This window comes from Mesorhizobium sp. M0715 (genome assembly GCF_040320355.1).
Classification (GTDB): Bacteria; Pseudomonadota; Alphaproteobacteria; order Rhizobiales; family Rhizobiaceae; genus Mesorhizobium.
The window spans coordinates 1-112,962 of record NZ_JAMYPL010000007.1 but is presented as its reverse complement, the minus strand read 5'-3'; the positions used below and the strand labels follow the sequence as shown (position 1 = coordinate 112,962).

Here is a 112,962-nt window from a genome sequence, read left to right as displayed (position 1 = left end):
GCTTCGGTGGTGACGCCGGGCTGGACCATCGGCACCAACTCGTCGAGGCAGCGTGCGGTGAGATCGCATGCCTTGCGCATGCCGGCAAAGCCGTCCTCGCCATAGAGGCGGATCTGGCCGGTATTTCTGAGCGGGGCCGTGGCGGCGTCGAGATAGGTGACCATTCTGTCCGTGTAGCGGGTAGGGCTCTGCAGGAGAGCCAGCGTGAAAATTTCCCCAGATTTGGCACTTGAGGGCAAAAGGTTCAAGGAAGAACTGTTTGATGCAGCCGCGCGCTTCCGGATATTTGCCTCGCATCGGCGATGTCTTACCGGTTTTTGCCCGGTTTGCTTCCCTTTCCGGCCGTGGTGCGTTAGGGCGGGTGATGTTTTCGAGATCGCGTCCCTTCGGGGCGGCCAGGCAAACCGGATGGCCTGAAGCGCCGCTGACGGCAGCGTGCTCATGCCTGATGCGCATGGTGCTGCTGGCGATGCTGTGCTTCGGCCTGCCGGCGGCGTCAGCCTTTGCGGGGTCTGCGCCAAGCGGTGCCAGTGTCGGTGTCGAGCGGTCGGGCGAGGTGGCGGCGCTGCTGCGTGTCACCGGCAAGGCGCAAGCGCTGGAAGTTCGTGCCGGCCGTCCGCTCCTGGTCAAGTTCGCCGGCGGCCATCCCGCGCTTCCGGTCCCTGACGCTGTTTTTCTTTGGGCCGAAGGAACATCGCAAAGAGCGATGGTTTCGGGATATGGGGCCGCCTCGGTTCCCGGGGCGCGCACCAACCAGCCGCGCGCACCGCCGACCATCACGGCCTGAGCGGTCCAGAACCGTACCCTTCACCTCATCGTTATTCCTGTTTGCGTCGTGATCGTGCGGCGGCTGTCGGCCGCGCAGCGGTCGCGCGGCGCGTCTTTTTCCGGATCATTTCAATGCAACAACGCATCAAGACATTCAAAACCCTGTCGCGCGCGGCCTCGGCTGCCACGTTCCTCTCCGTCCAGATTGCCGCCATTCGCATGGCCTTCGGCGCGGAGACAGATCTGGCGAACCAGTGAGCACGTGTCGCCCAAGGCATATCATCGGTGCGTGATTGTTTTGGGCGACGTGGCGGTCCAGCGACCCAAGTGACGACACATTTCTGGACCAAAAGCCCGGCAAAGCAACTTTTGACGACGAATGGCGTTGCCTCGGTGACGCCAGTTCGGGAGATAGGAAATGGACAGACTGCAATTCGAGGTGCCGGTGCGCATCGCACCCGCGCCCGGCCTGCCAGTCGAGGAGATTTACGGCGTCGAACAGGCGCTCGACTTTCTCCAGGACTGGCCTGTGCGCCGTCAGGGCCCGATCTATCAGAAGGCGTTCAACGCCTGCTTTGGCGCTACGGTGGACGTGGTCAAGACCGAGGATGCGTGCCGGGCCTTCATGGCGTTTTGCCGGGCGAGCGGACTGATGGCCAGGGATATGATGACGCCGCGCAAGCGCGGCGGTGAGGCGAGGGCGTTCCAGGCGTAAGGCCGTCGCCCGTTTCGCCTGGCTCGATTGGCACGCCAACGAACGCGGTTGAACGCCCATGAGGATCTCGCACGCGCCTGCGCGGGTCTCGTCCGCGATGACTGCACCAGGATGCACCATCGTCGGCGCCGTTAAGCTTCCGTTTCCATCTTCCCGGCTATGCCATTGCTTGTTGGCAGTGGTTGATTCGTTGCATCAGTCTCATGGTTCGGAAGATGTCTCCAGAAAAAGTTCGTGCATTCCCGATCGACCGTCAGGTATTCTTGGTTCGAGAGGTTGCTGCCAAGCTCGGCAATCTGCATGGCGAGACCGCCACCTCCTTCTGGAGGGCCAAAGCGTCGGAGTTGCTCGATCTTGTGGTCGGATCCGGCAGGGACAGAACGGCAGCCAGCGATGAAGTGCGCAGGTTTTTCCTGGCCGTGCAGCGAGAGATGTTGGCTGATACGGTCGCGGAGTCGATGCCAATTCTTTCCGCTTGAAGCAAATCCTGAACCTCCATCCTCCACACATGCATCAGTAATTTGTAAATACGCTTACTCCGGTGTGTTTTTCGGAGACCCGGTCGTTGTTCGCGCGGTCTCGGCTGCGAATCCGGCAATTTCCCGCCGGCCTTGAGGGGCGGCCCACTCTGAGACATCGATGCGCTTGCGCGTTGGTCAGCCAGCGAAACACTTCTTTTTTGAAGCCAATGGACCACTGCTCAAAAATGCAACGAACTTTTTAGCCATTCGTTCATCTATGCGTGCTTTCTAATTTAAACCATGGCCTTGAGTAGCTTCACCCGTGTTCGGCTTGTAATGGACGCCATGCGCCGCAGCACGGGCGCGAATGTCGCTACGATTTTTGCCTTGACCTTGCCGGTCGTTGTCGGCGCTGCGGGCTTCGGCGTCGAGACCTCCTATTGGTACTACAACAGCCTGAGATTGCAGGCGACGGCCGATGCAGCCGCTTATGCCGGTGCGCTCGAACAGATCTCGGGTTCCGACAAGCCGACGATCGTCGCGGCCGCGACCCAGTCCGCGGCGTCGAACGGACTGGGCTCGGGCACGATCGTCGTCAATACGCCCCCAGCGTCCGGACCGAATACGGCAAAAAAAGCGGTCGAGGTGATCGTAGGCCAGAAGCTCGACCGGATGTTCACCCTGATCTTTACACAGGAAAAGGTTCCCGAACAGGCGAGGGCGGTGGCCGTCATTACCGATGCCTCGAGTGCCTGCATGCTCGCGCTCGATCCATCCGCTTCGCAGGCAGTGCTGTTTTCCGGCAGTACCAGCGTTAAGCTCAGCGGCTGCTCGGTCATGTCCAATTCGATCGCCTCGGACGCCATCAAGCTTCAGGGCTCGGCCGGTCTGCAGGCCGATTGCCTGATATCGGCGGGCGGTGTCTCTCTCAGCAATCCCGTCAGGACCGTCTGCGCGGCCCCGATCACCCAGGCACTGCCTGCCGGCGATCCCTTTGTCGACCTGCCGGCCCCGGTGGCCGGGACCACCTGCCAGAACGACAACAAGGCGACGCTCGGTCCAGGCACCTATTGCAGCGGCATGAACCTAAAGGGCAATGTCACGCTTTCGCCCGGCGTCTATGTCGTCCAGGGCAGTTTCAAGATAAACGCCAATGCGGCCATCACTGGCAGCGGGGTGACCATCTTCATGTCGGGCAGCTCGACTGTCAGCATGAATGGCAATGCGTCCGTGAACCTCAGCGCGGCGACTTCGGGCACCTACTCAGGCGTTCTGTTCTACGGCGACAGGACCGGCATGAGTGCATCCAGCACATTCAACGGCACGGCGGACTCGCTTTTGACCGGGGCGATCTATTTCCCCAAGCAGCAAGTGAACTATCTTGGCAACTTCTCGGGCAAGGGCGGCTGCACCAGGGTCGTCGCCAATACGATTCAATGGTCCGGTAATTCAACCATCAATCAGGATTGCTCAAGCCTCGGAGTGCCCAACATTCCAGCCGCGCGGTCCGTGGCACTTTCCGAGTAGCCCCGTGGGGCGCCGATCGATGCCGAACCTTGGCGATGATTCGGGCGTTGCGGCGGTCGAGTTCGCGATGGTGCTGCCCATTCTGTGCCTGGTGCTGCTTGGTATTCTGGACGGCTGGTCCTACGTAACGAGTTCACTGTCGATGCGCGCCGGTGTGAAGACCGCCGCGAACCTGGTCATGAGCGGATCGACCGATGATGCGGCGACCCAAGCTCTTGCCATTGCGAGCTGGGAAAATCGGCCGGAGGACGGTCAGGTCACGCTAAGCCGCATCCGTATGTGCGGGGCGACGGTGGTCGACGTGTCCACCATGTGCAGTGGGCCGAAGGTGCCGGCGGTCTATGTCCAGATACAGGCATCGGGCACCTGGGTGCCGCCAATTGCCTTCGGCCCATTTGCCACTTCCACTGTAATCGGTCACCAGGAGATGATCCGTGTCCGCTAGGGTAAGCGCGTTCCGGCAGGATCGATCGGGCGGGGCCGGGCTGGAGTTCGCGCTAATCGCCCCCTTCCTCGTCATGCTGCTGTTCGGGATCTTCGCTTTTGGCTGGTCGATGCACTCGGTCTCCAGTGTTCGCTATACGCTGGAGACGTCAGCGCGCTCGCTGCAGCTTAAGAACACGCTGACCCAGGCCGACATTCAATCGATCGCCACGCAGAAATTGCAGGCCTTGGGGTTTAAGGACGTGAACGTCACCATCGCCATCGACCCGGTGAGCGGCGGCTTCCGCATGGCGCATCTGACCGCGGCCTATGCCTTCGTCATCGACTTTCCCTACTTCAGTTCCTTCCCCATCAACTACGCGACAACCGTTACCGTGCCGCTGCTTGGCAGCGGCTAGGCTGTGGCCTGATAGCTTCGCGTGCTGGGGCTCTGCTTACTTGTACGCCTTGAGCGCGATTAGACCACCGAGAATGGTTATCGCCATCAGGATCAGCGCCCACGACACGACGTTATGCGACAGACGCCTCCGGCGGCCGCGCAGGGTCCGGTCCCGCTAGCGTTTGGCCTGATCAGCCCCTGTGTTTTGTCGATCCACATCCTTCCCCACGAGCAGAATGCGACTCATGCCGGCTGGTGTCCAGATCGGCACCGGTTTTGGCGGTCGCGCTGCAAGCCTGGCTCTCAGCCTGCTTTTGATGGCAAGGGGCTAGATAATATATTCATTAGTGCTAATATTGAGATGACGTTACGTCATGTCGGACCATCTATCGGGTGCAATAAAGGGGGTTCCAATGAGAGTGGCTGTATTTTGCGCGGCTGTGGTTTTCGCTGCGACTGGTGTCGCTGATGCCAAGGAAAAGAAGGTGGCGGTCAGTGATGCCGCCGCCTTGTGTTCCACCAACCCGTCAGCCAAGAAGCCCGTTCCAAATCTGGACTGCGGTGTCACCGGAACCGCCAAATCGCAAGATAGCGGCGCAAAGGCAGAGCCGCGCCTCGGATACGACTCCAACCCGTGGATTGTAACAGGCTTTTGACTTCGCATGGCGAATGCCGGTTGAAGCGCTGAAGAGAGTCGTCTTGACCGACGGGCGCCGCCCCCTGGGAGTGGAACGCAAGGGTCGGGCGCCGTTGAGAAGAAGGATGCGCAAATGGCCGCCTATCTGATCGCGGATGTAGACATAAAGGACGCTGCCGTGTTCGAGGAATACCGGCGGGATGTGCCGGCCACCGAGGAGCGTTATGGTGGGAAATATCTAGGTCGTGGCGGTGCGACCAAGGTTTTGGAAGGTGATTGGGAGCCACACCGTTTGGTTATTATCGAATTTCCCGACATGACGTCATTGATGGGCTGGTACAATTCGCCGGAATACGCGCGCCTTATCGAAATCCGTAAGCGTTGCGCCAACACCAGGATAATTGCGCTTGAGGGGATCGCAACACCCACTGTTTGACAGTGGTGACTCGGCTCCGCCTTCATCAGGCAGAATCCGGCTTTTGCCCGAATCCGCACACCGCGAAGTCAGCTGTTTAAAGCCGGGAAACCAGGCAATAAATACGGGCTTACCACCACTGCGGGGCTTTCTCATCATCGCAGTGCCGAGAACCCAACTCGACCGTGCAATTGAAAAGCCCGCCACGGGGGCGACCTGCGGCGGGCTCTTGGAGCGGCTACATCCCTGAGGAATCGACCACTTTGTAGCAGGATTATGACCCGTGTGACCGCGTTAGCCTATGGTGTGATCGCGGAAGACAGGTCTTCGTTGAAGATAACGGCAGAGAGCTTCCCAGTGGCGGGCCATAGGGCAATCCCAGGTGCGGACCTCTGGATTGCCCATTTTTCTTGGAACCGTCGTGCCGCAGCGAAGTTCGGTACCAAAGGGACATTCCGAAATGGAGTTGATCATGAAACAGGTTCTTTTCGCTTCAGCCATTATGGCACTGTCAACTGGCCTCGCATTTGCGCAATCGACCGACACGACCACAGGCGGATCGTCGACCTCGACAACCAAGACCATGCCGAGCACTACGACCGATCAGGGCACGGATTCGACCACCACGAGTGGAACGAACTCGAACTCCGCCAAGGACTGCGCTCCGGGTCAACAAACTGGCAGCGCCAAGCAGGCCGCCCCAGGTCAACAGGACACCGATGCTAACTCGGCTGCTCCTGGTCAGATGAAAAAGACCACGGAAGGCTGCTGACCTGCCTTTGGACTGTCCCAGGTTGATGCATAGCGGTCGATTCTCAGGATGTAGCCGCTTTCGAAAAGCCTGTCGTGCTAGGCCGCCAAGGCGGGTTCGCCTCGCTGAAGGACTTCTGGGAGGTCCAATGAGGATGCGCCTAGACACCCTTTCAGCCGCCATTTATGTTAGACATCTCTAAAGTGCAGATGAGCCGCTCGGCTTTAGAGTGCGCCAAGGGCCTGCATTCGAGCTCTAACTTGTTGTGCTTTTTCATCCGGGGGGACACCAGTATGACAAGCGAACGTCAGCACGAATACGAACTGGGGCATTCGGAAAGAGAACTGAAAAGGCTTGCGACGCAGGCGACATTGGTTGACCCGATGACACGGAATTACCTGCGGCGAGCTGGTCTCCGAGCGGGAATGCATGTCCTTGACGTGGGGAGCGGCGCCGGGGATGTCGCCTTTCTCGCGGCTGATGTTGTCGGACCCACAGGTCTTGTCATCGGCTCTGACAGGTCGGCGGAGGCTCTTGACGCTGCTCGGGCGAGAGCCGCGCAACGTGGTTTGGAGAATGTAATCTTCCACCAATGTGATCCTGCCACCTTCACTTTCGATGTATCGTTCGACGCTATCGTGGGCCGATACGTATTAATGTTCTCGCCCGATCCCGTCGAAATGTTGAGGGGCGTTGCGCGGCATCTTGCTCCCGGCGGCGTGATAGTATTCCACGAAGTCGATTGGACCGGCGCTGCCTCATTTCCCTCCGTCCCGACCTACGACAACTGCTTTCGATGTATCGTTGAGACATTTCGTCGGGTAGGGACCAACCCAAACATGGGCCTGCAACTCCATTCGACCTTCCTCAAAGCCGGGCTGCCGGCCCCTAGCATGGCGGTAAGTGCTCTAGCCGGAGGTGGATCAGACAGTCTGAGCGGCATTGATCTGATCTCCGATCTCGCAGCGATCATGGCTCCGGTCATGGAGCAGATGGGCGTTATCACAGCTTCAGAACTCGGTCCCGAGACGCTTCAAGATCGAATTCGCGCAGAGGTTTATGCAAGCGCAAGCGTGGTGGTCGGCCGATATGAGGTGGGTGCCTGGTCGCGACGAATGTAAGCACCATGATCATGCCTATGCCTTCTACGTCGCTTTCCTCGCCGAGCCGCCGCTTGATGTCACGGGCGGCGCTCGTGCGGGATATCGGCCCTCCAGCATTCAGCCCACGATGACCTGAAAGCCGGCCCATCGCCTCCTGACAGTCAATCTCAGGGTCACTCGCGCTCATGGTGCGTTGATCATGCGTTTCCTTCCACAGTGCTGTCCTCGTCCAATGCATGCGGAACCGGCAGATACGCATTAGCGACAGCCAATCGCCCACTATCGTTCGGATGGTCCGCCCTCCTGAGCCCCATTTCTTCCGCCACGCCCGACAGGGGCTCTTGGACCCTCGGGTCAAGCGCTGGGTTACGTTTCGGAGCATCAGGGCCGCTCGTAGGAGCATTACCAGAAGGTCCGCGCGGGAAAGGTCGGCGGGCGGGTTCTTTGTTAAAATCGCCCGGCAGCCCGAAAAAAGTTTTCCAGACCGGTGCGGATTTGTTCCCAACCCCACTACTGCTGCTCGGGCATTTCAGTATTTTCCTGAGGGTCTTTTTTCACGCCTGGGCTGGGTGACGTGTCCGCTGGCGCATTACCGCCCTGGTTTTGCTCAGGAGCACGCTTGAACGGTGCCGTCTGCCAAGAGCCGTTCGATAAAGGCGTGAGTACAAAGAATGCTATCAGGCCTAGAAAAAGGACGGCGATAACCGCCACGCCCCACGCCATGAGTCTTCGCGTGCCACGCTGTTCTTGCCTGCGAGATAGATTGTCCGCCATTGCTCCGGCCTTTCGTGACGTGGCGCTGGTGAGCAACGCGCCTTCCCGAACTCGGTTCCGCCCGTCGTCCGACATCAGGCTTCGCCTTGAGGCGGCTTCCCGTCGCAGTGACGGTCTGCGGTTTCTGCTTTCTGCTCCGGGGGTGGCCTCTCCGCTCGAATCACCGGTTCCAGGTCGTTGGGAAAATTGGGCGCGTCGACTGGCAGTTTCGGCAGCAAATCTTTTTCGTCCGGTGATAGCGACGGAAGTATCTCTGCCACCTCGGCCAGGATGTCGTTTACGATCCCGTTCATTGCGTGCCTGCTGCGAAAATATCTCCTCTCGAACTTCGCTATTGCATCAAAGTTCCGGCCCATAAGGATGCTTCGTCATTCAGTGGCACGGGACAGGACCGGTGAATTGGCCAATGTTCGAACCCTGCTGGTGATCTGATTTCCATCCAAGGTTTGGCCCGCTGCCGAACGGTGGGGGCTTTTTTATGTATTAGCGGAACCTGATATGTCGAGGCGGGTTGGAAATGGCGGCAGCGTCCCCCGCTGCCGGGCCGAGGCTCCAAGCCCCGGCCGGGTCCGCCTCTGCCCGCCAGTGGGGGCGGACCCACTGGAACACGCTCCGAAAAGGAGGTTTGGATCGCGCTCGGTTCCCCTGGCGGAGCAGAACATCGGAAGGCCGTCACTGCTCCCTCAGGGCGACAAAATTGATGGGAACATTTTAGCAAACTGTAAATTGAAGGTTCTTCTGCAGGAGGCCAAACTGTCCCAGCGGAGCGTCGACAAAGACCGGTTGGAGCGCGCAGACCGTGAGGCAAAGATTGCTAACGCGGCCGAGAGAGAGGCGCGAGATACAAAAACTGCCCGACTTCGAGAACAACGCCTTGCTGCCGAAGCCAAGGCTTCACAAATCAAGAAAGGTCGATCCGGGTGCTAGGTCGCTTTAGCCGCTGATGCTCGCGCTCGATGCTCGGCTGCTTGATCGGGCCGACTACGGTCGCTTGCCAGCCCGATGGCGATGAGGAATATAATCCTTCCGTTGCGGCGATCCCCTCAAACGGAGTTCGCACAAATGGCCCGATCGAAACCTTCCAAGCAGTTATCACAGGTTGAATCGAGCGCTTTCTGGTGGCAGCGGAAGCGCTGCACCTGAGCATCGTCAAGCCGTTCATATCGCCGCTCTGCGACCACTACAGACAGACACGCGTCTTACATGAGGTGCTTTTGAAAGCCGTGCGGGATGTGACCGGAAGGGAAGTCGAGTTCATCCGGTGGAACACTACTGGGCCGGTGCTACCCACTTAAGGCCTGACGTGTCGGTTAGTCCTTCTAGCAGCTTGCGCGACTCTGCGATTGTGCGGCGCGTCTCCGCGATGGCCGAAAGCATGTTGTCTGCCTCAGCGACCGCATGTCGCTGGCGTCGGTGCGCCGCCATAATGAATAGCTCTAAGGCGATGTCCTCATCCATCGGGCAGCTCACGCACCCACTCGAACGTGACCTTCACGGTGAATAGCGGCTTGCTGGTGTGGTCGCGGACACGGATGGCAACTTTCCTGAAAGTTTCCGGCATCTGGTCTTTGGCTATTTCGAGTAACGCTGTTGCTGCCTCATCTTCAGCGGCTTTCCGGCTTTTAAGCTCGGTGCCTTCAGGGTCGGGAAACACTTCGCCATCGTCCGTTAGATCAAAGAAGAAGCGGGCCATATGGCCTTAATTCCTAACCCCGAAAAAGGTTTCCTTGTTGCTACTTGCTGGTTATCCAGTCCACCAAGCCAACTTCGATCTGCTCGCACCCGACATATTCGCGGACCAAGCATGAGGACATTGACGCGCTGCTCTGGTCGTTCCTACCGGAAGAAGTATTGGAAGAGGCGGTCAACGCTTCGGAAGGCGGCGCAGCCTGAACTGTCGCGTTTGGCCCGCTACCTCACGGTGGCGGGCTTTTCTCAGTCACGTTGATTCGGTTTGTGCGCGAACGTCCGCTGAAATTCGCTGCGCTTATTCGACGCTTATGTGACGAATGGGGTACAGATTCGGCTAAGTCGTTGAAAGATCTGGTACGCCCAAGGGGAATCGAACCCCTGTTACCGCCGTGAAAGGGCGGTGTCCTAACCGCTAGACGATGGGCGCGCTCAGACGAAGCGGCTTATACTGGCGTTGTGCGCAACCGGCAACCCGTCAGGTGCCACCTTGGACAACTTTTTTCCGGGCCTGCCAAATCAACGATTTCCCGAAGTTGGCGAGCTTGACGATTAGCGGGGACGCCGCATCGCTCTGCTCCGGAATGATGAAGTTGGGAAGGCTTCGGCCAATCCGATATTCGGGATGCCCAACGGAACGATCTTGGCCGCCAGCCGATCTCAGATCCGCGCTAGCCGTCACCGCCGCTGCGCCGGCGGCAGCGCCAGTTCCAGTCGCGCTCGGGGCCGACGTCGACGTGAACCGATTCTGTGTGGCAGTAGGTGCCGACGCCGCCGCGGCCGGGCATGCTTCTGATGTAGCTCGCCAGTTCCCATTTCGAAACGCCGGGCACCTGGATGTCGGCGGCGGCGCAATACATGTGCAGCGAATTTTTGGCGCCGTTGGCGCGCCGGTTGCGGGCCGGGTCGCGATAGCCTGACGTCACCGTCATCTTGCGGCCGTAGTGGCCTTCGATCGTCTTCAGCACACGCACCAGCGACGGCTTCAGGCAGGCCACGTCGACGCTCTCGTTCTGCTTGAGCAGCCCGTTGGGCGCCAACCGGGCCATGCCGGCGGCTGACGCAACCTGATAGGAGCCGCCGATTGGCCCCTCATCCTCGTTGAGGTCGACGTCGCTTTCGTCATCGAGGCCGGACTTGCGCTTGATCTCGAACAGGGCCGTTTGGCGCACGCCGGGCAGGGCATCGCTGCCAGTGACGTGGCCGGTATCGCCGCCGAGCGAAGCCAGCTGCACCGGCTTGGCCGTGGAACTGGCCGAGGCAAGCGTGATGATCGGCTTTGCCGCTGCTGGCGCCGCTTTTGCCTGCGCCGGGGGCTGCTCGCCCGTCCGGGCGTTGCTGATGATGGGGGCTGGTGTCGCCGAGGCTGGCGTTGCGCCAAACATCGAGGCGAGGAAGCCTTTCTTCTTTGGTGCTTCGGCCTGCGGCATCTCGCCAGCTGTCACATAGACCGGGTTGTTCATGGCCGGAACGGCAGCGGGCTTCGGCGCCGCCACGTCGCCGTCGACCGCGGCAATCTGCTGGGCGACCGCGTCGGTTTGGCGCGCGGTCTGTGCCTGCTGCGTCAGCGATTGCGGCGTGTTTCCAACGATGGTTTCGGCGCCCGCCGGCGTGGTCAGCGGAAAGGCAGCTCCCGGTTTGGACATAGGCACGTAGGCGACTTTTTCAGGCAGCGCCGTATCGCTTGCCGTCATCACCGTCGTCTGCTCGGTCGTGATATCAGACGAATCGGAGGCGATCGCCTTGCCGCTGGAGGCCGCGTTTATGTCCGATGCGGTGGCATTGTAACCGGGCATTCCGACCGACATTGTCGGGTCGCCAGCCGAAGTGCAGGAGGCCAGAAGCAAGGAGCAGAGCGCTGCCACAATGGCGCGGCGTTCTCCCTTTGCGAGGCTCCATCCTGCTGATTTCAAAGTCAAATTCCCCCTCGATGTCCGGTCGGTATATCCTTGGCGCCACACGCATGCGTCGATGCCAGGGTGACCTTTGTCTCCGATCCGGAAACGAGACCTGTGTCAAATCCGCAAGCCTGAAAGTATTTTTGCGGTGATTGCCGAATTACGGCCGCTTGATGGTTGACGACACCATTTCGCCCGCTTTTGGCGGTCCGTCAACTCACCACACATTACAGTCCGTTACACACGTACTTTCACATAGGTGCCGGGAGCATCACCCAAGGTTTTCATATGCTTGCCCGGTTTGCGGGCAGGCACGCGCGTGTTGTCCTTGGCCTCTATCCAGTCTTGCCAGTGCGGCCACCAGGATCCTGGATGGTCGGTGGCATTGGCTATCCACTGGCTGAAGTCGCCCGTCGGCATACCCCCGGTCCAATACTGGTATTTGTTGGATGCCGGCGGATTGACGACACCGGCGATATGGCCCGATCCGGCCATCACATACTCGACTGTGCCGCCGAAATATTTCGAGCCGAGGAACACCGAAAGCGCCGGCGCGATGTGATCTTCCTTGGAGGCGAGGTTGTAGACCGGGATGGTGATGTCGCCGAGCGAGACCGTATGGCCCGCCAGTTCCATCGTGCCTTGCGAAAGGTTGTTCTCGAGATAGCAGTTGCGCAGGTAGAAAGAGTGATTGGCCGCCGCCATGCGGGTGGAATCTGCATTCCAGTAGAGCAGGTCGAAGGGCAGGGGATCCTTGCCGCGCATGTAGTTGTTGACGACATAGGGCCAGATCAGGTCGCCTGAGCGCAGCATGTTGAAGGCGGTCGCCATCTTGGTGCCGTCGAGATAGCCTTTTTCGCTCATCGACTTTTCCACAGCGGCGACCTGTTCTTCGTCGACGAACACTTTCAGGTCGCCGGCATGGGTGAAGTCGACCTGCGTGGTGAAGAACGTAGCCGATTTTATGCGGTCGTCGCCCTCTTGCGCCATCAGCGCCAGTGCCGCCGCCAAAAGCGTGCCGCCGACGCAATAGCCGATCGCGTTGACGTCGCGTTCGCCGGTGGCCTTCTCGACCGTGTCGAGGCCATATTGCAGACCCTCGCGGATATAGGCTTCCCAGCTCTTGGTGCCGTGGCGCTCGTCCGGATTGATCCAGGAGATGACGAACACGGTGTGGCCCTGTTCAACCGCCCAGCGAATGAAGGATTTCTGCGGGTTCAGATCGAGGATGTAGAATTTGTTGATCCATGGCGGGCAGATCAGCAGGGGCCGCTTGAGCACCGTCTCGGTGGCCGGGTCGTACTGGATGATTTCGGCGACGTCGCTGCGGCCGACCACCTTGCCGGGAGTGGTGGCGATGTTCCTGCCGATCTCGAAGGGGGAGTAGTCGGCCTGCCGCAGCTTCAGGTCGCCCTTGCCGGCGGCGATGTCCTCGGCCAGCATCTTCATGCCGCGCACCAGGTTTTCGCCGTTCGAGGCGACGGTTTCACGGAACAGTTCCGGATTGGTCAGGATGAAATTCGACGGCGAGATGGCGTTGGACACCTGCTTGACGTAAAAGCCGGCCTTGTGGCGGGTGTGCTCGTCCAGACCTTCGGCGTGCTCGACCAGATCGGCCGCCCAGCGCGAGGTGACGAGATAGGCCTGCTTGAGGAAATCGAAGAAGGCATTGCGGCCCCATTCCGGGTCGAGGAAGCGCTTGTCCCCGCGCTCCGGCTTGACCGCGTCCTCGGTGTCTTGCGCGGCGTTGCTGGTGCGCTGAATGGCGTTGGCCCAGACCGTCATATAGCCGGAGAACAACCGCGTCTGCGCTTCCAGCGCGCGCTGCGGATCGGCAAGCCAGTATTCGCTGAGCTTGGAAAAGGTCTTCACCATATCGACAACGGGCTCGGCGACATGGTCGCGCACGTCGCCTTTTTCGCGCGGCTCAGCCCAGGCGGAAGCTGCCTTGCCGGCCTGCTCGATCATGCGCGCCATGTTCAGGGCGAAGCGTTCCGGGTCCTTCACCAGATATTGCTCGACGGTCGAAGGCTCGTCATCTTCCGCTTTGCCCGAATCGGGTGTTTTGGACATGGTTGGCGGGGTTCCTCCCGAGGCCTTTTCTTGACATATTAACATGGGACATCCGACCGGGCCAATCTCGCTCTACCTCGGCTGCCAGGGAAACAATATGACGATTAATATTGGCGAGACTGTTTTTTTCGGTGCCGGACGTTTTTGCCGCATCGGCGTGGCGATCGTCCTCATCGGGATTGCCGGGTGCTCGAGCACCAACACGAATGGCCCGACGCCTGTCGCTGCGGGTGCGGGGCCGAAGGATACCGGCACCTTTCCGAACCTGAACATCAAGCCGCAAGTGGCGGCGTCGCAGTTCACCGAAGCCGAGAAGAACGCCAAGCTCGCGCAATTGAAGGCGGATGAGAATGCGCAGGCGGCAAAGGGCGGCGGCCCGAAGGTCGCCAACCAGGCGGCGCTGACGGATCTGGCCAAGAAGCATGGCGACGAAACGCTGAGGCAGATCGAAGCCAAATGCGACCCCACCCTCGACCCTACCTGCAAATAAGTATATAGCGCGCGCCCAACACCCCTTCGCTGTCTGGAACTGCCATGGAAGAATTTCACAAGGTTCGCCGGCTTCCGCCTTACGTGTTCGAGCAGGTCAACCGGCTGAAGGCCAGCGCCCGATCGCGTGGCGCCGACATCATCGACCTCGGCATGGGCAATCCGGACCTGCCGACGCCCAAGGCTATCGTCGACAAATTGTGCGAGGTCGTGCGCGACCCGCGCACGCATCGCTATTCCTCGTCGCGTGGCATTCCGGGCCTGCGTCGCGCCCAGGCCGCCTACTATGGCAGGCGCTTCGGCGTGAAGCTCAACCCCGACACGCAAGTGGTGGCCACGCTTGGCTCCAAGGAAGGCTTCGCCAACATGGCGCAGGCGATCACGGCGCCCGGCGACGTGATCCTGTGCCCGAACCCGACCTATCCGATCCATGCCTTCGGCTTCATCATGTCGGGTGGCGTCATCCGCTCGCTGCAGGTGGAGCCGGACGACGGCTTCATCCCGGCGCTCGAGCGCGGGGTCAAACATTCGATCCCGAAGCCGCTGGCGCTGATCCTCAACTATCCGTCGAACCCGACGGCGCTGGTCGCCTCGCTCGATTTCTACAAGGATGTGGTCGCCTTCGCCAAGAAGAACGACATCATCATCCTGTCCGACCTTGCCTATTCGGAGATCTATTTCGACGGCAATCCGCCGCCTTCGGTGCTGCAGGTGCCTGGCGCGATCGACGTTTGCGTCGAATTCACCTCCATGTCGAAGACCTTCTCCATGCCCGGTTGGCGGATGGGCTTTGCCGTCGGCAACGAGCGGCTGATCTCGGCGCTGACGCGGGTGAAATCCTACCTCGATTACGGCGCCTTCACGCCGATCCAGGTGGCGGCGGCACACGCGCTCAACGGCGACGGCGCCGACATCGCCGAGGTGCGCGATATCTATCACAAGCGCCGCGACGTGATGGTCGATGCCTTCGGCCGCGCTGGCTGGACCATTCCGGCACCGGCGGCATCGATGTTCGCCTGGGCGCCAATCCCGGAGCCGTTCCGACATCTCGGCTCGCTCGAATTCTCCAAGCTGCTCATCGAACATGCCGACGTGGCCGTGGCGCCGGGTGTTGGCTTCGGCGAGCATGGCGACGAATTCGTGCGCGTCGCTCTGGTCGAGAACGAGCACAGGATCCGGCAGGCGGCGCGCAACATCAAGCGCTTCTTGTCGACCAGCGCCAAGCAGCCCAACAATGTCGTGCCGCTCTCCGCTCATCGGTAAGCTTGCCGCAGACGATTTCGATCGAATTTTGAGGGACGTCGCCGGATATGGCTGAAGCATTGCGTGTTGGAATTGCCGGCCTCGGCACCGTTGGCGCGTCGGTGGCGCGCGTGCTGCGCGACAAGGCGGTGGAACTGACCCGCCAGTGCGGCCGCGACGTCATCGTCACCGCCATCTCGGCGCGTGACCCGAAGCGCGATCGCGGCGTCGATCTCAGCTCGGCAGAGTGGTTCGACGATCCGGTCAAGATGGCGCAGACCGCCGAAATCGACGTGTTCGTCGAACTGATCGGCGGCGACGAGGGTCCGTCGCGCTCATCGGTGAAAGCGGCACTCGAAGCCGGCCGTCATGTCGTCACTGCCAACAAGGCGCTGCTGGCCAAGCATGGCGTTGCGCTGGCCGAAATCGCCGAGAAGAAGGGCGTGCTGCTCAACTACGAGGCGGCAGTGGCGGGCGGCATTCCCGTCATCAAGACCATGCGCGAGGCGATGGCCGGCAATTCGGTCACCCGCGTGTTCGGCATCCTCAACGGCACCTGCAACTACATCCTGACGCGCATGGAGGCCGAGGGCATCTCGTTTGATGCTTGCCTGAAGGACGCGCAGCGGCTGGGCTATGCCGAAGCCGATCCGACCTTCGACATCGAGGGCCACGACACCGCGCACAAGCTGTCGATCCTGACCAGCCTTGCCTTTGGCACCAGGATCGCCGCCAATGACATCTACATGGAGGGCATCTCCAACATCACCCAGGCCGACATCCGCGCGGCCGCCGATCTTGGCTACCGGATCAAGTTGCTGGGTGTCGCCCAGCGCACCGAGAGCGGCATCGAGCAGCGCGTGCATCCGACGATGGTGCCGACCGCATCGGTCATCGCGCAGGTGCATGGCGTCACCAATGCGGTGGCGATCGAGACCGACATTCTGGGCGAACTGCTGCTATCAGGCCCCGGTGCCGGCGGCAACGCCACCGCCTCGGCCGTCATCGGCGACATCGCCGACATCGCCAAGAGCCGGCCAGGATTCCAGCATGGTCCGGTCTTCGGACGGCCGGCGAAGGAGCTGAAACCCTACAAGAAGGCGCAGATGCGCAGCCATGCCGGCGGCTACTTCATCCGGCTGACCGTGCATGACCGCATCGGTGTGTTCGCGGCAATAGCCAAGCGCATGGCCGACAGCGATATTTCGCTGGAATCGATCGTCCAGCACGCGGTCAACGGCGAAGCGGCGGCACAAAAAACGGTGATCCTCGTCACCCACGAGACGACCGAGGCCGCCGTGCGCAAGGCCGTCGATGGCATCACCAAGGATGGCCATCTGACCGACAAGCCGCAGGTCATCCGCATCGAGCGGGCAGGGTAGCTTTTGCCCGATAGGCCCCCTGCGGGACAGGGATCCCGCAGGCATTGAGGTCCGGTCTGGTGGGGACAGCCGCCACACGGGAACGAATTGGTGTCGTCGCCGTTCTCTTGGTCAGCAACCAGAGGAACCGCTTCATGGCCGATACCAACAAGCCCGACACCCCTAATATCGACGACATCCAGAAGACGCTGGAAAAGCAGATCGCCGATTTGCGCCGGGAGATCACCAAGATCAACAAGAGCATTTCGGCGCGGGGCGCGGAAATGCTCGATGACGCCAGCGAACAGGCGTCCGAGTTCTACGACACGGCGGCGAACCGCGCGTCGCGAACCGCACAGCAGTTGCGCAGCCAAGCTCAGTCCGTCTCGGAAGTAGCGCGCGAAAACCCCGGTACGACGACTGCCCTGGTCGGCGTGATCGGTTTGCTCGGCTTTATGGCCGGTTTTGCCATAGGTCAGTCGACGAACGATACGTCGCGCCGCTGGTATTGACCACGGCGCGATAGGGCCGGGTTTGCCGGCTCGTTTCCTTGTTTCAGCACATCATTTTTAAGGAGGGCACTGTGGCTTCATCCGCCTTGATCAGCATCCTGATCACATTCCTCGTCATCATCCTCGTTCTCTATCTTGTTCAGCGCCTGCCGCTCGACGGCCGGATGAGGCAGATCGTGCAGGTTATCGTCCTCATAATCGGCATCATTTCGCTGCTCAAATATCTTGCGGTTTTCTAGCGCCGAAGAGTCTAACTTTCGCCTTTCAAGGCCGGCCCGGTTCATTGCGGCCGGCTGGCCTTGTTTCAAAAATGCGTTTTAATCGATTGATATTGCTGACTATTCGATAAATCTTCCGCAGGTCTTGCCGTTGTCATGCTCGTTTGACAAAACAGGCCCGCCTCAGGCGGGGGGCCGCATTGGCAACGAGGAAATCACCAGATGAATGTGGCCCAGAACATCGTCGCCGGCCTTGACCGGATACTCACCATGGAACTGGTGCGCGTCACCGAACGAGCCGCCGTCGCGGCCGCCAGGCTGCGCGGGCGCGGCGACGAAAAGACGGCCGACCAGGTAGCCGTGGATGCCATGCGCCAGGAGCTCAACCGGCTTTCCATCAAGGGCACGGTGGTGATCGGCGAAGGCGAACGGGATGAGGCGCCGATGCTCTACATCGGCGAGGAAGTCGGCACTGGCAAAGGTCCGGCCGTCGATATCGCGCTCGATCCGCTCGAAGGCACGACGATTTGCGCCAAGAACCTGCCCAATGCACTCGCGGTCATCGCGATCGCCGAAAAGGGCAGCCTGCTGTTCGCGCCCGACGTCTACATGGACAAGATCGCCATCGGTCCGGGCTATGCGGACGGCGTCATCGACATCGATGCCTCGGCGGCTGAGAACATCGCCAGCCTCGCTCGGGCCAAGGGCGTCGCTGTATCGGAAATCACCACCTGCATTCTCGACCGGCCGCGCCATGCCAAGCTGATCGATGCCGTGCGCGCCACGGGGGCCGCGATCCGGCTGATCGGCGATGGCGATGTCGCCGGCGTCATCCACACCACGGACCCGGAAGAAACCGGCATCGATATTTATCTGGGCACTGGCGGAGCACCCGAGGGCGTGCTGGCCGCTGCCGCGCTGCGCTGCACCGGCGGCCAGATGCAGGGCAGACTGATCCTCGACACGGCGGAAAAGGTTGCTCGCGCGGCAAAGATGGGTATTTCCAATCCGAAACGGGTCTATCGGACGGAGGACATGGCGCGCGGCGATGTGTTGTTCGCGGCCACCGGTGTCACCGACGGCAACATGCTGGCTGGCGTCAAGTTCGGCCACAATTACATCACCACCCACACGATCGTGCTGCGCTCGTCGTCGCGGACGGTGCGCGAGATCAAGGCCCGCCATCAGGATCTGGATAAGTTCTGACGCTCGCTTGCGAAGCCGCCTTGCAATTGTTAGCCATTCGGGCGCATCCGATGATGGCTGCAGGGATTTGACGATGAAACCGTTCGACTGGCATGCGGATCCGATTTCGCGTGCCACCGCCATCACAAAGTCCTATCGCAACACCCAGAATGTGCGTCGCTTTCTCATCCGGGAATGCGGCAACGCATTCATGTTCGACCGGCCTTTCATGGCCTGGCTCAAGGACGGTGTGGAAAAGACGATGGGCGATGCGGCCGACGAATGGCTTAGGCGACAGGCTGAAAAGCGGAAAGCGCAGTTTTCTTGACCTATTCCGGGACGGCGCACACCCGTGAATCGCATGGCTTTGCCCGCCTTTGGCCTATAGAGCGTCGCGTGAACGTGACGCGCTTGAAATTGTTGCCAATGCAGGTCGTGGCCTCAAAACCGCTGCGCACTTATGGGCGGCATGCATTGTCGTGCGGCCAACGATGAGTTGGCAAAGCGTATGACCGGCGAAAAACGCCTCTTCCTCGATGTCAGGCAGTCGGTATCAGGGGTTTCCTGGGAACATCGGCTGACAGAACGCCAGGACATGATTGCGCTCGCCATCGCGCAAGGCCATGGCGTGCCCGACATCGTCGCGCGGGTGCTTGCCGGCCGTGGTGTCACCGCCGAACAGACCGAGCGGTTTCTCGACCCGACGATCCGCGATCTTCTGCCGGATCCGGCATCGCTGACCGACATGGACAGGGCGGCGGCCCGCATCGCCGCCGCAGTAATGGCCAGGGAAAAGGTGGCGATCTTCGGCGACTATGATGTCGACGGCGCCGCCTCGTCGGCCTTGCTGAAGCGGTTCCTCGCGCATTTCTCGGTGCCGTCGGAAATCTATATCCCGGATCGCATCTTCGAGGGCTATGGTCCCAATCCCGAGGCCATGCGCGAACTGGTTTCGCGCGGCGCGACACTGATCGTCACCGTCGATTGCGGCACCAACAGCGCCGTTTCAGTCGATGCCGCCAACGAGGCCGGGGCCGATGTCGTGGTGCTCGACCACCATCAGGTCGGCGGTGCCTTGCCGGCGGCAATTGCCGTGGTCAATCCCAATCGCGAGGACGACCTTTCCGGGCAAGGCCATCTCTGTGCCGCCGGTGTGGTCTTCCTCGCCCTAGTGCAGACGGCGAGAATCCTGCGCGGCCGCATGGCCGATGCCACACCGCCGGACCTGCTTTCGCTGCTTGATATCGTCGCCTTGGCCACAGTCTGTGACGTGGTGCCGCTGACCGGCGTCAACCGAGCCTTCGTGGTCAAAGGGCTGCAGATGGCGCGCCAGCAGAAGAACGAAGGGCTGGCGGCGCTGGCACGGGTGTCGCGCATCGGCGAGCCGATCAGCACTTTCCATCTGGCCTATCTGATCGGGCCGCGCATCAATGCCGGCGGACGCATCGGCGATGCCGCACTTGGCAGCCGGCTGCTTGCGACCGACGACCCGGTCGAGGCGCGCACCATTGCCGAGACGCTCGACCGGCTCAACCAGGAACGGCAGTTGATGGAGCAGGAGATGCTCGCGGCGGCGCGCGCCGAGGCCGATGCAGAGCTTGCCGGCGGCAATGGCCCGGCTATCGTCGTCACCGCCAACAACAGCTGGCATCCGGGTATTGTCGGCCTGCTCGCTTCGCGATTGAAGGACCACGCCCGCCGGCCGGCCTTCGCCATCGCCTTCAACACTGTGGGCATCGGCACCGGTTCGGGCCGCTCGGTCTCGGGTTTCGACCTCGGCCGGCTGGTGCGCGAGGCGGCCGTTGCGGGGCTGATCGTCAAGGGCGGCGGCCATGGCATGGCGGCGGGCATCACCGTGGAGCGGGCGAAGCTTGGTGAGCTCAGGGCGTTTTTCGAAGAGCGGGCGGCAGCCGACGTGTTCCGCCTGCAGGGCGAGGAAAGCCTGGCCATAGACGGTGCGCTTGCCGCTGAAGGCGCGACGCTCAGCCTGCTTGACGCGCTGGAAAAGGCCGGACCCTTCGGTGCCGGGCACGCTGCCCCCGTTTTCGCGCTGCCGCGCCACCGACTAGCCGATGCGCGGCCGGTCGGCACCAACCACATCCGCGTGGAGCTGCAATCGGAAAGCGGCGGCCGCATCCAGGCGATCGCCTTTCGCGCCGTCGATACCGCGCTTGGCGAATTTCTGTTCAAGAACCGGGGCAAGACGATCCACGTCGCCGGTTCGCTGTCGGGAAATTACTGGAACGGCAACCGCACCGTGCAGTTTCGCATCACCGATGCGGCGCGTGCGTAGGTTTTGATCAGGCGAGAACGGTCTGCAGCCGGGTCAACTCGCCGATCTGGGCCATCGTCGCCTGATAGCCGATGTTGATCGCCTCGTCGGCGCGGTGGAACTCGGTCAGGCCGATATGGCTGAGCTTCGGCTGCAGCGACATATCGGGCGGGTCGCCGGCAAGCCTGGCACGCGAAATGCGGTCCTGGATGATGTTGAAGGCCTCGACCATGACGCCGGTAATGCCGAGCCGCGTCTGATGCGACTGGTGCTCGGCGTCGACCTTGCCGGGCCTTGGTGCGTCCTTTTCGATGACCAGTTCGCCGGCGCTGTGTTTTATCACCGCGGCACGGCCGAACAGATCATAGTGAAGGTTGACCGCCACGACGAGCGGCTGCTCGTACGCGCGGCAGACCGAAACCGGTACGGGGTTGACCAGCGCGCCGTCGACCAGCACGCGGCCATTGCAATTCACCGGCTCGAACACGCCGGGAAGCGCATAGGAGGCGCGCATGGCGGTGATCAATGAGCCGCTCGACAGCCAGATTTCGTGGCCGGTGCGGATTTCGGAGGTGACCGCCACGAACGGCTTGGTCAGGTCCTCGAAACGAATGCCGGCCATGTGCTCGCGCAGCCTTGCATCGAGCTTCATGCCGCCGAACAGGCCGCTGCCGCGCAAATTGAGATCGAGCAGGCCGAAGATGCGGCGCTTGGTCAGGCTGCGGGCGAATTCTTCCAGTTCGTCCAGTTTGCCGGCGAGATAGCAGCCGCCGACCAGCGCGCCGATCGAGGTGCCGGCGATCATCGATACTTCGATGCCGGCTTCGTCGAGCGCGCGCAGCACGCCTATATGCGCCCAGCCGCGGGCGCAACCGCCACCCAAGGCGAGCGAAATGCCTGTTTTCTTCTGGGAGTTCGTTTCGGACGCGCCGCCTGACGAGGACAGGCCGTTGGCCTCCCTTACATCTGGTCTGTTACGCAATGACGCCCACTCGAGCATCATGATCTCCCTTGTCCCACGGCTACTATACGAGCGGGCCGTATCGAAATGATGAATCTGTGTGGTCGGTGTCAGGCAGAAGGTTCAAGCTAGTGGTTTCCGATACGTTTTTTCCGCATCGAACAGCGGCTTGCTGCCGTCGTCGGCAAGCGTCCCCTTGCCATCGATCAGCCCCACCGTCCGATAAAAGCATGAACGCCGGCCAGTGTGACAGGTTGCGTCGTGGCCCAACACTTTGACGCGCAACCATATGGCATCCTGGTCACAATCCGTGAGCATCTCGACGACATGCTGAAAATTGCCTGATGTTTCGCCCTTTTTCCAAAGTGCGTCGCGCGAGCGCGACCAGTAGTGGGCTATGCCGGTCTCCAGTGTCAGTGCCAGTGCTTGCGCATTCATATGCGCAACCATCAACAGCATGCCGTCCGCGGCGTCTGTCACGATGACCGTGACCAGCCCGGCTGCATCGAAGCGCGGCGAAAACACCGCGCCTTCCTCAAGCGCTTTCTTGTCTGACGGAGCTTTTGGAAATTCCAGTGCCGACATCGCCGGTCCTTGTTTTGATGGCCGGCGAGGGCCGATCAGACCCCGCCGCCGCGCACCATGGTGACGAAACGGACCTGCTCTTCGGGCGTGTCCTTGAAAACGCCGGTGAAGGTCGAGGTCAGCGTGGTTGAACCCTGCTTGCGGATGCCGCGCATGGCCATGCACATGTGCTCGGCCTCGATCATGACGGCGACGCCGCGCGGATTGAGCACGTCCTGGATGACGCCGGCGATCTGCGCCGTCAGCGCCTCCTGGGTCTGCAGGCGGTGGGCGAAGATATCGACGACGCGGGCGATCTTGGACAGGCCGACAACCTTGCCGTCCGGAAGATAGCCGACATGCGCCTTGCCGATGATCGGCACCATATGGTGCTCGCAATGTGAATGGAATGTTATGTCCTTGACGATGACCAGATCATCGTAGCCGGCGACCTCCTCGAAGGTGCGGCCGAGCTCGTCGGCCGGGCACATGTCGTAGCCACCGAACATTTCGCGGTAGGCCTTTGCCACCCGCTTCGGCGTGTCGACCAGCCCCTCGCGGTCCGGATTGTCGCCGGTCCAGCGCAAAAGCGTGCGCACGGCGGCTTCGACTTCGGCTTCGCTCGGCCGGTCGGTGACCGGCTTTTCCATATAGGCTGACTGTGGCATGAGCTTCTTGATGACGGCATCCATAAAGGCGTCTCCCGTAGTCCCTCTCGGCGGAGGAACGAGTTGAACGGACCACGACCTTTCGGTGTCGGAAACTCGCCCCGTTTCCAGCCCCGTAAGCGGCGTGAACTTCCCGGCAAGGACATTGGCTTTCGTCTTCTTGTCGATACCGGACTGCCACCATTATATAAGGTCATAGCGAGCGAAAGGAAGACACGACAGCGGCAATCGCTGTTCGCTTGGCGGCGACGGATTGGAAAATAATGATAAACGAGGTCTACAACGCGAAAATTCTCGGTTTTGCCGGGAACATTGGCCGCATCGGCCGGCTCGATCATCCTGACGCAACCGCCAAGGCGCACTCCAAGCTATGCGGTTCCACGGTCACCGTCGACCTCAAGATGCAGGACGGCGTGGTCACGGACTTTGCCCATGATGTGAAGGCCTGCGCGCTCGGCCAGGCGTCGTCATCGATCATGGCGCAACATGTCGTCGGCGCGAGCGCCGAGGAATTGCGCGCGGTGCGCGACACCATGCTGAAGATGCTCAAGGAAGATGGCGCCCCGCCGGACGGTCGCTTCGCGGACCTCAGATATCTGGAGCCGGTGCGCGATTACAAGGCCCGTCATGCCTCGACCATGCTGACTTTCGACGCCGTGGTCGACGCCATCGGCCAGATCGAGAAGCGCGCCGAAGCCTGAGGGCCGGCAACCGACCGTTTACAATGCACGTCTGCTTTCGGCAAATTCGCCGCGTACCCAGTCCGCGAACGCGGCGGCCGGCTCCGACAGATCGCGCAAGCTTCTGGCCACCAGCCAATAGGCGCCGGATGCGACGTCGATGTCGAACGGTTTGACCAGCGCGCCGGACGCGACTTCTCCGCCGATCTGCAAGAGATCGCCCAGTGCAACGCCATGTCCGAGCAAGGCGGCCTGCTTTGAAAGCGACGCATCCGCCAGCATCGGCCCGCGCGCCGGCACGGCGTCGGCGGGCACGCCGGCCGCTTCGAACCAGCGCGCCCAGCCCTGGCGGTTCTCCTCGTGCAAAAGCGTGTAGCGACCAAGATCGATCGGCTTCTCGAGGGCGGGGCCCGAGGCAAGCAGCGCCGGCGACAGAACAGGTGAGTCGACTGTCGAAGCAAGTTGCTCGGCTTCGCTGCGCGGCCACGCGGTGGCATGTGCGCTGAAGCGCAAGGCAAGCTCCGGCTGATCGCTGCGGAACTCGATCAGCCTTGGATCGACCTCGAGCGAGATGTCGATGTCAGGCCGCAATTGGCGAAACCGGTTGAGCCGTGGCACCAGCCACACGGATGCAAGCGACGGCTCGACACTGACACGGACCACGGACTGCGCCGGTGTCGCCACCAGTTCTCCAAGCAAGGTGTCGATAGCGTCGAAACTTCTGACAAGCTGATCCAGCAGACGCCGTCCGGTGTCGGTCAGTTCGACACGGCGATGGTGACGTTCGAACAAGGGTTGGCGCAGGAAGATTTCGAGTTCCCGGATCTGCCGGCTGATCGCCGCCTGTGAGACGAAAAGCTCCTCGGCGGCCCGGCTGAAGCTCAGATGCCGGCCCGCCGCCTCGAAGCTCCTCAATGCCGTCAGCGGCAGGCGCCCACGCTTCATTTCGCATAACCCAGGATTATCCGAAGTGGAAATTATACTCGTTTGAAGGCGAAGGCCAGCGGCCGTCTAATCGCATCAAAGGAGACCGACCATGATCCAGTTGCTGAGCATCTTTGGCGATGTCATGCGGATCGCAACGTTTCAATGGCGTGACAGAAGACAGCATGAAAAGCGTTACGAAGAGCCGACCAGTCGTGGCCGGTGGGTGGCTTCGGCTGACTGGCAGCCGTTTCGTCGTTTCCGTCCGTGACGGTGGGCGCGGGGATTGCGTTCTCTAGTAGAAGCCCACATCTATCGCGTGGGAAACGCGAAACGGAGACTGTGGTGCGCGACCAGCATGGGCATGCGCATATCGCCCGGCCGCCGAAACGCGGCCGTAACTGGCCCGGTCCATGGCGCAAGACGCCGGGCCGTCTCCTCGGCACGTCGCTCGTGCGCCTCTACCAGCTGACATTGTCGGGCTTTGTCGGCAATTCCTGCCGGCATCTGCCGACCTGTTCGGAATATGCCCATGAGGCGATCGCCCGCCATGGCCTGTGGGCGGGCGGTTGGATGGGATTTTTCCGGATGCTGCGCTGCGGGCCATTCGGCACGCATGGCATAGACCTCGTGCCGGAGGTGCTGGAGGATCGTTATGTCTGGTTCACGCCATGGCGGTACTGGCGGATCGGCAGCAAGCGCGGCGAAGCGCAGGGGTGATCGCGTCAGTCAGGTCCCGCCGGCTCTGCCCGTTTACGATCCGGTAGGGTTAACAACAGCCTGCACAAAGACTGCGCATTTGAGACAAAATCGAGACAAGAGACCTCGCTAAGCCGCTCCGGAACCCCCTTCTGGAGCGAGCAGAAAATGCGCAATTTCGACCGTCTTCCCTTCATCTTTGCCGGGATACTGTTCCTGCTCGCCTGGCTCCTGGGATTTCCGCTGCGCGCGCAATCGGCGCCGCTGGGGGACGTGCAGTGCACGGTGATCGCCGATGCGGCGAGCGGCAAGGCGCTCTACCAGGACGGGGTGTGCGACGAGCGGTTCAGCCCGGCTTCGACGTTCAAGGTGCCGTTGTCGCTGATCGGCTATGACAGCGGGATCCTGAGCGACGAGCACACGCCGAGCTGGGATTACAAGCCTGAATTCAACGCGGTGAAGCGGGATCAGAAGACCGTCGATCCGGTGGTCTGGGAGCGGGATTCGATCCTGTGATTTTCCCGGGAAATCACCCGCCGGCTTGGGTCTGGGAGTTTTGCCGGTTATGTCTCGAAATTCGACTACGGCAACGCCGATGTTTCCGGCAATCCCGGCAAGAATGATGGTTTGACCAAGTCCTGGGTGAATTCCTCGCTCAAGATCACGCCGGTCGAGCAGGTCGAATTCCTGCGCAAGCTGCTGGCCCGCAAGCTGCCTGTCTCGGCCAGGGCTTACGACATGACATCAGCCATCATCCCGACCTTCCAGGCCGGAGGCTGGACGGTGCAAGGCAAGACCGGAAGCACCAGGCTGCGCAACGACGTCGACAAGGTTCAGGACAAGCGTTCGCTCGGCTGGTTCGTCGGCTGGGCGCAAAAGGATGGCCGCCAGATCGTCTTTGCGCGGCTTGTCGTCGACACCAACCGCACCGACATGCCCAAGGGCCTCAAGACCCGCGCCGCGTTCCTGAAGGACCTGCCGCTCCTCATCAAATGAACGCTGACATTTGAGCCGGGCTTTACGGAGGCGGAATCTGTCCATAAAAGACAGCCGCTGCCGGACGCATCCGGCTTTTCCCTATGCATATCGTAACCCAAAACCGCCATACACTTTTGGGCGACATGCATTTCAACCACCCGCGCTCGTTTGCGGGACTGGATAGGAGATATATATGCTGAATTCCGTTTCCCTGACATTTCCCGATGGCTCCGTCCGCGAATACGACGCGGCGATGACCGGTGCCGGCCTCGCCGAATCGATCTCGAAATCGCTGGCCAAGAAGGCGGTCGCCTATGCGATCGACGGCACGGTTCGCGATCTCAGCGATCCGCTCGGCAAGTCCGGCAAGGTCGAGATCGTCACCCGCGACGACCCGCGCGCGCTGGAGCTGATCCGCCATGACGCGGCCCATGTGCTGGCGGAAGCCGTGCAGGAATTGTGGCCGGGAACGCAGGTGACCATCGGGCCGGTGATCGAGAACGGGTTCTACTACGACTTCGCCCGTAACGAGCCGTTCACGCCTGACGATTTTTCGGTGATCGAGAAGAAGATGCGCGAGATCATCGCGCGCAACAAGCCGTTCACCAGGGAAGTCTGGTCGCGCGACAGGGCGAAAAAAGTCTTTGCCGACAAGGGCGAGCGCTACAAGCTGGAGCTGATCGACGCCATTCCTGAGGATCAGAATCTCAAGATCTATGCGCAGGGCGACTGGTTCGACCTCTGCCGTGGCCCGCACATGGCCTCGACCGGGCAGATCGGCAATGCCTTCAAACTCATGAAGGTGGCCGGCGCCTATTGGCGCGGGGATTCGAACAACCCGATGCTGACCCGCATCTACGGCACGGCCTGGGCCGACCAGGCGCAGCTCGAAGCCTACCAGATGATGCTGGAGGAGGCCGAGAAGCGCGACCATAGGAAGATCGGCCGCGAGATGGACCTGTTCCATTTCCAGGAAGAGGGACCGGGCGTCGTCTTCTGGCATGCCAAGGGCTGGAAGATGTTCCAGAACCTGGTCAACTACATGCGCCGCCGCCTCGACGAGCAGGGCTATCAGGAGGTCAACGCGCCGCAGGTGCTCGACAAGAGCCTGTGGGAGACGTCAGGCCATTGGGGCTGGTATCGCGACGCCATGTTCAAGGTGACGGTCGCCGGCGACGACACCGATGACGACCGGGTCTTCGCGTTGAAGCCGATGAACTGTCCGGGCCATGTGCAGATTTTCAAGCATGGGTTGAAGTCCTATCGCGATCTACCCGTGAAGCTTGCGGAATTCGGCAATGTGCATCGCTACGAGCCGTCGGGCGCGCTGCACGGGCTGATGCGTGTGCGCGGCTTCACGCAGGACGATGCGCACATCTTCTGCACCGAGGAGCAGCTGGCCGCGGAGTGCCTGCGCATCAACGACCTGATCCTGTCGACCTATGCTGATTTCGGTTTTGACGAAATCAGCGTCAAGCTTTCGACGCGGCCCGACAAACGCGTCGGCACCGACGAAGCCTGGGATCACGCCGAAGCAATCATGGGCAGCGTGCTGGAGACGATCAGGACACGATCCGGCAATCGCATCAAGACCTCGATCAATCCGGGCGAAGGCGCCTTCTACGGACCGAAATTCGAATATGTGCTCAAGGATGCTATCGGCCGCGAATGGCAGTGCGGCACGACGCAGGTCGACTTCAACCTGCCGGAACGGTTCGGCGCCTTCTATATCGGCTCCGATTCCGAGAAGAAGCAGCCTGTGATGGTGCACCGCGCCATCTGCGGTTCGATGGAGCGCTTCCTCGGCATCCTGATCGAGAACTATTCCGGCCATTTCCCGCTGTGGTTCGCGCCGCTGCAGGTGGTGGTGGCGACGATCACCTCGGATGCCGACGGCTATGCGACCGAAGTGGTGGCAAAGCTGAAGGCCGCCGGGCTGTTGGCGGAAGCGGATTTGCGCAACGAGAAGATCAACTACAAGGTCCGCGAACACTCGCTGGCCAAGGTTCCGGTCATCCTCGTCTGCGGCAAGCGCGAGGCGGAAGAGCAGACGGTCAACATGCGCCGGCTGGGCTCACGCGACCAGGAATCGCTTGGCCTTGACCAGGCGATCGCGCAATTGACCGAAGAAGCCGTCACGCCCGACCGCAGGCGCAAACGCGCTGCCTGATCGGCATAGTTTTTCGGCCAAATGGCGGTGGAGCGATCCACCGCCATTTTCATATCCTTGTCACGCCGACCTTGTAACGAACCCCTATGCTCAAGCTGAAATCGCGCGAACGACCCTTTCCCGAGCTTTCCTATGCCAATCCGCGCCAGCCGGCGCTGACGCGCTGGTTCATCCATTCGATCGAAGGCCTGTCGGGCCGCGACCGCTACACCGCGCTTTACGATTTTTGGCGCCGCCAGGTCGTGCCGACCGGCGAGCGTGTGTTCAGCCGCATGCTCGACCTGATCGACGTCCGCGTGCGGACGGCAGATCAGTGGCCGCCAGCGCAATTGCCTGATACGCCGCTGGTGATCGTCGCCAATCATCCGTTCGGCATCGGTGACGGCATTGCCGTGCTGTCGCTGGCCGAGCAGCTCGGACGGCCGTTCCGGGTGATGATCCACAAGGACCTGCTCAAGATCCGCGAGATGGAGCCCTACTCGCTGCCGATCGACTTTTCCGAGACCAAGGACGCGCTGAAGAACAACATGGCCGTGCGCCATGAAGCGGTGCGGCTGCTGAAGGAGGGCGTCACCATCGTGGTGTTTCCGGCCGGCGGTGTCGCCACCGCGCCAAAAGGTTTTGGCCGGGCGCGCGACCTGCCGTGGAAGATGTTTCCGGCCCGTCTCGTCCAGGAGGCCAAAGCGTCGGTCATCCCGATGCATTTTTCCGGGCAGAACGGCAGGCTGTTCCATCTGGTCAGCGGCCCGATGAACATGGCTGAGAGCGACGGCCGGGTGGCGAAATTCATCGGCAAGGCCTCGGTGACATTGCGCACGTCGCTGCTCATCCACGAATTCGCGCGGTTGTCCGGCAAGGCGATCGACGTGCGTGTCGGCAAGATGCTGAGCTGGAGCGAACTGGAGCCATTGCGCGACCGCAAGGAGTTGCTCGACCGCCTTTATCGCGGCGTGTTCGACCTTGCGCCAGTCGTGAGGCGCCGCCGGATTCCGTTCCTGCCGGCGCGGACCAAGCTGGCTGCTTGAGGCAACAAACGTCCGGCTCACGAGGGGCCGAGACTCGACCGTCCGTTCAGAAAATAGTATGACACTGTAACGTTGCGGTGCTATAAGGAGGCAAGAAACGAACTTGCCATGAGAACCAGCAAACCAATCACCGTGACCCTCGGCCGCCAGCAGAGCAGCGTCGACGCACGTCTGGCCTCGGGCGCCTACGATTCCGCCAGCGAAGTCATGCGCGCGGCGCTACGCGCCCTCGATCGCGAGGAGCAGATCATCACCGCTGTTATGCACGCCAAGGTCCAGGAAGCCCTTGACGACCCGCGTCCGGACATCCCGGCAGAAGACGTCTTCAAAGCGTTGCGCGCCATCATGCGGACCGCATGAAGGCCTCTAAGCGTGACGCATAAGGTCGTCTTCAGGCCAGCGGCTCAAGCCGACCTCTTCGCCATCTACAATTACATCGAAAACGACAGCGGGAATCGGCGTGCCGGCGACTATGTCAACCGCATAGAGGCCGCGTGTATGGCGCTGTCCACCTTCCCGGAGCGCGGGACCGTGCGCGACGCTGTTGGCCCCGGCGTCCGCATCGTCGGTTTTGAACGCCGCGTATTTATCGTTTTCCGGGTCAACGGTGACACCGTGGTCATCCTGCGTGTGCTCTACGGCGGACAGGATTATCCGGCCAGTTCAGAGGATGAAGCAGACACCTGATTCCTCTGGTAGGGATTGCGAACTGCAGTCTGGTCTAATCAGCACCTTCTTCGGGATCCATCGCCGCGGCCTCGGTGGCCAGAACCTCGATTTCCTGGTTCTGCCCGGCCACGACCGTAAAATCCTTCTGGTAGATGCGGTCGCGGTTCTTGGCGATGATGGTGTAGTCGCCCTCGGCCAGCACCATAGAGGCGAAGGCGCCGACAGTTTCCTTGATCGGATCGCCGGACTCATTGAGCAGCGACCAGGAGGTATCGGCGATCGCCTCGCCGCCGGTTTCGCGCACCAGCTTCATCGTGATCTCGGCGGCGTGGTGCTCGACGGTCGCTTCGGTCAGCTTGCCGGCCTCGACACGGATGTCGGAGCGGATGACCGCGTTGACCGCGCCATAGGTCGAGACGACATGGTAGATGCCGGCGTTGAGCCGCACGACGCTGTTAGGCTCGACATCGGGAATGATCAGCGCGCGGTCGCCATTGGCCTCGGCGGTGCCCTCATAAATCGAAAAGCGCAGCTTCTTCGGTGGAATGCGCACGCCGCCGGACAGCACGGCGTCGAGCTTGAGGCCACCGGCGTCGAGCACGAGGCTTTCGCGCTTGGCGTCCTTGCCGACAGTGATGCGCTTGGTGGCGCCGGCCCGGCCGTAGGAGGCGTGAACCAGATAGCTGCCAGGCTCGAGCTGGAAGACGGCGGTGCCGCCATGGGAGGAGGCGACCATCGGCAATTTGCCGTTGACGGCTTCGGGCTTGAAGACCCGCCAGACGATGCCGCGCGTGATGTCGGAACCCTTGTCGGTCAACTGGGCGGACAGCGTGATGGCGCCGCCGCCGCTTAGTGCCAGTGACGTCTCGCCTTTCGGCGTCGCGTAGCTCGAAATTCCCGGAAGCTTCAGGTCGCTGACACCGTCGACGTTCTGCGCCATGGCGAACGAAACCGGCGCCATCAACAGCAGGGCACCGAGCCAGATCAGGAAAAGACGGACAGTCCCCTCAAACATGCCTTGCGTTGAAGCCCATGGCGGTGGCAATTTCAAGGCTTAAGAGTCCGATCGATACGACTCTCTTCCGTCCGGCGTATCCCGCGCCAATGCCCGAGCCGCCGAATTCCCGATGGTGCGCTTCAGCTCAAAACAGAATGTTCAGGAGACTCGCGCCCATGGCGTCGCCGATCATCGATTTCCTGCTGACCCGAAACTCCGCTCCGATCCCCGATCTGAAGCAGCCGGCGCCGAGCGATGCGGAGATCGCGACGATGATCACTGCTGCCTCGCGGGTGCCCGACCATGGCCGATTGGAGCCCTGGCGCTTCATCGTCTACCGTGGCGACGCCCGCGTCGAGATCGGCAGGCAACTGGCAGCGCTTGCAGAGCAGCGGGAGGGCCCATTGCCGGAAGGCCGCCGCAATCAGGAACTGGCGCGGTTCTCACGCGCGCCGCTGGTGATCGGCGTCGTATCTGTCCCCCGGGAGAATCCAAAAATCCCGCAATGGGAAATGTTCCTGTCGGGCGGCATGGCGGCGATGAACCTGATGATAGCAGCGAATGCGCTGGGCTATGGCACCAACATGATCAGCAACTGGTATTCGGATGTACCGGAGGGCAGGGCGCTGCTGGGGCTGGCGCCGCAGGAGCGCGTCGTCGGCTTCATCCATATCGGCTCCTATGCCGGCCCGGCGCCGGAGCGGCCGCGGCCCGATCCGGCAAAGCTTTACGGCGACTATTCGGGGCGGTGGGCGGGCTGAATGTTCTACGAACCCTCAAAGGGCCACGGCCTGCCGCACGATCCATCGAAGGCGATCGTGGCGCCGCGTCCGATCGGCTGGATTTCGACGCTGAACGGAGCCGGTGAGATCAACCTTGCTCCATACTCCTTCTTCAATGCCGTTTCGACACGGCCGTTCATTGTCTGGTTCTCCTCCGAGGGCGAGAAGGACAGCGCCTCTTTCGCGCAGGAGACCGGTGAGTTCGTCGCCAATCTGGTCAGCCGCGATCTTGCCGACAAGATGAACCGCACATCGGTCAACGCACCGCGCGGCGTCAATGAGTTCGCCTATGCCGATCTCGCCATGGCGCCGTCGCGCCTCATCGCGCCGCCGCGCGTGGCGGCAGCGCCGGCTGCGCTCGAATGCCGGGTGACGGAAGTTTTTCGGCCAAAGGCGCTGGACGGATCGCCGACAAGCGCTGTGATTGTTGCCGGTGAGGTGGTCGGCGTGCACATCGACGACGCCTTCCTGACAGACGGCCTGTTCGACATCACCAAGGCCGGCAATGTCGCTCGTCTCGGCTATATGGACTATGCCAGCGTCGACCAGGTGTTTTCGATGCGCCGGCCGCGCTGGGACAAGGACTAGATATCAGGCTTGGCCAGCGCCTTGCCGGCACTCTTTCGCCGCCTGGCCGTCATGACGGTGCGCACATAGCCGGGCTCGCCGATCCGGATGCTTCCATCGGGCAGGCCCAGTATGCGGTCGAGAGCGATCTCGTAGAGCCTGACGCGTTTCTCCAGGGCCTCGATCGCGATCTCCATGTCGGCGTCGCTGCCCCCGGCAATTGCCTTGGCAACGACGTCATGCGTGGCCATGCCGAACTGCATGACGATGTCGGCGACACCTTCCGGATCGAAGGTCCTGAAAGTGGTGTCTTCGATCCCTTGCCTGATGATCTTGACCAGCAGAGGTGAAAACGACGCGCTGGCGGCCAGATTGATACGGTGGAAAAGCACCAGATTCTCAGGCCGAAACATCGTCTCGAAAAGAGTCCAAGCTTCCGGCGCGGTCTCGATCTTGGCCCGCCGCGACTGGCTGAGCAGGCCATTCAGGCGGTCAAGCGGGTCTAGGCCCGGATCGTTGATTATGTCTTGCACGCCAGCCAGTGCCTGTCTTGCAAAGCGATCGGCCAAGGCTTCCAGAAGAGCCTCCTTGGAGGGGAAGTAGTGATAGAAGGCGCCCTTGGAGACGCCGGCGGACGCAATCACGTCGTTGAGGCTCGCTTTGTCATAGCCCTGCGTCAGAAAAAGCGTCTGGGCATGGTCCAGAAGTTCTTCTCGCCTGAACTCTGGATGCTTGATGACACGGGGCATGATGAACCTTCTGCACAGCTCGCTTGAATTACAGACCGTCGGTCGGTATGGTAGACCGATGGTCTAAAATTGCCAGCGCAAGTGAGCGGATATCATGAAAGGCCGATCATGATCGCGAAATTGGTCCTTCAAACATTCGTCTGGTTTGGCGCCATGGGCGCCTTGCTCTTCCTGTCGGCCGGCACGCTGCACTGGCCGGGGGCCTGGGTCTATCTGGTGGGGATGGTGGGGCTCAGTCTCACCTTGGGCGTGGCGCTGGCAAGGCGCGATCCCGGCCTGATGAATGAGCGGCTGAGTTCTCCCATCCAGAAGAATCAGGACACGGCCGACAAGGTCCTGCTGTCCATACTACTGTTCGCCATCTTTGGTTCGCAGATATTCATGGGGTTCGACGTCCGTTTCGGCTGGTCCGTGGTTCCCGTCTGGGTGCAGGTGGTCGGCGCGCTCGTCCTGCTGCTCGGAATCTGGATCTGCTATCTGACGATGCTGGAGAACAGTTTCGCGGCGCCGGTGGTGAGGATCCAGGATGAACGCGGACAACATGTGATCTCCACGGGGCCTTACAGCTACGTCCGCCATCCGATGTACGCCGGCGCCATCCTCTTCTTCGCCGGCACGGCACTTCTGCTTGGTTCCTGGTGGGGGCTGGCGTCGGTACTCGTGATCGTCGTTCTCCTGGCCATCCGCACCTTCATTGAAGAGAAGACGCTTCGCACCGGCCTGCGCGGCTATGACGACTATGTGGCCCGGGTCCGTTACCGCCTGATCCCATTGGTCTGGTAGCAGGCGCTCAGGCGGAAACACCTGCCGCCTTTGCCCGCGCCAGCAGCCGCTCGGCTAGCCGCAGGTGCGGGCGGTCGAACATCCTGCCGTCGATGCTGACGACGCCGGGACTTCCCGCTGCCGCGAACGCGGCAACGATTGCCGCCGATTGTCTCACGGCGTCGACCGACGGCGTGAAGGCGGCGTTGATGACCGGCACCTGATCGGGGTGGATCGCCATCTTGCCGGTGAAGCCATCGCGCTCGGCCTCGGTGCATTCCGCTTCGAAGGCCGCCATGTCGCGAAAATTCGGGAAGACGGTGTCGATCGCCTCGACCTCCGCCGCACCGGCGGCAAGTATGGTCATGGTGCGAGCGTGACGGAACACGTCCGTGTAGCGGCCATGCTCGTCGCGGGCGCTGCGCGCGCCGATCGCCGCCGACAGGTCTTCAGCGCCCCAGGTGAGGCCGGCAAGCCGCGCGCTTGTCCCGGCATAGGTCGCAGCCGCCAGCACGCCTGCCGGCGTTTCTGTGATGATCGGCAGGATCTTGATCGCGCCGTCGGCCAAGCCGTTTTCGGCCTCGCGCACCCTGAGCTTTGCCGACAGGTGCTGCACATCCTGGCCGCTGTTCGACTTGGGCAGCATGATGCCGTCGGGTTTCGCTGGAACCAGTGCGGCGAGATCGTCGTCCGTCAGCGCGGTCGACAGGTCGTTGACCCTGACATAGATGGCTGAACCGGTTTGCGCCCTGCGTTCCAGGATGAAGCGCGCCGCCACCTCGCGTGCCAGCGCCTTGTTGTGCGGTGCCACGGAATCCTCGAGGTCGACGATGACCACGTCGGCGCCGACACCAAAACCCTTTTCCAGTTTCCTCTGGGAATCGCCAGGGATGAACAGCAGCGAACGCATGCGTCAGATCGCCTTCTTCAGCATCATCGCTTGCCTGGTGCATTTGGCGACGAGATCGCCATGCTGGTTGTAGGCGCGATGCTCGAATTCGACGATGCCGCGATCGGGTTTCGACCTGGACTCGCGCACCGAGATGACTGTCGTCTCAACGCGAATGGTGTCGCCATGGAAGACCGGATGCGGAAACACGGTCTCCTTCATGCCGAGATTGGCGACCGTAGTGCCGACTGTGATGTCATTGACCGAAATGCCGATCATCAGGCCGAGCGTGAACAGCGAGTTGACCAGCGGCTTGCCCCATTCGCTCTTGGCGGCGAAATCGAAGTCGATGTGCAGCGGCTGCGGGTTCAGCGTCATTACCGAAAACAGCATGTTGTCGCTTTCGGTAATGGTCTTGCGCAGCGTGTGCTGGAAGACATGGCCGACAACGAACTCTTGGAGATAAAGCCCGGCCATTTCTTTCTCCTCAGGTGCTTGACGGTGATAGGCGCTGCAAATCAGCCTCGCAAGCCAGTTAATGAACATGGTGAACGGTTCGTAAACCAATTCTGCCTACGGTCGTCAGTGGGGTCAGAAGCTTCTGACAAGGGGCGTAAGCAGGCGGGCATGGTTGTTGTTTCGCATTTCCTGAAATGGATCTACACGGCCAGGGTGTCGGAGCGCGCCGCGGCGGCGAGCGCTCTGGCCCGGGCCTATATCAATTCCGAATTGCCTTTCGAGGACCGTTGCGCCGCCGAGGCGGCGCTGACGCTGTTGCTCGACGATGCCTCGTCGAAGGTGCGGCTGGCGATGGCCGAGGCGCTGTCGATGAGCCACCACGCGCCAATGCAGATCATCAGCGTGCTGGCCTCCGACCAGCCGGAAGTCGCCGGCGTGGTGTTGGCGCGCTCGCCGCTGCTCACCGACGCCGACCTGATCAACCGCGTGGCTTCAAGTCCGAAGGCGACACAGAAATTGATCGCCGACCGGCCACTCGTCTCGATGGCGCTGTCGGCGGCCATCGCCGAGATCGGCGAGGCGGACGCCTGCGCCGTGCTGCTCGCCAACAGCGGCGCCGACATCGCCTCGCTCAGCTTCCGCCGCATGGCCGAACGGCATGGGCACCTGCCGTTGGTGCGCGAGGCGCTGATATCGGATATCAGGCTGCCGGCCGACTGCCGGCATATGCTGCTCGTCAAGCTTGGCGAAATGTTGAAAACGTCGCCACTGGTGATGGCGATGATGGGCGCGGCGCGAGCCGACCGCGTCATGCGCGACGCCTGCGTTAAGGCTTCCGTGACGCTGATCGAAGGCACGCGCCAGGAAGAACATGCGGCCCTGATCGAGCATCTCAGGCTGCGTGGCGACCTTACCGCGAGCTTTCTGATCCGCACCATCGCGCATGGCAAGGTGGATTTCTTCGGCTCGGCGCTGGTCGCGCTCAGCCAGCAGTCCGAACAAAGGGTAAGGGCGCTGCTGGCCGGTGGGCACGACGTGGCCTTGCAGGCGCTGTTCCGCAGCGCCGGACTCGCCGCAGTCACCCATGCCATCATCCTGCGTGCGCTGAAGATCTGGCGCGAGGTTGCCAACGGCAAGCGCATCGCCGGTGTGCAGGAGGTCAGCTGGCTGATGCTCAAGGAAGTGGGTGGGCAATCCGCCGAAGGCGATCTTGCCGCCTTGATCAAGTCGATCCATCTCGATGCGCTGCGCGAGAACGCGCGAGGCCACGCGCTGGCGATAGCGGCAGCTTAACCTTTATCCCTCGCGAAAAAGTCGGGGAAATCCTCCATCGCGGCGGCGATGATGCGCAGCGATGCCGCGATCTGCAGCAATTCGCTGGTGCCGTTTCGCTCGGCGATGTTCGCTGCGTACTGCCGGGCGACGGCGACGGTCGAGGTCTGCGGATCGCTGGGGGCGCGGAAAAGCAGTTCGCGCGCCAGTCCCCTCAGGAAGTTGGCGATCGAAAGCGCGGTCTCGGATGGAATGGCATGGCTTTGGCTTGCATCGCGCAGCCGAAGGACCTCCAGGCCGACGGTGACGGCGGCGACTCCGCCGCCCAGAACCGCATCGCCCTTCTGACCGGCATTCTGCACCAGCGGCATCAGCTGGTTGATGCGGTCGTAGGCGAGGCTCTCGAAGGCCGAACGTCTCGGCACGCGCTCATGCAGGCAAAGCCGCGCCAGATCCTCGCGCATGGCGCGCACGATGCGGTTGGCCGCGAGCCACGGATCGGCGGGCAGCACGACGATGAAGACACCGATCGCCAGCAGGATGCCGACCAGGATCGACGCCGAACCGGCGAAGAAGGGTCCGGGATCGTAGGTCATCGCCTGGTGCGGGCTCAGGAAGGCAAGGAAGTTGATGGCGAAGGCCGTCGCCACGCCGACATAGCGTGGATTGGCCATGGCCAGCGCCGTCGGTACAAGGATGGGCACGACAAACAGCATGAACCAGCCGAAGCCGGGCAGGGCAGGCAATGCGATCTGGCCGACGAGAAAGGCAAACGGCAGCGCCAGAAGCGTTCTCTTGAAGAAACCCCAGGCGACCTGCACAGGGTCGGGGCGAGCAGCAAACAGGCTCGATACGACAGCAACGAGAATGACCGTACCGGCCGCTTCCGACCATTTCGTCGTCAGCCAGAAGGCCGCGACCAGCAGCGTGGCAAGGGCAGCACGCAAGGCGTTACGCGATGCGCCGGCGTAATCGCGATGCACCACCAGCGCAGGCTGCCTGCTGCCCCGGGCCGGACGTGTGGCAGGCGCGCGCAGGGCGTCGAGGCCGCGCAGCACCTGCTTGAGCGCATCGGCGAAATCGGCGGCGATGGTCAGGCGGGTGATAGTGCCGATCCTGTCGTTGCCCTGGTCGGTCGAGGTATCGGGCATTTGCCGGGCGTTTCCGGCAATCGCATCGAGCCGAGCCACCCACAGCGCCGTATCGTCCAGCGCGCCGGGCTTGGTCGCCAGCTCGCTGACCAGCGATTGTAATTCCGAGCGCACCGGAATGAGCGCCGCATTCTTCGGGGCGGCGTGCGAATGCAGCGCGCGTGCCGCCGAGAGCGCGGAGAGCAGCTGTCCGATGGTGCGCCGGACTGGATGGGCGCGCGGCGCGAAGCTTGGCGCTTCGAGCCTGGCATAGGCGCGCGTCTCGCCGAGCGTCTGGGCATCAGTGATCAGCTTTCGGTGCAGCGCGGACAGCGTTCCCGGGTCGCCGCCGGAGAACGCACCGCCGGCATAGGTGGCAAGATCAAGGATGCAGCGTTTCAGGCGCGAGACGATGGCGTCGCTGGCCAGTTTTGGCAGGATCAGGCGGCTGGTCAGGCCGGCGCAGACAATGCCAAGCACGATCTCGGCACAGCGCGCGACCGCGAGGTCGACGACGAGATGCGGCTGTCCGAAAGCGGGCAGGCCGATGATCATTGCGGTGTAGCCCGCGAGGGCGGCGCCATAGGCTTCCGGATTGCGCAGCAGCGACGAGACGAAGGTGCAGATGCCGATCCAGACGGCAAGCACCGTTACCAGCACCCAGGGGTTGGTGCCGCAAACGGTGGTGATGCCGATCGCGGCGATGCCGCCGACCAGCGTGCCGAGCAGCCGGTAGAAGCCCTTCGCCAGTACCATGCCGGCAACCGGCTGGGCGACGATGAACACCGTCATCATGGCCCATTGCGGATGGTCGAGCTTCAGCGCATAGGCGGCTAGCAGAGCGATCAGGCCAGCCGAAACAGTGCGCAACGAGAAAATCCAGTCCGAACGCGTCGGTTGCGTCAAGCCGGCTAAACTCGTCTCGAAATAGCCTTTCAGCCGCGCCCAGGTCACATGCTCGTCTCCGCAACTGGAGCCTTGTTATGGACCGGCTGGTGGCTAGATATCCAGCACTTCCGTCTCGGCGAATTCGGCGCGTTCCTGGATGAAGCGGAAGCGGGCCTCCGGCTTGGTGCCCATCAATGCATCGACGGCGTCCTTGGTCGCCGCCTCGGCGTCGATCACATCGATCCGAAGCAGCGTGCGCTTCCTCGGATCCATGGTGGTTTCCTTGAGTTGGGCCGCCATCATCTCGCCCAGACCCTTGAAGCGGCCAAGCTCGACCTTGCCGCGCCCGGTAAATTCGGTGCGCATAAGCTCGTCCTTGTGCGCGTCATCCCGGGCATAGGCGACCTTGCCGCCTTGCCTGATCGAGTAAAGCGGCGGTACCGCCAGATAGAGGTGGCCACCACGCACCAGTGCCGGCATCTCCTGGTAGAAGAAGGTGATCAGCAGCGAGGCGATGTGGGCGCCGTCGACGTCGGCGTCGGTCATGATGATCACGCGATCGTAGCGCAAATCCTCGTCGCGGTATTTCGACCGCGTGCCGCAGCCGAGCGCCTGGATCAGGTCCGAGATCTGCTGGTTGCCGGCAAGCTTGTCGTTGCCGGCGCTGGCAACGTTGAGGATTTTTCCGCGCAATGGCAACACCGCTTGGCTGGCGCGATCGCGCGCCTGCTTGGCCGAGCCGCCGGCCGAGTCGCCTTCGACGATGAACAGTTCAGCGCCGGCCGCGGCATTCTGCGTACAGTCGGCGAGCTTGCCCGGCAGCCGCAATTTGCGCACCGCGCTCTTGCGCGACACTTCCTTTTCCTGGCGCCGGCGCACGCGCTCGTCGGCGCGTGCGATCACCCATTCGAGCAGCTTCGAGGCTTCCTGCGGATTGTCGGCCAGCCAATGGTCGAACGGGTCGCGGATCGCGGTCTCGACGATGCGGATCGCCTCGATCGTCGCCAGCCTGTCCTTGGTCTGGCCGACGAATTCCGGCTCGCGGATGAACACCGACAGCATGCCCGCCGCCGAGATCATGACGTCTTCCGAGGTGACGATCGAGGCGCGCTTGTTGCCGACGAGATCGGCATAGGCGCGCAGGCCCCGCGTCAGCACGTTGCGGAAGCCGGCCTCGTGTGTGCCGCCTTCGCCGGTCGGGATGGTGTTGCAGTAGGAATTGATGAAGCCGTCGCCGCCGAACCAGGTCACCGCCCATTCCAGCGACCCATGGCCGCCTTGTTTCTCGCTCTTGCCGGCGAAGATTTCGCGCGTCACCTGGAAGTCGTCGCCGAGCGATGCCTTGAGATAGTCCTTCAGGCCGCCGGGAAAATGGAATTCCGCCTTGGCCGGTGTCTGGTCCTTTTCCTTGATCAGCGACGGATCGCAGGTCCAGCGGATCTCGACACCACCGAACAGATAGGCTTTCGAGCGCGTCATGCGGTAGAGCCGCGCCGGTTCGAACGCCGCGCCCTTGCCGAAAATCTGCTCGTCGGGGTGGAAGCGGATCTTTGTGCCGCGCCGGTTGTGGACCTCGCCCAACTGTTCCAGCCCGGTCACGGGAACGCCGCGCGAGAATTTTTGCCGATAGAGTTGCCGTCCCCGCGCGACCTCGACCTCGAGATGGTCCGACAGCGCGTTGACCACGGACACGCCGACGCCATGCAGGCCGCCTGATGTCTCGTAAACCTTGGAGTCGAACTTGCCGCCCGAATGCAGCGTCGTCATGATCACTTCAAGCGCCGGCTTCTTGAACTTCGGGTGCGGATCGATCGGGATGCCGCGGCCATTGTCGGTCACGGCGAGATAGCCATCGGCCGAGAGCTCGACATCGATGAAGGTGGCATGGCCGGCCACCGCTTCGTCCATCGAATTGTCGATGACCTCGGCGAACAGATGGTGCATCGCCTTGTCGTCGGTGCCGCCGATATACATGCCTGGCCGTCGGCGCACCGGCTCCAGCCCTTCCAGCACCTCGATGTCGGCGGCGCTATAGCCCTCGCTGCCGTCCTTGGTCGAGGCAGGACGCTTGGTGGCTTGCACCACCAGTGGATCCGCAGGGCGCGCTGGCGCGCGAACCGGCTGCGGCTTGTTGTCGTCATTGCCGAAAAGATCGTCCATGCCTGCCATAGAGTCCGATGCTGCGAATCACCTCGCGATACTGCCACGCTTTTCAGCGCCAAGCGACCGAGGTTCCTGTTCCGTTCGGGGATATGGCCCCTCTTACTCCAAAACCATTCGATAACCAAGCCGGCGGAAATAGGTCCGATACCGCGGTGCAGGATTCCTGATTCTTTAACAATGCCGCCTAGGGTTAAGCCCAACAAAACAAGAAACTGCGGGCATCAGGGGTTTCGGCGTGAGGGGCAAGGCCATATCGATGATCGGCATCGCCGCCGTTTTCGGGGCGATCTCGATCTTTGCCGCGGATTTCTGGGTCAAAAGCCAGGCCAAGGCCGATTCCGAAGAGAAGACGTCGTCTATTCCGGCAGCTGTCGTGCCGAAGGTCGAGTTCAAGACCATCGTGGTGGCGAATGCCCCATTGCGCTACGGCATGGCGCTCGACCGCGCGCAGCTCAGCGAAATCCCGTGGTCGCAAGAGGCCGTGCCGCAGGGCGCCTTCACCACCATCAATGCGGTGCTTGCCGATGGCAGCCGCGTGGTGCTGTCGCCGATCGAGGTCAACGAACCGGTACTGCTGACCAAGCTGTCCGGTCCGAACGGCCGCGCGACACTCTCCAACATGATGACGCCCGGAATGCGGGCGGTCACCATCCGCACCGACGAGATAGCAGGTGTCGGCGGCTTCGTCACACCGGGCGACCGCGTTGATGTCGTGCTGACGCGCGATGCCGGCGAAATTCAGGAAGTGGCCAAGAATGCACAGGGTGCGGCCGGATCGACGGTCACCTCCGAGATTGTCGTTGCCGATGCCAAGGTGCTGAGCGTCGGGCAAGGTGCCGACGAGCGCCAGACGACGCCGCAGATTTCCAATTCGGTGACCATCGAGGTGACGACCGACGGCGCGCAGAAAGTGGCGCTGGCCCGCACTGTCGGTACGCTGTCGCTGTCGCTGCGCTCGGCCAGCGAAGGCGGCGACGGCAAGGGCGGCGTCACCACCATCTCTTCGTTCGGTGGATCGGCCGCCTCGAACGTGCAGGCCGCTGCCGGCTCGCTGTTCGATGCCGTGGTGAAAGAGCCGGAGAAGCCGAAGTTCAAGACGGTCATCGTAACGCGCGGCACAAAGGCCGAGGAATACCAGGTTCCTTCGCGGGACCAGAAATAAGCCAGTGGGGACTGGGTGAGGGACGGGACAATGTTCGGGCTGTTCACATATCGGGTCATGGGGCGGTTGCGCGTTTTGCGTGCGGCGGCTGTCGCGTCTTCGCTGGCTGCTGCCGCGATGCTGGCCTTCGGCGCCTCGGCGAGGGCTGACAACGAGATCGTCTATGTGTCGTCGACCAAGAATGCGTCAATCAAGGTCGCCAAGGGCAAGCCGAAGACGATCATGACCAGTGCCGCCTTCTACCAGATCGTCATCGGCGATCCGGAGATCGCCAACGTCAATCCGCTGACCGACAAATCCTTCTATGTGCTCGGCAACAATCTCGGCACCACCGGCATTGCGCTGTTCGACGAGAAAAAGCAGCTTGTCGGCACCGTCGACATCGAGGTGACGCTCGACACAGACCAGTTGGCCAGCACCATTCGGGCCAGCGTGCCGGATGCCAGGATCAAGGTCGGATCGGCCAATGGCCGGGTCGTGCTGTCGGGCGAGGCCGATGATGCCGTCGCCGCCGAAAAGGCAAACAAGATCGCGACGCGCTTTTCCGGTGCCGAGGAGGTGATCAACTCGGTCAACATCTCGTCGTCGCAGCAGGTCCAGCTCAACGTCCGCTTTGTCGAAATCAACCGCCAGGCGGGCCAGGATCTCGGCGCCAAATACGCCGCCAATTTCGCCTATGGCATGGGTGGCCGCGACGTCACGCTGCCGGCCGGATCGATACAGGGCGCGGGAACAGGCGAGATCATCGGCAAGCTGCTGTCGAATGGCGTCTCCATCGATATCGCCATCAAAGCGCTGGAAGAGCGCGGCTTGGCGCGGCGGCTGGCCGAGCCGAACCTGATCGCCCGGTCCGGCCAGACGGCGAGCTTCCTCGCCGGCGGCGAGTTCCCGATCCCGGTCTCCGAGGACGACGGCAAGATCTCGGTCAGCTACAAGAAGTACGGCGTCAGCCTGGATTTCACGCCGACGGTTCTGAAGGACGGGCTGGTCAGCCTGGATATCGCGCCGGAAGTCTCCTCGATCGACGCGTCAGCCTCCTACAATATCGGCAGCATTTCGGTGCCCGGTTTCATCGTGCGCCGTGCCAGGACGTCGGTCGACCTGAAGAACGGCCAGAGCTTCATGATCGCCGGATTGCTGCAGTCGCAGAACGACATCACCACGTCGCGCATTCCCGGCCTCGGCAAGATGCCGGTGCTTGGGGCGCTGTTCTCGTCGAAATCCTATCAGCGGCGCGAGACCGACCTCGTCATCATCGTCACGCCCTATCTGGTCAAGCCGGTCGATCCGTCGAAGAAGCTCGTCGAGCCGACCGATGGCACGCAGCCGGCCAGCAACGCCGATTATTTTCTCAACAACACCGAGGAAGTGAAGGGCGCCGATGCCGGTCGCACCGTGGCGCTGGCAGACGGCCGCGTCACTCAACCTGCAGCGGCCGCTTCGGCTGGGCATTTCCTCGACCTGCCGAAGGATTGAAGCCATGCGTCTGGTCTTTGGATCGAGCGTCGCCTTGCTGCTGGCCGGCTTTACCGCTGGCTGCACCAGCGACGACTATGTGCGCAGCGAAGGGCCGACGGCCGGCGCCGGAAATGCGCAGGCCGCCAACACCGTCATGCAGATGGTCGATCCCTGGAAATACGGGGTCCAGAACACCAGGCTCCTGGTGCCGGCCCAACGAGGCAGTGCCGCGGCCGTAACACCCGATCAGGCGGCCGGTGCCAAGGCGTCGCAGTCCAGCACGACCAATTGATCCCACGGGCAACTGATCCAACGGTCGATCGACCTGACAGGCTGACAGAATGGCAAACGGCATCAAGACCAGGAAGATCCTGCTCGTATCGACCGACAGGACGTTTGCGCAGGACACGCGCACCGCGTTTTCCGCCTCCGAGATCATACAGCTCTCGACAGTGGAGAAGAACGTTACCGAGTTGCGCGGCGAGATCCAGGAAGCCGACTTCGGCGCCATCATCGTCGACATGGATGCGGCAAGGCTGGAGGAGGTCGAGTCGCTGCAGCGCATTATGCGCCGGCTGGAGGACAAGGTTCCGGTCGTTGTCGTCACCCAGGAGTTCAACGCCGCCGCGGTGCGCATTCTCGTGCAGCTCAAGGTCGCGGATTTCCTGGTCAAGCCGATCACCACCGCCGATCTGGTGCGCTCTGTCGTGCGGGCACTGCAGGGACCCGGGCGCGAGGAAAACAGCGAGTCGCAGATCTACACCTTCATGCCTGCCGCGGGCGGCGTCGGCACCACGACGCTGGCGCTGCAGACCGCCTTTCAGCTGCATCACTCGGTGACGCGCGGCGCCTCGACCTGCGTCGTCGATCTCAATTTCCAGCAGGGCGCCTGTGCCGAATATCTCGACCTCGAACCGCGTTTCGATATTACCGAGATCGAGAACCAGCCCGAGCGTCTCGACCGGCAACTGCTCGACGTGATGCTGTCCAAGCATGCCAGCGGCCTTTGCGTGCTGGCGGCACCGGCGCATCCAGCAGAGATGCGCTCGTTCAAGACCGATGTCGTGGTGCGCATGCTGGACCTCGTTTCGGCCTATTTCGACAATGTCGTCATCGACATGCCACGCACCTGGTTCCCATGGACGGAAACCGTGCTGCTCGGTTCCAACAAGCTCTACATCGTCGCGGAAATGACGGTGCCGTGCCTGCGCCACACGCAGCGGCTGATCCAGGCGGTCTACGAGACTGCCGGCAAGGAAGTGAAGCCGAACGTCATCGTCAATCGTTTCGAACAGAAGATGTTCGACAACGGCATCAAGCAGGCGGACGTCCAGGAAATTCTCGGCGAGCATTTCGTCGGCGGCATCGCCAACAACTACCGGCTGGTGCGCGAAGCGGTCGATCGCGGCGTGCCGCTGCACGAGATCGATCCCAACGCCAATGTCGTCAACGATCTGAAAAAGATCATCCTGCCGGAGGAAGCGGTCCCAACGCGGGCGAAATCGCGCTCGCTGTTTGGCATGGGCCGTGGATTGCTGAAGAGGAAAGCCGGATGACCAGCCGCTTCTCCGCCCTGCAGAACCGCGATACGCTTCCGCAGCGCGCGCCTGAGACGACGCCGGTCGCCCATCATGCCGTCGTCATTCCGACCAGCCGAAAGGCTTTGCCGGCAAAGACTGACACAGCGCCGGCAAAGAATGCCAACAAGGTGCTCGATGCGCGCGTGCGTATCCACCGGCTGCTGCTCGAAGAGATCAATCTTGTCGCGCTGGAGCGTTTGCCGAAGGATGAGATGCGCCGGCAAGTGCATGATTTCGTGTCGGAAAAGACCAAGCAGGAGCGGATGGCGATCAACACCGTCGAGCTTGACGCGCTGGTCGATGACATCGTCGACGAGATGGTCGGCCTCGGTCCGCTCGAGCCGCTGCTCAAGGACCCCGACATCAACGACATCCTGATCAACGGCCACATGAACTGCTTTGTCGAAAAGAAGGGCAAGCTGCAGCCGGTCCACATTCCGTTCAAGGACGAGGCGCATCTCCTGCGCATCGTCAACAAGATCGTCGCCGCGGTCGGTCGCCGCGTAGACGAATCGCAGCCGATGGTCGACGCCCGCATGCTGGACGGCTCGCGCTTCAACGCGGCCATCCGCCCGGTTGCGGTCGATGGGCCGCTGGTGTCGATCCGCAAGTTTTCCAAGAACAAGCTCGGCCTGCACAAACTGGTCGAATTCGGCGCCATCACCCAGAACATGGCCGAAGTGCTGGCGGCGGCCGTGCATGCCCGCAAGACGACGATCATTTCGGGCGGCACCGGCACCGGCAAGACGACCATGCTCAATGCGCTGTCGGCCTTCATTCCGGAAGACGAGCGGCTGATCACCATCGAGGACGCGGCCGAACTCCAGTTGCAGCAGCCGCATGTCGCGCGCATGGAGACACGTCCCGCCAACATCGAAGGCCATGGCGAGCTGAAGCAGCGCGACCTCGTCAAGAATGCGCTGCGCATGCGCCCCGACCGCGTCATCCTCGGCGAGTGCCGCGGCGAGGAGGCATTCGACATGCTGCAGGCGATGAACACCGGCCACGAAGGGTCGATGGCGACCATCCATGCCAACACGCCGCGCGACGCCATTTCGCGGCTCGAGCAGATGCTTGGCATGACCGGCATGCCGATGACGGTGCAGTCGATCCGCAGCCAGATCGCCAGCGCGCTCGACCTGATCGTTCAGCTGACGCGCCTGTCCGACGGCAAGCGCAAGGTGACCAGTGTCGCCGAGGTGACCGGCATGGAAGGAGATGTCATCCAGATGCAGGAGATCTTCCGCTTTGTGCGCACCGGCATGGAGGCCGACGGCAAGATTCTGGGGCACTACGAGGCGACCGGCATCCGGCCGCGGTTCCTCGAGGATCTGCGCGCCATGGGCATCGAGTTCCCCGGGCGATATTTCGAACCCGGCCGGCCGCAGGAGTAGCCAAGTGTTCGACGGGCTCAGCGCGATCTATGTCGTCTATGCCGCGGCTGCACTGACCGGCATCCTGATCGCTGAGGCCTGCTACCTGCTTTATGCCGGCCGCAGCGACAAGCGCACCGCCATCAACCGGCGCATGAAGCTGCAGGAAAACAAGATCAGCCAGGAGCAGGTGCTCGTCCAGCTGCGCAAGGAGCGGGGCCTTGACGCGGGCACGCCGCTGTTTTCGCCGGACCGGTTCCGCGCTCTGCGAATCCAGTCGGGCATGATCATGCCGCTGTCGAAATTCCTGATGATCACCTGCGGCGTGGCATTCGCCGCTGGTCTGGTCGCCATCTGGTACGGCTTGCCACCGCTGATGGGGCTTGTGCTGTTTGTGGTGCTTGTGCCGGTGCTGCCAGTGATGACGCTGCGCTTCAAGCGCAAGCGCCGGGTGAAGCGGTTCGGCATGCAATTGCCGGAGGCGCTGGAACTGATCACGCGTGGCCTGAAGGCCGGCCATCCGGTGCCGGTGGCGATCGCCATGGTGGCGCGCGAGATGCCCGACCCGATCGGCACCGAGTTCGGCGTCATCGCCGACGAGGTGACCTATGGCTCCGATCTGGTTTCGGCGTTGAACTCGCTGTTCGACCGGGTCGGCCAGGAGGATCTGCCGCTGTTCGTCACCGCCGTCTCGATCCAGACCAGTTCGGGCGGCAATCTGCGCGAGATCCTCGATGGCTTGGCGACGACGATCCGCGAGCGCGGCAAGCTGCGCCGCAAGGTGCGCGCAATTGCGACAGAAGGCCGGATGTCGGCCTACATACTGACGGCGGTGCCGGCGTTGCTGTTCACCGCCATCATGGCGCTGATGCCGGGCTTCTACAGCGACGTCTGGGGCGAGGCGAAAACCTGGTACCTGCTCGGTGGGTCTATCACCTGGCTGATGCTGGGCAATCTGATGATGTTCAAGATGTCGAATTTCAAGTTCTGACATGCAGGGCTTCATCGAATTCCTCGCCTCGCTTGCACCGACCTCGTTGATGCCGGTGGCCATCCTGCTGCTGGCGGCGGGTGCTGCCGCTGTTGCCTGGCCTGTTGTCATGGCGAAGGGCGACCGCAACGAGGTCATGCGCCGGCTCAGGGTCGACAACGGTCCCGTGGCCGCCAAACCAGAGCCGGTGCAGAAGAAGAATACCGGCGTCGTGCGCGAGAAGGCGGTGAAGCGGGCGCAAGAATTCTACGCCAGGAGCGATCCGGAAAATGTCGCCCGGCTGCGCATGAAGCTCATCCAGGCGGGCTACATGGAGCCGCGTGCTGTCGGCACGTTCTTCCTGATCCGGTTCAGCGCGATGATCGGCACGGCAATCGGTGTGTTTGTGCTCAACCGGTGGATGGCCAGCCCGGACGCGACGATGGCCAGCCGCTGGACCTTCGTCATCCTGTCGGGAGCGGCCGGCTATTTCCTGCCCGGCCTGGTGCTGAGCCAGAAAGTGCGGGAACGCAGGCGTGAGTACCGCAACGGCTTTCCCGATTTCATGGACCTGATGATTGTCTGCTCGGATGCCGGAATGAGCATGGAGGCCGGCATAGAGCGCGTCTCCAAGGAACTTGCCAAGACCTATCCCGCGCTCAGCCAGAACCTGCAGCTGGTGTCGTTGGAGCTGAGGGCAGGGCGCAGCCTTGACGATGCGCTGAAGGCGCTCGCCGACCGCCTCAGCCTGGACGAGGTGCGTTCCTTCGCCACGCTGCTGCAGCAGTCCAAGGAACTCGGCACCAGCCTGTCGGGGGCGCTGCGCGTCTTCTCCGACGACATGCGCCACAAGCGTATGTCGTTGGCCGAGGAAAAGGCGCACGCTCTGCCGGCCAAGATGTCGGTGCCGGTGGTTGTGTGCATCCTGCCGGTAGTGCTGATGATCGCGGCCATTCCAGTCATCGTCAAAATGACGGCGCACTAGCGAGCGCTTCACAAAAGCCCTAGCAAGGGGCTGACAACCATTGTTCTGACCGAACCCGGCTTTGCAGGTGAGAAGTCCATGCTGCTGCGCACTCTCTTGCTCGGCCTTGCCGCGGCCAGCCTGTCGCCCGCCTGGGCCGTGGCCGACGATTGCGGCGATGCCGCCGCCTTGGTGCAGCAGGCCTATCCCAAAGCTCGAAAGAACGCCGACGGCACCTCGTTCACGCTCGAACCCCACACCAGCATCGCCCTGACATTCGCGTATGGCGATCCGCCGGGGCTGGTTTGCAAGATCTGGCCCGCCCATGACGACCTGCTGTTGGTCGCAGTGCCGCTGATGGAGGGGTCCCAACCCAGCGACTACGCGCATGCCGGCGATATCGAGCTTTTGATTGTCGACAGGAAGAGCCGGCAGGTGCGCCAGCGCTTGCTCCAGCCCGGGCTGATGAATGATGATGCCATCGCCATCCGCAAGGTCGAACTTGATACCGGCCGCTATGCGCTGGCGCCCGATGTTACTGCCTTTGGCCTGCGCATCGAAATGGCGAACAATTCGCTGCCTAATCCCTTCAGTGAAACCGACCTGCGGCTCTATGCCGTCGATGGCGATTCCCTGAGGATGGTGCTCGATGGCCTGGTCGTGGGCGGCAATGGCGGCGAGGGCGATACCAATTGCGCCGGATACTTTCATACTAGTCGGGTTAGCCTGGCGATGAGCCCGGCCAAACATCATGGCTACCACGACATAACGGTGGTCGAGCAAATAGATACTGACAATCCGTTGCCCGACAAGGATGGCGAGTGCCAGTCCCATCCCGGCAAGTCCGTGAGCCAAACCTACCGGCTGCGCTATGATGGCAGCCGGTATACGGCTCCTGCGGGGCTCAAAGCCCTGGAGCCGTGAGGACGCCGCTGGCTGCGACTGAAGCAGCGTGGCCTGGTGGTTAATGGCTGGTGTGCCCGAAACCAAATTTTGGTGACGTTTCGGCACCAAAGTTTAAGCGTCGCTGATATAATGTGTTTCCTGAAGAACGACCCGGCAAATCGGGCGATGAGGCAGGGGCATGCGTCACAGTAACTTCACGGCAATGGCCGCGATTTCGGCCGTCTTGATGATGTCTGGCTGTACAACGGGCGGCGTCGACACCACCAAGACCACCGCCATCCAACCGGCGGCAAAGGACATCGACACCTTCGATCTGGCGCAAGGCAAGGCGCAGTTTCGCGACGCCAATTACGGCCTCGCCGAAAAGCACTTCCGCAAGGCCGTCGAGTTGAAGGCCGACAATGCGGAGGCCTGGATGGGGCTCGCTGCTTCCTATGATGAACTCGGCCGCTTCGACTTCGCCGACCGTGCCTACGGCCAGCTTTTGAAAGTCGCCGGCCGCAAGCCGCAGATCGTCAACAACATGGGCTATTCGCAACTGCTGCGCGGCAATCGCAAGAAGGCCAAGGCGCTGCTGCTCGAAGCGAAGGCCGGCATGGCCGATCCCACCGTCGTCAACGCCAACCTCGCTCTCTTGAACAAGGGTTGACCTCGCGTCGTCCAAGGGTCCGGTTTCGGGACACATGGCATCGAACGTTTTGTAAACCCTATCCGTAGGTTGCATCGATAGATCGGCTGAAAACCCATATCTGAGGGCTGCCGCTGACCTTAGAGTGCAGCGCAACCGCCGACGCTCGAGAGGCCCTTGCCCGATATGCTGGACTTCAGTTCGCTCCTGCTCGCAGCTGCGCTGTCGGGCATCTGCCTCAGCGTCACCATGTTTGCGATCTGGTTCACCGCGCCCAAGGCAGGCTTCGTGCTGACGGTGGCGTGCGGCATTCTGGTGCTCGTCGCGCATGTGATCCTGTTCTGGCGATACACCAAGGATCCCGATCCGCTGCTCTGTCAGATCGTGCTTGCGCTGCTCAGCCTGGGGTTCCTGATCCTCTGCGTGTCGGCCATGCAATATCTGGGCGTGCCCGGCCACAGACGCGCCGTTGCACCGGCGCTTGCCGCCATGGCTGTCTGTGCGGCAGTGACCTTCCTGGGGCTTGACGGTGTCGGCTTCATCGTCACCTACGCCACGGTGACGGTGCTTCTGTCGGCGATCGGCGCCATGTTTTGGATCAATGGCAGTCACGATCGCCGGATCCTGCTGGTGGTTTCGTTTCTGAGCGGCACCTGCGCTGTGTCGTTTGCGCTTTGTGGCGTGGTTCTGCTGACCAAGGGGCAATGGACGCTCGCGGTCGCGCCCGACAACTGGGCCGAACGACTGAATTCCGTCGTGGCGGTGGCTTGCATGACCGGGCTCGGCGCATTGACGCTCTCCCTCCACCATCTGCAGGCGCAGATCGAGCTGAAGGCCGAGACCATGACCGACCCGCTGACGGGGTTGATGAACCGGCGGGCGTTGACGTCGCTCTACGGCGAGCGGAGTTTCGGTCCGTTCATGTCCGTCGTCATGTTCGACCTCGACCACTTCAAGCGGACGAACGATGTCTATGGCCATCCGGTCGGGGACCAGGTCTTGTGCCGCTTCGCCGCGGTCATCAAGAAATATGCCAGGACCGGCGTCGACGCTTTTCGCCTGGGCGGCGAGGAATTCGCCGTCGTCATGTCGCGAATGACGGAAGAGAAGGCCCATGATCTCGCCAGCAAGATCTGTGTGGCCTTCGGCACCGAGATCGTCGCCACCCAACTCGGCAAGTTGCGCAGCACGGTCAGCGGCGGCATCGGCTTTGGCGAGGCAAGCGGCAGCAGCCTCGATGAGGTGCTGACCGAGGCCGATGCGGCGCTCTATGCCGCCAAGCGCGCCGGGCGAAACTGCGTCATCAGCCGTAAAAGGACAGGCAAGGCCGAACCTATCAAGCCGGCCTTGCGCTCCGCGTAATTATTCCGCCGCACCCAGATAGTCCGACAGTGGCGGGCAGGAGCAGACCAGGTTGCGGTCGCCGGCGACATTGTCGATGCGTGACACCGGTGGCCAGTATTTGGCTGCCGTGTCGGCGTCGCCGGCGGGATAGGCCGCCTCCAGGCGCGAGTAGGGATGCGTCCACTGGCCGGCCAGCACCTCGGCGGCGGTGTGCGGCGCGTTGACCAGCGGATTGTCGGCCAAAGGCCATTCGCCCCTGGCGACTTTCGCTGCCTCGCCTGCGATGGCGATCATCGCCTCGCAGAAGCGGTCGAGTTCCCGCTTGGGCTCGGATTCGGTCGGCTCCACCATCAGCGTGCCGGCGACCGGGAAGGACATGGTCGGCGCGTGGAAGCCGTAGTCGATCAGCCGTTTGGCGACATCGTCGACACTGATGCCGGCGCTGTCCTTGAGCACGCGGGTGTCGAGGATGCATTCATGCGCGATGCGATCGTGCCTGCCCTTGTAGAGAAGCGGGAAATGCGGCGCGAGCCGTGTCGCCACGTAGTTGGCCGAGATGATGGCGGTCTCCGTCGCCTGCTTCAGTCCGGCGGCGCCCATCATGCGGATATACATCCAGGTGATCGGCAGGATCGAGGCACTGCCGAATGGTGCGGCCGACACGGCGTGCGCCGAACCTTCGGTGACATGTCCCGGCAGATAGGGCTGCAGATGCGCCTTTACGCCGATCGGGCCGATGCCCGGGCCACCGCCGCCATGCGGAATGCAGAAGGTCTTGTGCAGGTTCATATGACAGACATCGGCGCCGATATCGGCGGGCCGCGCCAAGGCGACCAGCGCGTTGAGATTGGCGCCATCGAAATAGACCTGGCCGCCATGCTCGTGGATAAGGGCGCAGAGGTGGCGTGCACCTTCCTCGTAGACGCCATGCGTCGAGGGGTAGGTGAACATCAGTGCCGCGAGATTCTTGGAATGCTCGTTGGCCTTGGCTCTCATGTCGTCCATGTCGATATTGCCGTCCTCCAGGCAGCGCACAACGACAACGCTCATGCCGGCCATCGCCGCACTCGCCGGATTGGTGCCATGCGCGGAGGAGGGGATCAGGCAGACGGTGCGATGGCCTTCGCCGCGTGAGCGGTGATAGGCGCGGATGGCTAGCAGGCCGGCATATTCGCCCTGGCTGCCGGCATTGGGCTGCAGGCTAACGGCGTCGAAGCCCGTGATCTCCGACAGCCATCCTTCCAGTTCGCCGATCATGGCGCGATAGCCGGCAGAGTGTGCGGCCGGTGCGAAGGGATGCAAATTAGCGATTTCAGGCCAGCTTACCGGCATCATTTCCGCCGCCGCGTTGAGCTTCATGGTGCAGGATCCGAGCGGGATCATGCTGCGGTCGAGCGCCAGATCCTTGTCGGCCAGCCGGCGCAGCAAGCGCATCATGTCGGTTTCCGACTTGTTCTCATGGAACACAGGCTGGGTCAGGAACTCCTTGCCGCGCGGCTTGCCAGGTACGGTGCTGTCGGCCGACGGAGAGGCCTTGGCGCCGAACAGGGCGGCGATCGCATCGAGATCGGCATCGGTCGAGGTCTCATCGAAGCTGATGCCGACATGGTCGGCATCGATGACGCGCAGCAGCCGGCCGGTCTTTTCAGCCGCAGTGGCGATCTGCGCCGCCTTGCCCTTGGTCTCCACCGTCACCGTGTCGAAACGGCTGGCGCCGATCACCGACACGCCTGCCGCTTCGAGGCCGCTTGCCAGACGATTGGCCAGCGTGTGGATGCGCCCGGCAATCGCCTGCAGCCCGGCGGGGCCGTGCCAGATCGCATAAGCCGTCGCCATGTTGGCAAGCAGCGCCTGTGCGGTGCAGATGTTGGAGGTCGCCTTGTCGCGGCGGATATGCTGTTCGCGTGTCTGTAAGGCAAGCCGGTAGCCGGGCCGGCCTTTGCTATCGGTGGATTGGCCGACCAGGCGGCCAGGCATCAGCCGCGTCAACTTGTCGGAGACGGCGCAATAGGCGGCGTGCGGCCCGCCAAAGCCCATCGGCACGCCAAAACGCTGCATCGGGCCGACGGCAATGTCGGCGCCAAGCTTGGCCGGCGCATCGGTCAGCGCCAGGCCGAGCGGATCGGCAATGAAGACGACGATGGCGCCGGTCGCACGCGCCTTGTCGATCGCCGCCTTGTGGTCGCCATAGACGCCAAACGTATCCGGCCAGGAGACGAGCAAAGCAGCGGTGTTGTCGTCGATCGTCTCGCCGTCGATCTCGATGCCGAGCGGCTCGGCGCGGGTACGCACGACGTCCAGTGTCTGCGGGTGTGGCGTGCCGGCAAGTGCGATCTTGGTGCGCTTGTCGCGGTGGTGGCGCAAGGCGATGCCTATGGCTTCGGCGACCGCGGTTGCTTCATCCAGCAGCGAGGCCGACGCCACCGGCAGACCGGTCAATTCCGTGACCAGCGTCTGGAAGTTGAACAGCATCTCCAGCCGGCCCTGGCTGATCTCGGCCTGATAGGGCGTGTAGGCCGTGTACCAGGCCGGGTTCTCGAACAAGTTGCGCTGGATGACCGGCGGCACATGCACGCCGTGATAGCCGGCACCGATAAAGCTCTTCAGCACCGTATTCTTGGCCATGGTCGCCGACAATTCGGCCAGCGCTTCCGCTTCGCTGGCCGGTGCGGGCAGGGTCAGCGGCAAGTCGAGGCGGATCGACTGCGGCACGGCCTGGCTGATCAGCGTCTCGATGGACGGAACGCCGATCACGGCAAGCATGGCTCTGACATCGTTGACGCTCGGGCCGATGTGGCGGGCCGAGAAGGGAGTGAGTGCTGCGGTCATGTCAATCCGTCCTGATATCAGCCGATATGGGCTTTGTAGGCGGCCTCATCCATGAGGCCCGCGAGCTGGCTTTCGTCGGCAAGCTTCATCTTCCACAGCCAGCCGGCGCCGGTTGCCGCCGAGTTGACCAGTGACGGGTCCGACGACAGCGTGCTGTTGGCTTCGGTGATCTCGCCATCGACCGGCGCGTAGACATCGGAAGCCGCCTTGACGGATTCGACCACGACGGCGGTGTCGCCCTTGGTCAATTTCTTTCCGGTCTCCGGCAGTTCGACGAAGACGAGGTCGCCGAGCTGCTCCTGCGCATAGTCGGTGATGCCGACAGTGGCGATGCCGCCCTCGACGCGGAGCCATTCGTGATCTGATGTGAAATAGGTCGTTGCCATTGAGATCATCCTTTGCGGTAGCGATGCGGTGTGAAGGGCAGGGAGCTGATATCGACTGGGATTTTCGTGCCGCGAACATCGGCGAAAACCCGTATTCCCTGTTTGGCCAGTGGCGCCGTGACATAGCCCATGGCGACCGGATGGCCGGCTGACGGGCCAAAGCCGCCTGATGTGACATGGCCGGCGGGCGTGCCGTCGGCGTCAAAGAGCGCGGCGCCGGCGCGCACCGGCTGGCGGCCTTCCGGCTTCAGCCCGACGCGCTTTTGCGCGGGTCCTCGTTCCACGGCGGCGCGGAGCGCATCGGCGCCGATGAAAGTGCCGGAAGCGCGGATGTCTTTCGGAATAGCCCACATCAAGGCAGCGCTGGCCGGGTCGGTCTCCGGCGTGATGTCCTGGCCATGCAGGCAGAGCCCGGCCTCCAGCCGCAGACTGTCGCGGGCGGCCAGGCCGATCCACAGCACGCGTTCATCGCCGAGCAGCTTCGCGACGAGGTCGCGCGCATCGGCTTCCGACAGGCCGATCTCGAAACCGTCCTCGCCGGTATAGCCCGACCGGCTCATGAACCAGTTCTTGCGCGGTTCGACACCATGCATGAACAGCAGCGAGCCGGTCTCGATGCCGGCGCGCGAAAGGGCGGCCCAGGCTTCAGGACCCTGGATGGCCAGGAAGACGCGGTCGAGCGGCTCGACCCTGGCGTCGAAATCCGCGGCAAGTGCACGCAAATGCTTTTCGTCGGCGACGGCGTTGCCTGCGTTGGCGACCACCATGAACCTGCTATCGCCAAGTCTGGTGACGATCAGGTCGTCCAGAATGCCGCCTGCCTCGTTGAGGAAAAAGGACAGTTTGGACTGTGAGATTTGGAGTGCGCCTGCATCCAAGGGGCAAGCGCGGTTGAGCAGCGCAACCGCCTCCGGCCCGCTGACTTCGAACAGCTTCATATGCGAGATGTCGAACAGGCCAGCCTGTTCGCGGGTGTGAAGATGTTCCTTCATGACGCCCGCCGGATAGGTCAGCGGCATCGACCAGCCGGCAAAAGCGCCAAAACGCGCACCGGCGGCCACATGGATGTCTTCGAGGGGTAGGTGTCTTGTATCGTCGCCCGTCATGTCGTCTCCAGAGTCGCACGCAATCGGCCGCGAATGGCGACCAGTCCGTGCCCCTCTGTCTGAAGCCTGAGAGACTCGCGCAGCCGGAGCTCTGTCAGCGGCGCTTACACCTTCGGCGCGGGGGCAAGCCCCGACTTTCCAGAGTGTCTTTCCCGTCTACGGTTCTTTTGCCTGAGAGATTTCGGGCGATTTCCCCTTCGGCGACAGCTCTCGCTGTTCTCTCCCGCAAACAGGTAGGACTCAGACCCTGAGTCCTCGACGCGCCATCCATAGCTCGCGCGCGACGGCTTGTCACCTGTCAGCGACATCTAAAGCGCGTGCATGCCATTCTTCAAAACCGCGGCACGTTTTTGGGCGACATGCGTTGGCCGACAAGTCTTCGCTAACCACGCCGTTTGCCGGTTTTTCAAGACACTGCTGATATGTTGGCTTGTATGACGCTTGGGGCCGGCGCTTGGCGACGGCGGACGGGGACGACAAATGGGCGAATTGATCATGAGCGCGCCGGTGGCCGGGCTGACCTCGAAAAGCCGCATCGCCGCGGAGGACGTGGCGATGTTGCGCCATGAAGTGTTCGGCGATGGCGTCGTGACGCGCGGCGAGGCCGAGGCGCTGTTTGCGCTCGATGCAACGGCGAAGGACAAATGCGAGGAATGGCCGCCCTTCTTCGTGGAGGCGGTTACCGACTATATCGTCCACCAGGAAAAGCCGTCGGGCTATATCTCGCAGGACAATGCCGACTGGCTGATCCGCACGATCTCGCGCGATGGCATGGTCGACAGCCGGACCGAGCTCGAATTGCTGGTGCATGTGCTGGAACAGGCAAGATCGTCGCCGAGCCAGCTTTGCGTCTATGCGCTGGAGCAGGTGGCGCATGCCGTCATTGACGGCAAGGGGCCGCTGATGCTCGGCGGCGCGCTGGCTCCCGGCCTCATCGCACAGGCGGAGGTCGAGCTGCTGCGCCGGATCCTCCATGCCCATGGCGGCGACGGCAACATCGCGCGCCGAGGCCGAGGTGCTGTTCAAGATCAACGAGTGCACTGCTCAAGGGCACAACGATCCGTCCTGGAACGAGCTGTTCGTCAAGGCGATCGCCAATTTCGTCATGTGCTCGGCCGGCTACGAAGCACCGACGCGCGATGTGGCGCTGCGCCGCGATGCCTTCCTCGAACATGCCGATCCGGAAATCGGCGGCTTCTTCAGCCGCATGATCTCTGGCGGCCTTGCCGGCATCATGGAAGCCTATCGGTCCCCGGGCGACATCGAGGCCGAGTGGGAAGCCAAGAACAGGGCGGCCGAGACCCTGGCCCGCCGCGCCGAGACGATCGATGCCGGCGAAGCCGGCTGGCTGATCGAACATATCGGCGTCGACAGGCCTCTTTACGAGAACGAACGCGCGCTGCTGACGCTGATCAAGCACGCCTCACCGGAAATCCATCCGGCGCTGAGGCCGCTGCTCGACAAGGTTGCCTGAGCGGTAGGGGGTTGCCTCGGTCAAAGCCGGGGTTGCCCGATTAGATCTGGTCGACGTCGATGTATATCCTTGCCAAGCCTTCCCTGACGGTCGACATGGCATCGGCGACGCTGATGGCGATGTGGTCGTGCATGAGCCTTGCGGCCCTGTTGGCATCGCGGGCTACCATGGCCCGGGCGATTTCGCTGTGTTCGGTGTAGGTCGTCGACAATCGCCGGTGCTTCTCCACTTCGATCTTGCGAACGAAATGGATGCGCGTGTTGATGCCTTCGAGCATGCGCGCCAGTTCGGGATTGCCTGACAGCCTGGCGATGCGGATATGAAATTCCTCGTCCCTGGCGGTCAGTTCGGCGCTGGAAAATGAGTCGGCGCGCGCCATGGTGAGCGTCCACCAGTCGACGAGCGCGGCAAGCTCCTCATCTGTCGCGCGCTGGATCGCCAGCCTGACGGAGCGCTCCTCGAGCACCGCCCGCACGTCGGAAAGATTGACGATCTCGTCTACATCGAAGCCCCGGCAAAAGAAGCCGCGATTGGTCTGGAAAGTGATGAGTTCTTCTGTGACCAACCGCTGGAGCGCCTCCCGGATCGGGCTGCGGCTGACATTCAGCCTGGCGGCAAGCGCCACTTCGTTGATGCGCTCGTTCGGCTTGAAGCGATAGTCCATCGCCATGCGACGGATTTCTTCATAGACATGCGGGCCGGTCTTGATCGGCTTGGATGGCAGGGCCGCGCTGTTGCCCTGGTTGGTTTGCCTGGTGGGTCGGAGCATGGCGTCGGTCAAGCCTTTGCGGCGCTTGGTTCGGCAAACCGCGCCCGTGTGGGAAGGATGTCATCGAGGGCGATTGGTGCCGCCCGGCCGGCGATCAGATCGGCGACGATGCGGGCCGATCCATGTGCCATGGTCCACCCGATATGACCGTGGCCGGTGTTCAGCCAGAGATTTTTGATGTTGCGCAGGCCGAGGATCGGCAGGTTGTCGGGCGTCATGGGCCTCAGGCAGGCCCGCATCTCGGCGCGATCATAGGCGATGCCGCGCGGGAACAGGTCCTGCGTGACGCGCTTCATGAAGGCGAAATCCGAAGGCTTGTGGCTGCGATCATAGCCTGCGAATTCCGCGGTGGCGGTCACGCGGATGCGATCGCCCATCGGCGTGATGGCGACGAGGTTGTGCTCATCGATAACAGGGAGTTTTGGAGCCAGCGCCCGATCGACGATGGGAATGGTCAGGGAATATCCCTTGACCGGATAGATCGGCAGACCAAGGCCGATGTTGCGGGCGAGGATCGGGCTTTCCGCGCCCAGACACAGAACGTAGGTGTCGGCCAGAAACTCTCCCTTGTCGGTGACGACCTTGGTGATCGTTTCCTTTCTGCGTTCGATCCCCACGATCCTGGTCCCTGTCAGGATCTTGCCGCCCCTATTTTCGACGATGGCCGCCAGCGCGCGCGTGAACTTGGCGGCGTCGCCGGTTTCGTCGGTCGGACACAATACGCCGCCGGCAATGTTGTCGCGCGACGAAGCCAGCGCCGGCTCGCGGTCAACGATTTCCTGCGCGTCTACGATGCGGATCTCCTGGCCGTCGGCTTCCAGCAGGCGCATGTTGGCGACGCCCTTGTCGAGCGCCTGATGGCTGCGGTGGAAATAAAGAATGCCGTCCGACGTCCTGTCGTACGGGATCGCCTCTTCCCTGACGACCGCCTGCAGGACCGATTGGGAATGGACCGCAAGCCGATGTTTGAGAAGGGTGTTGCGACGCGCTTTGGCGGCCGTGCATTGCATGAGGAAGCGCAGCGACCAGCTGTAGAGATGCGGGTCGGCGGAGAGTTTGAAACGAAGCGCCTGGTCTTTCAGGAACAGTGACTTCAGCAGGGTTTTTGGCGCGGCCGGCGATGACCAGACGAAGGAATGGCCGGGCGCGATCATGCCGGCATTTGCCCAGCTTGCCCCTTCGGCTACCTGTGATGCCTGCTCGAGAACGGTGACCGTGTGGCCGTCCTTCTGCAACTGATAGGCCGTGGTGATCCCGACAACGCCGCCGCCCAAGATCAATACGCGCATCGCTGTCCCGAATGGTTGTCGTTTCTATTGTCGACAATTCAATAGGAAGACGCTGGTCATTGTCAACGGGCACGTGGGTCGACGATAGATTCACCGTTCAGACAGGGCGAAATTCCTGCATTTCTCGGTTGCCAAAATTCGAACGGAGCTCTTGACACGTTTGGCAAAGTTGTCGTTTCTATTGTCGACAATTCTGATTGGCATCAGGAAGGGGACTGTGCCATGGACGCCCCGCTTAGCCGCGCCGACGACACGCTTGTCCTCGACAAGGAACACATTCCCTTCACGACCGACGACGGCATCGGCACCCGCGCCAATCTCGGCCTGCTCGTCCTTCGAACCGACCAGACCATCGAGGATGAATTCCGCTATGCGCTGCCCGCGCGCGCCATCGCGCTGTACGAGGCGCGGCTCTACAGTGATGTCGAGATCACGCCTGAAAACCTGATGAAGATGTCGGCCGTGATTCCGGGAACTGTCGGGCTCTTGCCGGACGTCAAGTTCGATGTGATCGGTTTTGCCTGCACCTCGGGAGCGCTGGTTATCGGCGAGGACAAGGTCGCCGAACGCGTTCACGAGGTGCTGCCGGGCGTGCAAGTGACCAACCCGGTGACGGCGGCGCGGGCGGCGCTGAAGGCCCTGGGCGTTTCGCGGATCGCGTTGCTCACCCCTTATTTGGCGAAATTCAATCATTCCTTGCGGGCTTCGCTGATGGCGCGGGGGATGGATATTCCGGTCATGGGCTCCTTCAACGAGGCGGACGACAATGTCGTTGCACGCATCACGCCGGCATCGGTCAAGCAGGCCATTTTGGAGATCGGCGCGTCGAGCGACTGTGAGGCGGTGTTTGTTTCCTGCACGAGCATGCGCGTTGCCCGCATCATCGAGGAGGTCGAGAAGGAACTGGGGAAACCGGTAACCTCGAGCAATCACGCCCTTGCCTGGCACATGCTGCGGCTCGGCGGCATTGGCGAGCAGATCGCCGGAAAGGGCGAACTGTTTCGCCGCTCGCTATAGGTTGGCCATCTTTGGGGCCGCAGCGTTTGCGGTGTGCGATTCAGATTCCGCCGTACCAGTCATAACCATTGTCTTCCCAATAGCCGCCGCGACCGCCGCCGACAGTGGCGAAGCCGTCGACCAGCTCGATCTTGTAGAGATATTTCGGCATCTTGTAGCCGAGCTGGCGCTCGACGCGAACCCGCAGCGGCGCGCCGTTCTCGACCGGCAGCGGCTTGCCGTTCAGGCCATAGGCGAGGATCGTCTGCGGGTGACGGGCATCGATCAGGTCGATGCTGCCGTAATATTTGATGTCGCCGGAGAGGCTGCGGTCGATCGTGTCGAGGCAATGGAACATGACATAGCGCGCCTGCGGTTTGACAACCGCCTGGTCCAGCACCAGCGACAGCGGCGTGCCGGTCCATTTGGCGATGCAGCTCCAGCCTTCGACGCAGTCATGGCGGGTGATCTGGGTGCGGCTCGGCATGTTCTGAAGCTGCTCGCGGCTAAGCGACAATGGTTTCTCGACCAGCCCTGAAACCTCCAGCCGCCAGTCGGCGAAATTGTTGGCGAGCAGGCCTTTGTAAACATGGTCATCGGGAGCGGTGACACCGTTCGGCCGCTGCGGCTGGCGTATGTCGGCCTCGGTGAATTCCGGCGCCAGCGCGTCACGTCCGGCAAGCAGGCGCTGTGCCCGGTATGTCAGGTCATTGGCGTTTTCGAGAAAACTGCGCAGGCCGCTGCCAACACCTAGCTGACTGTCGAAGGCGTCGCAGCCCGACAGCATGATGCCGGAGACGCCAAGGCTGGCACCGGTCAGGAATTTGCGGCGGCTGATCTGGAATTTTGCCATGTCAGGCATTCCTCTCGACGGGTTTGTCGTCCTGTGCGGGAGGATCGGTGCGATACCAGCCGGTGATGATCGAGCGCAGTTCGTTGATCGGGCCGGCGGCCAGGATCATCAGGATATGGACGACGAAGAAGGCGACCAGCAGCACCATGACGGTGAAATGGATGGTGCGTGCCGTCTGCCGGCCACCGAGCAGATCGTTGAGGAACGGCAGCACCGAATTCATGCTCGGCGACATCGCCAGGCCGGTGATGATCATCAGCGGCAACAGCACGAACAGCACGCCGCTATAGGCCATCTTCTGCAGCGTGTTGTATTCGCGCGCGTGGTGGAATTTGAGCTTGGCATGGTCGACGATGTCTTGCGGCAATCGCTTCAAATCGTCGAGGCGTGGCGCGAGATCGCGCCGCAGATGGCCGTTCACGATGCTGGCGACAAACCAGACGATCAACGTCGTGGTCAGTATCCAGGCAAAGAAGAAATGGATGACGCGCGCGGTGCCGAGATCATAGTAGGACGGGATGGTCGCCCAGGATGGAAAGGCGCGGGATGTCTCCTGGCCGGCCGGACCCGACCAGCCGAGCACGCCAGTCGTGTCGAAGCGCTTGCCGAAGATTTCCGTGTAGCCGCGCGGACCCGCGTCGGAATTCTCAGCGCCGATGGCGAAGATGGTGTTGTTGTAGTCAAAGCCCGATTCTTTGCCGATATAGAGCTGCGGACGGGCATTGAAGATCTGCAGGCCTGACAGCAGCATGAAGAACAAGGAGATGGCCCAGAGCCAATGCGTCAGCCGCGTCCAGCGAGACTGCCGGTAGATCAGCGTTTTGTCGTTCGACGCAGAAGCGCCTGGATCGGCGGCGGATTGGCTTCTGGCAACGGATTCCATCGTCTTTCGTCTCCCGGCCTCGCGGCATGGCCTGCGCGTTCATTGTCCTCCTGATACGTCGCGATCCAAACCGATGTTTCATCCGATCACGGATTTATTACGGACCGCCCAGGCTGACGGCGAGATTGACGGCAGCGGCGACGATGACCGTGTTGAAGAAAAACGACAGGATGGAATGGACAAGCACGACACGACGCATATGCGTTGTCGAGATGTTGGTATCGGCAGTCTGTGCGGTCATGCCGATCACCGTCGAGAAGTACAGGAAATCCCAGCCCTCCGGCCGTTTGTCACCCGGAAACAGCAGTCCGCCGACCGGGATTTTCTTCCTGGTCTCGGCATCCACCGCATCGCCGTCCATCCAATAGACATGGGCATAATGGAGCGCCGCCATGGCATGAATGGTGAACCAGCCGAGCGGGATCGACAGCAGCGCGAAGATGAGCTCGATGGGATGGCTTCTGTCCTTCTGATTGATCAGCAGGAACAACGAGATAACGGCGACGCCGACGACAACAAGCGTCACGGCGAAGATGACCAGCACCGGCTGGTCTGTGGCACGCGCATTCCTGCTCAGATACCTGCCGGTGAACTTCGGCATCTGGGCGACGACGAGAATTACATAAGCGGCAAAGAACGCGTTGGCGCCGATCGAATAGGCAAGCGGGGCGTGCAGCAGCAACGCCACGAGAAGCGCGAAGACGCCAACGCAGGCCGACACAGCGAACAGCATGTGGCGCTGCATGGGTTTGTCTATCGGAGCTTCGGCGGCCATGGTGGTTCCAGCCCTGGATAGCATTAATCCGGTGTGGCCGATTTCACGGCCCGCCGCAAGATGCGGTCGAGCTCGCCAAGAAACCGCGACCGGTCCTGCGGGGCAAAGCTGGCATTGTAGCCCTTGCTTTCGCCTGTCTCGCGCAGATGCTGCTTCAGGTCGCGCATCGCCACCGCCATGCCGATCGTTTCCGGCGTGAAGGGGCGTCCGGTCGGCCCAAGCACATGGGCGCCGAGCGCCACCGCGCGGGCGGCCAGCGGAATGTCGGCGGTGATCACAATGTCGTTGGTGCGTGCATTGTCGACGATCCAGTCGTCGGCGGCATCAGCGCCCTTGGAGACCACGACATTGCGGACCATCGGATCGCGCGATGGCCGCAGGCCGCCATTGGAGACGAAGGTGACAACGACGCCATGCCGGTCGGCCACTTTTTCGACCTCGGCCTTGACCGGGCAGGCGTCTGCATCGACGAGAATGGCGGGGAGTTCGCTCATGTTTCTTTTCTCCTCCCATTGTGAACCACAGAGGTCGCGGCCTGTTGGTGACGGCCTGTGATCTTCCTCAGTAAACCACGACGCTTCTTATCGATTTGCCCTCATGCATGAGATCGAAACCCTTGTTGATGTCCTCGAGCTTCAGCGTGTGGGTGATCATCGGGTCGATCTGGATCTTGCCGTCCATGTACCAGTCGACGATCTTGGGCACATCGGTGCGGCCGCGCGCGCCGCCGAAGGCGGTTCCCATCCAGGTGCGGCCGGTGACCAGTTGGAACGGCCTTGTCGAAATCTCCTGGCCGGCACCGGCAACGCCGATGACGACCGACTTGCCCCAGCCGCGATGCGAGGCTTCCAGCGCCTGACGCATCACCTTGGTGCTGCCGGTGCAGTCGAATGTGTAGTCGGCGCCGCCGATCTGGTCGGCGCCACGCTTGGTCATGTTGACGAGGTGGGGCACGACATCGCCGTCGATCTCCTTCGGATTGACGAAATGCGTCATGCCGAACCGCTCGCCCCACTCCTTCTTGTCGTTGTTCAAATCGACGCCGATGATCATGTCGGCGCCGGCAAGTTTCAGGCCCTGGATGACATTGAGGCCGATGCCGCCGAGACCGAAGACGACCGCGGTGGCGCCGATCTCGACCTTGGCGGTGTTGATCACAGCACCGATGCCGGTGGTGACGCCGCAGCCGATGTAGCAGATCTTGTCGAAGGGCGCGTCGGGGTTGACCTTGGCCAGCGCGATCTCGGGCAGCACGGTGAAGTTGGAGAAAGTCGAGCAGCCCATATAGTGAAAGATCTTGTCCTTGCCGATCGAGAAGCGCGATGAACCGTCCGGCATCAGCCCCTGGCCCTGCGTGGCGCGGATGGCCGTGCACAGATTGGTCTTTCGCGACAGGCAAGAATGGCACTGGCGACATTCGGGCGTATAGAGCGGGATGACGTGGTCGCCCTTCTTGAGCGAGGTGACGCCCTTGCCGATATCGACGACGACGCCGGCGCCCTCATGGCCGAGGATGGCTGGAAACAGGCCTTCCGGATCGGCGCCAGACAGCGTGAATTCGTCGGTGTGGCAGATGCCGGTCGCCTTGATCTCGACCAGCACCTCGCCCTCGCGTGGGCCGTCGAGATCGACCTCCATGATCTCCAGCGGCTTTCCGGCGGCGACAGCGACAGCGGCGCGGGTTTTCATCAGGCGTCCTCCAATGCGGATTTTTTTTCAAGGTTTCAGGTTTTGCCGACACGATCAACTGGCAGCTCGCTCCCCGACTGGGCCACAGCGATGAATTGGAATCGCAAGTCGATTGAAAGGCAGTGAATTGCATGGTCGGCTTGACCCTGCAAGCACAGGCCATAAAAGGAACGGCCGACCCGAGGGATGACATTTCGCATGTTCACCAAGATCCTGATCGCCAATCGCGGCGAAATTGCCTGCCGCGTAATCAAGACGGCGCGCAAGATGGGCATTGCCACGGTTGCCGTCTATTCCGATGCCGATCGCGATGCCATGCATGTCGAGATGGCCGACGAGGCGGTGCATATCGGGCCTTCGCCAGCCGCGCTGAGCTATCTCGTCCCGGAAAAGATCATCGCCGCCTGCAAGGAAACGGGGGCTCAGGCCGTGCATCCCGGCTACGGGTTCCTGTCCGAGCGGGCGGCCTTCTGCGAAGCGCTGGAAGCGGAAGGCATCATTTTCATCGGCCCGAAGCCCAAAGCCATCAAGGCGATGGGCGACAAGATCGAATCGAAGAAGTTTGCCAACGCCGCCAAGGTTTCCACCGTGCCCGGCTGGCTCGGCGTCATCGAGAATGCCGACCATGCCGAAAAGATCGCCGGCGAAATCGGCTATCCCGTGATGATCAAGGCTTCGGCCGGCGGCGGCGGCAAGGGCATGCGCATCGCCTGGAGCGAGGCCGAAGTGCGCGACGGCTTCGACCGCGCGCGCTCGGAAGCCAAGAGCTCGTTCGGCGACGATCGTCTCTTCATCGAGAAATTCATCGTCGATCCGCGCCACATCGAAATCCAGGTGCTGGCCGACGCGCATGGCAACGCGCTCTATCTCGGCGAGCGCGAATGCTCGATCCAGCGACGCAATCAGAAGGTCGCCGAAGAGGCGCCATCGCCATTCCTGGACGCCGCGACACGCAAGGCCATGGGCGAGCAGTCGGTGGCGCTGGCCAAGGCCGTCGATTACCAGAGCGCCGGCACGGTCGAATTCATCGTCGACAAGGACAAGAACTTCTATTTCCTTGAAATGAATACACGATTGCAGGTCGAGCATCCGGTGACGGAGCTCGTCACCGGCATCGATCTGGTCGAGCAGATGATCCGCGTCGCCGCCGGCGAAGAGCTTGGCCTGAAGCAAAGCGACATCAAGCTGAACGGCTGGGCGGTGGAAAGCCGGCTCTATGCCGAAGACCCTTACCGCAACTTCCTGCCTTCGATCGGCCGACTGACGCGCTACCGGCCGCCTGAGGAAGGACAATTCGGCGATGTCGTCATCCGCAACGACACCGGCGTCACCGAAGGCTCCGAAATCTCGATGTTCTACGATCCGATGCTCGCCAAGCTGTGCACCTGGGCGCCGACGCGTCTGGAGGCCATCGATGCCATGTCGGAAGCGCTCGACAGCTTCGTCGTCGACGGTATCGAGCACAACATTCCGTTCCTGGCCGCCTTGATGCAGCATCCGCGTTGGCGGGAAGGGCGGATATCGACCGCTTTCATATCGGAGGAATATCCCGACGGCTTCGCGCCGGTCGTACCGAACGACGATGAGAAGGCCGTGCTGGCGTCGATCGCGACCGCGGTGGAACTGCTGCGCCGTGACCGGCTCGACCGGCTGGGCGGGCGGTTGGCGCCGCATTCGGGAGCTCTGAAGCGCGACTGGGTGGTAAAGATCGGCGATGACTATCTGTCGGCGTCGATCATCGAGGGCATGATTTCCATTCCGATGGAAATCGATCTGTCGATCGATGGCGGCAGGGCGTTGACGGTGGCATCAGACTGGCGGCCGGGCGACCTGGTCTGGCGCGGCACGGTCGGCAAGCGCAAGGTTACGGCTCAGGTCAGGCCGGTTGCCAACGGCTTTCGCATAGCCTGGAAAGGCATGTCGGTGACCGCGGGCGCCATGCTGCCGCGCACCGCCGAGCTGGAAAGGCTGATGCCCGAAAAGGTGGCGCCGGACACGTCGAACCTGCTGCTTTGCCCGATGCCTGGCCTTGTCGTGTCGATTGCCGTTGCCGAAGGCCAGGAGGTCAAGGCCGGCGAGACCTTGGCGGTGGTCGAAGCGATGAAGATGGAAAACGTGCTGCGTGCTGAACGCGACCTTGTCGTCTCCAAACTCAACGCCAAGCCAGGCGACAGCTTGGCCGTGGATGCGGTGATCATGGAGTTTGCGTAAGGCTGGCCGGGCAGGCAGCCTGTGATCAGCAGCGGTTTGTGCTGGACTGGCATCGCGCGGTCCCGGACAATACATCTCCATCGACTCAAGGACCTTCACACAGCACCATGGCCGACGAAAAACTTCCCCGCGATCCCCTGAAGCGCGAAGCAGCGATTGCTGCGGCGCGGCCGGAGGCCCCGGCGCGGCCCTTCGTCCATCTGCGCGTGCATTCGGCCTATTCGCTGCTGGAAGGCGCCTTGCAGATCGGCAAGGTGGTGGCTCACGCGGTCAAGGACGAAGCCCCGGCCATCGCCGTCACCGACACCAACAATCTGTTCGGCGCACTAGAATTCGCGCAGAAGGCGGTGAAGGACGGCATCCAGCCGATCATCGGCTGTCAGACGGCGCTCGCCTTTTCCGGCGAAAACAGCGATGGCCAGCGCGACCGCAGGCGGCAGGGCCCGGATATGCGGCCGGTGGTCCTGCTCGCCGCGACCGAAGCCGGCTATTCCAATCTGGTCAGGCTGGTTAGCCGCGTCTACCTCGAAACGCCGCCGGGCGAAGCCGTGCACCTGACCACCGAAATGATGGACGGCTATTGTGACGGATTGATCTGCCTCAGCGGTGGGCCGCGCGGACCGATCGGCACCGCGCTCAAGGAAGATCGCCGCGACCTGGCCGAAGCCCGGCTTTTGACCCTCAAGGAGATGTTCGGCGACCGGCTCTATGTCGAGTTGGACCGGGTTTCCGGTTATGACCGCGTGATCGAAAAATCCTCGATCGATCTGGCGTATGCCCATGAACTGCCCCTGGTCGCCACCAACGAGGCGTTCTTTTCCTCTCGTGACGACTATGACGCACATGACGCGCTGATCGCCATCGCCGAGGGATCGGTCGTCGCCGCCGACAATCGTCGCCGGCTGTCGCCGGACAATTTCCTGCGCAGCCAGGCCGATATGGCGCGGCTCTTTGCCGATCTGCCGGAGGCGATCGACAACACTGTCGAGATCGCGCTGCGCTGCTCCTACTATCCCAGGAATCGCAATCCGATCCTGCCGCGCTTCACCGGCGGCGATGTCGCCGACAATGACGCCGCGGTGCAGGCGGAAGCCGACGAACTGGCCCGCCAGGCGCATGAGGGGCTCGACGCGCGCCTCGCCATGCATGGCCCAACCGCCGGCTATACGGTCGAGCAATACCGCGAGCGGTTGAACTTCGAGCTTGGCATCATCACCAAGATGAAGTTTCCCGGCTACTTCCTGATCGTTGCCGACTTCATCAAATGGGCGAAGGCTCAGGGCATTCCGGTCGGGCCGGGCCGCGGTTCGGGCGCAGGCTCGCTGGTCGCCTATTCGACGACCATCACCGACATCGATCCGCTGCGCTTCTCGCTTCTGTTCGAGCGCTTCCTCAATCCCGATCGCGTGTCGATGCCCGACTTCGACATCGACTTCTGCCAGGATCGACGTGAGGAGGTCATCCGCTACGTCCAGCAGAAATACGGTCGCGACCAGGTCGGCCAGATCATCACCTTCGGTACGCTGCAGGCTCGCGCCGTGCTGCGCGACGTTGGCCGCGTCCTGCAGATGCCCTATGGCCAGGTCGACAAGCTGTCCAAGATGGTGCCGCAGAACCCGGCCAATCCGGTCAAGCTCGCCGACGCCATCGCCAACGAGCCGCGCTTTGCCGAAGAGGCCGAGAGGGAGCCGATCGTCCAGACGCTGCTCGACATGGCGCAGAAGCTGGAAGGCCTCTATCGCCACGCCTCGACCCATGCTGCCGGCATCGTCATCGGCGACCGGCCGCTGTCGGAACTGGTGCCGATGTACCGCGATCCGCGCTCGGACATGCCGGTCACCCAGTTCAACATGAAATATGTCGAGCAGGCCGGACTGGTGAAGTTCGACTTCCTCGGCCTGAAGACGCTGACCGTTCTGGAGACGGCGGTGAAGCTGATCCGCCGGCGCGGCATCGAGATCGACCTGGCGACGATCCCGCTCGACGATCCCGAGACCTACGCCATGCTGTCGCGCGGTGAAGTGGTCGGCGTGTTCCAGGTGGAAAGTGCCGGCATGCGCAAGGCGCTGATCGGCATGCGGCCCGACTGCATCGAGGACATCATCGCCCTGGTCGCGCTCTACCGACCGGGGCCGATGGAGAACATCCCGACCTACAACGCCCGCAAGCATGGCGAGGAGGAGATGGCGTCGATCCATCCCAAGATCGATCATCTGGTGAAAGAGACGCAAGGCGTCATCGTCTATCAGGAACAGGTGATGCAGATCGCGCAGGAGCTGTCCGGCTATTCGCTCGGCGAAGCCGATCTGCTGCGCCGCGCGATGGGCAAGAAGATCCGCGCCGAGATGGACAAGCAGCGCGAGCGCTTCGTCTCCGGCGCGGTCGAGCGTGGCGTTGGCAAGCCGCAAGCCGACTTCATTTTCGACCTGCTGGCCAAGTTCGCCGACTATGGTTTCAACAAATCGCACGCCGCCGCCTACGCGGTCGTCTCGTACCAGACCGCCTATCTCAAGGCGCATTATCCGGTCGAGTTCCTGGCGGCGTCGATGACGCTCGACATGGGCAACACCGACAAGCTCGCCGATTTCCGCCAGGACGCGCTGCGCCTCGGCATCGAGGTTCTGGCGCCGTCGGTGATATCGAGCTTCCGTCCCTTCGAGGTCGGTGAGAACCGCATCTACTATTCGTTGGCTGCGCTCAAAGGCGTCGGCGACGCGGCGGTCGAGCACATCGTTGCCCAGCGTGGCGAAAAGCCGTTCAAGAACCTCGCCGATTTCTGCGAGCGGGTAGATCCCAAGATCGTCGGCAAGCGCGTCTTCGAAAGCCTAATCATGGCCGGCGCGCTCGACTGCTTCGGCCACGATCGCGCGTCGATGATGGCGGGGGTGGAACGCATGATGGGGCTGGCTTCGCTGGCGCAGCAGAACGCCGTTTCCGGCCAGCATGACATTTTCGGCGCCTCCATCGGCGCCCAGTCGCAGGCGCTCAATCTGCCGGCGACAGAGCCATGGCTCGCCGCCGACCGGCTGCACCGTGAATTCCAGGTGGTCGGCTTCTATCTCTCGGCGCACCCGCTCGACGAGTACAAGGCGGCCCTGCAGAAGATGCGGGTGCAGACGTGGGCCGAGTTTTCGGCGGCCGTCAAGCGCGGCGCCGCCGCCGGCCGTCTTGCCGGCACGGTGACATCCAAGCAGGAGCGCAAGACGCGCACCGGCAACAAGATGGGCGTCATCGCCTTCTCCGATACGTCAGGCCAGTACGAAGCCGTGCTGTTTTCCGAAGGACTGGCGCAATATCGCGATCTGCTCGAGGCCGGCCGCTCCGTGGTCATCACCGTTGCCGCCGAGGACAGGCCGGAAGGCGTCAATCTGCGCATCAACTCAGTGCAGTCGCTGGAGGACGAGGCAAGCCGTATCCAGAAGGCACTTCGCATTTTCGTGCGCAACGCCTCGCCGATCAACACGCTGGCCGGCCAACTGACCGTCAGGGGCGAAGGCCAGGTCAGCTTCGTGCTGATCAAGGAAGAGGGCGAGGGGGAAATCGAGATCGAGCTGCCGAACCGCTACCGGATTTCGCCGCAGATCGCCTCGGCGATGCGCGCGGTGCCGGGCGTGGTCGAAGTGGAGTTGGTGTGACCCCCGCTCTTTCTCGCGCGCGGCAATCAGCCGGGCGGTCGCTGCCGCGAACGCCAGCGCAGTCAGCATGAAGCCGGCACAGAGGAACGGGTCGCAGACGGTTTCAACCTTGGCGCGGCTGCGTGACAGGCTGCGCAGGCTCTATCATGGGCGCACGCCGGCCGCTTTCCGGTTCCAACTGGTGGCCGTCGTCATCGACCTCGCCATCATCGCCTTCTTCATCGCGACGCCGGTTCTTCAGGACAAGCCGTCATTCCTCTGGCTCGACTATTCGGCGGCCGCGCTTGTCGCCGCGGACCTGGTCGCCCGGCTGCTTGCCTCCAAAAACATGCTGCGGCTGATGAAGCAGCCGACGTCGTGGGTCGATCTCTTCATCCTTTTGACGCTGCTGATGCCGACGGCGTTCGCCAATCTCGCCTTCCTGCGCATCCTGCGGCTGTGGTCGCTGTCGCGCAGCGGTTCGCTCTGGCGGCATCTGGAGATGCGCGGCCTGCGGCCGTGGCGCGAGGCCAGCCACGCGGTCATCAACCTCTTGACCTTCCTGTTTGTCATCACCGGCTTCGTCTACACGTTCTTCTTCCGCACTGGCGCCGGCCTGGAGAACTATATCGACGCGCTTTATTTCACCGTCGCCACGGTGACGACGACCGGCTTCGGCGACATCGTGCTGCCGGGCATGGCCGGCAAGCTGACGGCAATCGTCACCATGATCATCGGCATATCGCTGTTTGTCAGACTGGCTCAGGCGATCTTCCGGCCAGCCAAGGTTTTGTTTCCCTGTCCGCAGTGCGGCTTGCGGCGGCACGAGCCGGACGCCGTGCATTGCAAAGCCTGCGGCCATCTCCTCAACATACCCGACGAAGGGAACTGACGGCCGGCGGGACTACGACGCCGCCACTTCGGCCGGCTTCATTGGCCTGCGCTGAAGATTGAGCAGATTGCCCATCAGGATCAGCAGCGCGCCACCGGCGGTGAAGGCGTCGATCTGCTCGCTATAGAGCAGCCAGCCAATCAGCGCCGATAGCGGCACGCGCAGGAAATCCATCGGCGAGACGATGGTCGCGTCGGCATAGCCAAGCGCACGGGCCATGCAGAAATGCGACGACATGCCGGTGAAGGCGATCAGCACGATCCATGGCCACAACTCCAGTGGCGGGTTGCGCCACGTATAGAGCGCCGGGATGAGACCGACCATCGACTGGATAATCAGCATCCAGCAGATGATGCGCACGACGCCGTCCGTCCGGGTCAGCGATTTGATCGTGACCACCGAGATGCCGAAGCAGGCCGCGGCACCCAGCACGACGAGATGTCCAGGATCGATCGAGCCGACACCGGGGCGCACGATGATCACCACGCCGATCAGCCCCAGCCCGATCGCTGCCAGCTTGGGCCGGTTGAGCCTTTCGCCAAGAAAAATCACCGCCAGGATAGCTGTCCAGATCGGCGTGGTGAATTCGATCGAGATCAGCACGGCCAGCGGGATCAAAGTGAGGGCGTAGAGCCAGGCCGCCTGGCCCGTGTAGTGGATGACGTTGCGGGCGACGTGGGCAATGGGGCGCCGCGTGCGCATGGCTTGAAAGCCGCCACTCGTCATCACCAGCGGCAGAAGGATGAAGAAGCCGATCACAGAGCGCAACTCCAGCACCTGGAAGACGTTGAGCTCCGCTGTCGTGGCTCGGCCGGCGACCGTCATCCCAAGGAAGGAAGCGATCGACAGCGCCATCCAGAACGCGGCCTTGGGGATCGAGGGTGTGGGTGCCATTCGCGCTATGTCGCAGGCCAGGACTTCTGCCGCAATCGCTACGCAAGGCATTCTTCTGGGCCAGTCGCGACTGCCTGGATGTTGTAAAACAGTCATGTGGCGGGCGGAACCTGAAACGGCAAGTGGCGTTGAATCCCGATGGTCAGCCGTGCTGGCGGACCGTCCCGCCTTTTAGAAGATCGACAGGGAGAGCTTCGATGAGATCCTTCGCGCAATTCGCGCTTGCCGGCGGTTTACTGGTTGCGGCAGGGGCGGCACATGCCGACGAGACGCAATTTCTCCAGTCGTTCAAGGGCAATTTCGCCGGCAGGGGTATCGTCAAGGTCACCACCGATGCGCCGACCGTGAACGTGTCCTGCACGTTCAGCTCGAACGCGACATCGACCTCCCTGTCGCTCGACGGCAATTGCCGGGGGCTTGTCGTGGTCACGCGTGCCATCAGCGCGGATCTGAAGGCCAGCGGCGCCAAATACAGCGGCACCTATGTCGGCTCTCGCACGGGACCGGCACAGCTCAACGGCAGCCGTTCGGGCAACGCGATCAACCTGGGCATTCGCTGGGCCAAGGAGGTCAATGGCGACCGAAGGGCGCAGATGAAGGTCGAGAAACGCGGCGAGAACGGCATGCGGCTGACCGTCATCGACACCGACCCGAAAACCGGCAAGAGCGTGGTGACGAGCAGGATTGATCTGCAACGCACCTAATCCTCAAGCGGCTCCGGCGGATGGGCGTCGCGGCCCTTGCCGAATGTGTAGCCGGTTTCCACCGCCTTGCGGCCGAACTTGTCGCGCAGGGCATCGATGGCGCCTTCGGCCATGGCGCGCTTGCGCGATTGGATGTCGACCAGATCGGGCGGGTCGGCCTTGTCGTCGTCCGAAAGGTCGCTGACGCCGATGCCTAGCAGCCGATATTTCGTGCCGTCGGTTTCCTTGCGCAGAAGCTCCACCCCGGTCTGAAAGATGCGGTCGGCGAGCCGGGTCGGATCGCCGAGCTGGCGATTGCGCGTGCGCAGCTTGAAATCCTGGCTCTTCAGTTTCAGCACCACAGTGCGCCCGGCAATGCCTGACTTTTTCAGCCGTGCCGAGACCTTTTCCGAAAGACCCCTGAGAACCGCGACCAGTTCCTCCAGCGAAGCGATGTCGGTATCGAAGGTGGTTTCGGCCGATACGCTTTTGGCGTCCTGATCGGGATCGACGCGGCGGAGGTCCTCGCCGCGCGAAAGGTGGTAGAGCCGGTCGCCCATCGTGCCGTAGCGGCGCATCAGGTCGCCGCGATCCATCTGCTGCAACTGGCCGATAGTGCGGATGCCGTCACGCTCCAGGGCGGCGTTGAATGCCTTTCCGACACCCCAGATCATGGTCACCGGCTGCGCCGCCAGGAAGCCGACTGCCTCGGCCTCGCCGATGACCGAGAAACCGCGCGGCTTGCGAAAATCAGACGCAATCTTGGCAAGGAACTTGCAATAGGACAGGCCGGCCGAAACGGTGATGCCGATCTCCTTCTCGACGGCCTGCGCGAAGCGCGCCAGCACCACAGCAGGCGGCAGGCCGTGCAGTCGTTCGGTGCCGGCGAGGTCGAGAAACGCCTCGTCGATCGACAGCGGCTCGACCAGCGGTGTCAGCGCTTGCATCATGGCGCGCACTTCGCGGCCGACGCGCACGTATTTTTCCATGTTGGGGCTGATGACGACCGCCTCCGGGCAGGCTTCGAGCGCCTTGAACATCGGCATGGCCGAGCGGACGCCCTGGATGCGGGCGATGTAACAGGCGGTGGAGACGACGCCGCGCTTGCCGCCGCCGATGATCAGCGGCTTGTCCTTGAGCGCCGGATTGTCGCGCTTTTCGATCGCCGCATAGAAGGCGTCGCAATCGATATGGGCCAGATGCAGCCGGTAAAGCTCGGGATGACGCACAAGCCGGGGGCTGCCGCAGCGCTCGCAGCGGCGCGTCGGGCTGCGCTGAAACATCAGGCAGTCGCGGCAAAAACCGTGATCGGGATTGTTGACAGGGGCCGCCATCGCTGCGAACATAAAGAGAACAGAAGCAATGGTACGACAGTGCAAGGCCAGCGACAAGGCTGGCCTGGGGAGAACGCATGAGCACGACCATAGCGCCGCTTGCGCCCGAGCTTTGGGCTGAATTCGAGGACCTCTTCGGCAAGCAAGGCGCCTGCTACGGCTGCTGGTGCACGCATTTCCGGCTGGCGCCGGCGATGCGCCGCGAGAGCAGCCGGGAACGCAACAAGGACCACATCAAGGCGCGTATCGAAGCCGGCCCGCCGCCCGGACTGCTGGCATTCGAGGATGGCCAGGCGGTTGGCTGGATGCAGATCGGACCGCGCGCCGACGTGCCCGAATGGAACAATCAGGGCAGGGGGTCGGCACCGGTCGATCCTGCCGACGCGGGGGATGCGGCCGTTTGGGCGATCTCCTGCTTCTTCATCCGCGCCAAGGCGCGCGGCAGGGGCATCACGCATCGCCTCGTCGAAGGCGGCATAGGTTTCGCCCGCCAGAATGGGGCCCGGCTGCTCGAGGCGTGCCCGATGGACCTGTCTCGCGATTCGCGCTCGATCGGCCTGTTCGTCGGTTCGTCACGGGTCTTCGAGAAGGCGGGTTTCGAGCGGCTGGTGGAACGCAAGGCCGGTCGCCCGCTGATGCGGCTGGTGCTTTGATCGAGATGGTCTGCCCGGGTGCCGTTGTCGATCTCACCTTGCGGTTGCAGCGGTAATTTCATACCAGACGGACAAAGTCTTTCTTCTAGGTCAAACGGAGAATTCGCGTGAACCGTGCCCTGCCATTCGTGTTCCTTCTTGCGTTGAGTGCCCCTGCTTTCAGCCAGACCGCCGACAGTCAGGGTGCGAAGCAATTGTCCGACGACTTGTCCCGCTATGTCGGCAAGCAGGCCATCGACAAAGGCATTTTGAAGGTTTCGCTCGAAGGTGGCGCCTACAAGATCGTGTTCGATTTCAAGGCACTTGCCGCATCATTTCCGGACCAGAAACTGCTGAAGTTCGACTTCGCGCCCTATGCCTTGATGGTCAAGCCGCGCAGCGACGGGTCCTGGGATGTCTCCATGGATTTCTCCCAAACCGCCTCCTTCGAGTTCAACGGACCCGAGGGGCTGCAAAGCACTCAGTTTTCGATCAAGGACGGCAAGGGCTCGGGCGTCTACGATCCAAATCTGGCGGCCTTCACCAGCGGCACCAGCTCGATGGCCGGCATGACGATGGCATCGAAGGATGCCAAGCAGCACATGGAAGCCAGCACGGGCGCCGGCATCGCGACCGTTGCCGCGACCAAGTCGGCGACCGGGGGCGTCGATTTCACAACCTCGCAGAAGGTGTCGAGTTTTGTCGAAGCGATCAATTTCGATGACCCCGAGAGCGGGCTGAAATTCCCGGTCACCGTCAGGTCGCCTGAACTGTCGGTCGAAGCCAGCGGCAAGGGCGTGCGGACCAAGCCATTGCTCGATCTCCTGGCATTTGCGGTGGCCAACGAGGACGAGGCGACGCTGAAGGACAACCAGGCGCAGCTCAAATCGCTTCTGCTCGCCGCCTTGCCGCTTTGGCAGCGTATCGACGGGACCTACGGTTTCAAGGATTTTGCGGTGGAAAGCCCGGTCGGCAATTTCGGCGCCACCCAGCTCAGCACCGTGTTCGGCACCGATGGCGTCGCCCAGAACGGCACGATCACGTACGGCATCAAGGCATCGGGGCTGACCGTGCCGACCCAGCTTCTGCCGAGCTGGAGCGTGGGGTTGTTGCCCACCGATGTCGATTTGAACTTTGGCGGCGCCAATATCGATCTCGACAGCATGGCGAAGAAGGCGATCGAAGCCTTTGATCTCAATAAGAATCCACCGCTGTCGGCCGAATTCGGCGAGCAGCTTAAAGTCGACTTCATGGCCAAAATGCCGAAGGTCGTGCTTGGCCACAGCACCGTGAAGAACAAGGACACGGAGATCGCGCTGGAAGGCGAGATGACATTCCTAGGCGAAAAGCCCGAAGGAAGCGTAACCGTCGATGTCGCCGGCTTCGACAAGCTTGTCGAAGGCCTGCAGGAAGCGGCAAAGTCGGAACCGGAGGTTGGCCAATACGTGCCAGTCGCTCTCATGGCGAAGGGCTTTGGCAAGACGCTGCCCGATGGCCGGCTGGAATGGATCGTCAATGCCAAGGCCGATGGCTCGGTCACCGTCAATGGCGTCATGCTGAAGCCCGCCGATCCGGCCGTGGACGACAGCGTGGATGATGGTGACGGCGCCGATGACAGCGGAGACGACAGCGGCGGCGCAGGTGCGAACTGAACCCCTGAAGCTGGAGTTCAGAGCCCCAGCGCGCTTGCGATCTTGGGCGCTGCCTCGTGCCAGTCCTGGACGACGACCACATCGTCCGTCACCGGCGGCAGGAATGCGCGCAGCGAATTGTCGGCCATCAGGTGGAACAGTTCGGCGTCGGCGACCGATTCCCGTACCGACGCCAGATTGTGCGGCTGATCGTCGACGAAAACCACCGGTCGGCCGGCCCTGCCGCGAAGCTTGGCCACTGCCGGTCCTTTGGCCATTTCAGTGGTCAGAAGCGGGTAGCTCAGCCCAAGCGCGTCGAGATGGACGCGACGCACGGCACGGTGCTTGTGCGGCATGGCCGTCAGCAAGATGATTTCCGCGCGGTCGCCAAACCCTGCCAGGGCTTCTGCAGCGCCGTCAGTAATGTTTTGCCAATCGGCTTGCGCGTCAAAGAAATCGGCCAGCAGTGCCGTGACTTCGGGCTGTTCGATCAGGCGGCCGCTAGCGGTCTCTGCTATGTTGCCGGTCAGCCGAAACGAGGCCAGCGTCAAGCCATAGCCGCGCGCCTTGAGGAAATTCGGAAACGGTCGGATGAATTCGAGCACGACGTCATCGACGTCGAGCACCAGCAGCGGTCGGTCGTCGGCTGCCAGTTCTTCAATCTGGCGCGCGGTTTCCGGATCATCGCTCATATGGAATGCTCGTGGTTGTCGTCGCCCAGCGGCAGCGACCGCAAGGCCTTGCCGACAGCCGCCGGCGGGGTGCCGGTTTCCTCGGCAAAGCGCATCAGAGTCGGCTCGTGGGCGAGGATGAATTGCAGGACACCGGCCAGAAAACCCGGCTCGCTGGCGGCTTTGCGGATCGAATGGACCTCTATGCCGGTGATCGCCAGAAAGCGCGGCAGCAGCTCCGGATCGGAGGCGACGAAGCCCAGGGCCTTCACGGCAATCGATTCCGCTTCTTCGCGCATTGACGCTGCGTTTGCCATCACTACCTTCGGTGTGTGGAATGAGTCTCTCCCGCAGTAATGGCAAGAGTTGCTTGCGGCAAGCCATTAGAGCGTGGCGCGCCCTTTGGACGCGCAGGGACGAGGTGGAATTCGCGCTGTTTTCCAGCCGCGGATTTCCGTTTCGTCAATCATATTGCCGTAAAGTGAAGCAGGGTTTGGTGCGTTCAGACATGGGCGCATGACGGTCGCCTTCGAAGCGGAAGGGCAGCCGGGACGGGAAATCGATGCCGAAGAAGGTTATGATCGTCGAGGACAATGAGCTCAATATGAAGCTCTTTCGGGACCTCATCGAGGCAAGCGGTTACGAGACCGTGCGCACCCGCAACGGTCTGGAAGCGCTCGATCTGGCGCGCCAGCACCGGCCGGATCTGATCCTGATGGATATCCAATTGCCTGAAGTGTCGGGGCTTGAAGTGACCAAATGGCTGAAGGAAGACGACGAGCTGCACGTCATCCCGGTCATTGCGGTGACCGCCTTCGCCATGAAGGGTGACGAGGAACGTATCCGCCAGGGCGGCTGCGAGGCTTATATTTCGAAGCCGATCTCGGTGCCGCGTTTCATCGAAACCATCAAATCCTATCTGGGCGATGCGTGATGTGCCCTTTCAGCCGAGCCGGAGCCTTGTGAAATGACTGCGCGGATCCTCGTCGTCGACGACATCCCTGCCAATGTGCGGCTGCTGGAAGTCCGGCTGCTGGCCGAATATTTCGAAGTGCTGACCGCCACCAACGGGCCGGATGCGATCGAGACCTGCGAGAACGGCAAGGTCGATGTCGTGCTGCTCGACGTGATGATGCCGGACATGGACGGCTTCGAGGTCTGTCGGCGGCTGAAGAGCGATCCGGCGACATCGCACATTCCGGTGGTGATGATCACCGCGCTCGACCAGGTTTCCGACCGCGTCCGCGGGCTCGAGGCCGGCGCCGACGACTTCCTGACCAAGCCGGTCAACGACCTGCAGCTTATGACGCGCGTCAAGAGCCTGGTTCGCCTGAAGTCGCTGACCGACGAGTTGCGGCTGCGCGCCTCGACGACGCGCAACATCGGCATCGAGGAGTTGCTCAGCCGCAATTTCGCATCCGAGGAGACGACGCCCAAAGTGCTTTTGATCGACGAACGCAAATCATCCGTCGAGCGCATTCAGAAGATGCTGCGCGACCGCGCCGATCTCGATATCTCCAGCGATCCGCATGCCGGTTTCTTCCAGGCCGCCGAGACGTCCTATGAATGCGTGATGATCTCGACCGCGTTCGCCGATTTCGATCCGCTGAGGCTCTGTTCGCAGTTGCGCTCGCTCGATCGCACCCGTTTCGTGCCGATCATCCTGCTGGCGGAGGAGGGCGAGGAGGAACGCATCATCCGCGGCCTCGAACTCGGCATCAATGATTATCTGATGCGGCCGATCGACCAGCAGGAGTTGACGGCGCGGCTGCGCACCCAGGTGCGCCGCAAGCGCTACAACGACCAGCTGCGCGCCAGCGTCACCCAGACCATCGAAATGGCGGTGACCGACGGCCTGACGGGGCTGCACAACCGCCGCTATCTAGACAGCCATCTGCAGACGCTGTTCGATCGCGCGGTGGCGCGGCGCCGGCCGCTGTCGGTGATGATCACCGACCTCGACCGCTTCAAGGCGATCAACGACGCGCACGGTCATGACGGCGGCGACGAGGTTCTGCGGGAATTCGCACGACGGCTGCGCAAGAATGTCAGGGGTATCGACCTTGCCTGCCGTTTTGGCGGGGAGGAGTTCGTCGTGGTGATGCCGGACACCGAGGGCGCGGTGGCCGAGAAGGTAGCCGAGCGCATTCGCGCCGAAATCGCCCAGGCGGCTTTCGCCATCGGGCAGGACGGCAAGGCGATCGAAGTCACGGTCAGCGTCGGCGTGTCGTCGGTGCTGAAGGGGGTGGACACGGTGGCGGCGCTGATGAAGCGTGCCGATCTCGCGCTCTACGAAGCCAAAAGCGGCGGCCGAAATCGCGTCGTCGCCAAGGCGGCGTAGCGATCCAGCCCCGATTATCCTGTCAACCCGACAGGGTTACCCGTTTACCTTAATCCAAGCGATTCGCGAGCCTTGGTTAAGAAACTGTTGATTTTCATAAACTCTTGCGCAACTGTGCAGGCCAAGACGAAGCCGGCACGAGGATAGAAAGCCGGCTCCGATCCTGGGAATACCCCATGATGCTCAGGTCCGCCGCATCTCCTGGGTCCGTGGGGTCGGCCGGCCGGCGCTGGCACATAGTGGCCTCCTCGTACCGCTGCCAAACGCCGACCGGCCCCCTTCTCTCCAAAACAACATTAGAACTCCGTGCCAAAGCACGGAGGAATCTGCGTTTTTGCATGTGAAATCGGAATACCCGTTTTAGCCGTTCCTACACAGTTTCGCTGTGAGAGCAGCCAACGATGAGGGGAAGAGCACCCCTTCCATTTCATACATATGGCGCGCAAGAGGCTTGCGGCAAGACCCGGCTCCTCCCGTAAAACCGCGACCCAAACCAAGGTGCGGAAAACGGGAGTTACGATAATGATTTCAGATCATGCGGTTGTGATCGCCGGGGGTGGTCCGACGGGATTGATGCTGGCGGGCGAACTGGCGTTGGCAGGCGTCGACGTTGCCATTGTCGAAAGGCGGCCGGATCAGAAGCTTGCCGGCCTGCGCGCGGGCGGCCTGCATGCGCGCACCCTTGAGGTGCTCGACCAGCGCGGAATTGCGGATCGGTTCCTCTCGGAGGGCCAAGTGAGCCCGGCCGTGGGTTTTCACATGATCCGCCTGGACATCAGCGACTTCCCAACCCGGCACAATTATCTGCTGGCACTGCGGCAAAACCACATCGAGCACATCCTGGCCGACTGGGTCGGCGAGTTGAAGGTACCGATCTATCGCGGACACGAGGTTACGAGGTTTACGCAGGACGACAGCGGCGTCGACGTCGAACTGTCCACCGGTCACCGCCTGAGGGCCGCATATCTGGTCGGCTGCGACGGAGGCCGCAGCACCATTCGCAAGGCGACCGGTATCGAGTTCGCCGGATGGGATCCGACGATGAGCTGGATGATTGCCGAGGTCGAAATGTCGGAAGAACCGGCATGGGGCTTCCGCAGCAACGCCTCCGGAATTCATGCCCTGGGCAAGATCGAGGACGGCAAGAAGGTTGGCGTCGTGCTGACGGAGCCATGCCTGGAGGCGCGCGGCGACCCGACCCTGCGCGAGCTCAGCGAGGCGCTGACTGCCATCTACGGCACCGACTTCGGGGTCCACAGCCCGACCTGGCTCTCCCGCTTCACCGACATGACGCGCCAGGCTGCCGCATATCGCGACAGGCGCGTGCTGCTGGCGGGTGATGCCGCGCACATTCATCCGCCGATGGGTGGGCAGGGCCTCAACATCGGCGTGCAGGATGCGGTGAATCTTGGATGGAAGCTGGCCCAAGTCATCAAGGGGATATCGCCGGAAAGCCTGCTCGACAGCTATCACGCCGAGCGTCATCCGGTTGCCGTCCGCGTGTTGCGCAATACGATGGCACAGGTCGCGCTTCGCCGCACGGATGACCGCAGCAAGGCCTTGGCCGACACCGTTGCCGAGTTTCTCGGCATGGATGAACCCCGCAAGAAAATCGCCGCGGAGATGTCTGGTTTGGGTGTCCATTACGACCTTGGCGAGGGGCATCCACTGCTTGGGCGGCGAATGCCCGATCTCGATCTGACCACCGCTGGCGGACCGTTGCGGGTCTTCACCTTGCTGCACGACGCGCAGCCAGTGTTGCTCAACTTCGGTGAGCCCGGCAGGCTGGACCTCGCGCCCTGGGCTGATCGGGTCCGCCAGATCGACGCCGGTTACGCCGGCATCTGGGACCTCCCGGTGCTCGGGAGGGTCGCCGCGCCCGGCGCCGTCTTGATCCGGCCCGATGGTTATGTGGCTTGGGCCGGGGCGGGAACCCAACAGGGGCTGGTGGACGCGCTGACCACCTGGTTCGGGTCGCCTGCTGCCTCAGATTAGATACTATCGAAGCGCGATCGCGCGACCGCCTTGAAAGTATTGCGTCGCTCCCTCCGACAGTGCTCCTGACAGTTGGTTGACAGGAGCTTCCTTTTGTGCAGAAATTGGTTGGACCATTGGACCACTTGGAGGAAATGTGGACCAGAACAGCCTGCCACCCATTCAGACCACGGCGCGCGACGACGCGGTGTTGAAGGCGTTGGTGGGATTTGTTCGCGCCGAAGCCCTGCAACCGGGCGAGCGGCTTCCAACCGAACGCATTCTGGCCGAGCGGCTGAAGGTCAGCCGCAACACCGTGCGCGAGGCACTGACGCGCTGGGAAGGGCTCGGCCTCGTCGAGAGGCGCCAGGGCAGCGGCACCTATCTCAAGGCGGCTGTTTCACACGATATGCTGCACATGCCGCTGACGCTGGCGGGCGGCAATGATTTCACCAGCCTGATGCAGACGATGGAGATCCGCCGCGCACTGGAGGCGGAGGCCGCAGCTCTTTGCGCCGAACGCGCCAGCCAGGCAGATATCGCCGAAATCGCACGCAAGCTCGACATCATGGAGCAGGCGTTCCGCACACGCGACGGCATGTCGTCGGAAGAGGATTGGGAGTTCCACCAGGCGATCTACCGGGCCTCGGGTAATCCGCTGTTCGAGCAGATCATCGCCGCCATGTACGAGTTGTTCCACCGCTTCTGGGAGCATCCGCTCGGCGTGCGCGACTTCGGCCACGCCAGCTTTCCCTACCACCGCACCATCTACGAATGCATCGCCGCGCACGACCCGCAGGGGGCCCGCGCCGAGGCGCTCAAGCTGATCGCCACCGTCGAGGACGACCTCAAGCGCGGTGCCGCCAAACTCAAACTTTCGAGCCAGACATGAACGAGCATCCATCCGGTTTCGATCACGACTATCTCGCCGAGGCGGCGACACTCTTGGCGCATGACGAACCGTTTCCCGGCGGTGCGGTGGTGCCGCCGATCTACCAGACCTCGCTGTTCACCTTCGCCAGCTATGCCGAGATGGCCGATACCTTTGCTGGCAAACGAAAGCAGCCGATCTATTCGCGCGGCGACAATCCGACGGTGATGGAGTTCGAGGCGCGCGTGGCAGCGCTTGAGGGCGCAGAAGCCGCGCGCGGCTTTTCCAGCGGCATGGCGGCGATCAGTGCCACGGTGCTTGCGTTCGTTGGGGCAGGCGAGCGCATCGTGGCGGTGCGCAATTGCTATGGCGATGCCTATCGGCTGTTCGAGCGGCTGTTGCCTCGGCTCAACATCAAGGTCGACTATGTCGACGGCTCCGACCCGGATGCGGTCGCGGCGGCACTTCCCGGCGCCAAGCTGCTCTACCTGGAAAGCCCGACCTCGATGATGTTCGAGCTGCAGGACATCGCGCATCTGACACGGCTGGCCAAGGAACAGGGCATCGTCACCACCATCGACAATTCCTGGGCGACGCCGGTGTTCCAGAAGCCGATCGCGCATGGCGTCGACCTGGTGCTGCATTCGGCCTCGAAATACCTTGGCGGCCACAGCGACACCGTCGCTGGCGTCGTCGCGGGTTCGGCCGCTCATATCAAGCACATCAACGAGCAGACCTATTCCTATCTCGGCGGCAAGCTGTCGCCATTCGAAGCCTGGCTGTTGCTGCGCGGCTTGCGCACGCTGCCGCTGCGCCTGCCGCACCACATGAAGAGCGGCCTGACCATCGCCGAACGGCTGAAGGCGCATGCCAATGTCGAGCGCGTCAACCATCCTGTCTATTCGAACCATCCGGGCAAGGCGACACTGGCCGGCTATGCCGGTCTGTTCTCCTTCGAGGTGACGGACGAGATCGACATCCCCGTCTTCGTCGATGCGATGAAATATTTCCGCATCGGCGTCAGCTGGGGCGGGCATGAAAGCCTGGTCGTGCCGGCCAAGGCGTCGCTGGAGCAGACGCCTGGCCTGAATTCGATGGCGCGCTTCGGCGTCAGCCCCCGAACCATCCGCTTCAATGTCGGATTGGAGAGTGTCGAAGACCTGTGGGCGGATGTCGCCCAAGCCTTCGAAAAAGCCAGAAAATAACAAGCGGGTTCAAAATGGGAGTCTTGAACATGAAAAAACTGACCGTCATGCTTGCCACCGTTGCGGGACTGGCGATTTCCGCCGGAAATGCCGTGGCCGATTCGACCCTGAAAATGGTCGAAGTCATCACCAGCCCGCCACGCACCGAGTTCCTGAAAAAGCAGATCGCCGAGTTCGAAACAGCCAATCCGGGCATCAAGGTCGAGCTGATCTCGCTGCCCTGGGGCCAGGCGTTCGAGAAATTCCTGACAATGGTGCAGGCCGGCGATACGCCCGACATCGTCGAAATGCCGGAACGCTGGATGGGCCTCTATGCCAACAATGCCCAGCTCGAGGATCTCGGCCCCTATATGGCCAAATGGGATGACGCCAAGACGCTGGGCGACCGCGCCAAGCAGTTCGGCTCGACCGTCAACAACACCCAGTTCATGATCCCCTACGGCTACTATGTGAACGCGCTGTTCTGGAACAAGAAACTGTTCAAGGAGGCCGGCCTCGATGGCCCGCCGGCGACGATCGAAGATTTCATCGCCGATTCCAAGAAGATTTCTGCGCTCCCGGGGAAATACGGCTACTGCCTGCGCGGCGGGCCGGGCGCCTTCAACGGCATGCACATGTTCATGAACATCGCCGCCGGCAAGGGCGGCTACTTCAACGAGGACGGCACTTCGACGATCAACGACGAAGGCTCGGTCAAGGGCCTGCAGATGCTGGCCGACATGTACAAGGACGGACTGGCGCCGAAGGATGCGGTGAGTTGGGGTTTCAACGAAACGGTCACCGGCTTCTATTCCGGCACCTGTGCCATGCTCAACCAGGATCCGGACGCGCTGCTCGGCATCGCCGACAAGATGAGCGCCGACGATTTCGCCGTGGCGCCCTTGCCGGTCGGACCGAGCGGCAAATCCTATCCGACGCTGGGCTATGCCGGCTGGGCGATGTTTGCCAACTCGCAGCACAAGGACGACGCCTGGAAGCTGATGGCGACGCTGCTGTCGCCGAAGGACAATCTGGAATGGGCCAAGGAAGTCGGCGTTGTCCCGATCCATAACGGCGCCGACCAGGATCCCCATTTCAAGACCGAGCAGTTCAAGGGCTGGTTCACGGAGCTGAGCGACAGCTCCAAATATGAAATGGTGACCCCGCCGACGCATCTGGAGAACCTCGGCAATTTCGTCGACCAGGTGGCGATCAAGAACTTCCAGGAAGTGCTGCTCGGCCAGAAGACGGCCAAGGAGGTCGCCGATCAGTGGGCAGCGTTCCTGACCAAGGAACAGCAGGACTGGCTGGCGAAGAGCAAGAAGTAGCTCTTCTTTCCTTCTCCCCCGTTCACGGGCAGCAGGTGTCACGAAATGACGGATGAGGGCAGCACTAGCTTCTGCCAGGTTAGCGCTGCCCCTCATCTGTCTACGGCATCTTCTCCCAGTTTCACGGGGAGAAGGACGCTCTCCGCCAGCCGACGTTCCAGGAGTGACCCCTAAACCAATGACCTATGCCGTGTCCGAAATACGATCCGCCGGCCAGCCGCGCCGCAAGCGGTTATCCCACGCCGCAATCGAGCCATGGCTCTATCTCAGCCCGGCGATCATCCTGCTGGTCGTGGTGCTTCTGGTGCCGCTGGTCATCGGCATCAGCTACTCCTTCCGCAAATTCTCGGCGTTCAAGTCCGAATATGTCGGGCTTGGGCAGTATCAGGCGATGCTGTCGGATCAGGTGCTGGGGCAGGCGCTGGTCAACACGTTGTGGTGGACCGTCGCCAGTCTGTTTTTCCAGTTCTTCCTTGGCCTCGGCCTGGCGCTGCTGCTCGACAAGCCGTTTCGCGGCCGCAAGGCTGTACAAGCCCTGGTGTTCCTGCCCTGGGCGGTGCCGTCTTTCCTGTCGGGTCTGACCTGGGCCTGGCTGTTCAATCCGATCATCGGCCCTTTGCCGCACTGGCTGTTTGCACTGGGACTGAAGGCGGAGCCGACCAATGTGCTGTCCGATCCTTCGACTGCCATGTGGGGGCCGATCGTCGCCAACATCTGGTTCGGCATTCCGTTCTTCGCCATCACGCTCTTGGCGGCGCTGAAATCCATTCCGTCGGAACTGCATGAGGCAGCGGCCATCGACGGCGCTTCGCCTTGGCAGCGCTTCACCAAGGTGACGCTGCCGTTTCTGGCGCCGACCATCGCCATCACCGTGATGTTGCGCACCATCTGGATCGCCACCTTCGCCGACCTGATCTTCGTCATGACGGAGGGCGGGCCAGCCGGCTCGACCAACACGGTGCCGGTCTACATCTATGTCAGCGCCTTCAAATCGCTGGACAAGGGCTATGCCTCGGCGGTGGCGGTGCTGCTGCTCGTCCTGCTCATTGCTTATGCGATTGCGCTGATCGGTATCCGCCGCACCCTGGTGAGGCACGTCTGATGATCGCAGGACGCTCAACCTCGCAGCGCTTCTTCGGCGGCATCGGCCTCTACGCGGCAATCGCGGCCTACGTGCTCTTTGCCCTGTTCCCGATCTACTGGACGCTAAAAATCTCGGTCACGCCGGAGCGGCTTCTCTACTCCGAAGGCATCACCTTCTGGCCGTCGCACATGACGCTGCAGAATTTCGTCACCGTGCTCGAGGCCACCGATTTTCCGCGTTATTTCCTCAACAGCGTCATCGTCTCGGTATCGACGGCGGCACTGGTGACAATCATCGCCACGCTCGCCGGCTATGCAATGTCGCGCTTCACCTTTCGCGGCAAGGCGGCACTGGCGCTGATGTTGCTTTTGACCCAGACCTTTCCGCTGGTGATGGTCATTCCGCCGATCTACCGCGTGATGGGTCAGATCGGCCTGATCAACAGCCTGACCGGGCTGATCATCATCTACACCGCCTTCAACACGGCCTTTGCCACCTTCCTGATGCAGTCGTTCTTCGACGGCATCCCGAAGGATCTGGAAGAGGCCGCGATGATCGACGGCTGCACCCGCGCGCAGGCGATGCGCAAGGTGATCGTGCCGCTGACGCTGCCGGGCATGGGCGCCACCCTCGGCTTCGTCTTCACTGCAGCCTGGAGCGAGCTTTTGTTCGCGCTGATGCTGATTTCCAGCGACGATCAGAAGACCTTTGCCGTCGGCCTGCTCACCTTCATCGGCAAGTTCGCCGTCGATTGGGGACAGATGATGGCGGCGTCCATCTTGGCGCTGATCCCGGTCTGCATCTTCTTCGCCTTCCTGCAACGCTATCTGGTCACCGGCCTGACCGCCGGCGCCGTCAAAGGATAGATCTATGGCCTCTGTTACGCTCGAAAAGGTCCGCAAGGACTATGGCGCCGTCCGCGTCCTGCACGCGGTCGACCTTGAAATCGCCGATGGCGAGTTCGTCGTCCTGGTCGGTCCGTCAGGCTGCGGCAAGTCCACACTCTTGCGCATGATCGCCGGGCTGGAGGAAGCTTCCGGCGGCGAGATCCGCATCGGCGAGCGGCTGGTCAATGACGTGGCACCGAAGGACCGCGACATCGCCATGGTGTTCCAGTCCTATGCGCTCTATCCGCATATGGACGTGTCGAAGAACATGGGTTTCAGCCTGCTCTTGAAGAAGGCGCAGAAGACGACGATCGATGCCAGGGTGGACGGCGCCGCCAAGCGGCTCGGGCTCGACACCTTCCTGCAGCGCCTGCCGCGGCAATTGTCGGGCGGCCAGCGCCAGCGCGTCGCCATGGGCCGTGCCATCGTGCGGGATCCCAAGGTCTTCCTGTTCGACGAACCGCTGTCGAACCTCGACGCCAAGCTGCGCGTCCATATGCGCGCCGAGATCAAGGCGCTGCACCAGCAGCTGAAGACGACATCGGTTTATGTCACGCACGACCAGATCGAGGCGATGACCATGGCCGACCGGATCGTCGTCATGCATGACGGGCTGATCCAGCAGGTCGGCGCGCCGCTCGATCTCTATGATCGGCCGGCCAACATGTTCGTCGCCGGTTTCATCGGCTCACCCGGCATGAATTTCCTGCCGGCGACGGTTCGCAAGGGCGTTACCCCGCAGGCCGTGCTGACCGATGGCCAGGCGCTGAGGCTGCCGGAAGGCCTGCCGCTCAAGGATGGCGACGCAATCACCGTCGGTTTGCGGCCTGAGCATATCAAATTGGCGGACGACGGCGCGTTGAAGGGCGAGGTGGGGGTGGTCGAGCCGCTCGGGCTTTCGACGCAGTTCTACGTCAAGCTGGCCAGCCAGCAGCTTTGCGTCTTTGCCATGGGCCGTGCCGGCGTGAAGCCCGGCGACGAGGTACGGTTGGCGGCCGAACCACACCAGCTGCATCTATTCGATCCGAAGAGCGGTGAGCGCATCGGCTGAGGGGACTCAGCCAGGGCGGATGCGGGCAGCCGGATCAGGCCGCTATCGGGCGGGAATACACGGTAACGCTACATTTCAATTGGATAAAATAGCGGAACGTCCAAGAGACATTTCCGGAACCTAACAGGACCAGTCGGACCTTTGCGTGTAGGGCACAAGACCTTAGTCCCGCCGTCTTCTCAAAAAACGGAGGTTATTTCGCCACGAACTAGGCCGCCGTCGGAGCTAGTCAACACCGACGGCGGCACCTGCAATATGGGTGAGTGGGTTGTGTGCGGCTATGGTGTGATCGCGGAAGGGTGATTGTAAATCGCTAACCGCGAGGGCTTCTTTTAGACAGCGGCGAGCTGTCCAACGGGTTCTCAGCCGACTTGGCCGATCGCCGCTCCTTCAGCCACAGGGACTTCTTTCTCCTTGCCAGGTTCTCGTCTCGAACGCTGTCTTCGGCGGTCACTCCGCCATGCATCGCGGCAATCACGTAGTCGGCTCTGTTGGTTCGAAAGTCGCCTTTTTGTACGGACATCGTTTTCTCCCAGTGCGAGGCATTTCCCCCCTTTTTGCCTGACGCTGAAACTAACTGCCTATCCGTGGTGCAAGTCTACCAATCGGCGATTGTATTAAAACGATACACTCAGCAGGTATGGTGATGGCGCGATCGCACGAGAGGAGCCCATGCCGGCGGGGCTTCTTCATTGACCCGGTTGTGATCCTTGCGGGGGTGCCGCGGCGGGAGGGGCCGGAGCCTGCGGTGCGGGTTCCGTGGAAGGCGGGGCGGGGCTGTCAGGCTGAGGTGCAGGCTGTGCGGCCTCTTCCTCAGTCAGAACCTGGTCAGTCCTGGCCTTGATCTCATCGGCCGTCTGCTGGCTTATCAGCCCGTGGCTGACGGCGAAACCAGCAGCCAGAGCGACAAGGGCTGCAATGATTGCAGCTTTCAACTTCTTCGACATCCATAGGCGCCTTGTTCGTGACACCCAACCCACGGCCAAGGGTGCCGCAACCATGGCGAAGGGTCAATCCTTTGGCTGGAGTCTCTGCTCGGATGCAACGAAATCAATTGGCTACAAACGAAAAACGCCGCCCATTGGGCGGCGTTTCGGCATTGCAGCGGGAAACCCAGATTACTTGATCTTGGTTTCCTTGAATTCGACGTGCTTCTTGGCGACCGGGTCGTACTTGCGGAACGACAGCTTGTCGGTCTTGGTGCGGCTGTTCTTGCTGGTCACGTAGAAGAAACCGGTGTCGGCGGTCGACAGAAGCTTGATCTTGATGTTTGCGGCTTTAGCCATGATATCAGTCCGTTTGTTCGTGGGGTTTTGGCCGCTGGAGCACGGGGAAACACCCGGACGCGGGAAACTTAGCGCGACACATAAAGAACGCGCCCGGAAAGTCAAGCCCGGCAAGCCTCGTGCGATCCGCCTGAGCCTGCTGGTGAACGGAAATCATGCGGTTTCTGTCGCCGGTGCAGCAACCTTCTTCCAGTCTCCGGTCGTGTTCCACCAGCGATTCGGATTGGCGCGGTCGTCCAGCCCCTTGGAACGGCTGGCGAGAATCGGTTGAATGCGGATCACCGGTTCCTGATAGGAATGTGCTTGGAAAATCGCCTCGACGACACGAGCGGCCAGCGCCTGATCGTCCGGCAGTTCGAAGGAAACCTCGACCGTGCCGGGCCGCCGCCTCAATTCGGTTTCGGCGCCGGCGGCCGCACCGTCAAGCGGCCTATAGCGTTCGATGCCGTGCGCCGACTGATAGGCATTGCGGTCATACTTGCCCATGGCCAGCGGCGCAATCGCCACCACGGCATCCATGATGCGGTCGACGTCGGCGGCCGGAGCCTGGAACGTTACGAGCAGAAGCAGTGTCATTCGTAGCGATGTGGTTTCAAAGCCGCTGTCGATCATGGAAATGTCCTCGAGTGTTTTGGGACACCTTTTTAGCCCTGTGCTCCTGACACGGTTCTGTCAGCAGCCTGTCACCGTGCCGTGCCAAATGCAGGGCTGGCCGCAGTCGCGCTACAGCAGGATCTTGCGAACCAACCTGACGGCGACCAAAGCGATATAGGCCGCGAAGAACAGGCCGAGCGACCAGCCGAAGCCGGACGGGCCGAACGCATCCATGCCGATGCCGATCGCCTGCGGGCCGAGCACCATGCCGACGCCGTAGCACAGCACGAAGGCGGCGTTGGCCGACGCCAGTTCATGGCCGGAAAGCTGCGAGCCGAGATGGGCGAGGCCGATCGTGTACATGGCAGCGACGACGCCGCCCCAGACGAACAGAAGCGCGGCCATCAGATGCCAATTCTGGGCGAAGAAGGGCATGAAGACGGTGCCGATAAGACCGACCGTGGCGCAGGCAATCAGCAGGTAGCGGCGATCGCTGACGCGGTCGCTGATCATGCCGATCGGGATCTGCAACAACACATTGCCGAGGCCGATCATGGTCAGGAGAAGTGCTGCATCGGCTTCGGAATAGCCGATTCGGCTGCCATAGATCGGGAACAGCGCAAAGCCGCCGGTTTCCACCGCGCCGAACACCAGCACGGCAGCGGTCGCCGACGGCACCAGCCAGATGTAGCGCAGGAAATTGCTGGTTTCGCCATCCGAGGCGATCGACGGGCTCTCGTTGCGTGCTGCCAGCACGGGTATGGCCGCCAGCGTCACCAACGCGATGATGACGCCGAACGGCCTGAAGCCGGAACTGCCGAGATGGGCGAACAGCCATGGTCCGGCGGCAAAGCCGAGCGACAGGACAGTGGCATAAATGCCCAGGACAAGGCCGCGTCGGTGCGGCGGCGCCGAGGTGCTGATCCAGAATTCGGACAGGATGAACAGCACCGTCAGCGCAATGTGCAGCACGATGCGCAGTGGAAACCACATCCAGAAATCGGGTGCGAAATGGAAGCCGACAAAGGCCAGAGCGCCGGCGGCGATCATGGCGATCATGGTCCAGGCAACGCCGAAGCGCATGGCGAGCGGGGTCGCCAGAGGCGCACCGGCGATCGAGGCGAGGCCGGCAACGGCGGTGTTGAGGCCGATCATCGAAGCCGAATGGCCGCGCGTTTCAAGGATGACGCTGAGCAGCGGCATACCGAGGCCGATGGCGATGCCGACGACGCTGATCGACGAGATCGCCGCCACCATCGGCAGCCAGTGTACGCGTTCGTCGCCCTGTGGTTGGGTATCGACCGTCATGGGATGCTGAATACTCTGTCTTTTTGATCTTACGCAATTCCGGGCGGAAAACCGCGTCACACTTTTCCTGGAATTGCTCTAGAGAAGTTCGCGGGTGAAGCGGCTGCGGACAAGCCGGTAGAAGGGCACGGGACCGCCAGGACGCAACAGCGGATCATGGGCGAGGCGCTTTTCCAGCTCGTCCAGGATCATTCGGGTGATATCGGGTATGTCGGCTTCCCTGGCCTTGGCGAGCGGCAGCCAGACCAGCTCTTCGAGCTCGTTGGTGGGACCGCCACCGGGCAGTTCGACGGCGACGTCGTCACGCCAGGCGCTGAAAAAGCGGGTGTCGAAGCGGCGCACCCGGTTGGGCGGCGTGATCGCGCGCGCGACGAAGCGCAGCATGTCCAGCGAGGGTTGCACGCCGTGTTCGGCAAAACCCTGCCAGTCGGACCTGGAGGTTGCGAAGGCACCCTTGCGGCCGATCAGCAGCCCGGCTTCCTCATAGGTTTCGCGGATGGCGGACAGGGCGATGGCGCGGGCTCGTGCGGCGCTTGTGCGCCCTGGCCCGGCGATCAGCCTGGCTTCCTGCTCCGGATGCAGGGCGGCGACGACCGGTATGCGGCTGTCGGCCGGATCGGTGCGGCCGCCGGGAAAGACGAACTTGCCCGGCATGAAGGCGTGGCCGGCATGACGGCGACCCATCAGAACCAGCACGTCATCGTCCTTGCGGTCGAGCAGGATGAGGGTTGCCGCGTCGCGCGGGCGGATTGGCCGGTCGCTATGAGCGATCATGCTCCGCTCGATCTTGTCGACTTCCGCCTTGGTCATACCGTCCATGCGCAGGACCTAGCGGAAACTTCTGGCAAGCGAAAGTGGCCTTTCACGGTCGGTATGTTGCACCAGGCAGCATTCTTGGCTGCGGCCTAGGCTCCGGGATGCGGCTCGATCACGTCGTGCTCGCCGCCGAAGCCGTGCATATAGAAGGCCCATTGCAGTCCGATGACGGCACCCTTGATCGGCTGCAGCAGCGCAACCGACAAAAGGATGGTCAGCGGCACCCAGATGGCAATGTGCTGCCATGTGGACAGCGTCGACGTCGCTTCAACGCCCATGAAGGCGCCCAGCACGATGTGGCCGACGATGACGATGACGAGATAGGCGGGCAGGTCGTCGGCCCGGTGGTGATGCAATTCCTCGCCGCAGACACTGCATGTGTCGACGGTCTTGGTGAAAGCGCGAAACAGCTTGCCTTCGCCGCAATGCGGGCAGCGGCCGAGCAGGCCGCGCTTCATCGCCGTCCACAGCGGGCGCGCGGTCCGGCCCGAGTGATGTTCTCCGCCGAAAACCTGTTCTTCCATGGCTGTTGTCATCATCGTCTCCTGCCGCGCGAACCCGGTCGCGATTGCGACGCGCGGGCGCGGCCCTTGGCCTTGTGAAACGACCGCTTGGAGCCCGGCAGAGGCTTCGGGTCGGTCAACATCTCGAAGCGCATCGCCCCGGCCATCGGCGCCACCTCGATGAGTCGGACCTCGACACGGTCCGCGAGCTGATAACCTTTGCCCGAGCGTTCTCCGAACAGGGAGCGGGCCGTTTCATCGTATATATAGTAATCGCCGCCCAGAGTTGACACCGGGATGAAACCATCCGCGCCGTACTGCGGCAATTGGACAAATAGTCCTGACTTGGTGACGCCGGAGATGCGGGCATCGAACCGGTCGTCGACGCGTTCGGCGAGATAGCTGGCAATCAGACGGTCGACCGTGTCCCGCTCGGCCGCCATTGCGCGGCGTTCCGTGCCGGAGATCAGCACGGCGACATCTTCGAGCCGTGCCGCTTCGTCCTGCGTCAGCCCGCCCGGACCCAATCCGAGTGCGGCAATAAGTCCGCGATGCACGATCAAATCGGCATAGCGGCGGATCGGCGAGGTGAAATGGGCGTAGCGGCGGAGGTTGAGACCGAAATGGCCGATGTTCTTTGGCGAGTATTCGGCTTGGCTCTGCGAGCGCAGAACCACTTCGTTGACCAGGCCTTCATTGTCGGCGCCGCGCACGCGCTCCAAAATGCCGTTGAACTGGCTTGGCTGCATCTGCGCGCCGCGCGCAAGTGACAGGCCCAATGTCTGCAGGAACTCGCGCAGCGATTCCTGTTTGGCCAGCGATGGCGCGTCATGGACACGATAGACCAGTTCCTGTTTCTTCGCCTCGAGCGTTTCGGCCGCCGCGACATTGGCCTGGATCATGAATTCTTCGATGAGCTTGTGGGCATCGAGCCGGTCCGGTACGATGACGCGATCGACGGTGCCGTCCGGCTTTAGGACGATCTTGCGCTCCGGCAGGTCGAGTTCGAGCGGCTGGCGGCCATCGCGGCCGCGCTTCAGGATCGCATAGGCGTCCCACAGTGGCTTCAGCACGGTTTTGAGGATCGGGCCTGTCTTGTCGTCCGGCGCGCCGTCGATCGCCGCCTGAGCCTGCTGGTAGGCGAGCTTTGCCGCCGACTTCATCATGACGCGATGGAAGGAGTGCCTGAGCTTGCGGCCCTCGGCCGAAAAAACCATGCGCACTGCCAATGCCGGCCGGTCCTGGCCCTCGCGCAGCGAGCAGAGATCGTTGGAGATGCGCTCGGGCAGCATCGGCACGACGCGATCCGGGAAATACACCGAATTGCCGCGCTTCAGCGCTTCGCGGTCGAGTGCCGTGCCGTAGCGCACATAGGCGGCGACGTCGGCGATTGCGACAGTGGCGACCACGCCGCCCGGGTTCTTCTCGTCGAGATCCGGCGTGGCGAAGACGGCGTCGTCGTGGTCCTTGGCGTCGGCCGGATCGATGGTGACCAGCGGCAGGTCGCGCCAGTCCTCGCGATGATCCAGCGTCGCGGGTTTGACCGCTTCGGATTCTGCGATGACGTCGGCCGGGAAGATATGCGGAATGTCATGCGCGTGGATGGCGATCATCGAGACCGCCTTTTCGCTGGTCAGCGAACCCAGCACGTTGAGCACCTTGGCTCTCGGCAGCCCATAGCGAGAAGCCCGCGCGGGCTCGACCTCGACCAGGTCGCCGTTCTTGGCGCCGTTCTGGAATTCCTTGTCGACGATCAGTTCGGGCTGGCGCCGTTCCACCGGCTCGATGCGGAAGGTGCCGTCCTGCAAGATGCGAAAGACACCGAGCACGGCATCGGTACGTTTTTCGAAAATCTTCACCACCCGCCCGGTGTAGGCGGGGCCGCCCAGGGCGACGTTCGTGTCGTCGGCCGGAAAGGTCTTGGCCAGCACGCGGTCGCCAATGCCGGGCGCCGGTCCACTGCCACTGCGCGACAGGCGGATGGAAACGATGGGCGGCGGTCCATTGGCCGTGTGTTCGGTAGGACGCGCCAAGAGCACGCCATCGGCATCACGGTCGAAAATATCGAGGACCGTGACATGGGGCAGGGCGCCGACGCGGGCCAACCCCTTGCGCTCCTTGGTAAGGATGCCTTCGTCCTGCAAGTCGCGCAAAATGTCCTTCAGCCAGATGCGGTCGTCGCCGCGCAGCGCGAACGCCTTTGCGATGTCGCGTTTGCCGGCGCGATCGGGATTTTCGGCGATGTAGCGCAGGATTTCGTCACGCGACGGCCGGTAGTCGTCCTTGACCTTGGCCCTGGTGTCGGCGGTGCGCGGATCGCCGTGGGTTCTGCCGGTGATCTTGCGCGCCACGCTGCCCTATCCTTTTTTCTTCGCGGCCGGCTTCTTGGCTGCCACTTTCTTGGTTGCCGGCGCCTTGGCCGCTGCCGCCTTGCGGAAAGGCTTCTTGCCGCCGCCGCCCTTGGCTTCCTTCTCGGCAATCAGCGCCAGCGCGTCCTCGATGGTCACCGACTGTGGATCCCTGCCCTTGGGCAGGGTGGCGTTGACCTTGCCGAAATTCACGTAAGGTCCGTATTTGCCGTCGCGCACGACGATCTTGCCGCCGCCATCGGGATGGTCGCCAAGCTCCTTGAGCGCAGCGGCAGTGCCGCCATTGCGTCCGCCCTTGCCCTTCAACTGCTTCTCGGCGATCACCGACACGGCGCGGTTGAGGCCGATCGAGAACACGTCCTCGATGCTCTCGAGATTGGCATAGGTGCCGTCATGCAGCACGAACGGACCGTAGCGGCCGAGCCCGGCCGAGATCATCTTGGCCGTTTCCGGATGCTGGCCGACATCGCGGGGTAGCGACAGCAGCGCCAGCGCCTTTTCGTGATCGATCGATTCTGCCGTCCAGCCCTTGGGCAGGCTGGAGCGCTTGGCTTCCTTGCCGTCGCCGCGCTGCAGGTAGGGGCCGAAGCGGCCGCTCCGCAGCGTGATTTCCTCTGACGTGTAGGGATCCTTACCGATGACCTTGGTGCCGTCCTCGCCGCCGCCATTCTCGCCATTCGGATTGGCGGCGTCGCCGAGCTGGCGGGTGAAGGAGCATTCGGGATAGTTGGAGCAACCGACGAAGGCGCCGAACTTGCCGAGTTTCAGCGACAGATTGCCGGTGCCGCATTTCGGGCAGATGCGCGGGTTCGAACCGTCTTCGCGCGCGGGAAACACCAGCGGCGCCAGTTCCTCATTGAGCGCGTCGAGCACGTCGGTGACGCGCAGTTCCTTGATGTCGGCGACGGCACCGGAAAAATCCTTCCAGAAATCGCGCAGCACGTCCTTCCAGGCGAGCTTGCCGTCCGAGATCTCGTCGAGCTTTTCCTCGAGGGACGCGGTGAAGTCGTACTCGACATAGCGCTTGAAGAAGCTTTCGAGGAAGGCCGACAGCAGCCGGCCCTTGGCCTGCGGCACCAGCCGGCGCTTGTCGATGGTGACATAGTCGCGGTCTTCGAGCGTCTTCAGGATCGCCGTATAGGTGGAAGGCCGACCGATGCCGAGTTCTTCCAGCTTCTTGATCAGCGACGCCTCGGAATAGCGCGGCGGCGGCTCGGTGGTGTGCTGGGTGGCATTGATCGCCTGGCGGGCAAGCTGCTCGCCGGCGCGGATTTCGGGCAGGCGACGATTTTCCTCGTCTTCCGTATCGTCGTCCTTCTGGTCGGTGTAGGCGGCAATGAAGCCGTCGAAGCGAACGACCGAGCCGACGGCGCGAAGCTCGGCGGTGCGCGATCCATTGACCGCTTCGATCTCGGCGGTGGTGCGCTCGATCTCGGCCGACTGCATCTGGCTGGCGATGGCGCGCTTCCAGATCAGCTCATAGAGCCGCATCTGGTCGGAATCGAGATATTGCCTGACCGATGCCGGCGTGCGCATGAAATCCGTCGGGCGGATCGCCTCGTGCGCTTCCTGGGCGTTCTTGGCCTTGGCCGTATACTGGCGCGGCTTTTCCGGCAGGTATTTTGCGCCGAATTCCTTGGTAATGGCGTCGCGTGCGGCGTCGATCGCCTCGGGTGCCATCTGCACGCCGTCGGTTCGCATATAGGTGATGAGACCTGTGGTCTCGCCGCCGATCTCCATGCCTTCATAGAGGCGTTGCGCCACCTGCATGGTGCGGCTGGCCGAGAAGCCGAGACCTGACGAAGCGGCCTGCTGCAGGGTCGAAGTGGTGAAGGGCGGGCCGGGATTGCGCTTGGTCGGCTTGGCTTCCACCGACACCGCCTTGAAGGTTGCGCCATCAAGCATCGACTTGATGTCGTCGGCCTGCGCCTTGTTGGAAATGTCGAGCTTTTGCAGCTTCTTGCGGTCGAAGGCGGTCAGCCGCGCTTCAAAATTCTCGTTGCGCGGCGTGCCCAGCAGGGCGGCGATCTGCCAGTATTCCTCGCGGATGAAGCGCTCGATCTCGGATTCGCGGTCGCAGACGAGACGCAACGCAACCGACTGGACGCGGCCGGCCGAGCGGGCGCCCGGCAGCTTGCGCCACAGCACCGGCGACAGCGTGAAGCCGACGAGATAATCCAGCGCCCGGCGGGCGAGGTAGGCATCGACCAGCGGTGCATCGATCTGGCGCGGATTGGCCATCGCCTCCAGCACCGACGATTTGGTGATGGCGTTGAAGACGACGCGGCTGACCGGCTTGTCCTTCAGCGCGCGCTTCTGCTTCAGCACTTCCAGCACATGCCAGGAAATCGCTTCGCCTTCGCGATCCGGATCGGTGGCGAGGATCAGGCCGTCGGCGTCCTTGACCGCCTTGGCGATGTCGGCGAGGCGTTTGCCAGAGGCGGTGTCGACCGCCCAGGACATGGCGAAATCCTCATCCGGACGCACCGAGCCATCCTTGGCCGGCAAATCCCTGACATGGCCGAACGAGGCCAGAACCTTGTAGTTCTTGCCGAGGTATTTGTTGATTGTCTTCGCCTTGGCCGGCGATTCGACGACGACGACGTCCATGAGGTCTCATATCAGCTGTGGTGCGGCAGAAGAATTCCGCTGCGCGCGACGAAATCTCGTTCTATTTGTCGCTCACATGGCCGCGCTTTTGCATCCGGTCAAGGGGAAGCGCCCAAATTGCGGGCCGGTCCGCAGCAATACACTCTAAGAGTGTATGGAGAAAATCACAGAATTTTGGGAAAGGGAGATGTGGTGCCGAGCCGGCGAAAACGACCTGGTTTCACTTTTCCACCGAGTCGCGGAGTGACGGCCGGGAATAGCGTCGGTTCGACGCCAGAACGGCTGATTGATGCTGGCCGCCGGCGGCATGAAGCGATGCCCGGCGACCAGTCAGCAGGCGGGACTGGGATAGAGTGGCTTAGTCGGCCTTGACGATGTGCCAGACTTCGCCGACGCCGTCGCCGGTCACGTCGCCGGGCTTCTTGTCCTTTATGAAGGTGTAGACCGGCTTGCCGTCATAGGCCCACATCTTGGTGCCGTCGGGGCGGTCGACAACGGTCCATTCGTCATCCGCCTTGGCGCCGGCTTCGGCCTTCAGCGGCGGCCAGTTGGTGGCGCATTTGTCATAGCAGTTGGTCTTGCCCTTCTCGTCCTTGTCATAGGTGTAAAGCGTCATGCCGTTGGCGTCGGTGTAGATCTTGGTGCCATTGACCTCGGCTTCCTTCCACGCGTCGGCGGCGAAGGATGCGGCTGTGCTGAGTAGAAGCGCTGCCAGTCCTGCGGTTATGGTTTTCATGGAAATCTCCCTGACTGATATCTGGAGACGCGCGGGAAATCGCGGCCTCACAGCATCAACGCCTGCGGGCTGTGGTTTCTTCCTGGCAAGTGCGTCGGGCAATGGATGATCTTGCCAACACAATGGTGATTGGTGGACAAGGCTGCGCGTCGCTATATCGGCGTCACGGCATTGGAGTTCTTGGAAATGGCATTGGACATCGGCTATGTCAGCGCGATCGGGGCGGGAGCTATCTCGTTCCTGTCGCCTTGCGTGCTGCCGCTGGTGCCGCCTTATCTCTGTTATATGGCCGGCGTGTCGGTCGACGATTTCCGCGGCAATGCCGGTGCGACAGCGCGTGAAGGCGCACGCGGCGCGCTGCTCTTTTCCTCGATCGCCTTCGTGCTCGGCTTCTCGACCGTCTTTGTCGCGCTGGGCGCCGGCGCCTCGACCATCGGCCGGCTGCTGCGCGTCTGGCAGGAGCCGCTGGCAATGGGCGCCGGTGTGCTGATCATCCTGATGGGCCTGAATTTCCTCGGCATCCTGCGCATTCCGCTGCTGTCGCGCGAGGCGCGCTTCCAGTCGCAGGGCAAGCCGGCAAGTGCCGTCGCGGCCTATGTCATGGGACTGGCCTTCGCCTTCGGCTGGACGCCCTGCATCGGCCCGGTGCTGGGGCCGATCCTGACGCTGGCAGGTGGCCGCGAAACGGTGGGCGAGGGCGCGCTGCTGCTCGCCGCCTATTCGCTCGGGCTGGGCATCCCATTCCTGATCGCCGCACTGTTTTCCGGCGCCTTCATGCGCTTCCTCGGCAAATTCCGCGTCCATCTCGGCCGCGTCGAAAAAGCGATCGGCGCGCTGCTGGTCGTCGCCGGGGTGTTTTTCCTCACTGGTGGCGTGCAGACGGTGTCGTATTGGCTGCTGGAGAATTTTCCGGTGCTGGGGCGGCTGGGGTAGGTTTGATCTAAATTTGGATGCGGCTCACCGCAACGCGGTCACGAGCTACCGTGGGATCGCTGAGAACTCGCTCGATCCAAGAATGGGTATCCGGACTTGGAAAAGCGATCTTGCCAATCGCCGTGGTGTCATTTTGCCAAATTTCTTCGCGCATTAATCCTCGATCTTTCAGCTCCTTCAGGCATTCAAGCGTTGCCATGGCAATGGGCGCAAATCGCACTATCTTTTCGATATCGAATCCTGCCTCCCGAATGTCGCGAGCCAAAGTTACAACCGCGAAATGTGATGCTGTTTCGGCTTCGCTGTATCCGCTCTCGAGAGACAGTAGCGCGACACCTGCTCCGTAGGGGGTGATGTCAACGCCAAGATACCTTGCAAAGTTCTCTACACTACCAAGCCTTGAATTTTTCTGGTCGGCGCTCGAAACAATTTCTCGCGAGATATTCGACTGCTTTTTTGAAAACGGCCACATGTGAATTATCCCCGAGACGATTAGAAAATTTAACATGATCTAACAGCACCGGCTATCGCTTTGCTTTTGCTTAGGGCGACGCGGATGCCTACGGCAACGCGGATCGAATCCTGAACGCCTCCGCTCCCACCTCACCGGAATTTAACCGCATTGGTGAAGCATGGCGCCACTGCTAGCATGCTTTGATTCCCAACCCTTTCATATGGTTGTCGTTCCATGAGCCAGAGATCCTGCCTGTCCGTCATCCTTGCCGCCGGCGAAGGCACGCGCATGAAGAGCGTGCTGCCGAAGGTGCTGCACCAGATCGCCGGCCTGCCGATGGTCGCCCATGTGGTGAAGGCAGCCGAAGCCGCTGGTGCCGGCAGCCAGGCGCTGGTGATCGGCCATGGGGCCGAAGAGATGCGCAAGGCGGCGGCGAAATTCGCTCCAAAGGCCGAGACCTTCGTGCAGGACAAGCGCCTCGGCACCGCGCATGCCGTGCTCGCCGCGCGCGATGCGATATCAAAGGGTTATGACGATATCCTGGTGATGTTCGGCGACACGCCGCTGATCGACGCCGATGCGCTGACCGTGGCGCGGCTGAAACTGGCGGAAGGTGCGGCCGTCGTGGTGGTTGGCTTCCGTCCGCCCAGCCCGACGGGCTATGGCCGGCTGATCGAAAAGGACGGCAAGCTGGTCGCCATCCGCGAGGAAAAGGATTGCTCCGAGGAGGAGAAAAAAATCGGCTTCTGCAATGCCGGGATGATGGCGGTAGCCGGCGCTCACGCGCTGACGCTGCTCGATCAGGTCGACAACAAGAATGCCAAAGGCGAGTATTACCTCACCGACATTGTCGAGATCGCCGGCGCGCGAGGCCTCGATGTCGTCGCCACCGAAGCCAGCTTCGAGAGCGCGCTCGGCATCAACAATCGCGCCGAACTGGCGCAGGCCGAGGGCATCTGGCAGGCGCGCCGCCGCCATGAGGCAATGCTGTCGGGCGTGACGCTGATCGCGCCGGAGACCGTGTACTTCTCGCACGACACCGAGATCGGCGCTGACACCATCGTCGAGCCCAATGTCTGGTTCGGCCCGGGCGTGAAAATCGCCACGGGCGCCAAGATCCATGCCTTCAGCCATATCGAGGGCGCCACCATTGCGTCCAATTGCGATGTCGGGCCGTACGCGCGGCTGCGGCCGGGCGCGGATCTCCGAAACAAGGCCAAGGTCGGTAATTTCTGCGAGGTCAAGCAGGCGGTTATCGAGGAGGGCGCCAAGGTCAACCATCTGACCTATATCGGCGATGCCCGCGTCGGCGCGGGTGCCAATATCGGCGCCGGCACCATCACATGCAATTACGACGGCTATTCGAAATTCTTCACGGACATCGGCGAGGGCGCGTTCATTGGCTCCAATTCGTCGCTGGTGGCGCCTGTCACCATCGGCAAGGGCGGCTACATCGCCTCGGGCAGCGTGATCACCGAAAGCGTGCCCGACGACGCGCTGGCCTTCGGCCGCGCCCGCCAGAAGACGATTCCAGGCAAGGGCAAGGAATTGCGCGAGCGCTTTGCTTCGGCGGCGGCGGCGAAGAAAAAGGCTGCTGGATAACGGGCGTTAGCCGGAAGTCTTCGCGTCCTTGCCGAAAGCGGCTGTGACTTCGATCTTGCCGACGATCGCCTTGTTGAATTCAGGGAGATCTTCGGCCGGAATCCAGTATTCCAGATGCGCCTTGCTGCCAGCGTGCTCGACCCGGTAGCGGTCGAGAAAGCTCTTGAGAACGTCGAACCGGGTGACGAACCCCGAGCCGCTGGCCGGCACGTTCCAGTCGCGTGCGATCTGCACCGCATAGGCTTCGGTCGTCACGGGATAGAAAATGGGCTGCTCGGGCAGGCGCGGCGGAAACGCCTGCATCCCCGAGGCCTGGATCAGTTTCAGTTCCCTGGGGCCGACAGGGCGCCAGAGGGTTACGGTGGGCTTGCTCTCGCTCATGGCAGGGCTATTAGCGAGATATCTCTCTGGTGAAAACCATCGTCTGAAAACCGAAGCCTGACAAACCGAACGATTGCAGTAACCGGATTGCAAGGCGGCCTGTCATGGTGCATCGACAGAATGAGCGTTCCGTTATACGGGACGAAATGCAATGTGACTTTCCACGGCAGGCCGGCCATCCCTAAATAGCGCTGGTTTTCCGGGGAATCGGGGGCTTTCTGCATGTGCGGTATCGTTGGAATCGTCGGCCACTCGCAGGTTGCGCCGCTCATCGTCGATGCGTTGAAGCGGTTGGAGTACCGCGGCTATGACTCGGCCGGCGTCGCCACCATCGAGCGTGGCGAACTCGCCCGCCGCCGCGCCGAAGGCAAGCTGATCAACCTGGAGCGCCGGCTCAAGGACGAGCCGCTCGACGGCACGATCGGCATCGGTCACACACGCTGGGCGACGCATGGCGTGCCCAACGAGACCAATGCGCACCCGCATTTTTCCGATGGCGTCGCCATCGTCCACAACGGCATCATCGAGAATTTCGCCGAACTGCGCGCCGAGCTGATCCGCGACGGCTATTCTTTTTCGTCGCAGACCGACACCGAGGTCGTGGCGCATCTGGTGGCGCGCGAACTCGCCAGGGGGCTGAAGCCGGTTGATGCCGCGCACCAGGCGCTGAAGCGGCTGGAAGGCGCTTTCGCGCTGGCCATCATGTTCAAGGGCGATGAAGACCTGATCGTCGGCGCGCGCAACGGTCCGCCGCTGGCTGTCGGCCATGGCGATGGCGAGATGTTTCTGGGTTCAGACGCCATCGCGCTCGCCCCGTTCACCAATTCGATCACCTATCTCGAAGATGGCGACTGGGCGGTGGTGCGCCGCGACGGCGTCACCATCTTCGACATCGACGGCACAAAGGTCGACCGCAAGCGCCAGCAGTCCCTCTCGACCAGTTTCATGGTCGACAAGGGCAATAGACGCCACTTCATGGAGAAGGAAATCCATGAACAGCCCGAGGTGATCTCGCACACGCTGGCGAATTATCTGGATTTTGTCGGCGGCGTCTCCAAGCCGCTCGACCTGCCTTTCGATTTCGCCAAAATCGACCGGCTGGCGATTTCGGCCTGCGGCACCGCCTATCTCGCCGGCCTGATTGGCAAGTACTGGTTCGAGCGCTACGCGCGACTGCCGGTCGATATCGATGTCGCTTCGGAATTCCGTTACCGCGAAATGCCGCTGTCGAAGAACGATGCCGCCTTCTTCATCTCGCAATCGGGCGAGACCGCCGACACGCTGGCCTCGCTGCGCTACTGCCGCAAGGCGGGGATGAAGATCGGCGCCGTCGTCAATGTGCGCGAATCGACCATGGCGCGCGAATCCGACGTCGTGCTGCCGACGCTCGCCGGGCCGGAAATCGGCGTCGCCTCCACCAAGGCGTTCACCTGCCAGTTGTCGGTGCTGGCATCGCTTGCCGTGCGGGCTGGCGTGGCGCGCGGTACGATCTCGAAGGAGCAGGAAAAGACCTTTGTGCGCGAGCTTTCGGAAGCACCGCGCTATGCCAATCAGGTGCTGAAGCTCGACCATCAGATCGAAAAGACCGCGCGCGACCTCGCTCACTATAAGAACGTGCTCTATCTCGGCCGCGACACCAATTTCCCGCTGGCCATGGAAGGCGCGCTAAAGCTCAAGGAAATCTCCTATATCCACGCCGAAGGCTATGCAGCCGGCGAACTGAAGCACGGCCCGATCGCACTGATCGACGAGAACATGCCGGTCATCGTCATCGCGCCGCACGACCGCATTTTCGAAAAAACCGTGTCGAACATGCAGGAAGTGGCGGCGCGCGGCGGCAAGATCATCCTGATCACCGACAGCAAGGGTGCGGCACTGACGAGCGTCAAGACGATGGAGACGATCGTGCTGCCGGACGTGCCGGAAATCATCTCGCCGATCATCTACGCGCTGCCGATCCAGATGCTCGCCTATTTCACCGCCGTCTTTATGGGCACCGACGTCGACCAGCCGCGCAATCTGGCGAAATCGGTGACGGTGGAGTAGGCCTCATCCTTTCGTCATCCACGGGCGGAGCGGGAGCGAAGCTCCTGCGCAGACCCGAGGATCCATTCCGGGACGGTATGGCGGATCAAAGCGGTGCAGAACTTGGCGCTACCACCCAGTCCCGCGGAAAAGCTCGAACCACTCCGGATTGACCTTTTCGATCAATTCAATCTTCCACTGACGCGGCCAACGTTTCAGCGACTTCTCGCGCTGGATCGCATCGGATCGTTTGTGACGCCAATATAGATGGTGCCGCGTTTCCGGCTCGCAGTTAAATAGACATAGCCCGTCATGAACGAAGTATAGCGACCGAAGGATTCGCCGACCATCTTGAGGGGTTGCGTTCTTCGGCCGACGTCACGGAATGGATCCTCGGGTCTGCGCCGCGTCGCTTCGCTCCTTGCTCCGCCCGTGGATGACGAAGGGGAGGGATGTTTCGGCTAATCGCGAACGTATGCTGCTTCCGTTTGGATTGCTTCGCTGGAAGCGGCGGCATAATCGGCTCTTTAAAAACTTCGCAGTTCCAAAGCTTCGTCCGGTTCACTAATGTTGCGCTGCAACCCGCGCCTCCGGTGAATCATGTCCGACGCTCCCAAGACTTCCGGCGTGACCCGGCTGAGGAACTATTTCCTCACGGGCTTCATTGTCTGCGCGCCGCTGGCGATCACCGCCTACATTGCATGGTCTTTCATCGGCTGGGTCGATTCCTGGGTGAAACCCTATATTCCGGCCCGCTACAGCCCTGACACCTATTTGTCGTTTCCGGTGCCGGGGTTCGGGCTGATCGTCGCGTTGATCCTGATCACGCTGATAGGCTTCCTGACGGCCAACATAGTCGGCCGCGCCATCGTCAATTTCGGCGAGCGCCTGCTTGGCCGCATGCCGCTGGTGCGCGGCATCTATGGCTCGCTGAAGCAGATTTTCGAGACCGTGCTGTCGAACAAGGGTGACATGTTCCGCCAGGTCGGGCTGGTCGAATATCCGCGCAAGGGTGTGTGGTCGCTGGTGTTCGTCGCCAGCGAGAAGGAAACCGAGATCAACCAAAAGCTCGACCAGGAAGGCGATCCGCTGATTGCCGTGTTCATGCCGTGCACGCCGAACCCGACCACCGGATTCCTGATGTATGTGCCGAAGTCGGACATCGTGCTGCTCGACATGACGATCGAGGACGGCGCCAAGCTGATCGTCTCGGCCGGGCTGGTGGCGCCCGAGGTCAAGCAAATGGTTGTCGTGAATGGCGAGCCGATCGAGGGGATGCTCGCCAACCCGTCGGTTGCCGCCCTGGCTCAGCCGGCGCGCAGGAGCCGCACGGCCTCGTCGCGGCCGAACAAATAAAGCAGCAGGCGCAACGCCTCGCCACGCTGCGATTGCAGCTCCGGGTCGCGCGACAGGATCAGCCTGGCATCGTCGCGGGCGGCCTCCAGAAGATCGGCATGCGCCTCGATGCGCGCCACCTGGAAACCCGGCGTGCCGGACTGGCGGGTGCCAAGCAATTCGCCTTCGCCGCGCAGCTTCAGGTCCTCCTCGGCGATCAGGAACCCGTCCTCGGTCTCGCGCATCACCGACAGCCGGCGTTTCGCGGTCTCGCCGAGCGGGTCCTTGTAGAGCAGCACGCAGGAGGAGGGCTTGTCGCCACGCCCGACCCGGCCGCGCAACTGATGCAATTGGGCGAGGCCGAAGCGCTCGGCGTGCTCGATGACCATGACGGTGGCGTCCGGTACGTCGACGCCGACCTCGATGACCGTGGTGGCGATCAGGATGCGTGTCTCGCCCTGCTTGAAGGCGCGCATCGCCTCGTCCTTGTCGGCACCTTTCATGCGGCCGTGAACGAGCCCGATACGGTCGCCGAACAATGGTTTCAGCGAGGCGAAGCGGTCCTCGGCCGACATCAGCTTGATTTCTTCGGATTCCTCGACCAGCGGACAGATCCAGTAGATCTTCTGGCCGCCGGCCACCGCCTCGACCATGCGGCCGATCAGTTCATCGAGCCGCTCCAGCGGCAGAGTAACGGTACGGATCGGCTGGCGGCCGGCCGGTTTTTCCGTCAGTTTCGACACGTCCATGTCGCCGAAAGCGGTCAGCACCAGCGTGCGCGGGATGGGAGTGGCCGTCATCACCAGCATGTCGGGCGCATCGCCCTTGGCGGTGATGGCGAGCCGTTGATGGACGCCGAAACGGTGCTGCTCGTCGATCACGGCAAAGACCAGGTCGTGGAACATGACCGTCTCCTGGAACAGCGCATGGGTGCCGACGACGATGTCGATCTCGCCGCTTGCCAGGCCGGCCAGCGTATCAGCGCGTTCGCGGCCCTTCTCGCGGCCCGTGAGGATGGCGATGCGCAGCCCGACCTTGGCGGCAAGCGGCGTGATGGTCGCCAGATGCTGGCGCGCCAGGATTTCGGTCGGTGCCATCAAGGCCGCCTGGCCGCCAGCCTCGACAGCCCGCGCCATGGCCAACAGCGCGACGACCGTCTTGCCGGAGCCGACATCGCCCTGCAGAAGCCGCAGCATGCGCTCGGGATCGGCGAGGTCGGCATTGATTTCGGCCAGCGCGAACTCCTGGCTCGGTGTCAGCGAATAGGGCAGTGCGGCTCGCAGTTTTTCGACGATGCGGCCGTCGCCGACCAGAGGGCGGCCGGACAGGCGGCGGACTTTTGCCCGCACCAGCGCCAGCGAGACCTGGCCCGCCAGCAGCTCATCATAGGCGAGGCGCCGCCAGGCAGCGCCATCGACGGAGACATCGATCGGGTCGGCCGGATTGTGGATGCGGGCAAGCGCGCCGGCAAAGGAGGGAGACGTGTGGCGGCGCATGAAAGCGCCGTCCTGCCATTCGGGAAATTCGGGCACACGCGCCAGCGCCTGGCCGATCGCCCGGCGCAGCACCTTGCCCGAGAGCCCGGCTGTCAGGGGATAGACCGGTTCGACCAGCGGCAGGTTTTCCGCCTCGCTGGCGAGCGCGATGTGGTCGGGGTGGACCATGCTCGGGCGGCCGTTGAACCATTCCATGCGGCCGGAGACCACGACATGCTCGCCCTCGGGCATCGCCTTTTCGAGATAGGAAGCGTGAGCATGGAAGAAGGTCAGCGCGATCTCGCCGGTGTCGTCATGGGCGAAGACCCGGTAAGGCACCGACCTGTTGCCGCGCGGCGGCGGCTGGTGGCGGTCGATGCGCACCTCCAGCGTCACGATCTGGCCCTCCGCGGATCCTGCGATGCCCGGCCGGCTGCGCCGGTCGATGACGGTGTGCGGCAGCACGAACAGAAGGTCGCCCGCGCGGGCGGGGCGGTCACCCAGATCGGCCGGGACAACCTTCTCGATCAGCGCGCCGACTTTCGGTCCGACGCCGGCAAGCGAGGTGATCGGGACAAACAAGGGATCGAGGATGGAAGGTCTCATCTGAGAGAAACCATGCGGTGTCTGCGCTCACCCCCCTCTGGCCTGCCGGCCATCTCCCCCTCAAGGGGGGCGATTAGCAGTTCTGACCTCGCCCGCCTTGCGCAGTTGGAAATTGGCGAAAGCAGTCGTGCCATACGATCTCCCTCCTTGAGGGGGAGATGTCCGGCAGGACAGAGGGGGGTGCTAGCGCCGATACTGTCAGGAATGTTCGTCACACCGAGATGTTAGACGCCAACCGGGCCGTTGCAAGGCTGACAGCCCCTTCTATCCACGCTATATGCGCCCGCAGCAAGCAAGGATGCGGCACGATGACCGGAACGACGAGATCAAGCGAGGGGCTCGACGTCCGCCGCCGCAAGCTTCTGTTTCGCTCCTGGCATCGCGGCATGCGCGAGATGGACCTTATCCTCGGCACCTTCGCCGACGCTGAGATCGGCGCCTTGACCGGCGACGAAATCGACCAATATGAGAGGCTCCTCGACATTCCCGATACCGAATTCCTGCCCATGGTCACCGGCGAACGCCCGGTGCCGGCCGACATCGATTGTGCCGTCCTGCAAAAGATCCTGGCTTTCCGCCGTTCTCTGACATTCTGAACACAAGCAATTCCAGGAAAAGTACGAAGCGGTTTTCCGTGGGGAATTGCGATAAAACAAGACCGTGATTTGATGAGCCTCATTCCCACCATCGGTTTGCCGAAAGACCGCGCCGGTCAGTTCATCGTCGACGGCGTCGCCGATGGCTACGAAGCCTTTGCGCTGGTGCAGGCAGCACTCGAGATCGCGCCCGACAAGCCGGTTCTGTTCGTCGCGCGCGACGGTCAGCGCCTGCCGGCGATCATCGAGGCGCTGTCTTTCGCGGCCCCCGGCCTGCCGGTGCTGGAACTGCCGGCCTGGGATTGCTTGCCCTACGACCGCGTCTCGCCCGGCTCGGATGCGGCCGCCAAGCGCCTCGATGCACTGACCGCCATGATCGCGCTGGCGAAGAAGCCGCACCGCGCCGTCATTCTCACCACCGCCAATGCGCTGCTGCAGCGCATTCCGCCGGCGGATCTCGTCGAGGCACAGACCTTCCACGCCAGGCCCGGCAACCAGATCGACATGAACGTACTGGTGTCGCGACTGGAAACGTCCGGTTTCGAACGCGTGCCGACCGTGCGCGGTATCGGTGAATTCGCGGTGCGCGGCGGCATTCTCGACCTTTTCGCCCCCGGCTGGACCGAAGCGCTCAGGCTCGACTTCTTCGGCGACACGCTGGAATCGATCCGTGTCTTCGACGCCGCCACGCAGCGCACCACCGGCCAGCGCAAGTCGATGGCGTTGCAGGCGATGAGCGAAGTGGCGCTGACGCCGGAAACCATCAGCCGTTTCCGCCGCTCCTATATCGAAGCCTTTGGCGCTCCACAGCGCGATGACGGGCTCTATGCAGCAGTCAGCGAAGGCAGGCGGTTTGCCGGCATGGAACACTGGCTGCCGTTTTTCTATGAGCGGCTGGAGACGGTGTTCGACTATCTGCCTCACACGCCTGTCATCTTCGACCATCTGGCGCATGAGGCGCTGGCCGAGCGCCACACGCTGATCCTCGACCATTACGAGGCGCGCAAGAAGCAGGCGGACGGTGCCTTGAAGGACGCCGTGCCCTACAAGCCGGTCGCACCGGACCTGCTCTATCTCTCCCCGGAAAACCTGATTGCCTCGCTAGGGCCGCGTGAAGCGATCGACTTCACGCCGTTTGACGCGCCTGACGCCGGCGCGAAAAAGGTTTTTCATGCCGGTTCGCGCCCTGGCCGCAGCTTTGTCGAGGAACGCGCCGACCCGAACGTCAATGTGTTCGACGTTGTCGTCAAACACATCGCCGATGAGCGCGCGGCGCGCCGCCGCGTCGTCATCGCCGGCTGGACCGAGGGCTCGCTCGATCGGCTTGGCCAGATCCTTGCCGAACACCATCTCGGCAACCTCAAGCAGGTTGCAACGCTGGCGGAAGCCGAAAAGCTCGAGCCGGGTCAGGCGGCCTTGGCCGTGCTGCCGCTCGAATCCGGCTTCGAAACCGAAAAACTGGTCGTCGTTGCCGAACAGGACATTCTCGGCGACCGGTTGATCCGGCGCTCGAAACGCAAGAAGCGTCCCTCGGATTTCATTGCCGAGGCCTCGGCATTGTCGGCCGGCGACATTGTCGTCCACGCCGACCACGGCATTGGCCGGTTTATCGGGCTGCGCACCATCGAAGCGGTCGGTGCACCGCATGACTGCCTGGAAATCCACTATGCCGGCGACGACCGGCTGTTCCTGCCGGTCGAGAACATCGAACTCCTGTCGCGCTATGGTTCTGACACAGCCGAGGCGACGCTGGACAAGCTTGGCGGCGGCGCCTGGCAGTCGCGCAAGGCGCGGCTGAAGAAACGCCTGCTTGACATGGCCGGGCAGCTGATCCGCATCGCCGCCGAGCGGCAAATGCGCTCCGCACCGCCACTGGTGCCGGCAGAAGGCCTCTATGGCGAGTTCGCGGCCCGCTTTCCCTATGAGGAGACCGACGACCAGCAGACGGCGATCGACTCGGTGCGCGACGATCTGGCCGCCGGCAAGCCGATGGACCGGCTGATTTGCGGCGATGTCGGCTTCGGCAAGACCGAAGTGGCGCTGCGCGCTGCCTTCATCGCGGCGATGGAAGGCTTTCAGGTGGCGGTTGTGGTGCCGACGACATTGTTGTCGCGCCAGCATTTCAAGACCTTTTCGCAGCGTTTCTCCGGCCTGCCGATCCGTGTCGGCCAGGCGTCGCGGCTAGTCGGCGCCAAGGAACTGGCCGAGACCAAGAAAGGTATCGCCGAGGGCCAGGTCGACATCGTCATCGGTACGCATGCGCTGCTCGGTTCCGCAATCTCGTTCAAGAACCTTGGCCTGCTGATCATCGACGAAGAGCAGCATTTTGGCGTCAAGCACAAGGAGCGGCTGAAGGATTTGAAGACCGACGTGCACGTGCTGACGCTGTCGGCGACGCCGATCCCGCGCACGCTGCAACTGGCGTTGACCGGGGTGCGCGAACTGTCGCTGATCGCCACGCCGCCGGTCGACCGCATGGCGGTGCGCACCTTCATCTCGCCCTTCGATCCGCTGGTCATCCGCGAGACGCTGCTGCGCGAGCGCTATCGTGGCGGCCATTCCTTCTATGTGGTGCCGCGCATCAGCGATCTCTCGGAAATCCAGGATTTCCTGAAGGAATCCGTGCCGGAGTTGAAGGTGGCGGTGGCCCATGGCCAGATGCCGCCGGGCGAACTCGACGACATCATGAATGCCTTCTACGACGGCCAGTACGATGTGCTGTTGTCCACGACCATCGTCGAATCCGGCCTCGACATCCCGACCGCCAACACGCTGATCATCCATCGCGCCGACATGTTCGGCCTGTCGCAGCTTTACCAGTTGCGCGGCCGCGTCGGCCGCTCGAAGGTGCGCGCCTATGCGCTGTTCACGCTGCCGGCCAACCGCAAGCTGACCGACACCGCGGAGCGGAGGCTGAAGGTGCTGCAATCGCTCGATACTCTGGGCGCCGGCTTCCAGCTCGCCAGCCACGATCTCGATATCAGGGGCGCCGGCAATCTTCTCGGCGAAGAGCAGTCCGGCCACATCAAGGAGGTCGGCTTCGAGCTCTACCAGCAGATGCTGGAAGAGGCTGTCGCCGAGGTGAAGGATTCCGGCGAGGTCCAGGATGGCGGCTGGTCGCCGCAGATTGCCGTCGGCACGGCGGTGATGATCCCGGAAAGCTATGTTCCGGACCTGCAGCTTCGGCTGGCGCTTTATCGCCGTCTCGGCGATCTCGAGAACACCGAGGAAATCGACGCTTTCGGCGCCGAGCTGATCGACCGCTTCGGCCCGCTGCCGGAAGAGGTCAAGCATCTGCTCAAGATCGTCTTCATCAAGGCGCTCTGCCGCAAAGCCAATGTCGAGAAGCTCGACGCCGGGCCGAAGGGCGTCGTCATTCATTTCCGCAAGCGCGAATTCTCCAACCCGGTTGGGCTCGTCCGGTTCATCGGCGAGCAGGGCTCGCTGGCCAAGATCCGGCCGGACCACAGCGTCGTCTTCGTACGCGATTGGCCAACCCCCGAGAAGCGATTGGCGGGCTCGGCGGTGGTCATGACGCAGTTGGCGCGGCTGGTGGAGAAGGCGGCATAGCCCGCCCGGACCATTCGCCAGCGCTTGAATTCCGGTCTAGAATACGAAAACGGCTTCGTGTATGGAGCCGCCATCCCATATAGGGGCTGGAGTGGGGGCGAGGGTGCTCGCCGGAAAGAGTGTTGGTGCAGCGATGACGAAATGGTCGCCGAATTCGTGGAGAGCAAAGCCGATCAAGCAGGTTCCTGCCTATCCGGACCTTGCCGCGCTGAAGAACACGGAGGCCCAGCTCGCAACCTTTCCGCCGCTGGTTTTTGCCGGTGAGGCGCGCAAGCTGAAGAAGCAGCTCGCTTCTGTCGCCGCCGGTGACGCATTCCTCCTGCAGGGCGGCGATTGCGCCGAGAGCTTCGCCGAGCATGGCGCGGACAACATCCGCGACTTCTTCCGCGTCTTCCTGCAGATGTCGGTGGTGCTCACCTTCGCCGGCGCGCAGCCGGTGGTGAAGGTCGGCCGCGTTGCCGGCCAGTTCGCCAAGCCGCGATCGTCCGACAACGAGACCAAGGGTGAGGTGACGCTGCCCAGCTATCGCGGCGATATCATCAACGGCATCGAATTCGACCCCAAGTCGCGCATTCCGGACCCCGCTCGCCAGGAGATGGCGTATCGCCAGTCGGCGGCGACGCTCAACCTTTTGCGCGCCTTCGCGCAAGGCGGCTATGCCAGCCTGGAGAATGTGCACCGCTGGATGCTCGGCTTCGTGTCCGACAGTCCGCAGGGCGAGAAATACGAGTCTCTTGCCAACCGCATCACCGAGACGATGGACTTCATGAAGGCCGTCGGCATCACCTCGGAAACCAACTACGCGCTGCGCGAGACCGATTTCTACACCAGCCACGAGGCGCTGCTGCTCGGCTATGAGGAGGCACTGACGCGTGTCGATTCGACCTCCGGCGACTGGTACGCCACCTCGGGTCACATGATCTGGATCGGAGACCGCACCCGCCAGCCCGACCATGCGCATGTCGAATATTGCCGTGGCATCAAGAACCCGCTCGGCCTGAAATGCGGTCCGTCGCTGATGCCGGACGGCTTGCTGGAGCTGATCGACCTGCTCAATCCCGAGAACGAGCCCGGCCGGCTGACGCTGATCGCCCGCTTCGGTTCCGACAAGGTCGCCGACCATCTGCCGAAGCTGGTTCGCGCGGTGCAGAAGGAAGGCCGCTCCGTGGTGTGGTCGTCGGATCCGATGCACGGCAACACGATCGAGGCCGCCGGCTACAAGACGCGGCCGTTCGACCGCATTCTGAAGGAGGTGCAGACCTTCTTCGAGGTGCACCGCGCCGAAGGCACGCATCCGGGCGGCATCCATGTCGAAATGACCGGGAAGAACGTCACCGAATGCACCGGTGGCGCACGCGCCATCACCGCCGAGGAATTGCAGGACCGCTACCACACCCATTGCGACCCGCGCCTCAATGCCGATCAGGCGATCGAACTGGCCTTCCTGGTCTCGGATCTGTTGAAGAAGAGCCACCCGGTGCAGCACAAGCAGGTTGCCAACGGCTGATTTTCGCGCAGTCCGAATAAGATCCACGAAAGGGCGTCCGAGAAATCGGGCGCCTTTTATGTCTGCGCTAGAGCGATTCCTATTTTGAGAGAATCGTAGGATTCCCAAAGCCGGATGTTTGTGATTCAAGATGCTGGCTGGATTGGAGGCCAGCATCTGATGACGCGAGCGCTTTCAAATGATCTTCGTGAGCGTGCAGTAGCGGCGGTTGGCGACGGGGAGACCTGCCGTGCGGTTGCCTCGCGCTTTGGCGTTGCGGTTTCCTCTGTAGTGAAGTGGTCGCAGCGTTACCGTGCCACTGGCTCGGTGGCGCCGGGCAAGATGGGCGGACATCGCAAGCGCGTCCTTGAGCCGCATCGGGCCTTCATTATGGAGCGGCTTAATCAGACCTCTGAACTGACGCTGCGTCGGCTGAAGGACGAGCTGGATGCTCGCGGGGTCAAGGTCTCGCACAATACGGTGTGGCTGTTCCTGCGCCGCGAAGGCCTGAGCTTCAAAAAAAACTCTGTTCGCCCTTGAGCAGGCGCGTGCCGATATTGCCCGCAGGCGCCAGCGATGGCGCTCTTGGCAAAGCGGTCTCGATCCACAGTGCCTGGTCTTCATCGATGAGACCTGGATCAAGACCAACATG

Annotated in this window: 105 protein-coding genes, 1 tRNA gene, 5 pseudogenes and 1 riboswitch (1 of these 112 only partly in view); of the genes and pseudogenes, 67 read left to right on the top strand and 44 right to left on the bottom strand. The window is 62.4% G+C overall.

All coding sequences use genetic code 11. The features are described from left to right. Positions 1-164, bottom strand: the 5' end (the start) of a protein-coding gene (gene map / locus NKI21_RS11050; RefSeq protein ID WP_013532002.1) for a type I methionyl aminopeptidase. It extends 664 nt beyond the left edge of the window; the window shows 164 of its 828 coding nt (coding positions 1-164); its start codon is at positions 162-164; the stop codon falls past the left edge of the window. 200 nt (positions 165-364) lie between these two features. On the opposite strand from map, the gene NKI21_RS11045 reads away from it, so the two are divergent. The 11 genes from NKI21_RS11045 to NKI21_RS10995 all read left to right on the top strand — a co-directional run bounded on the left by NKI21_RS11045 (position 365) and on the right by NKI21_RS10995 (position 7,218). Further along, on the top strand, positions 365-787 hold the full coding sequence (locus tag NKI21_RS11045) for a hypothetical protein (protein ID WP_352440218.1): 423 nt from the start codon (positions 365-367) through the stop codon (positions 785-787). A 113-nt stretch (positions 788-900) separates the two neighbouring features. Then, positions 901-1,026, top strand: a complete 126-nt coding sequence (locus NKI21_RS11040) for a hypothetical protein (protein WP_352440219.1) — start codon at positions 901-903, stop codon at positions 1,024-1,026. 160 nt (positions 1,027-1,186) lie between these two features. Next, on the top strand, positions 1,187-1,483 hold the full coding sequence (locus tag NKI21_RS11035) for a DUF982 domain-containing protein (RefSeq protein ID WP_352440220.1): 297 nt from the start codon (positions 1,187-1,189) through the stop codon (positions 1,481-1,483). A gap of 203 nt (positions 1,484-1,686) precedes the next feature. Next, complete coding sequence (locus tag NKI21_RS11030) at positions 1,687-1,962, top strand: DUF6074 family protein (RefSeq protein ID WP_502895166.1); 276 nt, start codon at positions 1,687-1,689, stop codon at positions 1,960-1,962. A 327-nt stretch (positions 1,963-2,289) separates the two neighbouring features. After that, positions 2,290-3,471: a pilus assembly protein TadG-related protein gene (locus NKI21_RS11025; RefSeq protein WP_081734815.1), complete on the top strand. Its 1,182-nt coding sequence runs from the start codon at positions 2,290-2,292 to the stop codon at positions 3,469-3,471. Between the two features lie 19 nt (positions 3,472-3,490). Further along, positions 3,491-3,916, top strand: a complete 426-nt coding sequence (locus tag NKI21_RS11020; RefSeq protein ID WP_050592670.1) for a TadE/TadG family type IV pilus assembly protein — start codon at positions 3,491-3,493, stop codon at positions 3,914-3,916. After that, positions 3,906-4,313 (top strand): TadE/TadG family type IV pilus assembly protein, encoded by a 408-nt coding sequence (locus NKI21_RS11015; RefSeq protein ID WP_023810463.1) that lies wholly within the window; start codon positions 3,906-3,908, stop codon positions 4,311-4,313. Before NKI21_RS11020 ends, NKI21_RS11015 begins: the two co-directional genes overlap by 11 nt. A gap of 394 nt (positions 4,314-4,707) precedes the next feature. Beyond that, positions 4,708-4,950 (top strand): hypothetical protein, encoded by a 243-nt coding sequence (locus NKI21_RS11010; RefSeq protein ID WP_081734816.1) that lies wholly within the window; start codon positions 4,708-4,710, stop codon positions 4,948-4,950. 114 nt (positions 4,951-5,064) lie between these two features. Beyond that, entirely contained in the window at positions 5,065-5,367 is a 303-nt protein-coding gene (locus NKI21_RS11005) for a DUF1330 domain-containing protein (RefSeq protein WP_023810464.1), read from the top strand. Positions 5,368-5,818: 451 nt separating this feature from the next. Next, entirely contained in the window at positions 5,819-6,118 is a 300-nt protein-coding gene (locus NKI21_RS11000; RefSeq protein WP_127297149.1) for a hypothetical protein, read from the top strand. 272 nt (positions 6,119-6,390) lie between these two features. After that, positions 6,391-7,218, top strand: coding sequence for a class I SAM-dependent methyltransferase (locus NKI21_RS10995; protein ID WP_164892885.1), 828 nt, complete (start codon positions 6,391-6,393; stop codon positions 7,216-7,218). Between the two features lie 492 nt (positions 7,219-7,710). Here the strand turns inward: NKI21_RS10995 and NKI21_RS10990 are convergent, their stop codons facing one another. Beyond that, positions 7,711-8,010 carry a hypothetical protein gene (locus NKI21_RS10990; protein ID WP_245273186.1) on the bottom strand — a complete coding sequence of 100 codons (300 nt, stop codon included), beginning with the start codon at positions 8,008-8,010 and terminating at the stop codon, positions 7,711-7,713. A gap of 38 nt (positions 8,011-8,048) precedes the next feature. Then, positions 8,049-8,267 (bottom strand): hypothetical protein, encoded by a 219-nt coding sequence (locus tag NKI21_RS10985; RefSeq protein WP_352440221.1) that lies wholly within the window; start codon positions 8,265-8,267, stop codon positions 8,049-8,051. A gap of 769 nt (positions 8,268-9,036) precedes the next feature. Here NKI21_RS10985 and NKI21_RS10980 point away from each other — a divergent pair. After that, a pseudogene (locus tag NKI21_RS10980) lies at positions 9,037-9,269 on the top strand (hypothetical protein). A gap of 155 nt (positions 9,270-9,424) precedes the next feature. Here the strand turns inward: NKI21_RS10980 and NKI21_RS10975 are convergent. The 4 genes from NKI21_RS10975 to phaC all read right to left on the bottom strand — a co-directional run bounded on the left by NKI21_RS10975 (position 9,425) and on the right by phaC (position 13,634). Continuing rightward, complete coding sequence (locus NKI21_RS10975; RefSeq protein WP_023810468.1) at positions 9,425-9,667, bottom strand: DUF6894 family protein; 243 nt, start codon at positions 9,665-9,667, stop codon at positions 9,425-9,427. Positions 9,668-10,018: 351 nt separating this feature from the next. Beyond that, positions 10,019-10,093 (bottom strand) — tRNA-Glu (locus NKI21_RS10970). Positions 10,094-10,334: 241 nt separating this feature from the next. Further along, a complete protein-coding gene (locus NKI21_RS10965) occupies positions 10,335-11,582 on the bottom strand; it encodes a YcbK family protein (protein ID WP_023810470.1) in 1,248 nt (415 codons plus the stop codon). A 216-nt stretch (positions 11,583-11,798) separates the two neighbouring features. Continuing rightward, entirely contained in the window at positions 11,799-13,634 is a 1,836-nt protein-coding gene (gene phaC, locus NKI21_RS10960; RefSeq protein ID WP_023810471.1) for a class I poly(R)-hydroxyalkanoic acid synthase, read from the bottom strand. A 97-nt stretch (positions 13,635-13,731) separates the two neighbouring features. On the opposite strand from phaC, the gene NKI21_RS10955 reads away from it, so the two are divergent. From NKI21_RS10955 to recJ, 8 genes are all read left to right on the top strand, one after another. Next, on the top strand, positions 13,732-14,124 hold the full coding sequence (locus tag NKI21_RS10955) for a hypothetical protein (RefSeq protein ID WP_023810472.1): 393 nt from the start codon (positions 13,732-13,734) through the stop codon (positions 14,122-14,124). Between the two features lie 44 nt (positions 14,125-14,168). Further along, the gene (locus tag NKI21_RS10950) at positions 14,169-15,386 is read left to right on the top strand and encodes an LL-diaminopimelate aminotransferase (RefSeq protein ID WP_023810473.1); all 1,218 of its coding nucleotides are present in this window, start codon (positions 14,169-14,171) and stop codon (positions 15,384-15,386) included. Between the two features lie 47 nt (positions 15,387-15,433). Continuing rightward, positions 15,434-16,747 carry a homoserine dehydrogenase gene (locus NKI21_RS10945; RefSeq protein ID WP_023810474.1) on the top strand — a complete coding sequence of 438 codons (1,314 nt, stop codon included), beginning with the start codon at positions 15,434-15,436 and terminating at the stop codon, positions 16,745-16,747. A 134-nt stretch (positions 16,748-16,881) separates the two neighbouring features. Then, complete coding sequence (locus tag NKI21_RS10940) at positions 16,882-17,238, top strand: hypothetical protein (protein ID WP_352440225.1); 357 nt, start codon at positions 16,882-16,884, stop codon at positions 17,236-17,238. A 71-nt stretch (positions 17,239-17,309) separates the two neighbouring features. Next, positions 17,310-17,477 (top strand): Thivi_2564 family membrane protein, encoded by a 168-nt coding sequence (locus tag NKI21_RS10935; protein ID WP_023810476.1) that lies wholly within the window; start codon positions 17,310-17,312, stop codon positions 17,475-17,477. Positions 17,478-17,678: 201 nt separating this feature from the next. Next, positions 17,679-18,662, top strand: coding sequence for a class II fructose-bisphosphatase (gene glpX / locus NKI21_RS10930; RefSeq protein ID WP_352440226.1), 984 nt, complete (start codon positions 17,679-17,681; stop codon positions 18,660-18,662). A gap of 73 nt (positions 18,663-18,735) precedes the next feature. Continuing rightward, complete coding sequence (locus NKI21_RS10925; protein ID WP_023810478.1) at positions 18,736-18,969, top strand: DUF6434 domain-containing protein; 234 nt, start codon at positions 18,736-18,738, stop codon at positions 18,967-18,969. A 180-nt stretch (positions 18,970-19,149) separates the two neighbouring features. After that, positions 19,150-20,934, top strand: a complete 1,785-nt coding sequence (recJ, locus tag NKI21_RS10920; protein WP_352720258.1) for a single-stranded-DNA-specific exonuclease RecJ — start codon at positions 19,150-19,152, stop codon at positions 20,932-20,934. A 7-nt stretch (positions 20,935-20,941) separates the two neighbouring features. Here the strand turns inward: recJ and NKI21_RS10915 are convergent, their stop codons facing one another. The 3 genes from NKI21_RS10915 to folE form a co-directional block, all read right to left on the bottom strand. Further along, positions 20,942-21,916 carry a patatin family protein gene (locus NKI21_RS10915; protein ID WP_352440228.1) on the bottom strand — a complete coding sequence of 325 codons (975 nt, stop codon included), beginning with the start codon at positions 21,914-21,916 and terminating at the stop codon, positions 20,942-20,944. Positions 21,917-21,997: 81 nt separating this feature from the next. Then, the gene (gene hisI / locus NKI21_RS10910; protein ID WP_352440229.1) at positions 21,998-22,459 is read right to left on the bottom strand and encodes a phosphoribosyl-AMP cyclohydrolase; all 462 of its coding nucleotides are present in this window, start codon (positions 22,457-22,459) and stop codon (positions 21,998-22,000) included. Positions 22,460-22,494: 35 nt separating this feature from the next. Next, positions 22,495-23,130 carry a GTP cyclohydrolase I FolE gene (gene folE, locus NKI21_RS10905; RefSeq protein ID WP_023810482.1) on the bottom strand — a complete coding sequence of 212 codons (636 nt, stop codon included), beginning with the start codon at positions 23,128-23,130 and terminating at the stop codon, positions 22,495-22,497. Positions 23,131-23,369: 239 nt separating this feature from the next. Here folE and NKI21_RS10900 point away from each other — a divergent pair, with 239 nt between their 5' ends. Beyond that, entirely contained in the window at positions 23,370-23,807 is a 438-nt protein-coding gene (locus NKI21_RS10900) for an iron-sulfur cluster assembly scaffold protein (protein ID WP_023810483.1), read from the top strand. An 18-nt stretch (positions 23,808-23,825) separates the two neighbouring features. Here NKI21_RS10900 and NKI21_RS10895 read toward each other — a convergent pair whose 3' ends face one another. Continuing rightward, positions 23,826-24,731 carry a LysR substrate-binding domain-containing protein gene (locus NKI21_RS10895; RefSeq protein WP_023810484.1) on the bottom strand — a complete coding sequence of 302 codons (906 nt, stop codon included), beginning with the start codon at positions 24,729-24,731 and terminating at the stop codon, positions 23,826-23,828. Positions 24,732-24,822: 91 nt separating this feature from the next. Here NKI21_RS10895 and NKI21_RS10890 point away from each other — a divergent pair, with 91 nt between their 5' ends. The 7 genes and pseudogenes from NKI21_RS10890 (at position 24,823) to NKI21_RS10860 (ending at position 30,269) form a co-directional block, all read left to right on the top strand. Beyond that, entirely contained in the window at positions 24,823-24,981 is a 159-nt protein-coding gene (locus tag NKI21_RS10890; RefSeq protein WP_081734812.1) for a hypothetical protein, read from the top strand. A gap of 74 nt (positions 24,982-25,055) precedes the next feature. Beyond that, on the top strand, positions 25,056-25,430 hold the full coding sequence (yidD, locus tag NKI21_RS10885) for a membrane protein insertion efficiency factor YidD (RefSeq protein ID WP_023810485.1): 375 nt from the start codon (positions 25,056-25,058) through the stop codon (positions 25,428-25,430). A 147-nt stretch (positions 25,431-25,577) separates the two neighbouring features. Next, a pseudogene (gene blaOXA / locus NKI21_RS10880) lies at positions 25,578-26,405 on the top strand (class D beta-lactamase). 175 nt (positions 26,406-26,580) lie between these two features. Next, positions 26,581-28,557, top strand: a complete 1,977-nt coding sequence (thrS, locus tag NKI21_RS10875) for a threonine--tRNA ligase (protein WP_352865557.1) — start codon at positions 26,581-26,583, stop codon at positions 28,555-28,557. 86 nt (positions 28,558-28,643) lie between these two features. After that, a complete protein-coding gene (locus tag NKI21_RS10870; RefSeq protein ID WP_352720252.1) occupies positions 28,644-29,582 on the top strand; it encodes a lysophospholipid acyltransferase family protein in 939 nt (312 codons plus the stop codon). Between the two features lie 108 nt (positions 29,583-29,690). Further along, positions 29,691-29,942 (top strand): type II toxin-antitoxin system ParD family antitoxin, encoded by a 252-nt coding sequence (locus NKI21_RS10865; RefSeq protein WP_352440233.1) that lies wholly within the window; start codon positions 29,691-29,693, stop codon positions 29,940-29,942. Between the two features lie 12 nt (positions 29,943-29,954). Then, complete coding sequence (locus tag NKI21_RS10860) at positions 29,955-30,269, top strand: type II toxin-antitoxin system RelE/ParE family toxin (protein WP_352440234.1); 315 nt, start codon at positions 29,955-29,957, stop codon at positions 30,267-30,269. A 34-nt stretch (positions 30,270-30,303) separates the two neighbouring features. Here NKI21_RS10860 and NKI21_RS10855 read toward each other — a convergent pair whose 3' ends face one another. Further along, positions 30,304-31,266, bottom strand: coding sequence for an RgsD C-terminal domain-containing protein (locus NKI21_RS10855; RefSeq protein ID WP_027036844.1), 963 nt, complete (start codon positions 31,264-31,266; stop codon positions 30,304-30,306). A 158-nt stretch (positions 31,267-31,424) separates the two neighbouring features. Between NKI21_RS10855 and NKI21_RS10850 the strand changes: the two genes are divergently transcribed. Further along, positions 31,425-32,009: a nitroreductase family protein gene (locus tag NKI21_RS10850; RefSeq protein ID WP_352440235.1), complete on the top strand. Its 585-nt coding sequence runs from the start codon at positions 31,425-31,427 to the stop codon at positions 32,007-32,009. Beyond that, entirely contained in the window at positions 32,010-32,618 is a 609-nt protein-coding gene (locus NKI21_RS10845; protein WP_352865554.1) for a flavin reductase family protein, read from the top strand. Here the strand turns inward: NKI21_RS10845 and NKI21_RS10840 are convergent. Further along, entirely contained in the window at positions 32,615-33,346 is a 732-nt protein-coding gene (locus NKI21_RS10840) for a TetR/AcrR family transcriptional regulator (protein ID WP_352865551.1), read from the bottom strand. The two genes, NKI21_RS10845 and NKI21_RS10840, sit on opposite strands and share 4 nt — an antisense overlap. A gap of 108 nt (positions 33,347-33,454) precedes the next feature. Between NKI21_RS10840 and NKI21_RS10835 the strand changes: the two genes are divergently transcribed. Continuing rightward, entirely contained in the window at positions 33,455-34,129 is a 675-nt protein-coding gene (locus tag NKI21_RS10835) for a methyltransferase family protein (protein WP_023810495.1), read from the top strand. Positions 34,130-34,136: 7 nt separating this feature from the next. Here NKI21_RS10835 and NKI21_RS10830 read toward each other — a convergent pair whose 3' ends face one another. Both NKI21_RS10830 and NKI21_RS10825 read right to left on the bottom strand, forming a co-directional pair. Next, a complete protein-coding gene (locus tag NKI21_RS10830) occupies positions 34,137-35,018 on the bottom strand; it encodes an HpcH/HpaI aldolase/citrate lyase family protein (protein ID WP_128303364.1) in 882 nt (293 codons plus the stop codon). 3 nt (positions 35,019-35,021) lie between these two features. Beyond that, positions 35,022-35,474 (bottom strand): MaoC family dehydratase, encoded by a 453-nt coding sequence (locus NKI21_RS10825; protein WP_352440239.1) that lies wholly within the window; start codon positions 35,472-35,474, stop codon positions 35,022-35,024. Between the two features lie 150 nt (positions 35,475-35,624). Here NKI21_RS10825 and NKI21_RS10820 point away from each other — a divergent pair, with 150 nt between their 5' ends. Continuing rightward, positions 35,625-36,749 carry a DUF2336 domain-containing protein gene (locus tag NKI21_RS10820; RefSeq protein WP_352440240.1) on the top strand — a complete coding sequence of 375 codons (1,125 nt, stop codon included), beginning with the start codon at positions 35,625-35,627 and terminating at the stop codon, positions 36,747-36,749. On the opposite strand, the gene NKI21_RS10815 is transcribed toward NKI21_RS10820, so the two are convergent. Continuing rightward, positions 36,746-38,812, bottom strand: a complete 2,067-nt coding sequence (locus NKI21_RS10815; protein ID WP_352865547.1) for an FUSC family protein — start codon at positions 38,810-38,812, stop codon at positions 36,746-36,748. The genes NKI21_RS10820 and NKI21_RS10815 overlap by 4 nt on opposite strands. A 45-nt stretch (positions 38,813-38,857) precedes the next feature. Next, positions 38,858-40,915, bottom strand: coding sequence for a DNA topoisomerase IV subunit B (gene parE, locus NKI21_RS10810; RefSeq protein WP_023810500.1), 2,058 nt, complete (start codon positions 40,913-40,915; stop codon positions 38,858-38,860). 229 nt (positions 40,916-41,144) lie between these two features. Here parE and cpaB point away from each other — a divergent pair, with 229 nt between their 5' ends. The 10 genes from cpaB (at position 41,145) to NKI21_RS10760 (ending at position 51,312) form a co-directional block, all read left to right on the top strand. Beyond that, complete coding sequence (cpaB, locus tag NKI21_RS10805; protein ID WP_245273189.1) at positions 41,145-42,071, top strand: Flp pilus assembly protein CpaB; 927 nt, start codon at positions 41,145-41,147, stop codon at positions 42,069-42,071. A 57-nt stretch (positions 42,072-42,128) separates the two neighbouring features. Continuing rightward, positions 42,129-43,547, top strand: coding sequence for a type II and III secretion system protein family protein (locus NKI21_RS10800; RefSeq protein WP_502895169.1), 1,419 nt, complete (start codon positions 42,129-42,131; stop codon positions 43,545-43,547). A 4-nt stretch (positions 43,548-43,551) separates the two neighbouring features. Next, positions 43,552-43,821, top strand: a complete 270-nt coding sequence (locus NKI21_RS10795; RefSeq protein ID WP_128303365.1) for a hypothetical protein — start codon at positions 43,552-43,554, stop codon at positions 43,819-43,821. Between the two features lie 49 nt (positions 43,822-43,870). Continuing rightward, a complete protein-coding gene (locus NKI21_RS10790; RefSeq protein WP_023810504.1) occupies positions 43,871-45,085 on the top strand; it encodes a CpaE/TadZ family protein in 1,215 nt (404 codons plus the stop codon). Continuing rightward, a complete protein-coding gene (locus tag NKI21_RS10785) occupies positions 45,082-46,503 on the top strand; it encodes a TadA family conjugal transfer-associated ATPase (protein WP_352865539.1) in 1,422 nt (473 codons plus the stop codon). Before NKI21_RS10790 ends, NKI21_RS10785 begins: the two co-directional genes overlap by 4 nt. 4 nt (positions 46,504-46,507) lie before the next feature. Beyond that, positions 46,508-47,473 carry a type II secretion system F family protein gene (locus tag NKI21_RS10780; protein ID WP_352630171.1) on the top strand — a complete coding sequence of 322 codons (966 nt, stop codon included), beginning with the start codon at positions 46,508-46,510 and terminating at the stop codon, positions 47,471-47,473. A 1-nt stretch (position 47,474) separates the two neighbouring features. After that, positions 47,475-48,437: a type II secretion system F family protein gene (locus NKI21_RS10775; protein ID WP_127322803.1), complete on the top strand. Its 963-nt coding sequence runs from the start codon at positions 47,475-47,477 to the stop codon at positions 48,435-48,437. A 78-nt stretch (positions 48,438-48,515) separates the two neighbouring features. Next, positions 48,516-49,340 carry a PA3715 family protein gene (locus NKI21_RS10770; protein WP_352865537.1) on the top strand — a complete coding sequence of 275 codons (825 nt, stop codon included), beginning with the start codon at positions 48,516-48,518 and terminating at the stop codon, positions 49,338-49,340. Between the two features lie 160 nt (positions 49,341-49,500). After that, positions 49,501-49,971 carry a hypothetical protein gene (locus NKI21_RS10765; RefSeq protein ID WP_352865535.1) on the top strand — a complete coding sequence of 157 codons (471 nt, stop codon included), beginning with the start codon at positions 49,501-49,503 and terminating at the stop codon, positions 49,969-49,971. Between the two features lie 165 nt (positions 49,972-50,136). Next, positions 50,137-51,312, top strand: coding sequence for a GGDEF domain-containing protein (locus NKI21_RS10760; RefSeq protein ID WP_023810510.1), 1,176 nt, complete (start codon positions 50,137-50,139; stop codon positions 51,310-51,312). Here the strand turns inward: NKI21_RS10760 and gcvP are convergent, their stop codons facing one another. The 3 genes from gcvP to gcvT are packed head-to-tail and all read right to left on the bottom strand — an operon-like array spanning position 51,313 to position 55,615. After that, positions 51,313-54,123, bottom strand: a complete 2,811-nt coding sequence (gene gcvP, locus NKI21_RS10755; RefSeq protein WP_352440247.1) for an aminomethyl-transferring glycine dehydrogenase — start codon at positions 54,121-54,123, stop codon at positions 51,313-51,315. Between the two features lie 17 nt (positions 54,124-54,140). After that, entirely contained in the window at positions 54,141-54,509 is a 369-nt protein-coding gene (gcvH, locus tag NKI21_RS10750; RefSeq protein WP_128303368.1) for a glycine cleavage system protein GcvH, read from the bottom strand. A 5-nt stretch (positions 54,510-54,514) separates the two neighbouring features. Next, positions 54,515-55,615, bottom strand: a complete 1,101-nt coding sequence (gene gcvT, locus NKI21_RS10745) for a glycine cleavage system aminomethyltransferase GcvT (protein WP_352630168.1) — start codon at positions 55,613-55,615, stop codon at positions 54,515-54,517. 149 nt (positions 55,616-55,764) lie between these two features. Then, a riboswitch (glycine riboswitch) is annotated at positions 55,765-55,851 on the bottom strand. 244 nt (positions 55,852-56,095) lie between these two features. Here gcvT and NKI21_RS10740 point away from each other — a divergent pair. Further along, a pseudogene (locus NKI21_RS10740) lies at positions 56,096-57,089 on the top strand (hypothetical protein). Between the two features lie 40 nt (positions 57,090-57,129). Here NKI21_RS10740 and NKI21_RS10735 read toward each other — a convergent pair. Together NKI21_RS10735 and NKI21_RS10730 are read right to left on the bottom strand one after the other, a co-directional pair. Beyond that, positions 57,130-57,858 carry a GntR family transcriptional regulator gene (locus NKI21_RS10735; RefSeq protein ID WP_352865533.1) on the bottom strand — a complete coding sequence of 243 codons (729 nt, stop codon included), beginning with the start codon at positions 57,856-57,858 and terminating at the stop codon, positions 57,130-57,132. Between the two features lie 8 nt (positions 57,859-57,866). After that, positions 57,867-59,147 (bottom strand): D-amino acid dehydrogenase, encoded by a 1,281-nt coding sequence (locus NKI21_RS10730; protein ID WP_352865531.1) that lies wholly within the window; start codon positions 59,145-59,147, stop codon positions 57,867-57,869. 222 nt (positions 59,148-59,369) lie between these two features. Here NKI21_RS10730 and NKI21_RS10725 point away from each other — a divergent pair, with 222 nt between their 5' ends. Continuing rightward, positions 59,370-60,164, top strand: a complete 795-nt coding sequence (locus NKI21_RS10725; protein WP_352865529.1) for a maleate cis-trans isomerase family protein — start codon at positions 59,370-59,372, stop codon at positions 60,162-60,164. A 40-nt stretch (positions 60,165-60,204) separates the two neighbouring features. Here the strand turns inward: NKI21_RS10725 and NKI21_RS10720 are convergent, their stop codons facing one another. From NKI21_RS10720 to NKI21_RS10700, 5 genes are all read right to left on the bottom strand, one after another. Further along, positions 60,205-60,996, bottom strand: coding sequence for a molybdopterin-binding protein (locus tag NKI21_RS10720; protein ID WP_352865527.1), 792 nt, complete (start codon positions 60,994-60,996; stop codon positions 60,205-60,207). 1 nt (position 60,997) lies between these two features. Further along, entirely contained in the window at positions 60,998-61,879 is an 882-nt protein-coding gene (locus NKI21_RS10715) for a cytochrome b/b6 domain-containing protein (protein WP_023810519.1), read from the bottom strand. Positions 61,880-61,976: 97 nt separating this feature from the next. Then, complete coding sequence (locus NKI21_RS10710; protein ID WP_352773284.1) at positions 61,977-62,654, bottom strand: DUF1345 domain-containing protein; 678 nt, start codon at positions 62,652-62,654, stop codon at positions 61,977-61,979. A gap of 23 nt (positions 62,655-62,677) precedes the next feature. After that, positions 62,678-63,148 (bottom strand): YaiI/YqxD family protein, encoded by a 471-nt coding sequence (locus NKI21_RS10705; RefSeq protein ID WP_352773287.1) that lies wholly within the window; start codon positions 63,146-63,148, stop codon positions 62,678-62,680. A 67-nt stretch (positions 63,149-63,215) separates the two neighbouring features. Then, complete coding sequence (locus NKI21_RS10700) at positions 63,216-64,343, bottom strand: S-(hydroxymethyl)glutathione dehydrogenase/class III alcohol dehydrogenase (RefSeq protein ID WP_127270241.1); 1,128 nt, start codon at positions 64,341-64,343, stop codon at positions 63,216-63,218. Between the two features lie 198 nt (positions 64,344-64,541). On the opposite strand from NKI21_RS10700, the gene NKI21_RS10695 reads away from it, so the two are divergent. The 3 genes from NKI21_RS10695 to NKI21_RS10685 all read left to right on the top strand — a co-directional run bounded on the left by NKI21_RS10695 (position 64,542) and on the right by NKI21_RS10685 (position 71,060). Beyond that, entirely contained in the window at positions 64,542-66,554 is a 2,013-nt protein-coding gene (locus NKI21_RS10695) for an acetyl-CoA carboxylase biotin carboxylase subunit (protein ID WP_352773290.1), read from the top strand. 107 nt (positions 66,555-66,661) lie between these two features. Next, entirely contained in the window at positions 66,662-70,189 is a 3,528-nt protein-coding gene (gene dnaE / locus NKI21_RS10690; RefSeq protein WP_352773293.1) for a DNA polymerase III subunit alpha, read from the top strand. A gap of 67 nt (positions 70,190-70,256) precedes the next feature. Further along, complete coding sequence (locus NKI21_RS10685) at positions 70,257-71,060, top strand: potassium channel family protein (protein WP_352865524.1); 804 nt, start codon at positions 70,257-70,259, stop codon at positions 71,058-71,060. A gap of 12 nt (positions 71,061-71,072) precedes the next feature. Here the strand turns inward: NKI21_RS10685 and NKI21_RS10680 are convergent, their stop codons facing one another. Continuing rightward, positions 71,073-71,954, bottom strand: a complete 882-nt coding sequence (locus NKI21_RS10680) for a DMT family transporter (protein ID WP_352440261.1) — start codon at positions 71,952-71,954, stop codon at positions 71,073-71,075. Positions 71,955-72,151: 197 nt separating this feature from the next. Here NKI21_RS10680 and NKI21_RS10675 point away from each other — a divergent pair, with 197 nt between their 5' ends. Then, positions 72,152-72,658, top strand: a complete 507-nt coding sequence (locus NKI21_RS10675) for a hypothetical protein (protein ID WP_352440262.1) — start codon at positions 72,152-72,154, stop codon at positions 72,656-72,658. Here NKI21_RS10675 and NKI21_RS10670 read toward each other — a convergent pair. After that, positions 72,655-73,983 carry a DNA polymerase IV gene (locus tag NKI21_RS10670; RefSeq protein ID WP_352440263.1) on the bottom strand — a complete coding sequence of 443 codons (1,329 nt, stop codon included), beginning with the start codon at positions 73,981-73,983 and terminating at the stop codon, positions 72,655-72,657. The two genes, NKI21_RS10675 and NKI21_RS10670, sit on opposite strands and share 4 nt — an antisense overlap. Positions 73,984-74,048: 65 nt before the next feature. Here NKI21_RS10670 and NKI21_RS10665 point away from each other — a divergent pair, with 65 nt between their 5' ends. Then, positions 74,049-74,624: a GNAT family N-acetyltransferase gene (locus tag NKI21_RS10665; RefSeq protein ID WP_023810530.1), complete on the top strand. Its 576-nt coding sequence runs from the start codon at positions 74,049-74,051 to the stop codon at positions 74,622-74,624. 107 nt (positions 74,625-74,731) lie between these two features. Continuing rightward, positions 74,732-76,255, top strand: coding sequence for a hypothetical protein (locus NKI21_RS10660; protein WP_352440264.1), 1,524 nt, complete (start codon positions 74,732-74,734; stop codon positions 76,253-76,255). A gap of 17 nt (positions 76,256-76,272) precedes the next feature. Here NKI21_RS10660 and NKI21_RS10655 read toward each other — a convergent pair whose 3' ends face one another. Together NKI21_RS10655 and NKI21_RS10650 are read right to left on the bottom strand one after the other, a co-directional pair. Further along, positions 76,273-76,926 (bottom strand): hypothetical protein, encoded by a 654-nt coding sequence (locus tag NKI21_RS10655; protein ID WP_352720212.1) that lies wholly within the window; start codon positions 76,924-76,926, stop codon positions 76,273-76,275. Further along, entirely contained in the window at positions 76,923-77,222 is a 300-nt protein-coding gene (locus NKI21_RS10650) for a DUF3572 domain-containing protein (protein WP_024503583.1), read from the bottom strand. The genes NKI21_RS10655 and NKI21_RS10650 overlap by 4 nt, the downstream gene beginning before the upstream one ends. Positions 77,223-77,467: 245 nt before the next feature. On the opposite strand from NKI21_RS10650, the gene NKI21_RS10645 reads away from it, so the two are divergent. From NKI21_RS10645 to NKI21_RS10605, 9 genes are all read left to right on the top strand, one after another. Next, positions 77,468-77,839 carry a response regulator gene (locus NKI21_RS10645; RefSeq protein ID WP_013531932.1) on the top strand — a complete coding sequence of 124 codons (372 nt, stop codon included), beginning with the start codon at positions 77,468-77,470 and terminating at the stop codon, positions 77,837-77,839. Positions 77,840-77,872: 33 nt separating this feature from the next. After that, positions 77,873-79,246, top strand: coding sequence for a PleD family two-component system response regulator (locus tag NKI21_RS10640; RefSeq protein ID WP_352759129.1), 1,374 nt, complete (start codon positions 77,873-77,875; stop codon positions 79,244-79,246). 522 nt (positions 79,247-79,768) lie between these two features. After that, entirely contained in the window at positions 79,769-81,241 is a 1,473-nt protein-coding gene (locus NKI21_RS10635; protein ID WP_352865518.1) for an FAD-dependent monooxygenase, read from the top strand. Positions 81,242-81,377: 136 nt separating this feature from the next. Next, positions 81,378-82,112, top strand: a complete 735-nt coding sequence (locus NKI21_RS10630; RefSeq protein WP_127296146.1) for a FadR/GntR family transcriptional regulator — start codon at positions 81,378-81,380, stop codon at positions 82,110-82,112. Further along, positions 82,109-83,296 (top strand): PLP-dependent transferase, encoded by a 1,188-nt coding sequence (locus NKI21_RS10625; protein WP_127296147.1) that lies wholly within the window; start codon positions 82,109-82,111, stop codon positions 83,294-83,296. The genes NKI21_RS10630 and NKI21_RS10625 overlap by 4 nt, the downstream gene beginning before the upstream one ends. A 29-nt stretch (positions 83,297-83,325) precedes the next feature. Further along, the gene (locus tag NKI21_RS10620; protein WP_352865514.1) at positions 83,326-84,603 is read left to right on the top strand and encodes an ABC transporter substrate-binding protein; all 1,278 of its coding nucleotides are present in this window, start codon (positions 83,326-83,328) and stop codon (positions 84,601-84,603) included. A 178-nt stretch (positions 84,604-84,781) separates the two neighbouring features. Further along, on the top strand, positions 84,782-85,705 hold the full coding sequence (locus NKI21_RS10615; RefSeq protein WP_292177192.1) for a carbohydrate ABC transporter permease: 924 nt from the start codon (positions 84,782-84,784) through the stop codon (positions 85,703-85,705). Further along, the gene (locus tag NKI21_RS10610; protein WP_027036797.1) at positions 85,705-86,553 is read left to right on the top strand and encodes a carbohydrate ABC transporter permease; all 849 of its coding nucleotides are present in this window, start codon (positions 85,705-85,707) and stop codon (positions 86,551-86,553) included. Before NKI21_RS10615 ends, NKI21_RS10610 begins: the two co-directional genes overlap by 1 nt. A gap of 4 nt (positions 86,554-86,557) precedes the next feature. Continuing rightward, complete coding sequence (locus tag NKI21_RS10605) at positions 86,558-87,625, top strand: ABC transporter ATP-binding protein (RefSeq protein ID WP_352865511.1); 1,068 nt, start codon at positions 86,558-86,560, stop codon at positions 87,623-87,625. Positions 87,626-87,938: 313 nt separating this feature from the next. Here the strand turns inward: NKI21_RS10605 and NKI21_RS10600 are convergent, their stop codons facing one another. From NKI21_RS10600 to NKI21_RS10560, 9 genes are all read right to left on the bottom strand, one after another. Next, positions 87,939-88,148 carry a hypothetical protein gene (locus NKI21_RS10600; RefSeq protein ID WP_013531922.1) on the bottom strand — a complete coding sequence of 70 codons (210 nt, stop codon included), beginning with the start codon at positions 88,146-88,148 and terminating at the stop codon, positions 87,939-87,941. 595 nt (positions 88,149-88,743) lie between these two features. After that, a complete protein-coding gene (rpmG, locus tag NKI21_RS10595; protein ID WP_006201775.1) occupies positions 88,744-88,911 on the bottom strand; it encodes a 50S ribosomal protein L33 in 168 nt (55 codons plus the stop codon). Between the two features lie 153 nt (positions 88,912-89,064). Continuing rightward, positions 89,065-89,523, bottom strand: a complete 459-nt coding sequence (locus tag NKI21_RS10590) for a YqfO family protein (RefSeq protein ID WP_023810542.1) — start codon at positions 89,521-89,523, stop codon at positions 89,065-89,067. 111 nt (positions 89,524-89,634) lie between these two features. Further along, the gene (locus tag NKI21_RS10585) at positions 89,635-90,813 is read right to left on the bottom strand and encodes an MFS transporter (RefSeq protein ID WP_023810543.1); all 1,179 of its coding nucleotides are present in this window, start codon (positions 90,811-90,813) and stop codon (positions 89,635-89,637) included. Positions 90,814-90,891: 78 nt separating this feature from the next. Continuing rightward, on the bottom strand, positions 90,892-91,632 hold the full coding sequence (locus NKI21_RS10580) for an NUDIX hydrolase (protein ID WP_352796873.1): 741 nt from the start codon (positions 91,630-91,632) through the stop codon (positions 90,892-90,894). An 86-nt stretch (positions 91,633-91,718) separates the two neighbouring features. After that, complete coding sequence (locus NKI21_RS10575) at positions 91,719-92,153, bottom strand: DUF983 domain-containing protein (protein WP_352553077.1); 435 nt, start codon at positions 92,151-92,153, stop codon at positions 91,719-91,721. 11 nt (positions 92,154-92,164) lie between these two features. Next, entirely contained in the window at positions 92,165-94,483 is a 2,319-nt protein-coding gene (gene rnr, locus NKI21_RS10570; protein WP_352440271.1) for a ribonuclease R, read from the bottom strand. 6 nt (positions 94,484-94,489) lie between these two features. Next, complete coding sequence (gene topA, locus NKI21_RS10565; RefSeq protein ID WP_352440272.1) at positions 94,490-97,111, bottom strand: type I DNA topoisomerase; 2,622 nt, start codon at positions 97,109-97,111, stop codon at positions 94,490-94,492. 358 nt (positions 97,112-97,469) lie between these two features. Further along, on the bottom strand, positions 97,470-97,847 hold the full coding sequence (locus NKI21_RS10560) for a COG4315 family predicted lipoprotein (RefSeq protein WP_352865505.1): 378 nt from the start codon (positions 97,845-97,847) through the stop codon (positions 97,470-97,472). Between the two features lie 186 nt (positions 97,848-98,033). On the opposite strand from NKI21_RS10560, the gene NKI21_RS10555 reads away from it, so the two are divergent. Next, positions 98,034-98,780 carry a cytochrome c biogenesis CcdA family protein gene (locus NKI21_RS10555; protein ID WP_023810549.1) on the top strand — a complete coding sequence of 249 codons (747 nt, stop codon included), beginning with the start codon at positions 98,034-98,036 and terminating at the stop codon, positions 98,778-98,780. Positions 98,781-98,787: 7 nt separating this feature from the next. On the opposite strand, the gene NKI21_RS10550 is transcribed toward NKI21_RS10555, so the two are convergent. Next, positions 98,788-99,252 (bottom strand): hypothetical protein, encoded by a 465-nt coding sequence (locus NKI21_RS10550; protein ID WP_023810550.1) that lies wholly within the window; start codon positions 99,250-99,252, stop codon positions 98,788-98,790. 216 nt (positions 99,253-99,468) lie between these two features. Here NKI21_RS10550 and glmU point away from each other — a divergent pair, with 216 nt between their 5' ends. Continuing rightward, positions 99,469-100,836 carry a bifunctional UDP-N-acetylglucosamine diphosphorylase/glucosamine-1-phosphate N-acetyltransferase GlmU gene (gene glmU, locus NKI21_RS10545; RefSeq protein ID WP_023810551.1) on the top strand — a complete coding sequence of 456 codons (1,368 nt, stop codon included), beginning with the start codon at positions 99,469-99,471 and terminating at the stop codon, positions 100,834-100,836. 6 nt (positions 100,837-100,842) lie between these two features. Here glmU and NKI21_RS10540 read toward each other — a convergent pair whose 3' ends face one another. Continuing rightward, positions 100,843-101,217, bottom strand: a complete 375-nt coding sequence (locus tag NKI21_RS10540; protein WP_023810552.1) for a hypothetical protein — start codon at positions 101,215-101,217, stop codon at positions 100,843-100,845. Positions 101,218-101,439: 222 nt separating this feature from the next. On the opposite strand from NKI21_RS10540, the gene glmS reads away from it, so the two are divergent. Further along, complete coding sequence (gene glmS / locus NKI21_RS10535; protein ID WP_023810553.1) at positions 101,440-103,263, top strand: glutamine--fructose-6-phosphate transaminase (isomerizing); 1,824 nt, start codon at positions 101,440-101,442, stop codon at positions 103,261-103,263. Between the two features lie 108 nt (positions 103,264-103,371). On the opposite strand, the pseudogene NKI21_RS10530 reads toward glmS, so the two are convergent. After that, positions 103,372-103,556: pseudogene (locus NKI21_RS10530) on the bottom strand (GIY-YIG nuclease family protein). A 286-nt stretch (positions 103,557-103,842) separates the two neighbouring features. On the opposite strand from NKI21_RS10530, the gene NKI21_RS10525 reads away from it, so the two are divergent. After that, positions 103,843-104,598 carry a DUF502 domain-containing protein gene (locus tag NKI21_RS10525; RefSeq protein WP_027036784.1) on the top strand — a complete coding sequence of 252 codons (756 nt, stop codon included), beginning with the start codon at positions 103,843-103,845 and terminating at the stop codon, positions 104,596-104,598. Here the strand turns inward: NKI21_RS10525 and recG are convergent. Continuing rightward, positions 104,550-106,658: an ATP-dependent DNA helicase RecG gene (gene recG / locus NKI21_RS10520; protein WP_352440273.1), complete on the bottom strand. Its 2,109-nt coding sequence runs from the start codon at positions 106,656-106,658 to the stop codon at positions 104,550-104,552. The two genes, NKI21_RS10525 and recG, sit on opposite strands and share 49 nt — an antisense overlap. Before the next feature lie 308 nt (positions 106,659-106,966). Between recG and NKI21_RS10515 the strand changes: the two genes are divergently transcribed. The 4 genes and pseudogenes from NKI21_RS10515 to NKI21_RS10500 all read left to right on the top strand — a co-directional run. After that, positions 106,967-107,254: a succinate dehydrogenase assembly factor 2 gene (locus NKI21_RS10515; protein WP_352440274.1), complete on the top strand. Its 288-nt coding sequence runs from the start codon at positions 106,967-106,969 to the stop codon at positions 107,252-107,254. 72 nt (positions 107,255-107,326) lie between these two features. Continuing rightward, entirely contained in the window at positions 107,327-110,824 is a 3,498-nt protein-coding gene (gene mfd / locus NKI21_RS10510) for a transcription-repair coupling factor (RefSeq protein ID WP_352773334.1), read from the top strand. A 133-nt stretch (positions 110,825-110,957) separates the two neighbouring features. Further along, positions 110,958-112,331, top strand: a complete 1,374-nt coding sequence (locus NKI21_RS10505; protein WP_352773337.1) for a class II 3-deoxy-7-phosphoheptulonate synthase — start codon at positions 110,958-110,960, stop codon at positions 112,329-112,331. A 159-nt stretch (positions 112,332-112,490) separates the two neighbouring features. Further along, positions 112,491-112,962, top strand: a pseudogene (locus NKI21_RS10500) (helix-turn-helix domain-containing protein); the annotation flags it as partial.

What these genes read in the sequence shown, in the direction of transcription:
- NKI21_RS11045 (WP_352440218.1), top strand. Translation starts at nt 365, where the DNA reads ATGTTTTCGAGATCGCGTCCCTTCGGGGCGGCCAGGCAAACCGGATGG.
- NKI21_RS11040 (WP_352440219.1), top strand. Translation starts at nt 901, where the DNA reads ATGCAACAACGCATCAAGACATTCAAAACCCTGTCGCGCGCGGCCTCG.
- NKI21_RS11035 (WP_352440220.1), top strand. Translation starts at nt 1,187, where the DNA reads ATGGACAGACTGCAATTCGAGGTGCCGGTGCGCATCGCACCCGCGCCC.
- NKI21_RS11030 (WP_502895166.1), top strand. Translation starts at nt 1,687, where the DNA reads ATGGTTCGGAAGATGTCTCCAGAAAAAGTTCGTGCATTCCCGATCGAC.
- NKI21_RS11025 (WP_081734815.1), top strand. Translation starts at nt 2,290, where the DNA reads ATGCGCCGCAGCACGGGCGCGAATGTCGCTACGATTTTTGCCTTGACC.
- NKI21_RS11020 (WP_050592670.1), top strand. Translation starts at nt 3,491, where the DNA reads ATGCCGAACCTTGGCGATGATTCGGGCGTTGCGGCGGTCGAGTTCGCG.
- NKI21_RS11010 (WP_081734816.1), top strand. Translation starts at nt 4,708, where the DNA reads ATGAGAGTGGCTGTATTTTGCGCGGCTGTGGTTTTCGCTGCGACTGGT.
- NKI21_RS11005 (WP_023810464.1), top strand. Translation starts at nt 5,065, where the DNA reads ATGGCCGCCTATCTGATCGCGGATGTAGACATAAAGGACGCTGCCGTG.
- NKI21_RS11000 (WP_127297149.1), top strand. Translation starts at nt 5,819, where the DNA reads ATGAAACAGGTTCTTTTCGCTTCAGCCATTATGGCACTGTCAACTGGC.
- NKI21_RS10995 (WP_164892885.1), top strand. Translation starts at nt 6,391, where the DNA reads ATGACAAGCGAACGTCAGCACGAATACGAACTGGGGCATTCGGAAAGA.
- NKI21_RS10985 (WP_352440221.1), bottom strand. Translation starts at nt 8,267, where the DNA reads ATGAACGGGATCGTAAACGACATCCTGGCCGAGGTGGCAGAGATACTT.
- NKI21_RS10975 (WP_023810468.1), bottom strand. Translation starts at nt 9,667, where the DNA reads ATGGCCCGCTTCTTCTTTGATCTAACGGACGATGGCGAAGTGTTTCCC.
- phaC (WP_023810471.1), bottom strand. Translation starts at nt 13,634, where the DNA reads ATGTCCAAAACACCCGATTCGGGCAAAGCGGAAGATGACGAGCCTTCG.
- NKI21_RS10955 (WP_023810472.1), top strand. Translation starts at nt 13,732, where the DNA reads ATGACGATTAATATTGGCGAGACTGTTTTTTTCGGTGCCGGACGTTTT.
- NKI21_RS10950 (WP_023810473.1), top strand. Translation starts at nt 14,169, where the DNA reads ATGGAAGAATTTCACAAGGTTCGCCGGCTTCCGCCTTACGTGTTCGAG.
- NKI21_RS10945 (WP_023810474.1), top strand. Translation starts at nt 15,434, where the DNA reads ATGGCTGAAGCATTGCGTGTTGGAATTGCCGGCCTCGGCACCGTTGGC.
- NKI21_RS10940 (WP_352440225.1), top strand. Translation starts at nt 16,882, where the DNA reads ATGGCCGATACCAACAAGCCCGACACCCCTAATATCGACGACATCCAG.
- glpX (WP_352440226.1), top strand. Translation starts at nt 17,679, where the DNA reads ATGAATGTGGCCCAGAACATCGTCGCCGGCCTTGACCGGATACTCACC.
- NKI21_RS10925 (WP_023810478.1), top strand. Translation starts at nt 18,736, where the DNA reads ATGAAACCGTTCGACTGGCATGCGGATCCGATTTCGCGTGCCACCGCC.
- recJ (WP_352720258.1), top strand. Translation starts at nt 19,150, where the DNA reads ATGACCGGCGAAAAACGCCTCTTCCTCGATGTCAGGCAGTCGGTATCA.
- NKI21_RS10915 (WP_352440228.1), bottom strand. Translation starts at nt 21,916, where the DNA reads ATGATGCTCGAGTGGGCGTCATTGCGTAACAGACCAGATGTAAGGGAG.
- hisI (WP_352440229.1), bottom strand. Translation starts at nt 22,459, where the DNA reads ATGTCGGCACTGGAATTTCCAAAAGCTCCGTCAGACAAGAAAGCGCTT.
- folE (WP_023810482.1), bottom strand. Translation starts at nt 23,130, where the DNA reads ATGGATGCCGTCATCAAGAAGCTCATGCCACAGTCAGCCTATATGGAA.
- NKI21_RS10900 (WP_023810483.1), top strand. Translation starts at nt 23,370, where the DNA reads ATGATAAACGAGGTCTACAACGCGAAAATTCTCGGTTTTGCCGGGAAC.
- NKI21_RS10895 (WP_023810484.1), bottom strand. Translation starts at nt 24,731, where the DNA reads ATGAAGCGTGGGCGCCTGCCGCTGACGGCATTGAGGAGCTTCGAGGCG.
- NKI21_RS10890 (WP_081734812.1), top strand. Translation starts at nt 24,823, where the DNA reads ATGATCCAGTTGCTGAGCATCTTTGGCGATGTCATGCGGATCGCAACG.
- thrS (WP_352865557.1), top strand. Translation starts at nt 26,581, where the DNA reads ATGCTGAATTCCGTTTCCCTGACATTTCCCGATGGCTCCGTCCGCGAA.
- NKI21_RS10870 (WP_352720252.1), top strand. Translation starts at nt 28,644, where the DNA reads ATGCTCAAGCTGAAATCGCGCGAACGACCCTTTCCCGAGCTTTCCTAT.
- NKI21_RS10865 (WP_352440233.1), top strand. Translation starts at nt 29,691, where the DNA reads ATGAGAACCAGCAAACCAATCACCGTGACCCTCGGCCGCCAGCAGAGC.
- NKI21_RS10855 (WP_027036844.1), bottom strand. Translation starts at nt 31,266, where the DNA reads ATGTTTGAGGGGACTGTCCGTCTTTTCCTGATCTGGCTCGGTGCCCTG.
- NKI21_RS10850 (WP_352440235.1), top strand. Translation starts at nt 31,425, where the DNA reads ATGGCGTCGCCGATCATCGATTTCCTGCTGACCCGAAACTCCGCTCCG.
- NKI21_RS10845 (WP_352865554.1), top strand. Translation starts at nt 32,010, where the DNA reads ATGTTCTACGAACCCTCAAAGGGCCACGGCCTGCCGCACGATCCATCG.
- NKI21_RS10840 (WP_352865551.1), bottom strand. Translation starts at nt 33,346, where the DNA reads ATGCCCCGTGTCATCAAGCATCCAGAGTTCAGGCGAGAAGAACTTCTG.
- NKI21_RS10835 (WP_023810495.1), top strand. Translation starts at nt 33,455, where the DNA reads ATGATCGCGAAATTGGTCCTTCAAACATTCGTCTGGTTTGGCGCCATG.
- NKI21_RS10830 (WP_128303364.1), bottom strand. Translation starts at nt 35,018, where the DNA reads ATGCGTTCGCTGCTGTTCATCCCTGGCGATTCCCAGAGGAAACTGGAA.
- NKI21_RS10825 (WP_352440239.1), bottom strand. Translation starts at nt 35,474, where the DNA reads ATGGCCGGGCTTTATCTCCAAGAGTTCGTTGTCGGCCATGTCTTCCAG.
- NKI21_RS10820 (WP_352440240.1), top strand. Translation starts at nt 35,625, where the DNA reads ATGGTTGTTGTTTCGCATTTCCTGAAATGGATCTACACGGCCAGGGTG.
- parE (WP_023810500.1), bottom strand. Translation starts at nt 40,915, where the DNA reads ATGGCAGGCATGGACGATCTTTTCGGCAATGACGACAACAAGCCGCAG.
- NKI21_RS10800 (WP_502895169.1), top strand. Translation starts at nt 42,129, where the DNA reads ATGGGGCGGTTGCGCGTTTTGCGTGCGGCGGCTGTCGCGTCTTCGCTG.
- NKI21_RS10795 (WP_128303365.1), top strand. Translation starts at nt 43,552, where the DNA reads ATGCGTCTGGTCTTTGGATCGAGCGTCGCCTTGCTGCTGGCCGGCTTT.
- NKI21_RS10790 (WP_023810504.1), top strand. Translation starts at nt 43,871, where the DNA reads ATGGCAAACGGCATCAAGACCAGGAAGATCCTGCTCGTATCGACCGAC.
- NKI21_RS10785 (WP_352865539.1), top strand. Translation starts at nt 45,082, where the DNA reads ATGACCAGCCGCTTCTCCGCCCTGCAGAACCGCGATACGCTTCCGCAG.
- NKI21_RS10775 (WP_127322803.1), top strand. Translation starts at nt 47,475, where the DNA reads ATGCAGGGCTTCATCGAATTCCTCGCCTCGCTTGCACCGACCTCGTTG.
- NKI21_RS10770 (WP_352865537.1), top strand. Translation starts at nt 48,516, where the DNA reads ATGCTGCTGCGCACTCTCTTGCTCGGCCTTGCCGCGGCCAGCCTGTCG.
- NKI21_RS10765 (WP_352865535.1), top strand. Translation starts at nt 49,501, where the DNA reads ATGCGTCACAGTAACTTCACGGCAATGGCCGCGATTTCGGCCGTCTTG.
- NKI21_RS10760 (WP_023810510.1), top strand. Translation starts at nt 50,137, where the DNA reads ATGCTGGACTTCAGTTCGCTCCTGCTCGCAGCTGCGCTGTCGGGCATC.
- gcvP (WP_352440247.1), bottom strand. Translation starts at nt 54,123, where the DNA reads ATGACCGCAGCACTCACTCCCTTCTCGGCCCGCCACATCGGCCCGAGC.
- gcvH (WP_128303368.1), bottom strand. Translation starts at nt 54,509, where the DNA reads ATGGCAACGACCTATTTCACATCAGATCACGAATGGCTCCGCGTCGAG.
- gcvT (WP_352630168.1), bottom strand. Translation starts at nt 55,615, where the DNA reads ATGACGGGCGACGATACAAGACACCTACCCCTCGAAGACATCCATGTG.
- NKI21_RS10735 (WP_352865533.1), bottom strand. Translation starts at nt 57,858, where the DNA reads ATGCTCCGACCCACCAGGCAAACCAACCAGGGCAACAGCGCGGCCCTG.
- NKI21_RS10730 (WP_352865531.1), bottom strand. Translation starts at nt 59,147, where the DNA reads ATGCGCGTATTGATCTTGGGCGGCGGCGTTGTCGGGATCACCACGGCC.
- NKI21_RS10725 (WP_352865529.1), top strand. Translation starts at nt 59,370, where the DNA reads ATGGACGCCCCGCTTAGCCGCGCCGACGACACGCTTGTCCTCGACAAG.
- NKI21_RS10720 (WP_352865527.1), bottom strand. Translation starts at nt 60,996, where the DNA reads ATGGCAAAATTCCAGATCAGCCGCCGCAAATTCCTGACCGGTGCCAGC.
- NKI21_RS10715 (WP_023810519.1), bottom strand. Translation starts at nt 61,879, where the DNA reads ATGGAATCCGTTGCCAGAAGCCAATCCGCCGCCGATCCAGGCGCTTCT.
- NKI21_RS10710 (WP_352773284.1), bottom strand. Translation starts at nt 62,654, where the DNA reads ATGGCCGCCGAAGCTCCGATAGACAAACCCATGCAGCGCCACATGCTG.
- NKI21_RS10705 (WP_352773287.1), bottom strand. Translation starts at nt 63,148, where the DNA reads ATGAGCGAACTCCCCGCCATTCTCGTCGATGCAGACGCCTGCCCGGTC.
- NKI21_RS10700 (WP_127270241.1), bottom strand. Translation starts at nt 64,343, where the DNA reads ATGAAAACCCGCGCCGCTGTCGCTGTCGCCGCCGGAAAGCCGCTGGAG.
- NKI21_RS10695 (WP_352773290.1), top strand. Translation starts at nt 64,542, where the DNA reads ATGTTCACCAAGATCCTGATCGCCAATCGCGGCGAAATTGCCTGCCGC.
- dnaE (WP_352773293.1), top strand. Translation starts at nt 66,662, where the DNA reads ATGGCCGACGAAAAACTTCCCCGCGATCCCCTGAAGCGCGAAGCAGCG.
- NKI21_RS10685 (WP_352865524.1), top strand. Translation starts at nt 70,257, where the DNA reads ATGAAGCCGGCACAGAGGAACGGGTCGCAGACGGTTTCAACCTTGGCG.
- NKI21_RS10680 (WP_352440261.1), bottom strand. Translation starts at nt 71,954, where the DNA reads ATGGCACCCACACCCTCGATCCCCAAGGCCGCGTTCTGGATGGCGCTG.
- NKI21_RS10675 (WP_352440262.1), top strand. Translation starts at nt 72,152, where the DNA reads ATGAGATCCTTCGCGCAATTCGCGCTTGCCGGCGGTTTACTGGTTGCG.
- NKI21_RS10670 (WP_352440263.1), bottom strand. Translation starts at nt 73,983, where the DNA reads ATGTTCGCAGCGATGGCGGCCCCTGTCAACAATCCCGATCACGGTTTT.
- NKI21_RS10665 (WP_023810530.1), top strand. Translation starts at nt 74,049, where the DNA reads ATGAGCACGACCATAGCGCCGCTTGCGCCCGAGCTTTGGGCTGAATTC.
- NKI21_RS10655 (WP_352720212.1), bottom strand. Translation starts at nt 76,926, where the DNA reads ATGAGCGATGATCCGGAAACCGCGCGCCAGATTGAAGAACTGGCAGCC.
- NKI21_RS10650 (WP_024503583.1), bottom strand. Translation starts at nt 77,222, where the DNA reads ATGGCAAACGCAGCGTCAATGCGCGAAGAAGCGGAATCGATTGCCGTG.
- NKI21_RS10645 (WP_013531932.1), top strand. Translation starts at nt 77,468, where the DNA reads ATGCCGAAGAAGGTTATGATCGTCGAGGACAATGAGCTCAATATGAAG.
- NKI21_RS10640 (WP_352759129.1), top strand. Translation starts at nt 77,873, where the DNA reads ATGACTGCGCGGATCCTCGTCGTCGACGACATCCCTGCCAATGTGCGG.
- NKI21_RS10635 (WP_352865518.1), top strand. Translation starts at nt 79,769, where the DNA reads ATGATTTCAGATCATGCGGTTGTGATCGCCGGGGGTGGTCCGACGGGA.
- NKI21_RS10625 (WP_127296147.1), top strand. Translation starts at nt 82,109, where the DNA reads ATGAACGAGCATCCATCCGGTTTCGATCACGACTATCTCGCCGAGGCG.
- NKI21_RS10620 (WP_352865514.1), top strand. Translation starts at nt 83,326, where the DNA reads ATGAAAAAACTGACCGTCATGCTTGCCACCGTTGCGGGACTGGCGATT.
- NKI21_RS10615 (WP_292177192.1), top strand. Translation starts at nt 84,782, where the DNA reads ATGACCTATGCCGTGTCCGAAATACGATCCGCCGGCCAGCCGCGCCGC.
- NKI21_RS10610 (WP_027036797.1), top strand. Translation starts at nt 85,705, where the DNA reads ATGATCGCAGGACGCTCAACCTCGCAGCGCTTCTTCGGCGGCATCGGC.
- NKI21_RS10605 (WP_352865511.1), top strand. Translation starts at nt 86,558, where the DNA reads ATGGCCTCTGTTACGCTCGAAAAGGTCCGCAAGGACTATGGCGCCGTC.
- NKI21_RS10600 (WP_013531922.1), bottom strand. Translation starts at nt 88,148, where the DNA reads ATGTCCGTACAAAAAGGCGACTTTCGAACCAACAGAGCCGACTACGTG.
- rpmG (WP_006201775.1), bottom strand. Translation starts at nt 88,911, where the DNA reads ATGGCTAAAGCCGCAAACATCAAGATCAAGCTTCTGTCGACCGCCGAC.
- NKI21_RS10590 (WP_023810542.1), bottom strand. Translation starts at nt 89,523, where the DNA reads ATGATCGACAGCGGCTTTGAAACCACATCGCTACGAATGACACTGCTT.
- NKI21_RS10585 (WP_023810543.1), bottom strand. Translation starts at nt 90,813, where the DNA reads ATGACGGTCGATACCCAACCACAGGGCGACGAACGCGTACACTGGCTG.
- NKI21_RS10580 (WP_352796873.1), bottom strand. Translation starts at nt 91,632, where the DNA reads ATGGACGGTATGACCAAGGCGGAAGTCGACAAGATCGAGCGGAGCATG.
- NKI21_RS10575 (WP_352553077.1), bottom strand. Translation starts at nt 92,153, where the DNA reads ATGGAAGAACAGGTTTTCGGCGGAGAACATCACTCGGGCCGGACCGCG.
- topA (WP_352440272.1), bottom strand. Translation starts at nt 97,111, where the DNA reads ATGGACGTCGTCGTCGTCGAATCGCCGGCCAAGGCGAAGACAATCAAC.
- NKI21_RS10560 (WP_352865505.1), bottom strand. Translation starts at nt 97,847, where the DNA reads ATGAAAACCATAACCGCAGGACTGGCAGCGCTTCTACTCAGCACAGCC.
- NKI21_RS10555 (WP_023810549.1), top strand. Translation starts at nt 98,034, where the DNA reads ATGGCATTGGACATCGGCTATGTCAGCGCGATCGGGGCGGGAGCTATC.
- NKI21_RS10550 (WP_023810550.1), bottom strand. Translation starts at nt 99,252, where the DNA reads ATGTGGCCGTTTTCAAAAAAGCAGTCGAATATCTCGCGAGAAATTGTT.
- glmU (WP_023810551.1), top strand. Translation starts at nt 99,469, where the DNA reads ATGAGCCAGAGATCCTGCCTGTCCGTCATCCTTGCCGCCGGCGAAGGC.
- NKI21_RS10540 (WP_023810552.1), bottom strand. Translation starts at nt 101,217, where the DNA reads ATGAGCGAGAGCAAGCCCACCGTAACCCTCTGGCGCCCTGTCGGCCCC.
- glmS (WP_023810553.1), top strand. Translation starts at nt 101,440, where the DNA reads ATGTGCGGTATCGTTGGAATCGTCGGCCACTCGCAGGTTGCGCCGCTC.
- NKI21_RS10525 (WP_027036784.1), top strand. Translation starts at nt 103,843, where the DNA reads ATGTCCGACGCTCCCAAGACTTCCGGCGTGACCCGGCTGAGGAACTAT.
- recG (WP_352440273.1), bottom strand. Translation starts at nt 106,658, where the DNA reads ATGAGACCTTCCATCCTCGATCCCTTGTTTGTCCCGATCACCTCGCTT.
- NKI21_RS10515 (WP_352440274.1), top strand. Translation starts at nt 106,967, where the DNA reads ATGACCGGAACGACGAGATCAAGCGAGGGGCTCGACGTCCGCCGCCGC.
- mfd (WP_352773334.1), top strand. Translation starts at nt 107,327, where the DNA reads ATGAGCCTCATTCCCACCATCGGTTTGCCGAAAGACCGCGCCGGTCAG.
- NKI21_RS10505 (WP_352773337.1), top strand. Translation starts at nt 110,958, where the DNA reads ATGACGAAATGGTCGCCGAATTCGTGGAGAGCAAAGCCGATCAAGCAG.